The sequence below is a fragment of the Tumebacillus avium genome, from assembly GCF_002162355.1.
GTDB lineage: Bacteria > Bacillota > Bacilli > Tumebacillales > Tumebacillaceae > Tumebacillus_A > Tumebacillus_A avium.
Genome location: NZ_CP021434.1, coordinates 259878 through 372754 on the forward strand (window position 1 = coordinate 259878; position 112877 = coordinate 372754).

Sequence of the window (112877 nt, forward strand, 5' to 3'; positions counted from 1 at the left end):
TTAAAACTCGCCTCTTCACGGAAGCTGTCTAACGTGCGGTACGCCTTCAGGAAGATCTCCTGGGTGAGGTCTTCAGCCTCTGTCCGGTCGCGTACCATGCGGAGGGCAATCGTGTAGACAAGAGTCTGGTACCGCTCCACGAGCAGTCGGTAACTGTTGCTGTCACCCGCTGTGACGCGCTGTATCAATTCTTGATCGCTTACCCCCTGCATCGCGTTCCGGTCCCCCCTCTCCCTCGTTGCACCACCGTCGAATTCGTCTTGTCACACCTATTGACGAACCCATGCGGGAGAAACCCTTCACGATTTTGCAAAAAAAGTTTTGGCCCTTTAGATCATCAGGAGCACAAATCCGTACATCGCGACAACTAGCAGCACGGAGATCAGGTTCAGCAAAATCCCGGTCAGCGCCTGCCAGCCGCCTTTCATCGTCTCCGGATTGCGCTTGATCTGGCGAATCGCCACGAACCCAAGCACCATGCCAAGCGGCCCCATCAGCAAAATGAAAAAGTTCAAAAACGGGATGATCACCGTCACCAGCGAACAAGCGCCAAGCACAAGCGAAGCCACCGACATGCGGTTGGTCTGGATAAAAGGCCTCGGTTCACTCATCTATCAAACACTCCCTGTTTACAGTCATAGAATGAATCTCGTCTATTATACCTTAGAAACGAAAAAAACGCCCCCGGTGGGGGCGTTTTCCAGATCCCGCGATTAACGGGAGTAGAATTCGACGATCATCGATTCTTGAACTTGCTGCGGCATTTCGTCGCGGGTCGGGTAGCGCACATAGGTCGCTTCCAGCGCGTTTTCGTTCCAGTCCATGTAAGCCGGACGGGAAGAAACGCCAGCCAGCGCGTCTTTTACAGCGGTCAGGTCGCGGGACTTCTCGCGCAGGCCGATTACGTTGCCCGGGCGAACTGCGAAGGACGCGATGTCGACTTTGTTGCCGTTGACGGTCACGTGGCCATGGTTGACCAGCTGACGAGCGCCGTCGAGGGTGCGGGCAAAGCCTGCTTGGTATACGAGGTAGTCAAGACGCGAGTTGAGCTGACGCAGCAAGTTTTCGCCGGTGATGCCCTTCTGACGTGCAGCTTCTTCGTAGTACGCGCGGAATTGCTTCTCGAGTACGCCGAAGATGTAACGCAGCTTTTGCTTCTCTTGGAGCTGCAAGCCGTATTCGCTCATCTTCTTGCGCTTGGTCGGGCCGTGTTGACCCGGCGGGTACGGGCGCTTGTGCACCGGGCATTTTGCGGAGCCGCAAAGAGCTTGGCCAACTTGGCGGCAGAGTTTGTGTTTCGATCCAGTATTGCGTGCCATGTAAGTATCTACTCCCTTATCTGTTCTTGATCTTGTGCTGCTTGAAACTGCTCCATTTCCTGAAGCATGTGCGAAAGCGGATCGATCACTTCAACGCCCTCGGAACGAAGTCTAGCCAACTCCTCTTCGGTCTCTTCGATGACCGATGCAAGGAGATAAGTGATGTCATTTTGCTTGTAAATAAGCACATCGGGTTCGCATGTCTCCGACAAAATTAAAGAATACACGCCGGAACCGATTTTGACAAGTGCCTTAGTGTGCAAATGAACGCCAGTTTCCTCCCATTTTGAGACGAAAACGTCCACATCCGCACTGTAGGGCCAATTTGTCAAAATGTGTTCCATGCAGTCGAGAATTGGCTGCGGTTCGCGGTAATGACCAACGCCCCAGCACATCTGCACGACTTCCTTGCGTATTTTTTGAGCGAGCATAACACATCACCTTTAATTGAAAATGATTCTCATTCGCTACTGCCTACTATAGCGGAATCGAGAGAGCTTGTAAACACCAACACTCAAACACTCCCTTGTAGCGTAACCAATTGAGACATTTTCCAAACGGTGCAAAGGCGATTTTATTGTGCAGCCGCTTCGTAGCCGTTGGTGATCAGATCGAGCTTGCCGTTTTCCGGGTCGAAGATCAGGCCGTGCACCGGCACGTCTTTCGGGATCAGCGGGTTCTCGCGGATCGACTTGACGACTTCGGCGACGTTCTCAATCGGATGATGGAACGTGTCCACCCATTGCGACATCGCGCCTTCGACGAGTTTGATCGCATCGGGCGAAATGCCGCGTGCGAGCATCTTTGCCTTGATGTCGTCTGCGGTCGCGGACGCCATGCCGCAGTCGAGGTGGCCGATGACGATGATTTCTTTGACGCCAAGCGCGTAGATCGCCATCACCAGCGAACGGATGACGACGCCAAACGGTGACGCGAGTGTATTGCCGGCGTTTTTAAGCACTTTCGCTTCGCCGCGCTGGATGCCCATCGCGCCTTCCAAAAAGTCGACCAGCCGGGTATCCATGCAGGTGAAGATCGCCAGTTCCTTGCTCGGAATCTTCGAAACGGGCTTGCGGCCCTGCTCCTGCAGTTTCTGCCATTCGCTGACGAATCCCTCGTTGGCTTCTAAAACTTGCGCCAGGATGGGTTTGCTCATCTTTTCTACACCCCCGTTAGTATCCCTCTGCCTGACGCTGATGATTGACTTCGTTTTTGGCAAAGTAAGCAGCTTCAATCTCGCTCTCCTGCAGGCCAAGCTGGTGCCCAAGCCCCAGCAGCCCGTTCAGCAGCGCTTCAAAATCGGCCTGTGAGCGCGTGACAGCCAGTTGGCTTGTCCGATGCATCAAATCGAGGAAAGATGCCGTCACGTCGCTTCCGGGAGCCTGTGCGGCCGTCTGCAGCTCGGTATAGCCCAGCTCAATGGCCAGGCTGAGCGCAAAGTGCATCACATCAACATACTCTTCGAGAATGACGTTGATGCCGGAAGCCGGCTTTTTGCTCCAAAATTTAAAACATCTCGTCTCGTTGGCGAGCTCGGCGAGTTCGACTTGGAGCGCGAGCAGTTTTTTTGGCACAAGATCCTGCCCGTGCAGACCGTGCTCCGCTTTGATGCGGGCATCGAGTTCGCCTTGCAGGGTCAGCAGTTTATGTAGGTTCATCAAACGGCGATCCCCTCCGCTTTTCATATTATCATAAAAAACAGGAAGGCAAGAAAAAAGGAAGGGGTCTCCCTTCCAGAGGATCAGTCTTTTGATTTGGTCTGAGTAAACCGCGCGCTCCAGGCAAAGAGCAGGAACATCAGGCCAACGAACACGAATACGCCAACGGCAAACAGCAACGGCCACATCGGGCATTCCCTCCGTATCGACGGGACGGCCGGCTGAAGTTGCGGGGCAGCGTCGTCTAGGCGGCGATGTCGTGGAGCGAGTCTGGTGTGTTGTGGATGTGAACCGGAGGATTCTTCTTCTCCGTCCAGTTGATCATATAGACGCAAATCCCGCAGGAGATCAAAAACAACAGCGCAGCAACAGTTCCCAGTCCGAATGTCATGGTAAGTACCTCCGTAATTGTGACAAGTTTGTGACCTCACTGTAACAAAAAGTTCAAAAATGCGCAACTATAGTTGTACAGTGAATCTTGTCGAATTTACGCAGGTTCATCCTTACTATACGTGGGACAAAACCAGAGTAGACGCGGATTTAATCATTTTTCTGAAATTTCTATGAGTTCGGGATTTTGAAGAAAGTACCAGTGGCCGAACCGATGATATGGCCTCCTTCGTCATAAACGTGAGATTCCAGCACGGAGATGGTGCGTCCGTTTTTTTGAAATTTGGTCTTGCAGGTCAGCGTGCCGTGTTTGGCTTCTTTTAAGAATTTCACCTGCAAGTCGAGGGTGACCGTCTTGTGTGTCGTGCCGTTGACGACAAAGCAAGTCGCGCCCATCGCCGTGTCGATAAACGTGGACAAAATGCCCCCGTGCAGCATCCCGTAGCGGTTGCTGATCTCCGGGCGCACCTCCATTTTGTGAATGTACAGATCCCCGTCCTGACCGGCGTACTGGTAGGACATCATCTCTTCGATGTAAGCGAGCGGGCTTTGGTTGGAGCGGATCTTCGCTTCCAGCAGACGCACCATAAAGGCCTGGTCATCGGCGGAAAGCGAGTCGAGCAGTGACAAGATGTGTTCGCGTTGTTGCATGGGTGTTGCTCCTTTCTCGGGTGTCTGGCCGGCTGTCAGGATTTGTGGCAGCAGATGATGAACGTCGATGGAACGATGTTGGCTCGTGCTGCGGAGTACCATTGTTCAGGCTGGCTGATGTCGTGATCGCCAACGCGTGTTTCTTCGATGATTTGGTCGAGGACAAAACCTGCGCGGATCAGTTCGTTAACAAACGTGCTCAGCTTGCGGCGATGCATCACGATCGGCACCCCGCGCCAGGAGTCCTGCAAAGACGGGCCTTCTTGCGTGTACCGGCGGTTCATGACGAACTTTTGTTCAGAGCAGTCGAGTGTAGTATGTACGGGATGCTCCCAGCTAAAGACAAACTGCCCGCCCTTTTTCAGACTGCGGCAAATGCCCTGCACCGTCTTCTGCAGGTCCACCGTCCAGCCCAGCGCGTACAGCGAGACCACCTTGTCAAAATACGCCTCGGGCAGCCCCGGAATGTCTTCCATCGGCGCTTCGAGCAGCGTGACGGGCACTGTGAGGTCCTTGAGCACTTCCCTTGCCGACTCAATCTGCGCCCCCGACAAATCCACGCCCCACAGCTCTTCTGCCCCGTGCCGCGCCAAATACTCCAGCGTGTGTCCGCTCCCGCAGCCGATCTCAAGGATGCGAGCACCTTGCAGGTCGCCCAGCAGGTTCAACTCCTCTTCTGTGGGCGCGTACGGGCCATAGGAGAGCGTCTCTTTGCGGCCTTCGAAGAATTGACTGGCGACGGTGTTCCAGCCAGTTTTGTTGATGGTGAGCATTTCGGTTTTGGTGGTGGCGGTCATCTTGCGACCCCTGCTTTCCTGTTGCGGCTCATTCCCCAGACGTGAGCCTCCAAGATGGACAAGTCCCGGCTGCGAATGAATTTTCCGGCGTAGATGGCGGGCTGGTCCGATTTTAGCAGATGCAGCGCTTCGCTTGGCGTCACCCATTTTAACGTGAATCCGCTCTCGATCTCCTCGTCCGTATAGTCAGGGAGACGCAGTGCCCCGTCGACTTTGGCTGTGAAGCTGTAGGAGATTTGCAGCATGTTCTGTTGGTCGCGGTACTCGATGGTCAGGCCAAGCTCTTCGATCCCGATGATGGTGGCGCCGACCTCTTCCAGCACTTCGCGTCGAAGCGCTTGTGTGGCATCCTCATTGCCTTCGATGCCGCCGCCGGGGAGCTTGTGGTAGTGGTCCTTGGAGACGAAAAGCAGGGCGATTTGGCCTTGGTCATTATAGAGGATCGCTCGGGATGCTTTGCGCACGAAGCAGCGGAGGGGCTCTTGCGTTTGCTCCGCTGGCGTTTCGAGAATCTCAGTTTCATAGAGTTCTTTGATCAGCTTCATCGGGCGGTTATTCCTTCCCTTCCCGCTTGCGGAATTCGTCGGTCAGCTTTCCGGCGAACCCCCAGTTTTCGTCTTCGATCTCCTGAATGACGATATGCGTGTGCTCCGGCTTTTTGCCCAGAACGCGCACCAGCGTGTCGGTAAATTCGGTTACGATCTGTTCCTTCTGTTCGCGCGTGGCGCCTTTGGTGATCTGCAAGTTGATGTACGGCATTTTGGTCACTCTCCTTCGTCTCTTTTTACGACTGGAATGTAGATATCAAACGAGTTGTCCGGCACGGTCGGGTTGAATCGTTCATCAAACAGCTCGATCCACGGAATGGACGTCGCCCGCCGATACCTGTGTTGCTTGAGCCACTCGAAGATCCTCTGAAACGTTTCATCGACCGACACCCGTTCCACCGAACCGACGTGGGTGAAACACACATACTGATGCTCTGGCACCTCAACGCGGATCATTCCCTCCGGCACCTCAGCAGCCTGCTCCACACCAACGGTAACGTAGTACGTGAACTCGCTCTCCCGATGCAGCGCCAGTCCCCGCTTGATGACCGGGGTGATGACATGTTCCATCCCTTCGATGTTGGTCAGCAATTGAAACCACAAGCGTGGCACCAGCACTTCCGCTTCCCCGCGCGCGGTGTACGGGGCGGTAAATTCATACCCAACCGCCTGATAGGCTGGCAAGGTAAGCAGTTGCCCCTCGACTTGAGGTGCGGCATTCACCCGTAAAGCAGCGGGCAGTTCCACTTCGTTTAAGATCTGATAGCCACCTTGTGCTCCCGGTTCCGAGTAGAGCGGGACGCCAAGTTCTCCGAGTTCCTGCAAATAGCGCCACATCGTGCGATACGAAACGCCCGTTTCCTCGGCCAACTCACGGACGGTAAATTTCTTTTTTCGATTGACCAGCAGGATCAGCTCGATCAACCGTTTGGATTTCGACAAAACAATCCCACCCTATTTTTGTGGAAATATGACAAAGGCTGACCAGTTTCAATGTTATGATAATTGCAGAAGAGAGAAAATTTGTAAAGAACAGAGGTGCTTGTCATGAACTACACATTCATCGAACAACAGGAAAAGATGTTTATCGGGATGAAATTCGCCGGTCCCTTTCACGTGCTGCCTGTAGAAATGCCGAAGCTGTGGAAAGAGTTTTTGTCTCGCGTTGCCGAGATTCCTCACGCCATTGAAGGTGTCTATTATGATATCAGCGACGAGGATTTCACTCACCACATCCACACCGAATACATCGCCGTCGAAGTCGAGCGCTTTGAGACGATCCCCTACGGCATGCTCGCCTTCACCATCCCTGCCCGCCGCTTCCTCACCGTCACACATCAGGGTCCGATGAGCAAGGTGCCGGATACGTATACCCAACTATTCGGCTGGATGAAGGAAAACGGTTACGAGCTGGACCTCTCCACCTTCCGCATCGAGCGTTACGACCACCGTTTCCTTTCCAGCGTCGATGACCCGGCGCGGGAAGAAAACGCGTATGAGATTATGATTCCGATTAAATAGAAATGGATGAAAGGCCAAGCAGATAAACCAGCTTGGCCTTTCTTTGATGTTTCGCCAACTCAGACTGTTTCCAAAAAGCTAGGTCCGGTGCTGGTGACTAATTTACATCACTCATTCACCAGAACAGGTATTTTCACAAGCACATACTTTCGTGTCCACATCTCGGTGGTCACAATCAGCTTCTTCCCATCTTTTTCAAAGAAGTAGCCGGCACCTTCCTGCTCAACAAAAGTCCAGCCTTTGCCGCTAATCAACTTTTTAAGATGTTCATATCCTTGTCCCTGTTCCATTCTGGTGAGATACCATTCGTACTCAGCAGACTGATCGATCTTTACAATTGGTTCATCAGCAGTCGCTAATCGTTCTACTCCTGTCTCGATCTTCTCTTCCACCGGAATCATCCGATTTGTATCTTCTCCATTATTGGTTACCCCATAAAACATCGCTCCACCAAGCCCTAAGAGAAGTATGAAACCAATACAGAGAAGTATCTGTTTTCGTTTGGTTAATTTATTAATTTCATCCATCCCCTTTATCTAGATCAAAAACACCTTCTCTTTCTAAAAGAAACCGAAGGTGTTCTGTCTTTATTACATGCTCTTAGTTACTTGCTTTGTCCATTTCATAACCGTAGACACTATAACCCGAACTGTACCAATGGCCTACATTTGTCACTTCTTTCTTATCATCCGTATGTTGGGTTAGCCATAAATTTGTGTCCTGATAAGTAATAATCGCAGTGTGGTCGATTGCACCATCCCCCGCAAAATCAGCATTCACAACGTCCCCTGTTTGCAAATCACTTGTGTACGCTGCTACACCTGCACGACCTTTCCAATGCAGGTAAAAGTTATGTGCTCCACCCCAAGTATAACTCGGGACAATGTCAGAATACGACCATGAGGAGGCCGACTGATAATTGGAGCCATAATAAAACTTCATCCCGCCGTTATAAAGAGCCTGAGATACGAAATTTGTGCAATCATTCCAGCATGCGAAACAGTTGTTTTTTGTACTGTAATACCCAAATACAGCGTTATTTCTTAAGATCACACTGTTACTCGCCCATTGCCGAGCATAGTCACGAGCAGCAAATCTGTCATATCCATTGGTTGCAAGCGGACTTACTTCAAAAGCATTCGGATTTGTCCCGTTTACCGTTGAAGGTACGTCTTTCGCAATCGGCATTAGCCCCCTGAGGGTCTCTTTCTCCTCGTTCGACAGTTTCCCTTCTTTTACTAATTTATTTTTATACTTCAGGATGACATCGTTTTGCGCATAGTTTTCATAAAGATCCATGAAACTGACAAAGTTTACGACTTCTTTCATATCTTCGGCTGAGAAATAATCAAAGGCTGTTCCTGCGCTTTTCAGAAGTTGCTGAAACTCTGGATCATCGATTTCCATTTGAACGGAAACGTTCTGATCTTCAAAATACTGCTTCACCAGACCAATTGCTTTTTCATACTTCCGTAAAGCATTGACCTTTACGGTTTTCATATCTCCTTCGGGAACTGGCAAGAACACAATGCTTTCCGTTCTGATCTCTGAAGTTAAGACTTTCCCGGCATTCGGATTTGCCGCTTGAACCCCTCCTGTTAAAAGACCAAAAGCAACCGTAGTTTGAAATACAACAGCAGAAATCTTCTTTATCGTCACCTCAACAACCTCCATAAATATGTTATTTTTTATTAAAAATATTATAACATCAGGATGTTTGTATGTCCATGGATTTATTGGAATTTTATACCTCACAGGATGACAAGATACTTAACATGCCACCCGTTCCAGCCTCGTTAATCTCAAGGTCCTTTTTGTGGCGTACAAGGATTGATTTTACTTAAAAAGTTTTCCGGTGATATACTAGGAAGCAATTATAGCGGAAACTCATGCGACAGGGAGCTGAAACGCCATGCAAATCACAACGTTCCTCATGTTTGAAGGCCAGGCAGAAGAAGCAATGAAATTTTACATGTCGATCTTTGATAACTCGGAAATCGTAAACATCTCTCGCTATGGAGCCGAGGGACCGGGTCCAGTAGGTACGGTGCAACACGCGGCCTTCACGTTAAACGGTCAGGAATTTATGTGCATTGACAGCTTCGTAAATCACGAATTCACATTTACCCCGTCAATCTCCCTGTATGTTACTTGTGACACAGAAGAACAGATCGATCTGGTCTTCGGGAAATTGGCTGAGAACGGGAACGTACTGATGCCGTTAGGAGCATACCCGTTTAGTGAAAAGTTTGGTTGGGTAGCTGACAGATTCGGAGTTACTTGGCAACTCACCCTTGCACACAAATAAACATGAAAAAGGCAAGCAGATCAGGGTCTCTGGTTGCTTGCCTTTCTTTATCTCTTCAGCTCCGGGACAATTTTCGTCTGTCCAACGCGAGCGGTGTCGATCAGGCTGCAGATCAGTCGGTAAGAAAATATGATTATGAATCAAGTAACGTAAAAAAAGACTCAAGTCACAATGCTTCGATCCTGGCATTGGCTTGAGTCAATTTTGCTGTTTTATCCCCGATATACGATCCATACGGAATCCGTGGTCACGAGCGTAACTTCCCAACCGGCAGGGATGGGAGACAGTTTTGCGATTCGAACACTTTCTCCAACAGGCGCTCCACCTACATACTTGATCCAGAGGTTATCCGTTGTGACTGTAGTCACCACATAGTTTTCCGGGATCGGGGTTGTTCTTGTCGTCAGCAACATCTGCCCATATTGTGCTCCACCTGCGTAGGTGAGGGTAAAATAGTCGGTTGTCGCTTGGGTGATGACCCAGTTTGGCGGGATGGGAGTTGTTTTGATGGTCTGGATTCTGTTCCCAAATTCTGCCCCGCCCACATAGGTGATGTAAAAGTAGTCAAACGAAGCAGACGTAACGACCCAGTTGAGCGGAATCAAGTTGTTTTTTACAATCTGCAATCTGGCTCCGTACGTTGCACCGCCTGTATACTTGATCGTTTTGGTGTCCACCGATACTTGTGTCACCACCCAGTTTTCCGGGACGACATCCCAGATCGCGATCTGTTTCGTTGCTCCGTAAGAAGGCTCTAAGAGTGTCGTAACTTGTCCGACCGGTTTTACTGCCGCTTGGACAGGCAGCGTAACAAACATCGTAGCTGCAACAACTCCTAAAGTAGCAATCATCCCTTTTTTAAACATCATCAGCACACCTTTCATGAATATGTATTTTACTGAATTACAAAATAGGTATTGATGAGTAGTATAAGATACAAAAAATAATAAGTCAATTATATATTTCAGGATATGTAAAAAGTTAAAATATAGACTGCATGCATCTGCAGGTCTGCGAAAACGAAAAAAAGCAGGCATCTGCTGCCTGCTTTTCTCTTACTCCTTCACAATCGCGATGTAGATCTCTACCTGCTTGTCGGTGTCAGACTCGGCACGCTCATCGTAACACTCAAATTCGGGCGAACAAGCTTGATAGCCAGAGGTCGGAAACCACTCTTGGTAGGCTTGATTCCACGTTTCTTGGATGCTCGACACGAAGTCCGCACTTGACGCTTTCGGGGATGTGAAGACTGCATAGGTGGCTTCTGGTACGGTGAGACACATCAGCCCCTCCGGCACGTTGTCAAACGACTCCGCCTCATATCCGATCACATACGTAAATCGGCCCGTTTCCGGCTCGAAGTTGGTGCACATCCCGATCTCCACATTCGGGCGGAGTTTGTTGGGGATGTTGACACGCAGGTTCTCTTGGAGATAGCGCTGCCAAAACGCCGGGATGTCCTCGTGGTTTTTCCCTTCATTCGTTTCCGTTTCAAATCCGTAGCCAATCAGTTTGAATGCAGACTTTGTCACAATCGTTGGTGTCATCGTGATTCCTCCTTCACTTAGACGAGGAGCGTGCATCAGAGTCACATAAGGTTGCAGCCCCAGCGACACCCCGCTTTTGCGATACTCAAGCGGTGTCAGTTGAAACTGCCGCTTAAACGCACGGGCAAATGTTTCGTGCGACTGAAACCCGGACGTAAGCGCGATGTCCAGCACCCGCTGGTCGGTCGTGCGCAAAAGTTCCGCCGCTTTGGCAAGTCTGCGCTTGCGCAGATAATCGGCTGCTGTGTCTCCCAGCGTCAAAACAAACACGCGATGGAAATGAAACACGGAAAAACACGCAACCTTCGCCAACTCCTCCATCGTGACCGGCCGATCCAAGTGGCGTTCCATATAGTCCAAGGTGGCTTGGATGCGCTCGATGTACTCCATATGCGGCTCCCCGTCCTCTCTTTCTCTAGGGTATCAGAATTGTGAAGAGGCTCCTTGACAATTTCTGCTGGATTTAGTCTTCCTAGAGGAAAATTCCCGTTAGACGGCAGGAATTCCTTTATGGTGATACCACGCAAGACAAAAGGACAAGCCATTTTGTGCGCTTGTCCTTCTGATCACTTTCGTTCTGCTCGTTGAATATCTTCGGCTGTTTTGAAATGCAGTTTCGAGACCTCACGCAGTGCACATGTGCCATTCGTTTGGATAAACGCTCGACCCGCCTTGGCCTCTTTATGCCAGCGAAGGAAGGCATCACGCGCTAGAATGGAGGCTGTCGCGACGACTGGGAGGTTTTGTCCCGCTTGGGACGAGGACGAGCTTGATCTCTGCATCCAGCTTCTTAGGGCGGTTCTCGATCCAGGGCCTCATTGGCGAATTTGTCCACGACAACGAGTTTGACCGGTTGGATTTCGACCAGCTTTTCAATCACCGAACTGTGCGCCCAGGACAAGTGGGAGTTGAGGTTCTTGCCTTGGGATTGGAACTTTTCGTAGAGTTCGTTGAATTTGGCGGGCTTGAGGTGGAGGACTTTGTATTTGCCGTAGCAGATTTTCTTGATCTCGGCTGCAAGACAGGGGATTTTCGCATCGGTGATATTTTGCTGTCATCCACTCCAAGTGACTGCAGGAGCGGAACAGCTTCGGGCTCGACGATGACTCCGGCTGTAACGAGACCACCAAAAAAGTCCACCCTTAGCGGATTCATACAAAGGGTTCCTGATATAAAAAACTTAATGAAAATGTCTAGCCCCTTCTGTTTTTCCGTTTACTGCTCTTATTTGATTTTACCTGTTTTGCGAAATAGTCCTTCTTTTGTTCTTCTATTAGATAAGACCGATAACAGGGATGTACCTCCCAAGTATACTTTTGCATATCATTCCATCGAGAAATACTCACTAGATAAGGGTCATCCTTTGGTCTAAAATGCTTGTAATTATCTTCATCTCCTAGTTTAGGTGTGAAAAATTCAATATCGTACAATAACTTCCATATCACAAATACCCCCTCTGAATCACCATCCCTGATTAGTTTACCATTTATAGTTATTCTTCCTGCTCCCGGAATGCGACTGATGAATTCTCTTATATCTTCCGCATTGGATTCAAATGGTAATTTCCGGAACTCGCGAATTATTATATCTAGCTCAGCACACACCTTCATGTTTTCATTAATAATATCTTTGAATCTTTCAGTGGAATAAATCAACGAAGTTGCATCAACATCAAAATCATCTATATGTGTTTTCGAATGACGAATAGCTTCTGTGGCTAGATGATAGACAAGTTGAACTGTGTCTCGTGGTCTAAATCGACTTGAAATAACCAAGTAGTCTTCCCAACGTCTTCGTTCACCAGAAGTGGGTAATTTGCAACCATCACCCTCAAAAAAGTTACGATACGGGTATTGGAGATCCCCATTCAATTCTTCTACACAATACACAATTCTTCTTTTTAAGATATCTTTCAAATCCTTTACAGTCGGAGAAAGTTCATAAGTCATTTGACGGAAATGATCAACTTGGTCTCTTGCCCCACTTTCATCTTTTTCTAAGCTTCTCCACACTTCCGAACGGAAAGTTACTATGGGTTTTATATTCGGACAATCTTCAGCAAGATTCTGTATTGCAAGTACAAATCCCCAAAGAATATCAAGATAGTTTGATTGAGCAGGGTTTCCAATTTGATCAGTATCGTCAATTAATACGTAAAAAGTCTTATCTTGCCTTTCAAGATAACTATTCACAAGTCGGACATACTCCTCTGATTTTTTTGAGTAGGTAGGTAGCATCTTTTCAAAATCAATGCGAGTAATACCTTTACCAATAGGAGCGAGAAAATTCAGCAGTTTCCTCATTGTTCCTAAGGGCACCTTTCCTGCTTCGTATGCAACCTCTAACAGAGCTGCCTCATTCTGAGATACATATCCAGAAAGTTCTTCTCCGACAGTCGCTGCTATTTGCAATACTAGCGATTGATATAGTCTTTGTTTAATAATGGCGATAGGGTCATTCGGACTAAACGATGACTCCAAAATTTGACTAGGCTTCAATTTTACTGCCGGTATTCCGTTTTCACGAGAAACCTGAAGAAGATACTCTAAGATTGTACTTTTCCCCGTCCCTTTGTTACCTACTAAAATTCGAATCGTGCCTTCGTTCGGTGAAATTATACTTTTAAAGTCACTAGGAATAACAAAAACATCCCTAATTATTCTTTTCTCGCTTTCTACTCTAGCTGGAAAGTGTTTCTGTAAAACCTGTAAGCTGCGCATATTGCTATGACGCTCCCTTCTATTTTGTGGAAGAAAACAAAATGTACCTTAGACTCTAAGGTATAATAGTTTCTACTTTAGACACAACCCCCCTCTATAATTTAATATATAGTTTTGCAATATGATGAACCGCCTATTCCGTTGGCTTGTCATCATTTTGCATTAGCTCCGTTTGGAAAAGTAATGTCTCGGTAACGAAGCTTCAAAATATCAATTATTCGCCTAATTATATGGTAATGCTATAGAATCAAGGCTGGAAAACGTCGAACGGACATAACATGGATATCGACGATCCCAAGGATTTACATGATGCGATTCACTCACTGAAGCATCGGCTTTTATGAAATGAATCGCGTTATCAATACTGCAATCATTACTAATAAAAGGAGAGATTGCATTAAATAACTATGCGTAAACTGCGATAAAACTGTCAGAAACGGAAGCAGCTTTTGTTCTGCCAATGTGCGTTCGAATATAATCCGAATGATTATCCGAACGGAAAAGACGATGACGAATAGATACAAGATGAGGAGACGCGAGCTATCACACGCGAGTCTGTAAAATATTTTGTATAACTCCGAAACCTTCAAGAATCAAATCAGACAAGTGAACGGAGAACGCACATGGATAAAAAACTGGTTACCAAACAACACCCGAGACAATTCATTAATGAAAACAACATGTCGTCCGTTCAAGACGTGCAGGACATGTTGAAAGACCTGTTTGCTGAAACGTTGCAGGAAAAGTTAGAGGCTGAGCTAGACGACAGCCTGGGCAATGCCAAGCACGATGTTCAAAACAAGCGCACTACCAACAGCCGCAACGGCAAGACTCGAAAGCGGGTCACCAGCGAGTTCGGAGAGATGGAGATTACCGTTCCCCGTGAACGTGAGGGGGAATTCGAGCCCCAAGTGGTGAAGAAGCATCAATCCAAGACCAGCGACACCCCGCTTTTGCGGTACTTAAGTGGTGTCAGTTGAAACTGCCTCTTAAACGCGCGGGCAAATGTTTCATGCGACTGAAACCCGGACGCAAGCGCGATGTCGAGCACCCGCTGGTCTGTCGTGCGCAACAGTTCCGCCGCTTTGGCGAGCCTGCGCTTGCGCAGATAATCGGCTGCTGTGTCTCCCAGCGTCAAAACAAACACGCGATGGAAATGAAACACAGAAAAACACGCAACCTTCGCCAACTCCTCCATCGTGACCGGCCGATCCAAGTGGCGTTCCATATAGTCCAAAGTGGCTTGGATGCGCTCGATGTACTCCATATGCGGCTCCCCGTCCTCTCTTTCTCTAGGGTATCAGAATTGTGAAGAGGCTCCTTGACAATTTCTGCTGGATTTAGATCTTCCTAGAGGAAAATTCCCGTAGGACGGCAGGAATTCCTTTGCTTATCCTAGTTTCAGTATATATTCTTCAACCTCATGATTGCGTGAATTGGAAAACCCCTTGTCCTCGCCGCATATTTGGAACCCACATTTTTCTAAGACCCGAATCGAAGCGATGTTGTCCTTTGCCGCACGGGCACAAAGGGGTCGTGCTTTTACATGATCCAAGAACTCGGATAACGCCTTTGTGGCGATACCTTTGCCCCAGTATTCTTTTCCCAACCAGTAGGTGACTTCCAGTTGACCGAATTGTTCAAAACATGAGACACTGCCTGCCACATGACCGGCGTAGACGATGGTTTTGATCGTGATTGTCTCGTCGCCCAATATCTTGCTCCAATGAGCGTCGAATGCCTTCCGATCCGATGGGTCCTTGGCTGTGAAGACTGCCATATAATTGGCAATCGGATCCTGTTGATTCTCGTAAAATAGGGGCAGATCCGTTTCGATCACATCCCGCAGTCGGACGTTGTGTGCTGAATTATTGTTCATTTAAGTCATGTACTCCTTAACAGATGATATTCACTTACTTACTTCCGATTTGCTTGCTGAATATCTTCGGCTGTCTTGAAATGGAGTTTCGATACCTCACGAAGTGCTTCCGTCCCATTTGCTTGAACAAACGATCGACCCGCCTTGATGACGAGTGAGGACGCACCTTTCGGGAACTCGATGCCATGCTCCACCTTCGCTTTTTTGTGCCAGCGCAAAAACGCATCACGCGCCAAAATAGAAGCGGCTGCAACAGCGAGGTTTTGCTCCGCTTTCGGCACGAGGACGAGTCGTATCTCGGGGTCGATTTTCTTCAGTCGGTTCTCAATCAGGGTCTCGTTCGCAAATTTATCCACGACGACGAGTTTGACCGGCTGGATTTCGACCAGCTTTTCGATGACCGAACTGTGCGCCCCGGACAAGAGGGAGTTGAGGTTCTTGCCTTGGGATTGGAACTTTTCGTAGAGCTCGTTGTATTTGTTGGGCTTGAGGTGGAGCACTTTGTATTTTCCGTAGCAGATCTTCTTGATCTCCGTCGCAAGCCCCGGTATCTTCGCATCGGTGATCTTTTTGCTGTCATCCACTCCGAGCGATTGCAGGAGCGGGACTGCTTCCGGGTCGACGATAACTCCGGCGGTCACTAAGCCTCCGAAAAAGTCGCCTTTGGCGGATTCATACAAACAGTTCCTTAGTGATTTCCATATCTAAGTAAAAAAACCAGATTTCCATCTGGTTTGCAGTAGCTACCTTGATTTTTGGGATCTTAATTCATTCCATTTTATTTTGATTGCACTAAAGACTGAACCTTTTTTGCAGCTCATACAACTGAGACTCAAACTTGCAACAAGCTGCATTGACTCAAAGTCAACAATGACTTCTGAACCGAAAAAACCATCTGAAACTATTTCTAACGAATTAATTAGTTTTTGAAATCCATCAGCCTCAATATTATCGGTTTTGCATATTGTCGAATTACATTCATTGCAAACCACATTAAATCCAACCATAACAATCACCCTCACGTTATTTATAGAAGCACAATTGATATTATATAAGATTTATGGTGTTATTTCAATAGCACCGTTTTTCAATTCTATTCTTGCACTGACATGATGCGCACCTCCCTATCATCCATCCTTCAGGACTACAATTACTCCCTTCCAAAATGTTCAATCCACACTCTTAGGTGAAATCTCGTAATTCCCTAACTCGTATATTGTATGAAAAACGTGCTCAATAATCTCTATAGCTTCTAGCAAGACTCGAATTTTTGGTACTTGGATTTCATGAACAGCTTTATTCCCCATATTTCTAATATCGTGGAGGATAATTGCCTGGCGTTTAGTGATTAACTCCCTTTCAATCAATCCATTTATCTTACCTTTTAAGTTCTTTGTTCTAATGATTTTCCCATCGTTATCAACAACGACATTTCCGTTTTCATCAAATATGTAACCGTCTGTAATTTCCGTGTTTACACATAAAGCCTCTACAACTGACCTTAATCCGATTGCGCATAAGAAGTGGAACTGTGAATTGAAGGCACCTAACACTTGTTGATACACTTCCAATAATGGCTTTGGAACAGAGGTAAAGTCTCTTGGAATTCTAATGCCGTAATATTTCTTCCCGTCTTGTGGTGGCTCTGGATATACTGCATAGTTTTCAATTAAATAGATTTCTCCGTCATCATCAAAATCCCAAGTTTCGCTATCACCAGTAATTCTTAAAAATGCGAATGTCTTGCATCCAAGACAACGTATTATCCCATAAGTTGACCAGTAATTTACGCTATCTTCAGACTCTGAAACATCGTATCTCTCAATATATCGGTGATACCTTTCTCCTTTACAATAACTGCAATAAACTTTACGTTTTACTTCTTCCACTACACTTCCCCATTTCTCGTTATTAGCGAATTATAGAATTATTTCTTGTCCATTATTACCTATGTCTTTTGATTCACTTCTGATATTGATGAATATCTTCGGCTGTTTTGAAATGTAGTTTCGATACTTCACGAAGCGCGATTTTGACCGGCTGGATTTCGACTAGTTTTTCGATCACGGAACTGTGTGCCCAGGACAAGAGGGAGTTGAGGTTCTTGCCTTGGGATTGGAACTTTTCGTAGAGTTCGTTGTATTTGGCGGGCTTGAGGTGGAGGACTTTGTACTTGCCGTAGCAGATTTTTTTGATCTCCGTCGCAAGGCCCGGAATTTTCGCATCGGTGATTTTTTTGCTGTCATCGACGCCGAGCGATTGGAGAAGCGGAACGGCTTCCGGGTCGACGATCACGCCAGCCGTAACAAGACCACCAAAGAAATCGCCTTTGCCCGAATCACACAAAAAGTACCTTTTTCGGTAAAAAGAAAAGGCAGTCCTAGACTGCCTGCACGTATATCTAATTTGTTTAAAACGGAAGTGAGTTATCCTTGTGAAACGTTCCGGAATAGGCCAATTGATTATCCAAATAAAGTTTACAAGAGTAACTTTCTGCCTTTTTGAAAGAAACTAAATTAATCCTCTGTGTATCAGTTGGTCGAAAATTGGGATCTTTCCAATGATGTCCATCCCCAGATTCTAATCCTTTTATAGATAAGTGGACTTGAAATGTCCCCTTCACTTTTTCACCTTTATTAAATTGGAAGGTGATTGAATTCTCTTCCAAATTTACTTTCTCGACATACGTCCAGTAGGAATGAAAAAACTCCGACTTTCCATCTATTCGTATGATATTTTTATATTTTTCGTGTACATCATTTGGAAGTAGTTGAATCAAAGTTTCTTTTTCAGCCACACTCCTACATACAATAAATTTTAAATGGTCCAGATCACACCGCTGAGGTACTATAACCTCAGCGTGTCGATGAAATTTTATATCATAATCGATTGTGGGATCGTACCATGTGTTATGATATATCTTTTGAAACGGGAGGTTAATAAAGTCACTTGCATTACAAAATACGTATGGGTTTTGCACAGCCAAACTTCCGGCTGAAAACAAAGATTTTTCCATTGTAAGAATCCTGGAAGAATCAAACAAAAAGAAGATCGGAACTGGACAGTGTGCCCCACCAATTCTTCTTTCTGCTACAGGACGAAATCCTTCGTTATTGTACTGAGTAGGGGTTTTAGGTCTAAAATAAAATCGTACAAAATCTTTCCATTTCCCATCAGTTTGTCCGATTACATCTGGGCTAGCGTTATCCGTCATCATCCCTCCGTTGGTTTCTAATTGACGTCTTGAAAGCAAAACGCCATTACGAAGAACTTCAACAGCATTGTTCACATCAGTATAATGAAAAAGATATTTCGGCCACCATTTGCGTGATTGGCCTAACCATTGTTGCGTTTTTAGATTATCCAGATAATCAACAAACTGTTGCGCGTCACTCTTCAATTTCACTTACTCCAACCTCCCCGTTATCTGAATCATTCTTTATTAGTTGAGGAATAATTCTAATGCCCAAATGTAAGTCATCCTCCGATTCATACCTAAACCCCATGCTCACAGGCTCTAAGTAAGGAAGGTTGCTGAGAAGACTCAATAATGGAGAACCTATAACCTCAAGACCATTAGGAAGTGTTTGTTTTAACGCAAAACCAACGCGCCTAAGATATTTCCATAAGTCCATCAACTGTTCCTCTGTTACAAATACCTCTGTATGTTCACTTGTAAACAATATCCCAACTTCATTGTTATGAGAATAGATTCTCACATTATATTTTTCTCCCGCTGAAACAAATGCTATATCTCGTTTAGTTGAAATCACTTCAGTCAGGTCATCCCATAATTCGGTAAAACTAAGTTCTTGAGGGTTGGCTCTTAACCAAGCCTTTGTATCCATCACATCATTATGTTCTTTCTTTTTGTGTTCCCTCGTTGGATTTAGATGAATATATACATCAATTGGTAGAGGTCTCAGATACTTTTCCATTAAAGGTTGCACTTCCAGCTCCCAATTTAAGCCACCATTTCCACAACCTAATAGCGGGAATGAAATCGAGACAATCCCTTTTTCTTCATAGGTTTCAACAAACTTTTTAAGTCCTTGCTCTATATATTCCAATTTAGAAGGACTTCTCCAGTGCTTTTTAGTCGGGAAATTTAAAATCCATTTATGCGAGGTTTTGAAGATCCATAACATACCAATGTCAAGTGTTTTTTCTTCACATAATAGCTGATATTCTTTAAACATGTCTGGATATATCGTTTTAAACTCCTTCGCAATCCCCTTACCCATTACACCAACAGTATTGATCGTATTAACCAATACTTGTGCAGGACTTTCCAATAGATTAGTTTTTACGTAAGTTATCAAGATTATCTCCTCCTGACTCTGTCAGTTTGTCCATTACTATATAATGACATGATATTTGTTCCAAATCAAGAAAACCCAAATCAATGCCTTGCCACTTGTATGTAAACCTTTATAGTCTAAAACTGTTGGGGGAGTGTATATTGCTACCATAAGTAAAGGCATTTTAAACGCTTGTTCCTTCTATATCTGTTCTGCTTTTTGAATGTCTTCGGCTGTCTTGAAATGAAGTTTCGATACCTCACGAAGTGCTTCCGTCCCATTTGCTTGAACATACGCCCGACCCGCCTTGATGACCAGTGAGGATGCACCTTTCGGGAATACGATGCCGTGCTCCGACTTGGCCTCTTTATGCCAGCGCAGAAAGGAGTCACGCGCCAAAATCGAAGCTGCTGCGACGGCGAGGTTTTGTTCGGCTTTCGGGACGAGGACGAGTTGGATCGTGGGGTCGAGCTTCTTCAGGCGGTTCTCGATCAGGGTCTCGTTGGCGAACTTATCCACGACCACGAGTTTGACCGGTTGGATTTCGACCAGCTTTTCGATGACCGAACTGTGCGCCCAGGATAGGAGCGAGTTGAGGTTCTTGCCTTGGGATTGGAACTTTTCGTAGAGTTCGTTGTATTTGGCCGGCTTGAGGTGCAGGACTTTGTATTTGCCGTAGCAGATTTTTTTGATCTCCGTCGCAAGCCCCGGAATCTTCGCGTCGGTGATCTTTTTGCTGTCATCCACGCCGAGCGATTGCAGGAGCGGCACCGCTTCCGGGTCGACGATGACTCCGGCGGTGACTAAGCCGCCGAAGAAGTCGCCTTTGCCACTCTCATCCGTTCCGATCCATGGCTCGTCATAAGCAACAACAACTTCGGGGTGGTTTTTCGTCGGTTTCGCGGTTTTCGGCTCGGACGGCACTCCGCCTTGCATTTCGGACATCAGGTCTTCCAGAGCAGCCTTTGCCGCGTTATCCCCGCCCTGCGAGACGAGCTTCAGTCCCTTCTTCCCAAAATACACGTTGAGCTGTGCCGTCGCACTTCCCGCACGCACCCTAAACTGGCGGCCGTAGGGGATCTCTTTTTGTTCGAGGATTTCCAAGCCATTTGTTTTACACAGTTCCTCAACACGGTTGGACGCGCTCGTCAGGTCGGTGATCTTCACAGGTCGTCCTCCTTCTTTTGTTGGTCAGGCGTTTTGAAGCAGGGCTAATTCCGACTCCAGAACGCGAAGTACAGCAAAACAGTATGGCTTGAGACGCCCTTGGTCATCTGGGCGCTGATACTCATGGTGTAAAAGTTCAAGCTCTTCTATCGTCAGCGGAGTTTCAAGATCATCTCCCAGTGCCACTGAGATCATTTCCTTGCGAGCGGTGTTTAACGCGTAGGTATCCAAGTGCAGCTTTTCAAGGGTAGTTGCCGCCTTACGGTATTCTGGTGAAAAAGTATCACTTGACGCGGGGATCATTTCCCCGGCATGCGTATATGCGAAGTATGTCTCACAATCGGTCGCATGCGGAACTACGAACAAGTTAGGATCGTACCAGTTGCCCTTGGCGTGTCCGCAGGTGTCATCGCCTTCAGGATGGCGTCTAGCTTGGCAGGAGACGAGCAGGTTGGGGTAACTGAGCGGGGTTATGTTTTGGAAATTCCGGCTTGCTAGTAAGGACCTTGGGATCACGTGCTCGATGTGGCTGTTGCGCATGCTTACTTCTGCCCCGCAGTAGCCGCAGAGATAGTGTTGCTCTTCCAGCAATTCCTGTTTCAATCGATCTTTTTCTGCTTGATGACTTCTCGTGAATGAGTCCCAGTTTAAATTCGTTTTTCCACGTCGAAAATCTCTGTACCACTCGGGTTGTGGACGTTTCGTGATATATCTCATCGGCCGATCGTTCGCTTTCTGCGCAGTAATGCCTCCGCTCTTATCATGTCGGCAGGTTTCTCGGAACCGAGTATCTCTCCCAAGTCACGAAGCCCTGTCTCCGCCTCAGTTAATTGGTTTTGCTCAATCTGGCGGAAAATCTGTAACAAACGGTTCTTTATCTCTTCGTTTCGCGAGTCGGACTCCATTACGTCTTCGAGTACGTAATTCACATCTTGGCCGAAAACAGAGTCTCGCACTTCGATGACATTGCCCGATGTATCATTTGATAAAACGTACAGCTTCATATTCCGCACTTCGCTGATTACCTGGGGAGAATGGGTGGTAAAGATGAATTGAAGATGAGGGAATGTCTGTTGGAAGCAGGTGATGACTTTACGCTGCCATCCGGGATGCAAATGCAATTCAACCTCGTCGATCAGGATGATTCCTTCTCCATGCAAGGGATTGACTAACCCCGGATTAGCCAAAGCAAGCCTGCGGGCGAGATCACCGACCATTGCAAGCAGAATTTTTTCTCCGTTCGATAACTGATTAACCGTCAAAGTTACTCCGTCTTTGTCGATCAACATTCTTTCAGTAGGCACACGACTAATGCGCAAATTGCGGAAACCCGGCAGGAACGTCTCAATCGCTTCTCGAACCGCTTGCAGCTGCGGGTCTACGAAGTCCCGGTCTTTGTGAATCTTCGTTTCATTCTCGATATCTTCTTGATAGCGAAACCAACCGAAGAACGCACGGAAATTGACACCAACAGACAATGCGTCTTCCAGAGCGGTGTGTTGTGCCAAATTGGAGAATTTCTCATCCATCCGCAAGGGGATGTCCAAAACCGCTCGGTGAACTGGATAATAGATGACAACCGGGATGGAGCGATTCTCTTTCATCTGTCGGTCATAATACTCATCTTCAAGATTTTGATGTACTCTATTGGCTATTTGAAGCCCCAAAGCCTTCAGATTCTGCTCATGAATCATACTTATCTGGGCTCTTAGCTCTCGGGTAATCCCCCATGTATAGCTCCCATTCTGATAGCACGCTTCAACATCAATCTGTGCCAAAAGTTGATGCTGTCGAATATCGATCTCATCAAGCGGTCGTTGCGTTACTTCGTTAAACAAAATATTCTCTAAAAGCGGTGACATCGCAGTCGCAACCGCGTCAAGTATCGTCGATTTCCCCGCCCCGTTTTTGCCGATGATGATTGCACTTTCACCGTTCAAGTTTAGGTCAGCGGATGCAAAACCGCGATAATTCTCGAGCTTTAGATGCATCAGTTTCATGGGATCACCTCTTTAGTATCCTGCATATACTACTATGTAATTCTTCTCGAATTCCGAACCTTCTAGACATTTTCTCATAATAAGTCTGTCATAGTATATACCAATTTCGCTAAAACTCGATGGTTTCCCCCTCTTGAAAAATACGATAGAATAGATCATAGAATAGAGGAGGTGTGCAGCATGACCTGGTTTTACATGATTTTGGGGATTCATCTGCTCGCAGTCGTGATTAAGCTCGGCGTGCTGTTCTATATACCGGCGCTGAAAGACGTTGCGCAGATTCAAGCGTTTCTCGGCAAATACAAAATGATCGACCGCTACGCCAACTACTCGCTGTGGGCTACCGGCCTCGGCATGGTCGCCGTCACGTCGCTTGAGCTCTTGTTCCAAATGTGGCTGCTCGTCTCGATGCTGCTCTACACGCTGATCTTCTACATCATCAAGCGCGTCGTCATGGGCCGCATGGAGAAGATCATCGCTTCGAACAAAGTGTATGCGCGCGACGAGATTCGCACGCTGAAAGTAGAAAATTACTGCGTCATCGTCGTATCCGTTGGCCTGTTCCTCGCCATCGGCGGACTGATGATGACAAAACCGTTCTAATACAGCACCAGCACCAATACTAGCAAAAGCAAGAGTCCCTGCCCGAGGCAGGGACTCTTTTTATATGCTTAGCGGGTCTTCTTCGAGAATCCGCGCATGGATTTCGTGATGTTCTTCCACTTCTGCTTCTCTTGCGCCTGGGCGCGCGCATCGTCTTTGCGGGCCAAGTAGGCCAGTTCGCGCTGCATTTTGACGAAGTTGTTGTAACGCCCCTTGTCGAGCGACCCGTCATGCAAGGCGGATTTCACCGCACAGCCCGGCTCGCTGTTGTGGCCGCAGTCGCTGAAACGGCATGATTCGGCCAGTTCCACGATGTCGGCAAAGGAGTCGCTAAACCCTTCATCCGCTTCCCACAGCTGCAGTTCACGCATCCCCGGCGTGTCGATCATCAGGCCGCCTTGGGGCAGCGCGATCATCTCACGGTGGGTCGTGGTATGCTTCCCGCGGTCGTCACCTTCGCGCACCTCTTGCACGACCTGCACCTCATGGCCGACGAGACGGTTGGTCAGCGTCGACTTGCCAACGCCAGACGATCCGAGCAAGGCGACCGTCTGGCCCTCCCCTACATACGGAAGCAGTTCGTCGATCCCTTCGTTCATCACCGAAGAGATGACATGGACCGGCACGCCGATCGCGACACTCTCCACCTGCGCGACCTTCTCTTCGACATCGTCGCAGAGGTCCGCCTTGGAAAGAATGATCACCGGATTCGCACCGCTCTCCCACGCCATGATCAGATAACGCTCGATCCGGCGCACGTTGAAGTCGTTGTTCAAAGCATTGACGAGAAACACAGTGTCAACGTTACACGCGACAATCTGCTCCTCTGTCGTGTTCCCGGCAATCTTGCGGGAGAACTTGCTCTTGCGCGGCAAAACGGCATGGATCGTCGCCTTGCCTTCTTCCGGACGCACACTCATCACCACAAAGTCGCCCACCGCCGGGAAGTCTTGACGCCCGGTGGTCTGGAAACGGAACTTGCCCGACACGTCGGCGAGCAGGTCGCCCGACTCGGTGTACACGCGGTAGAGATGCTTGTGCTCCAGCGCCACGCGGCCTACGGTGTAGCCTTGGCCCGCGAACGCTGCGAAAGATGCTTGGAAAAAGGGCTTGAAGCCCATCGTTTGCAAATTAAAAGTCAATGTGGATTCCTCCTGGAATGGTTGATCGGATTCAAATTAAGAAACGCGATCACGGAGAAATCCCCTCTTTTGAGAATGTAGACAGCTGCCTTAAAGGAGGATCTCCGTGACCTCACCTGCAACGACATGGTTGGACACACTCTGCAATTTCACCATATTCAATCACTCCTTTAAGTAACTTAAAACTTAATTCTTATTATAGCATTTCCCAAGATTTTCTTCAAGCCCAAGTAAAAAGGCAGGTGCGCCTGCCGTTGATGGCGCACCTGCCTGTGACTTCTGCTACCCGTTGATCGTTTTCAAAACATCGAACAACTCATCGTTATCCGGCTGTTCCCCAATCGGGTGCACGTCGATAAAACGAACCACGCCTTCTTTGTCGATGATGAACAAAGCGCGTTCCGACATACCTTCATCGCGCAAGACGCCGTACTTCGTGGCGACTTCGCCATGCGGGTAAAAATCGGAGCAAAGCGGATACGTGATTCCGCCGACCGAACGCTGCCACGCCTCATGACTGGGGATGCTGTCGACGCTGATACCCAGAACCTGGGTATTATGCTCTTCAAAACGGGACAGATCGTCCTCGTAAGAAGGCATTTGCGCGCCTCAGACCGGGGTCCAGTCGAGGGGGTAGAAAGCGATAAACACGTTCTTCCCACGGTAGTCGGACAGCTTTACCGTACGGTCGCCATGAGCTTTCAACTCAAAATCCGGAGCCGCATCGCCGACTTTCAGCGTTTTGGTCTCAGTTGCGCCTTTTGGCATACCGATCCCTCCTTCCATTCTTCAAGTGCTTATCGAAACTGCACGGTGGTTGGATCACCATCATCCAGTATGACCCGCCGCGCATCTCCTTATTCTTAGCTGTACTGCGGGATCAGGCGCTTGCGCTTGTTGACGTGCTTGTCCGCGCCAAGCGCCGCCACCGCGCCGTCGGCCGCCGCGATCACCGCCTGCTTGAGCGGGGTCTTGCGCGCATCCCCGCCGGCAAAAACGCCTTCGACGCTGGTCTGGAGGTTGAAGTCGACTTCGATGTAACCTTCTTCATCGCGCTTCAAGGTGTCACCGATAAAATCGGTCGCCGGTTTGTTGCCCGCCACGTAGAGGAAAACGCCATGCACGTCGAACTTCTCCGTCTCGCCGCCTTCTTTTTCCACGAGCAGGCCTTCCAGCTTCCCGTCTTCTTCGCCAAGGATTTCTTTGACCCGGTGCGAGAAGAGGACTTCGATGTTGTTTTGCCCGTCGAGATCGTCGAGGTTGGCCTGGCCGGACAGCTTTTTGCCGGGGATGAGGAACAGGACTTTCTGCGCGAACTGGGCGATCGTTGACGCTTCAGACACCGCTTCTTCGTTGTCCCCGACGACGGCGACGGTGCGTCCTTCGAAGAAGGCAGCGTCACACGTCGTGCAATACGACACGCCGCGCCCGGCAAATTCGTCCTCGCCTTTCAGCTTTTTCGTGCGGCCGCGCGCGCCGACGGCGACGAAGATCGTTTTTGTTTTGATGCGGCCTTCCGGGAGCACAACTTCTTTGATGTCCTCGTCCACGTTCAGGCTTTGCACGTTGCCGCGCACAAACGTCGCTCCATATTCTTTCGCTTGACGGCGGATGCGGTCGACCAGCTCCAGACCGGTCAGTTCTTCATGCACGCCCGGGTAGTTGGCGATCTTGTGCGTGATCGCCAATGCGCCCGAAGCCGGGCCTTTGTCGACGACGAGGACTTTCAGCTTGCCCCGTGCCGCATAGACGGCTGCCGACGCCCCCGCCGGGCCGGAGCCGATGCAGACGAGGTCGTAGGTCTCGTCGTACATCGCCGGGTCGAGGTCGGTGAAGATCGCGTCTTGTGCCGCTTTTTCCGCTTCGATGCCCGCTTTATCGCCGCCTTCGACCTGCGCAGCCTTGATCATCTCTTCAGTGACGCCAAGGATCTGCTTCATTTTGTTCGGACGGTAGCCGATGACCGACTGATCGTCGATGAAGGTGACCGGCGTGGAGAAGATGCCTTTTTCATGCAGGTCGTTAAAATATGCTTTGTTCTCGATGACGTTGCGCTCTTCGTATGCGAAGCCCCAGTCTTTCAGCTCTTTTTTGATCTTGGCGCAGTAGTTGCAGCCTGTCGATGTGTAGACCACGATGTTCGGCACTGTGGGTTCCTCCCTTGAATGGTGCAGATAGCGTTAGCATGCCCTGAAGAGAAGAAAAACAGGACTGCTAGAGCAGTCCTGCCTTTTGCATCATTTTGTAGATCAGCGCAGCCGCTTCGCCGCGGTCGGTCACAGCCGACGGGCGAAGGTAGCCCTCAGAGCCGATCATGATCCCGGCTGCCGACAAGGTGTTAACTTTGTCGGTTGCCCATGACTGGATCTCCTTTGCGTCTTTAAAGGCGATCGGCGTGCCGCCTGCAGGCAGCTTTTGCTTGTATTTCAGCGCGTTGTAGATCATCACGGCGATCTGGTTGCGGTCGACAAATTCTTCTGGGGCAAATGTCCCGGTGCCGGTGCCGCTCGCCAAGCCTGCGTTGACCGCCGCGCCGACTTTTTTCTCATACCAGGCGCCCGCTTTCACATCGTTGAACGGCGTTTTCGATACTGCATCCGAAATGCCCAGCGCATTGACGATCAGCGTCGCCGCCTGCGCGCGGGTCAGCCGGTCGGACGGCGCAAAATGGTCTTTGTCAACGCCTTGGACGATCCCTTTTGTCGCCAGGGTTTCGATCATCGAACGTCCCCAATGCTTCGCGATGTCCGGGAAGGTGACAACCGTTGGTTCAGGCGGCTTCTCCTTGTAGGTGCGTGCCGCGTAGACCACTTGCAGGTCGTTCAGGTACACGGTGCCGTTCAGGTCGGCTGCCGGGCTTTCCGCGACGAGGTCGAGGTAGTCGAGCTTGAGCGGGAAGGCAGCGCCTGCAGGGAACTTCAAAGTGACGTACTTCCAGCCGCTCCAGTTGATGCGGACTCCATTGGCCGCCTGGACGAACGTGCCGTCTCCCTTTTCGAAGGAGCCGATCAGCTTCAGCCCGGAGTTGTCCCCGTAGACCCACATGCCGATGCCAACCGGGTTGACGGCAGCGTTGTCATTTTTCGCCGGAAGCGTCAGCGTGTTCACCGGGTAAAAGACGAACTGCTTCATGCCGGAACCGGCGGCAAAACGGTAGTTGAGCGCTGTCGAAGCGGTGTACGGCGCTCTGAACTGCTGGGTGCTGGTGGTCAGCGTCCCCACATCGCCCCAGCGGTCGGTGCGCTTCCACAGCGTTGCGTTGTCGAGCTTGTCGACCGTCTTTTGCACATAGCCGATAAAGACGTTGGCGCTCGCCGTCTTCGTGCCGATCTTGGCGGTGACGGTGGTCATGCCGTTGCCCGACGACTGCGCGGCGGTAAACGTGCCGTTCACGACCGTGCCGTAGGTCGAGTTGGACAAACTCCACGTCAGCAACTCCGGCTTCAGGGTGATGATTTCACCTGCTACCGTCCCTTTGGTCGTAAAGGTGTACGTCTCGCCGCCGGCAAGATCGACCACACTCGGGGTCAGGGTCAGGGAATCAACGCTGCTGTAGACGGTGACCGGAATCTCCGTCTTGGCCGCCGGGTTGGTCGTCGACGCGGCGATGATCTTGCCGGTGCCGCCCGTCTTCGCGGCGAGGAACAGGCCGTTTTGCGTGACGTTGCCAAGCGTGGACGGCTCGACGGAGTACGTCACAGCTTCGCCCGGCAGCGGGTTGTAATTTTCATCAAGCACGGAGTATTTCTTGGTGAGCTGCTTCTGCTCGCCGATGAACACTTTTACGCTCTCGCCCCAGTTGGTGACATTGGCGGGCGCGCCGAGCGGCGCGGTGCTGTAGACGAACAGGCCGTTGGCGATGCGGCGCTCACGGCCGTCCGACGGGTCGTTGACGACGGTGGCCTGCGCGGCGCCCGGCAGGCGCACCACCATATCGGTCGAACCGCCGCCGTCGAGCAGCATGGCGTGGGCCAGACCGCGCGATTTCATGTAGTTCGCCGCCTGCACGTAGCTCAAGCCGATCGACTCGGACGTCCGCCCGTCGACGACGAGCTGCAGCATCCGTCTGCCGTCTGCCGTCACACCAACGCCGGTGATCGGGCCGCGGTAGGAGGAGGAATTCGGCAGCGGCGGGTTGGGATCGGCGTAGTACTGCCCATCTTTGAGCAGGATCGGGCCGCCGCCGATCGCGTATTTCAGATTGGTGCTCGCAGGTGTCGTGCCGTACGCGAGGTTGATCAGATCGCCTTTTTGCATGTTTGCAGTGACGAAATTGATCGGGCCGCTGCCTTGGGCGATCAGCTTCACATAGCCCTGCGGCGGCGCTTCGGTCACCGTTTTCATCGGGTCGATCGACGTGACTTTGTAGCTGTTGTCCGGCTGCTTCTGCATCGTGACGATGGTCGCGTTTGAGACCATCTCCCAGTAGCCGAGCTCCGGGGTCAGGAGCACCATCTCATTTGGATAGGAGACCGGGTGTCCGTTTAATGCTTTGATCGAATAGGTTTTGCCATTGGTTGCTGTAACGGTGCCATTGAAAGCGTATTTTCCAATAATGACTTCATCATTAAAACCGATGCCCAGCACGGCTGTCTGGTTGGGGTGGTGCACCAACTGCCCGTTTTGCACCGACATCCCCAGCGCCATGCCGGAAGATTCCGATTCATAAAAATCGCCGTTGACGCCTGCGACCGCCCCGGTGCGGCGGGCCATGCCCGAAACCGTCTCGTTCGTTTCGTTCTCCAGCTTGTCCCCTGACATCACCGTCTTCACTTCCACGTTGGGATCGGTCAGGTTGACCCATGTTTCGTGCAGAACGATAGGGCCGCTGGTCGTGTCGTAGTTGATCGTCTGGTAGGTGACGCCTTTGGTCACGATCATCTGCTTGCTCTCCGTTTTGGACACGATCTCCGGCCAGGAATAGATCTGTCCGGCCGTCGCGGCAAATGCGCCGCTCGTCGTACCCAAGATCATCGAGAGCCCAAGCAGCATCGCGTGCGCCTTCTTCAGCCCTTGCTTGATCTTCACCGTTTTCTCTCTCCTATCAACCTATTTACAATGGTTTCAGGATACTAGATTCTGGGTATGAAGACCATAGGCTGATAGCCTTAAAAAGGAACAAGCATGCCCGATACTCCGGCATGCTTGCGATCTTTCATTTATTTCGCTTTTTGCTCTTTGCCCATCTGTTCGAGGTCGCGGATGCGCTCGGAGAGGGTCGGATGCGAGTAGAGCAGGATCTTCACGAGCGGCGACGGATTGGGATCGGACAGCGAGAGGCGGGACAGCTTCTGGAACGAGGTGATGCCAGACTGCACATCGCCGTCGGTAATCTCCACCGCATAGCGGTCGGACGCCTGCTCATGCACGCGCTGCATGTAATTTTCCGCCGGTCCGACGAGGAAGCTCAGCAGGCTCAGCACCAACAAGGCAACCGGAAGCGCTGCCAGGTCATGCTCCCCTTTCAAGCCCCACACGCCGCCCATAAAGCGCACGACTCGCGGATAGAGCAGCGATGTGAGATAGAACAAGGCGAGCATGACGACCAGCGACCCGGCCAGCCCCCACAGCATGTGGTGCATGACGTAGTGGCCCATCTCGTGGCCCATGATGAAAAGAATCTCTTCATCATCGAGCTTGTTCAGCGTCGTGTCCCACAGCACGATCCGGGCACTTGGTCCGATGCCGTTGACATAGGCGTTCAAGGCGTTGGTCTTCTTGGACATGTCAACTTCATAGACGTTCTCGCTCGGAATGTTCGCCTTATGCGCGAGATCGATGATTTGCGCTTTTAACTGCTGGTCTTGCAGTGGCTTGAAATCGTTGTACAGCGGGTCGAGCACCACCGGCTGAATGACGATCAGAAACAGCAAAAGCGGCACGGTCGCCGTCCACAGCCACAGCCACCAGCGCTTGGGGCTCTTTTTGACGATCAGATAGGCGATCCAGATCACCGGAATCGTCATCAGCGTGGAGATGCCAAAGTCGAGGAACAGCTCAGAAAACCAGGCGGACGGCGTCATGTTCGAGACCCCGTAGTTGACATCGATCATGTGCCGGTACCACGCCAGAGGCAGTTCGAGCAGGGTCGTGGCCAGTTGGAACAGCACGGTATACACGGTGACTTGCCCAAAAGTTGACCTCTTAAACAATTTGACTGCCGTATCCCGGAATCGGCCGGAGAGACCTGCCGCAAGCACGAACAGGAGGATCACCCATTCAAAGCCGAGATCTGCAAAATAGAGCGCTTCTTTGATCCGCGAAAAGTCTACCGTCCGTTTGTACTCCGCTTCCGACATAAACGACAGCGGATGCGCCTGTTCGCCTTTGACCACTGGAGTGACCACGCTTGCGTCGTTGTACACGTAGTGAGCGGTCCACAAACTGGCGAGCAAAATCAAAAAACAGAGCGGGAGCGTCAAGTAGGCGCGTTTCATCGTCTCTCCCCCCTTTCGTTCTTCTTGTCCACACTCCATCCTATGCACCCGTCATGGTAGGATAGAAGCAAAGGAGGCGTACGCGAATGAAAGTTTCTTTAGACATTGTGGTTCGTTCGACCGAAATTGATGTGAACGGACATGTGAACAACGCCAAATATCTGGAGTACCTCGAATGGGGCCGTGAAGAATGGTACGAGCGATCCGACCTGCATTATGATGAGTTCACCAAGCTTGGCGTGCAGACCGTGACGGTGAACATCAACATCAACTACCGCAAAGAATGCAAGCAAGGCGACCTCTTGAAGATCACCACGACGCCCGAGCGGATGGGCAACACGTCGTACTCACTGAAGCAGGAGATCCACAACCAGAGCGGCGAACTGGTCGCCGATGCGATCGTCACATCGGTCGCAATGGACATCGAGACCCGCAAAGGCCGCCCAGTGCCGGACGCGCTGCGCAAGCTGTTTGCGTAACATTTTCAGATTCGCTGTCACAAAGTCCCCCTTGGCGGTGTCTTCCCTGTGAAGATGCCGGAGGGGGATTTTTGATGCAGCCTTTGCTGGAAGTCAAACAATTGAGCAAAACATACGGCGGGCGTACTGTCGTGCAAGATCTGGATATGACCATTTATCCCGGTGACATCTACGGGTTCCTCGGGCCAAACGGCGCCGGGAAAACGACGACGATCCGGATGATCCTGGGTCTGATTCAAAAGTCGGGCGGCGAGATTTTATTTGCCGGACAGAAGATGGAAGAGCTGCGCGACCCGTTTGCCGAGATCGGCTGTCTCGTCGAAGCGCCGGGGCTGTACCCGAACCTGACGGGTCGGCAGAATCTCGCCTTGTTCCAAAAGCTGCGCAAAAAGCAGGACAAGGCGCGGATGGAAGAGCTCTTGGAGATGGTTGACCTGAAACAAGCGGCCGACCAGAAAGTCAAAGCGTATTCGCTGGGCATGAAGCAGCGTCTGGCGATCGCCATCGCCCTGCTGCCCAACCCGCGGCTGCTCGTGCTCGACGAGCCGACCAACGGGCTGGACCCGGCAGGCATCCGCGAGATGCGCGCCTTTTTGAAAAAGCTGGCCGGGCAGGGCATGACGATCCTGATCTCGTCCCACCTGCTCGATGAGATCGAAAAAGTGGCGACCCGCCTGTGCATCATTCACGGCGGCAAGCAGGTGCTGGAAGCGCCGTTGGAGCAGCTGTTGCAATCACACCGCGACTTGGAGATCGTGACCGCACAGCCGCAAGCGGTGTTTACGTTTGTCACAGGCTGGCTGAAAGCTCGCGGCCATTCGGCAACAACTCGCCTCGCCGACGGAAAAGTGCTGATCGAAAGCTTCCCTGACGATTCGGCGCTGCTCAATGCGGCGATGGTGCAAAGCGGGCTGCCGATCTCGGAGCTGCGCATGCAAAGCTCGCGACTGGAAGACATGTTTATGACGATCACCGAAGGAGGACAAGCGCATGTGGGCCGTGTGGCAGGCGGAAGCGTATAAGTATTTCAAAACGAAACTCTGGTGGGGCACGTTGCTGTTGATCGCAGTACCGCCCCTGCTCAATCTGCTGCTCTGGATCGAGCAGATGAGCCGCGAACCGCAGTTTGTGCTGACTTTTGCTGAGGCCAGTCAGCAGAATCTGTTCCTGATCGCGATCCTGTTTGGGCCGCTGGTGGTCTGTCTGCTCAGCACGCTCTCGATCACTTCGGAAACGCAAAACGGGACGCTGCGCTATGTGCTGACTTCGCAGATCAAGCGCTGGCAACTGGTGCTTGGCAAAGCGCTGTGGGTGCTGGCCTGGAACTCGCTCCTGCTCCTGTTCGCCTACTTGCTGAACCTCGCCCTCGCCGCCATGTTTGGCGCGAGCGGCACGATTCCTTTTGTCGATACGCTGTTGTCATGGCTGGTGCTGTCCGCATCGCTGGCGGCGATGATTCCCGTCTATCTGCTGATGTCGCTGTTGATCCCGAACTTTTTTGTGCCGGTCGGGTTTGCTCTGGTCGGGACATTCCTCGGGTTGATCTTATCGTCTTCAAAATATATCGCGATCTATCCGTTTACCTCGTCGACCATCTTCCTGATGCTGCTGCAAGGAGATAAACTGGAGATGGAATTGGTCGGCACGCTGCCGGTCTGGATCGGCGTGTTGTGCACGTTGGGGATCGGCGGGCTGCTGCTGACGACGATCTTGTTTCAGCGTAAAGACGTCGCGCATTGAACATACTACCTTCCATTAGAAGGGAGGGTTCTGCATGCGCCGCATCCTCTTGGGATTCGCGCTGCTCCTGCTGGCGACGGCCCGGCCTGCTCTGGCGGAAGGCACCGTCCAGCCGCTGGAAGACGGACTGTATGCGTTCAACAGCGTCGACACGCGGCACGGGCCGCAATGCGTGGAGTATGCGGAGCGCTACTACGTGACGCGTTACCCCGGCACATTCCCCTACCACAACTCGGGGCCAGGCGCCTATGACATCTGGGAAGGGATCGCCGATGCGAAAGACGTCGGCGGCTGGGCAGCGTATCGCCAGCATTTTTCAGCGTATGAAAATGGCACGACCTGCCCCCAGCCGGAGGACATGCTGCTCTATGACCGCACGCGCGGCTATGGATGGGGACATGTCGCGATCATCGCCGAAGTGTACCCGGCCACCGTCGTGATCCTTGAGCAAAATTACGGGCACGATACGTTGCGGGTCATTCCGATGGTCGAGCACCGCATTCTCGACCGCGGTGTGAAAGGCGTGGTGCGTTTAAAAGCGAACGATGCGCAGAACGAAACATAAACAAAAGGAATGCTGGCCGTCACAGGCTCAGCATTCCTTTTTTAGTTCCAGATAGGCACGGCGAATCCAACTGGTCTTGTGCAGCAGGATCTGTTCAATCTCCGCTTGGGAGAGATGCCCGTTTCGGTATTTCCAAAGCTCAAAGCCTAGCATCATCAAGGTGTTATCGAGCATGCAGGCGGTAAACGCCCGGTCAAAATCGGCAGTCACTGCCCAGCCCCGCTGTTGCAGCTCGCGGCGAAATGCGGTCAAGGCAAAAACATGCAGCTCATCATCCAGCACGTCCTGCAGCAGGATCGACAAGTCGCGCTGCGGCACAGCCAGCGAAGCGTATTCCCAGTCGATCAGGCGGATGCGCCCGTCATCGAGCAGGATGTTCTCCATGTGCGGGTCGCCGTGCGTAAACGTCTGCTGCCCGGCGACATACTCCGGGTAGCGCGGGTAGAAAAACGCTTCGATCTCGCGCAGCTCCGCGATCAGCCCTTCGTCCACGCCCGGCAACCTGCCCTTTTGTGCTTCCAGTTCCCGAAACGCATCCTGCGCAAAATCGATCGAGGAGTGAAACGGGTACGGAGACACGACCCCCGCCGCTTCCCATTCCCTGCTTGCCCCGGCCAGCGACGCATGCAGGTCGGCCAGCAGCGTCACCACCTCCGCCAGCAGTTCGCGTTTGGCAGCCGGGCCGCTTTTTTGAAAAAGGGGCTTGAGCGCCGTCCCCGCTTCTTCGATCAGAATCCCAACTTCCGGCACGATGCCGTACAGCTTCGGCACCCCGTGCGGTAAAAGCGGCACCACCCGTTCGTAAAAGGACAGCTCTCCGCTCCGGCCCGGCGCAAACTGCTTGTAGACAGCCCGCAGCTCACCACCCGTCTCATCGCGCAGGCGCAGGCGGAACAGCGAGCCTGTAAAGCCGCCCTGCACCTGCTCCCGAGTGAGCAGTTCCCACCCTTTTTCTTGAATCAATGCTTGCAATCGGTCCATCTCTACACCCTCTTCATTCGCCAAAAAGGCTGCCCGCAATCACGCAGGCAGCCTTTCGTACGCAGTCAAAATTATTGAAAATGGCGGTGTCCTTCGCCTGCTTGCTCAACTCGTTGCGCCCAGTTGAGAAAGTCTTTTCCGTTGATCAGCTCGGTGTCATCCGTGTAGTGGGAGTCCAGTTTGCCGCGATGCACCAGTTCCTGCACGTCAGCAACGGTGATTCCCGCACGGTCTGCCAGTTCAAACAGCGTATACTGCCTGTCGCGATGAATGCCTCTCGTCTCCATGGGCCGTTCCCCTTTGCAAGAGAGTTTACCACGGGTGTGTACCCTCTCTTAACATACCGACCGGAGAACGGAAATATGCGAATCTACTTCAGCACAACATCCCCTTGAAACAGCGGATGTTCCTGCACGTATTTGGAGATCAGCGGATCAACCGCCTCTTTCGACGCGATCGTCCAGGAAGCGAGATGGGTGCCGCATTCGACCGCCTGCTGCAGCGAATGGCCGTGCACCAAGCCAAATACAGTGCCGGCAAAAAACGAATCGCCGGCACCGGTGGTGTCGATGACCTTGGTCGGGACGACCGGCACGTAACCAAATGCATCGGTGGCGCGGTTGTAGAAGACAGAGCCTTGTGCGCCCATCGTGATCACCGACGTCTTCAGGCCGCCTGCGGTCAAGTCGCGGGCTGCCAGTTTCGCCTCTTCGATCGAAGTGATCGAGATGCCGTAGACTTCTTCAACTTCCTGCTGATTGCAGATGAACATCGCCATATCGTCGATCAGCGAGCGCTTGCCCATCAACACATCGAGGTTGCCGACGATGCCGTATACCGGCACATTATATTGTTTCGCCCACGCGAAGATCGCCTGCACGACCAGATCGTTCAGGTCGAGCTCGACGACAACCGCGTCGGAGTTCTTCACGATCTCTTCCCCCTGGCGCAGGAGCAAATCTTCCAGCTTGGACAGGTCCGGTTTTTGCGAGACGGAAGCGACCAACGAGCCGGCGCCGTCGAGGATCGCCAGCCACTGCCCCATGCCGTTGTCCGTTTTCACCATCCGCGATGTCTTGATGCCGATGCTCTCCAGTCGCGCTGCGACCTCTTCCCCCTGTGCGGTGTTGGCTACCGAGGAGATAAACTCCACGCTGCCGCCCGCGCGGCCGATCGCTTCCGCTACGTTGCGGCCGACGCCGCCGTGTGCAAATTCAACATGACCGACGTTTTTTGTATCAGAATTGACCTTGCCGTTCGCATAACCCTTAATGTCTACGAATACGGTGCCGATCACTGTAATCGCCAAGGTAAAGTCCCCCACTTTTAGCTGAATATAGTAGTCTCACATTGGATACTTGTGACTCTATTATACTTGACTCTTTCACAAATCCCTACTCATTTTTGCACATTACAAAAAAGAGGTAAAGAGTCTGTAAAAAAAGACCCCTCCCGCGAGTGCGGAAGAGGTCTTGAGCGGTATCACCGTACTTATTTGTAGATTACGATGGAACCAACCGATTTGTCAGCAGCTTGGCCGTTGACGCGAACTTTCAGGCCGTAGTTGTTTACGTTGCGGCCTGCATCCGGCATGAAGGTGTTCGAGAAGGAGTTGCTGTCATCGAACAGGGAAACTGCCGGCTTGGATTGAGCGTACAGAGTTTGTTCCGGGTATACCAGATCCAGTGCGGAGGTCGGGTTCAGGCCGAACGCAGCGTCACGGATGTGGTAACGGGTGGAAGCTTGAATGCCAGTGCTCCATTTGAGGTCTTCTTCAACGTGTGCATCAACAACGCCGAGGAAGCCGTCGCCCGGGTGGATACCGGTCCAGTTCTCGGTGAAGGACGGGTCAACGTACCATACCACGAGACCGCCATCGTAGGACATCAGGGATGCGCCACGGCGGATGTTCTTCAGACCCATGTCTACGCCTGCATGGTTACGCCATTCGAGCAGGTAGTAGTGGTCGGAGTAGATGTTGCCGTCCGACTTGGTGAAGCCGTCGAGGGTGAAGGAGGAAGTGCCTTCTGCACCGTCGTTGAGCAGCTCAGCGCCGTCAGCGGTTACTTTCACGTTGTCAACGTAGATACCCGCTTCGGAAGTGCCCCAGTCGGTGATGTAGCGAACTGCTACTTGGATCTGCTTGCCAGCGTATGCGGACAGGTCGAAGGATTGCTTCGTCCAGCCGTTGGAGTTACCAGTCAGACCCGGCAGGTTGGACAGAACGGTCGGGTATGCGCCCGAAACTGCGGAAGAAGTGGTGTTTGCGTTGCCGATCGACTTCCAAGTTGCGCCGTTGTCTTCAGATACTTGAACGAATGCGAAGTCCCAGTCTTGCTCGATCTTGTACCAGGAATCGAACTCGAGCGTTGCGGAGGTCTTGCCGGTCAGGTCAACGGAAGCCACCATGTTGGTGTCGATCTCGTCGCCTACGCCGCCGAAGAACTCATAGGAACCGCCAGCCGGCGTGTTGACCGGAGTGGTCTTTTGCGGCAGGTTTACTTGAACGGTGTTGCCGTTTTGACCGTTCGGGGAGTTGCCTTGGTCAAGCAGGAACTGCGAGCCCTTGGAGGAAACTTGATCCCAGTTTACAACGGTCGGAGCTGCCCAGTTGCCGCCCAGGTAGGAAGCAAAGTAAGACTTCGCCCACGGGGAGAAACCGGTCGGCTCGGTGCCGCCAATTTTACCAGCCCAGGAGCCGGATGCCATGATCGACCAGTAAGCAACCGTTTCACCGGTACCGGAGTAGATGGTGTCGTACTCGTCCGGCAGACCGAGGTCGTGACCGTATTCGTGTGCGAATACGCCAGTCGCGCCGTCTTCCGGCATCATGGTGTAGTCGTAGAAGCCCGGGAGACCTTTGCCCAGACCGTCCGGATCGACGAAGGATGCGGAACGGTGCGACCAGATTGCGTTGTCGCCCAATGCGCCGCCGCCAGCTTCTTGACCTACGCCGGAGTGGATGATCATCAGGTGGTCGACAAGGCCGTCCTTCTCCATGAGGTTGCCGTCGCCGTCGAGATCGTGCGGATCTTCGAAGTCGTAGTCGGACAGCGGAATGCCTGCCGCTTTAGCAGCTGCATAAGTGTCTGCAACGAGTCGCTTGGAGCCGCCCGGAGTTACGTTGTCGTGGCCGGAAGCGCCATCTTTACCGTAGAATGCTGCAGTGCCCGGAACTTTCAGCCAGCCGTATGCTTTACCTTCGACAGAGTAAGTGCCGCCGGATTGTTGCTCATAGAATTGCTTCATAGATACGAAGTTTTCGCCGTTCGGGCCTTTTACACCGTTCGCGCCGAAGATCATGTCTTCGAAGTGCTGCAGGTTGTAATCGGAGTAGAAGTTGTCCGTTTCGTCCGACGAGATGTTGTTGTGTGCAAAGTCGGAGTACTCAACGTTCAGTACGAGTACTTTGTCCTTGCGAACCGGGCCGTTGTAAGTGGTTTCTTTAACCGGGTCCGGAGTGCCCTTCAGATGGCCTTTTTTCTTGCCGTTGCCGTTCAAGAGACCATTGTTGAACGCCTTATGTTTAGCCGATTCGGAAGCCTTTACTTTTGCTGCCAGCGGGTCGGATGCTTTTGCATCGCCAACTTGCTTCCCTTTGAGCTCCAAGTATGTCTTCAAGATGCCTTTTTTCTGCTCAGCAGTTGCCCCTGCCGGAATTACCCCTTGCTTCTCCAGAGACTTGATGATCGCATCTTCGTTGACGATCGCCAGGTCCAGAGTGCTGTTCGAAACGGTCGAGCCGGTGGTGCCTTGTGCCATTGCAGTACCGCTCAGCAGGGTACCGGCAATGAGTGCGCCAGAGACGCTGAGTGCCAGAAACTTCTTCATTAGTGCTCCCCCTTTTGTATCTCTTTCCTACAGGTCTGAGTATAATAGACTGAATCTTCTAAGTCAACAATATTTTTATTTTATTTTATGCTCGTTAAACATAGATAACGGCATTACAATCGACACGTTAGCGCTTTACTTAGTTCCAGCAAATGGGACTCTATTTTCTACTCTATAGGTAGCGAAATCTCGCAAACTGTCGTAGAGTGTACAGTGGAGCAAGTTTAACAGACAACTAAAGGGGATTTAGCAATGAAGAAAGCCCTGCTCGCAATCTTGCTGGCTGCGCTTGTTGCGCTGCCGATTCAAGGTCAGTCGCGCACCAACTCGTTTCCCAGTCATGATAAACACCAGGCACTCCTGCGCTTGGAAGATGTGTCGCCGGGCGGCAAATATGCCACCTTGGACGACCTCGGGCGCCTGCGTGCGGTGTTCGAATATTTGCAGGCTGAAGACGTGCCGTTCCACCTCGCCGTCATTTCGCGCTCGAAGCTGTGGAAGGACGGCGCGTGGGTGGAAAAAGGAATTGATGATCCCAACCCCGATGAGCATCTGCAGAAGTTTAAAGAGCTGTTGCAGAAGGCGCAGCAAAACGGCGCGGTGCTCGGCATGCACGGGTACACGCATCAATATGGAGATGTCAAACGCGGCGACGGCTGGCACGACACCGGCGTCGGCTATGAATTTGCCATCGAAGACGCGCCGGAGACGTCCACCGTCCCCTATGCGGTCGAGAAGATTTCCAAAAGCCTCGCCGCCTTTGAGAAAGCGGGCCTGACGCCGGCGTTCTGGGAATCGCCGCACTATCAGGACACGCGTGAACAAGAAGAGGCGTTTCGTTCGTTCATGGGCGTGCTGTATCAGCCGGACTACTTTTCATTGAAGTCGTTCAAAGACCAGGTCGTCTATCAGGATGAAAATCTGTACGGCGAAACGACGCTTGGCTCGGTCTACGTGCCCGCTCCGCTCAGCTATGTGACCGGACCGAAAGACGTGGAGCGCATCTTGGAGAAGACGGAACATTTCCAAGGCCTTGGCGCCGTGTTTTATCATTCGTTTAAGGAATATGACGCGCTGGAAGCGGTGACCGGCACGGACGGCAAACCGCTGATCCGCGACGGTTTGCCTGTCTACCAATACAAGCAGGGGTCAAACACCCAGCTGCAGCAGATCGTCCACGGCATGCGCGAACAGGGCTGGACGTGGCTGTCGCTGCACGATGTGCTGCCCTTCTCCCCCGCTCATCGGATCGACCTGCCGCTTGGCACCACGACCGAGCACCTGTTGTTCGGCGATGTGAGCGGCAGCAAGCAGGAAGCGCTGGTTGTCGTCGACAGCGTCGGGAAAGTCTCGGTGCTGCAAGGCAACTTCAACTGGCCGCGCAACCGCTCGCAGTCTCCGTTTGCCACTTGGCTGCAGAGCGGGCTGGACGCGGAAGATACGCCGCTGCTCGCCGATGTGAACGGCGGCGGTGTGGCCGACTTGATCGCCTACCACCCGGAGAGCGGCGAGGTGAACGTGTATCTGTCCAACACGCTGGGCTTCGATGCGGGCAAGAGCTACGGCACGGTGCGCAGCGGTTTGAAAAAAATCGCCGCGGACGACTTGAACGGGGACGGGCTCGCCGACCTGCTCTTGCAGGATGAACAGACGATCACAGCAGCGTTTCAGGATCAGCAGAAGTTCCAACCGCACGGAACGGATACGCTGTATCTGCAGCATGATGATGCGCAGATGCTGACCGGTGATGTGAACGGCGACAAGCGCCCGGAACTGATCTTGTATTCGCCGTCCGACCGGCAGTTGGACGTGTATGCGATCACTGCTGACGGCGGTTTTAAGCATCTCAAAGCGTTTGAAGTGCCACAACCGAAACGGGACGGACAGGCGGTGCTGGGCGACACGAACGGGGATGGACTTCAAGATGTGGTGATCAATGACGGGTCGCACGGCATCTGGGAGATCTGGCAAGGGGATGCGAAAGCGCTGCTGAAGCCGCACGACAACTTATACGGCCCTTGGGCGCGGGGCGAACGGACTGCGTTTTCCGCCGATCTGGACGGCAATGGCAAGGCGGACATCGCTTCGTTTGACAGCGAGCAAGGGGTGCTCGACATCTCGCTGTCGTTCCGCAGAGCCAAATAAACAGCCCTATAGAAAAAGGAGTGCGTCTGCTGCGCACTCCTTTTTTGTACGGGTCTAATTTTAATAATTTTTCATAAGATTAAAAATGTTGGGACGAGACAAATTATCATAGTGAGGGGATCATCAAATGAACAAAAAAACATCCGCTTTCCTGGCGCTCGCACTCGGGTTGACCACCGTGTTTGGCGCGACGGCAGGCACCGGCCACGCGCAAGAAGCTGTGCAGGCACAAAAATACCTCGTCGTCTTTAAAGACGCCGCGAAACTCCCGGCCGGCTACACGCAGGCGATCGAAAAAGCGGGCGGCAAAGTCAACCGCTCGATCGACAAGCTTGGCGCGGTGGAAGTTATCTCCGACAATCCGGATTTTCTGACGGCGATCAAAGGCTCCAGCCTCGTGCAAGACGCTGGCGTTCAACATACGATCTACCCGGAGCAAGCGGTCGACAAAGAGATGTTCACCGGCTCTGCGTTTGGCAGCGGGCATGACCTCTATGAGCAGTATCAATGGGATATCAAGCAGGTGACCGGCAACGGCGCGGCCTGGGACCTGCCGGGCGGCACCGGCGCCAGTGACAAGGACATCGTCGTCGCGATCGTCGACACCGGGATCGACTACACCCACCCGGACATCCAAGCGAACTTCGCGTACGGCAAGTCGTTTGTGCCGGGCATCTCCGACCCGATGGACGAGGACGGCCACGGCACGCACGTCGCCGGTTCGATCGCCGGCAACGGCCGCGTCCTCGGCATCGGGCCGAACCTGAAAGTCGCGGCGTACCGCGTGTTTGGCCCGACCGGCGGCGCAGCCACCGCCGACATTGCCAATGCGTTGATGACGGCAGGCGATGATAACGTCGACGTCGTCAACATGTCGCTCGGCGGCTACGACTGGTTCCAAGACCCGAACTTTGCGACCAAAGACATCGCAGCCGACGTGCGCCTGTTCAACCGCGCGATCCAATACGCGATCCAAAAAGGCGTCACCGTCGTCGGCTCGTCGGGCAACGCCAACCTCGACCTGAGCTCGCCGGGCCAGATCTCCAAAGAGGACGGCAACAACGGCGCGACGCACCGCTCCCCGTCTTCGCAAACGATGATCCGCGTGGCGGCGAACGGCTATGAGCTGAACCGCACCTACTATTCCAACTACGGCGTCGGCAAAATCGATGTCACCGCACCGGGCGGCGACTACGGCACCGCTTGGCTGGCGACGCGCGACACGTCGCTTCGCAACCCGAACCTGCGCTGCCTGTCGAGCGTGCCGGGCGGTTACGCGTGGTACATGGGCACCTCGATGGCCTCGCCGAAAACGGCAGCTCTGGCCGGCCTGATCATCGCGCAACACGGCAAAGACGTGCTGTCGCCGTCCCAAGTCAAACACATCATCCAATCCTCGGCGACCGACATCGGCAAAAACGGCTATGACGGCGAATCCGGCTTTGGCCTGATCAATGCGGTGGAGGCGCTGAACTAGACCAAACGGATCGGATCGACAAGAAACGCAGACACAGAAAAAGAGGCCGCAGCCCGGCCTCTTTTTTATGTATCTTATGAAATTAGCGGTGCAGCACATCGGTGAACGCCTGATAGCCTGATGCCTGGCGCGCACTTTCCCACTCGCTGTCGTCTTCGATGTCGATGATGTTCCACCAGCCCTCGCCGAGGTCATCCGCTTTCAGCAGGTACGCTTCCCGCGCTTCGGACAAGCGCAGGCAGAGGATGTAGGAAACGCCGCTCACGGCAAACACCTTCGCCGCCTCATAATCGAAGACCCCTGTTCCGGCACCTCTAGGTGCAGTTGCTGGCCTGTGATAACCTCCAGATTGTCCTCCATAAACCCGATCTCGTTTCTCATCCCCTCGACTCCTCTCCAGTATACAGCCGTTTCAGCCCGCAGTGGTTGCCACAGGCCCCGGCTGTCAGTTCTCCGCCGCAGCGGCATGTTCCATCGTCCGGCAACGGGTCCAGCCAGACGTATTCGCCGAGCGCTAACCTGTACAACGGAAGCAGCACGCGCTCCCGGTAGCGCAACAGCTGTTTTTCCACCTGTTTCGAACGGTGCGCCTGATGATGGCAGCCCGCGTCGAGACAGATCCCGTTGTCTGCCGTGCCCAAGCCGCCTTGAGCCCGCGGGATGATGTGATGAACTTCCCGCCCCGGTTTGCCGCACAGCACACAGCGCTCCCGGTCGCGCTCGCGGATATGAGTGCGCACCAATGGGCTGAAATCGTTGCGCTTGGTCTGTTCCTGACGCTGTTCACGCTGCCGGCGTTTGGAAAGCGTTTCATCCATCCCCATCACCTCCCTGTCTCTCCCCTTTACACTACCAAAAAGAAAAGAGACCCGCAAAGGTCTCCTGTCAGTTTCCTATTACTTCATTTCCTTCTATCTCAGTGTCCCTCCATGAACAGCAGCGCCGCGCCGACAACACCGGCGTCATTGCCGAGCGTCGCCAACTCGATCTTCGTGCCGCGCACAACGCGGGGCAGCGCGTAGTTGGCAAACGCTTCCCGCAATGGCAGCAGCAAGGCCTCCCCCGCCTGCGACACGCCGCCGCCGATGACGATCACCTGCGGATTGAGCGTGGTGCCGACGTTGGCGAGGGCCAATCCCAAGCGGTCGATGGCGTAGGCAATGACTGCGGAGGCGACCTCATCCCCTTTGGCAGCATGGTCAAAAATGACCCGGGTGCTGAGCGCCGCTTCTTGGCGCAGTGAGGAGGGATGGCCTGCTGCCAGCCGCGCATTCACCGCCGCCACGATGCCGGTCGCCGAGGAGATCGTCTCCAAACAGCCGCGCCGCCCGCAGTTGCAGCAGCGTCCGTCCGGTTCGAGCGTGACATGGCCAATCTCGCCGCCCATGCCGCTTGCCCCGCGCACGATCTTGCCGTCGATGATCACGCCGCCGCCAACACCGGTGCCAAGCGTCACGCACAAGACGTCACGCGCCCCAAGTCCGCCCCCGGCTCGCGCTTCGCCAAGCGCCGCCACATTGGCGTCGTTGTCGATCCGCATCGGCAACTGGCCGAGGCGCTGCTGCAGTTCGCCCAGCAGCGGGACGTTGTGCCAGCCGAGGTTGACCGCCGTCTCGACATAGCCGGTCTCGGCATCGAGAAACGCCGGCACGCCAAAGCCAAGACCTGCGAACTCCGTCAAGGACAGCCCGGCCCCTTGCGCAAGGTCGCGGACCAGCCCGGCGATGCTGTCGATGACCCGGTCTGCGCCGAGCTCCGGGGAGGTGTCCCGCTCTATCCTGCTACGCATGCGGCCGTCCCCGGTGACCACCGCTCCCTTGATCGTGGTGCCGCCGATATCGATCCCGATAAACTGGCGCATGACTCCCACTTCCCCCCGCTAAAAACGCCACATGACGGGATCATGTGGCGTTGCTTGCTCGCTGATACATATGTATGCAAGCGCGGGGCTGATTTGTCTGTTAAAAAATCGTCTGCTCCGTCTCGGCGTTGAAGAGGTGGATGCGCTCCGTGTTCAGCGCCATGGTGACGGTCGAGCGCGCCTTGATCGCAGAATGCGCCGGTACGCGGGCGATCATCGTCTGGCCGTGCAGGTTGAGGTAAACGTACGACTCGGCGCCAAGCAGTTCGACAACTTCAACTTCGGCGGTGAGCTGCGCGCTCCGGGCTGCGTCTGCATGGGTCAGATCGTCATGCAGGTTCTCCGGACGGATGCCGAGGACGACGCTTTTGCCGATCACGCCCGCCTCGCGAAGCAGCGATATGCGCTGCTCTGGCAGACGAACGCTCAAACCTTCCGTGCGGAAGTGCAGGGCGTCGCCTTCTTCTTCCAGGGTGCCGTTTAGGAAGTTCATCGCCGGCGAACCGATAAAGGAGGCGACAAACATGTTGTCCGGGCGGTTGTAGATCTCCTGCGGCGTGCCGACCTGCTGGATGATGCCGTCTTTCATCACGACGATGCGCGTGCCCATCGTCATCGCTTCCGTCTGGTCATGCGTGACGTAGATGACGGTGGTCTGCAGGCGCTGGTGCAGCTTGGCGATCTCGGCGCGCATCTGGACGCGCAGCTTGGCGTCGAGGTTGGAGAGCGGTTCGTCCATCAGGAACACTTGCGGTTCGCGGACGATGGCGCGGCCGAGCGCAACGCGCTGGCGTTGACCGCCGGAGAGCGCGGCCGGCTTGCGGTTGAGCAGATGTTCGATGTCGAGGATCTTCGCCGCATCGCGGACGCGGGCGTCGATCTCCGCCTTGGGCACTTTGCGCAACTTGAGGCCAAACGCCATGTTTTCATAGATCGACATGTGCGGGTACAGCGCGTAGTTTTGGAAGACCATCGCGATGTCGCGGTCTTTGGGATGCACGTCATTGACGAGGCGGTCGCCGATCCACAGCTCGCCGTCGGAGATGTCTTCGAGACCTGCGATCATCCGCAAGGTGGTCGACTTGCCGCAGCCGGACGGGCCGACGAGGACGAGAAATTCCTTGTCCTGAATGTCAAGATCAAAATCTTGAACAGCCGTGACATCGGCCGAATAGCGTTTGTAGACATGTTTCAGTTGCACACGAGCCATTTTATGTAACCCCATTTCACGTTTTCTGAATTGTTAGGTTCAGTATAACGCGCCGGGGTGAACGTGACGATTAGACAGAATGCACAAACCTACCTCTTCCCGCTTGTGCAGCCTGTCTTGACCAGCAGCAAAGCCAGCCAGAGCGTCCAGCCGTCGAGCGGACGGCGCGGGTCGCAGCCGGTCAGCTCGTGGATGCGCTCCAAGCGGTAGAGCAACGTATTGCGATGGACAAAAAGCGCCCGGGCCGTCTCCGCGACCCCCTGCCCGTTTTCCGCAAACACCGCTGCCGTCTCCCGCAGTTCTGGCGTCAAGGCTTCCAGCACGTCTGGGGGCAGGATCTCCCGCACAAACTTCTCCCGCACCGTCTGCGGAGCCCCGTAGAGCAGCCGGGCGATCCCGAGGCGGTCATAGTCATGCACCGCCCGTTTCCCTGGCAACAGCTTGCCCGCTTCCAGCGCGAACTCCGCCTCTTCCTTGGCACCGGCCAACTGATGCAGGCTCCGCGCGCCCGACACTCCGGCGCGGCTCAGCAAGAACAGTTCCGCACCCAGCGTCTCAATCCAAGCAATGACGGTATCAAGCAGTGAGGATGCCTGCGCCAGTTGCCCTTGCTCCAGCTCATCATGCATCTGCACCTCTCTTGCACGAACGTCCCGCACTTGCGCTGTTTGCTCATGCACATTCTGGACTGGCTCGAGCGGAAGCAGCACCCAAATACGCTGGCCGCCTTGCTGGCCCACCACCGCCTGCTCCGTCCCGATCAGCTCTTGGAGCAGAAGTACCGCCTCTTCTGCCAGCTCTGCCGCAGCGGCACGGGCGAACTCCAGCAGCACGATCCTCCCGGCAGCGTCGCGCGCCCAGCCGAGCTCTTGCAGCCAGGCGGCCAGCGCATCTCCGTCCGCCTCGCGCTCGCCGCACAGCCATTGTGCCGCCTGCCGCCGCGCATCAACTCCGCCGGTCACCGCACCTGCATACAGCGCCAACAGCTCGGCCACCGCAAGGGGCAACGCCGCACGCTCCACACGCAGCTGCTGCTCTGCATTCAGCGGGATCAGCCACGAATCGTTGACATAACAAATCTCTTTTGCAACCTGTTCTCTCCGCTCCACACGGCCATACTCCTGCAGCGCAGCAGCCAGACGCTCCATGCTGCTCATCCGGCCGCCCCCTCCTGCACTGGCGCTTGTACCGACTGGACCAGACTCATCTGCTGCCAGCGCTTCGTCCGCCAGCGCCAGAGCATCAGCAGCCCGCGCAGCCACTCATCGACGATAAACGCCGCCCAGACGCCGACCAGCCCATACCCGAGATAGATCCCGAGCAGATAAGCCAGCGGCACCGACACGCCCCACATCGACAGGATGCCGAGGTAGACCGGAAACTTCGCGTCTCCTGCCGCCCGCAGCGACGAGATGACAACGAGATTAAACACCCGCCCCGGCTCCAACAGGATCGTCATCAGGATCAGCGTGCTGCCCAGCGCCACAATATCGGCGTCATCTGTAAACAGCCCCAGCATATTCTCCCGAAACAGCGACATCACACAGGCCATCCCAAGCGACACCATGATCCCGATCTTCAAGCTCTTCAAACACGTCCGATACGCCGTCTCCTGCTCCCGCGCCCCGACCAGATGCCCGATCAGGATCTGCGTTCCCTGCGCGATCGCCATCGAAAACAGATAGATGAACATCATCAGATTTTGCGTATACACTTTCGTCGTTAACGCCCCGATGCCGATCATCGTGATCAAAAACGTGATCATCACCTGGGACGACATATACGACAGATGCTCGCCGGCCGACGGCACCCCGATCTTCAAAATGTTGACCAGCGCATACCGCGGAAACTTCAGCAACAGCTTAAACGGCAGCGCTCCGTCCATCCGCTTCACCAAGATCACAAACATCACGATCAGACCGCAGACCTGCGCGATCGCCGTCGACATCGACACCCCAAGCACGCCCAAGACGGGCAGCCCAAACGGGCCAAAGATAAATAAATAATTCCCGATCACATTCAACACGTTCATCCCAAGCGTCACATACATCGCATCTTTCGCAAACCCGTGGCTGCGCACCGTCGCCGAGATCGCCATCATCACCGCCTGCAGCACCGCCGCACCGCCGACGATCCGCAAAAAGGTCAAGGCATCGCTCATCAACTCATCGGGCAGCCCCATCCATTGCAAAAACGTGCGGCCAAACACGATCATCATCAAACTCAAAAACAGCCCAAACAGCAGGTTCGCGCCAAGCGCTACGACAGCCACTTCCGACGCTTTTCGCTTTTCGCCCGCGCCCAGATACTGTGATACGACAATTCCCGTACCCATGGCGACAAAACCAAACATCACCAGCAGCACCGATACCAACTGGTTGGCGACGCCAACTGCTGCCACCGCGTCGTCGGAGTAGCGGGACAGCATCAGCGTATCGGCATTCCCCATCAGCATTCGCAAGCCCAATTCAATAAAAATCGGCCAGGTCAGCGCGAACAAGGTCAACTTTTTCTGCGTCTTAGTCATCGTTCACCCTTCCCCTTCCGGTTCGACCCTCGTTCAAAGTACTCTAAGTATACCGACTTTTGGCGACAAAATCCCCCCATTTCCCAGGAAATACTCATTTCATGTCGAGGAATAAAGAAAGCACATCGACATGCGATGTGCTTTCTGCCAGGCCCCGCCGCTTAGGCCTGCGGAGCGCCAATCAGCTCATTGATTTTCTCTTCATCCAAACCAACCACATAGCCTTGCTCCGTCTTCACGATTGGGCGCTTGATCAGCGTCGGCTCGGTGGCCATCACCGCCGCCAGCTCACTTTCCCCCATCGCTTTCAGCTCGTCCTTGCGCTCCTTGTAGACCGGAGAGTTGGCCCGCAGCAGGTCGTGCACCGTCAGCTCCATGGCGCCTGCCAGTTCCAAAATCTCGTCTGCGGTCAGCATTTGCTCGACCAGATTGCGCTCCGTTACTTCCACTCCCGAGAGAACCTCTCTCGCCCGTTTGTTTTTGCTTCAGGTCGGGTGGTACATCATGATTGCGTTCATCTTGGCTCACCTCATCCAGCGTTATTTCCTCTTACAGCACAGGAATTATGCCGACTGTTTCGCCGTTTCCGGCTGCTTCTCCTGCTCCGCTTTCTCACGCAGCTTCTTCAGCTTTTTCTTAAACAGGAACCCTGCGCCCCACAAGAGCAATGGCACAGCAAACCCAATCGGCAGCGCTACCATCGGCCAGTAATCATCCAGCAGCGTCATCGCCCGGTTGTGGTCAAGCACCACCCAATAGCCAAACGCACCGAGGATCAACGCGACCGGCAGGATCGTCGGCCGGTAATCTTTCAGCCCGAAAAGATGCGTGACAGAAAGCGACGCGCAAAACAGTGACACCATCGTCTGCACCAGCGCCGAGGTGGCGAAAAAGGCGATCATGATCATCTCATAGCGGTGGATGAACTGCCCGATCTCCGCCGAGCGCGCCAACTGCATGCAGGCGACGATGTAGCGCCCCGTCATCTCTGGGGACAGCACGCCCGCTTCGAGAATCGGCCACATCAGCACAAACAGCCCGGCGTACAGGATCGAGACCGGGCCTGACTTCCGCCAGATCTTCTTGTCCTTGACCAGTGGCAGGATAAACGCCGTCATCAGTGTCGCCATCGCCCAGTCGGTGTCGTTGTGCCGGGATGTTTTGACCGTGTTCACGAAACCGGTTTGGAAGACGGGCAACAGTTCCCGGATGTCAAACTCGTGGAGCGACCCGATCATCAGCATTACGTTCAGCGCAATGATCGAAAACACCCCGACCAGCGCCATCCGCGCCACGACCTCCAGCCCTTTGTAGATCGCGTACACCCCGACGGTCAGGCCGGCCAGCACAAACATGATGATCGGCATCTCCGGCAGAAAATAGTCCATCAGATGATAGACAAACGTGATCATCACCGAACCGAAGGCGCCGAGGAAAAAGCAAAACAAGACGAGCGCGATCAGCTTCTCTGCCCATTTTCCAAACAGTGCACCGTATTGTTCCACCAGATTGCTGTCCGGGAGGCGCTGTGTTGTCACCACGGTGATATACATGATGAAAACCCCTTGCAACGTGGAGAACAAGGTCGCGATCCACATATCGCTTAACGACTCCCGCGCCATGATGCCTTGGGTCAGTCCAATCGCTTTGGCGTAGACCATGTTGATGACCAGAGCCATCAGCATGCCGTTGGTAATTCGAATTTTCATGATCGTCTCACTTTCCTGGCCGCATGGGTTTGCTGAGCAGCACCGGGCTGCCGATATGCACGTCGACTTTCACGCTGACCTCTGCTTCCGGAAAGACTTGGTCCCAGTCTTTTTTGATCATCTGCCATTCGGAAGGATAGCGGTTTTGAAACACTTTCCCGAGCTCCAAAATGTCCACGCCGTACGTTTTTTGCGCCGCTTCGATGACGCTTTGCACTTCGTGGGTCAGCAGCTCCACCGTGTGCGGTTCGAGCTGCTGCATGATCTCGATCTGGCTTTGGTCAGGGGAGCAGCCCAGCTCGACGAGGTCGATCTCGGCGTGCAATTTGATCTGAAACGACACCTTGCTGTTTTGATAAAGCGGAGTGACCTGAAACGAATTGTTTTTGATCTCCAGCGACAACGGTTTGCCTCCGCCGCAGTCCAAGGCGATGACGCGGGACTGGACTTTGTGAATAAACCAGAGCAGCCCCCGGCTTTGCTCCAGATTCAGCCAGCCGACCATCTTGTCGCGCTTGAATACGGCCGTTCCGGCCATCTCAATCTGCGGGTTGGTGCCGAATTCCGAATTGCGATCGGCTGAGATCTGGCGGCTGCGCGCCTGAATTTTAGCCAGGACAGGATGCGTCGATTCGCTCAAAAAGGCGGCCGACAGCGTGCGCATGTCGGTGCGCGGCGCTTCGGAGACGATGTCGCTGTAGCGGAACACCTTGTCGATCGAGACGCCGGGAATGATCTCCAAGCCCGTTTTGGTGGCGACAACTTCCCACGCCTTTCCAGGCGTGACGACCACCCAGGTGCGCATGCGCAGTTCATGGTTGCGGGAGAAAAAGTCGATCACGTCGGTGATCCCGTCCCGCGCCACATCTTCGGAGATGATGATCACTTGGTTATGCGCCCAAAATATGCGGCGCGACGAGTAGCGGGCGAGGTTGCGGATCGCGGCAAAAATCGACTCGCCCTCTGCGCTGGCCGTCCAGATCGGCTCACCGGTGCCGGCGGCAGGCGAACCGGTCTGGCCGCGCACGTCGCCTGGCCGGGCGATCTGCGTGGTGACTTTGATCAGCCCGTCTTTCGAGCCCTTGTCGATGCCAACTGCGGTCACCAGCGCCAACTGGTCGATCTCTCTGGCCCCAAAACAACCGGTCAGCAGCACCGAAAACAGCAGGAGGATCAGCACCAACCGCCTGCGCATCATGGGCGTTTCCTCCATGGCCGGTCTTTCTTGCGCTTCCCGCTCTGCGCGTTTCCTTTTCCAGCGTCCGCTCCAGCCCGGTCAAACGCCCCGTGGCCAAAGGCGCGCAGTTTGACCTGCCCGCGCTTCTGCGCCCGCTGTCCCTCAGGTTTCGCGCTGAACTCCTCCTGCCTGGCCCCCTGCTGCTTAGTATCCTGCTGCTTAGTATCCTGCTGCTTAGTATCCTGCTTCTTCGCAGACTTCTTTTTCTCAAGCTTCTTCCGACGTTCCGACTGCTCGGCATCGGTGACCGAATAGGTGCCGCCGTCGCGCTTCGGCTTGTCCTCCGGATCTGGGGGCTTGGGCATCTGGCCCGGCGCCATGCGCTGCAAGTCGCCTTGCGCGAGCTGCGGGCGCTTGTTCATGCGCCACCAGGGCACGCGGATGATGATGTCCTTTTGATCTTCGGGGCGAAACGGTGTCGCCGGCGACATATAAGGCTCGCCAAACGAGCGCAGCGACAACGAGTGCACCACGATCATCGCCAACGTGCCGGCAAAGCCGAGCAGCCCCATCGTACCCGCCGCGATCAACAGCGGGAAACGCAGCAGCCGCACGGAAAACGAAGCGGCGTAGTTGGGGATGGCAAACGAGGAGATCCCCGTCGTCGCCACGACGATGACCATCGCCGGCGAGACCAGACCGGCCTGCACCGCCGCTTGCCCGATGACCAGAGCGCCAACGATCGACACCGCCTGGCCGACCGGGCGCGGCATGCGCAGCCCTGCTTCCCGCATCAGTTCAAACGCGCCTTCCATCAGGAAAGCCTCGACCAGCGCCGGAAACGGCACCGACTCCCGGCCGGCCGCGATGCTGAGCGCCAGCGCGGTCGGAATCATCTCATGATGAAACGACACCAGCATCACATACAAAGAAGGCAGAGTCAGCGAAATAAAGATCGCCGAAAAGCGCACGAGCCGGAAAAACGATCCGACCCAATAGCGTGAATAATAGTCATCGCTGGCCTGCAAAAACTGCCAAAAATAAACGGGCACAATCACCGCAAACGGCGAGTTGTCCACAAAGATCGCAATCCGCCCTTCAAACAGCGCCGCCGCCACCTTGTCGGGGCGCTCGGTGCTCTGCGTGGTGGAAAAAGGCGACAGCGGCGCATCTTCCACAAATTCCTCGATCACGCCGCTGTCGAGGATCGCGTCGATCGAGATCCTCGACAGCCGGGCTTTGACTTCCTCGACCAGCCCTTCTTTGACCGTGCCTTTGATATAGGCGATATTGACATCCGTTCGTGATTTTGTGCCGATCTTCATGCCTTCGACCCGCAGCTGCGGGTCGCGAATCCGCCGCCGCAGCAAGGCCGTATTGGTGCGGATGTTTTCTGTAAACCCGTCGCGCGGCCCGCGCACGACCGGCTCGGTCTGCGGTTCATCAACGCTGCGCGACTCCCAGCCCCGGGTCGCGAGGAGCAGCGCCCGGTCACCGCCTTCCAAAAAGACCAGCGTATCGCCGGACAACACACCTTCGATGCCAAGCTCATACGTATCGAGCAAAGCGATCGACGTGTCGATGATCAAACCGGTCATCAATTCCTGCATCATCTGGCTGCCCGACAGCATCTCATCCGCATCGTGATAGAAGGTGCGTGCCTGAAGCAAAGGCCGAATCACCGTCTCATCAAGCAGTTTGGCATCGACCAGCCCGTCCGTATAGTAACAAAGCGCTTTCACATTCCGCTTGTGATGAATCACCAGCTCACGGGCGATCAGGTCAACACTGCTTTCCAGCACCTTCCCCATCACCGTTTTGTTTCGCTCAAGGCTGCTTGAGACGTTTTGTTTAAGCAGTTCTGACGTGTCATCCACAAGCTTCACCTGCCTCACCTACCTTTGTTTCCATTCCGGACAAGGTTTAAAACGAAAACCTTTCAGGAAAAATGGAAACGGAGCCTGATTCAAACTCTGGAGGTGTGTGCAGTTGAACTTTTATCATTGGTGGATTTACGAAAACATCTTCAACACAACCTGGTTCGTCTGGACGTTTGTCATCTTCATTCTGGCCTTCAACATTTTCTCCCCCGTCATCATCTGGCTGACGTTCTCCGGCCGCAAGCTGAAATTGCAGAAAAAGCTGCTGAGTAAAATGAAGGACGTATAATCTAGCAGTCCTCCGAATAGACTGGGAGTATCACAGAGTCACTGAGGAGCGTGCCCGATCTATGAAAAAGCAAACTGCAGTCATCCTGCAATTTATCCAAGGCCAGATCGACGAAACGGCCTTGCGCCAGGCGCTGAAAAGACATAAATAAAAAGCACATCGGGCCCAAGGCTCGATGTGCTTTTCTTCTATATACTACTTCAAACTACTTCTTGATCAGGCCGATTTCGACCAGACGCTCGTACAGGAAATCGCCTGCGGTGATCGCCGGCCATCTTTCCGGGTTGTCCGGGGTGATGGTGGACGGGATCGTTTCCAGCAGGTACCCGCTGTACGGATGCACGAAGAACGGCATCGAGAAGCGGGATGTGTTTTCGCCTTTCGGGTTGACGACGCGGTGGGTGGTCGCCGGGATCACCTTGTTGGTGATGCGCTGCAGCATGTCGCCTGCATCAACAACGATCTGGCCTTTCAAGGCTTCGACCGGGTACCACTCGCCTTCGTTGGTCAGGAGTTCCAGACCGGACGTGGTCGCTTCGCAAAGCAAGGTGATCAGGTTGATATCTTCATGTTCCGCAGCGCGAACCGCATCTTGCGGCATGCCTTCTTCCAGCGGCGGGTAGTGGATCAGACGCAGGACCGAGTTGCCGTTGTTGATCATGTCGGAGAAGAAGTTTTGACGCAGATCGAAATGTTGCGCCAGAGCTTCCAGCATGTTGCGCGCCACGCGCTCCAGCTCGCGGTACAGCGAGAGGGTCAGCGGCTTCAGTTCCGGCACTTCATCCGCCCAGACGTTTACCGGGTAGTCCAACGTCATCGGATGGCCGTGCGGCAATTCCTGGCCGACATGGTAGAACTCTTTCAGGTCGCCCACTTTGCGCTGTTTCGCGTGTTCTTTCATAAAGCCGGTGTAACCGCGCTGGCCGCCCGATTCACCCGCGTACCTTTGCTTGATTTCCGGGGACAGGGAGAACAGCTTTTCGATCGCTGCATACGTGTCGGCGATCAGCTTCGGGTTGATGCCGTGGCCCTCCAGGGTTATGAAACCGATGTCTTTCAGCCCGTGGCCAAATTCGTCGGCGAACTTGCTGCGTTCCTGTTGGGAACCGTGAGTATAGGACTTCAGGTCAAGCGTGCGAACTAAGCTCATGACAGCCTCCTTGTAAATAGGTCCGTTCGGAATTAGTATGTGTAATCGTTTTCATTAAATACTGTATCATGACCGCAACGAACAGGCAACGAATATTTGTAGGATGTCAGACCTCTGTCCTCTGCGAAATAAAATCTCGAATCTTGTTGCCCTTCGTTCAGAGATTTGTTATACTAGTCCTTGTGTTTATTTACACGCCCACTTGCTCCTACGGGGGCCAAAGTCCAAAAGGAGGGTACATGATGAGAGCCTATGAAACAATGCTGGTCCTGAAAGCGGACCTCGAAGAAGAAGCTCGTGATGCAGCCATCGCGAAGTACGAAGGCATCGTTGCGAAAGAAGGCGGCACTGTTCAACAATCGACCAAGTACGGCAAGCGCAAGCTCGCGTACGAAATCAACAAAAACCGTGAGGGTTTCTACGTTCTGCTCAACTTTGAAGCGAACACCACCACTCCGGCTGAGCTTGAGCGTCTGATGAAAATCGACGACAACGTGCTCCGTTACCTGACCGTCGTTAAAGAACAGTAATTCCAACTTCTAACCCAACGAGGAGGACATCTCAATGAGCGAACAACGTGAACAACGCGAACACCGCGAGCCGCGTGGCGGCGGTTTCAACAAGAAACGCCGTGGCAAGCGCCGCAAAGTTTGCAACTTCTGTGTTGACAAAGTAAAAGTAGTAGACTACAAAGACATCAACCGTCTGGGTCGTTATGTATCTGAACGCGGCAAGATCCTGCCGCGCCGCATCACCGGCAACTGCGCTGCTCACCAGCGTGCAGTAACCGTTGCGATCAAGAACTCCCGCATCGTTGCTCTGATGCCGTACACCGCTGAGGTGTAAGATATAAAAAAGGAAGTGGACAAGCGCCACTTCCTTTTTTTATTGCCCTGAACTCCGCTTAGCGGCGATGCTCGACCAGATCGATCGCGCCCAGCACAACGTGCGCGAGCCCAAAGCCTGCCACACCCCAGGCGATGGAGCGGTCCACCACATCGGTGCCGCGCAACGTCAGGCCGGCCGCAGTGACAGCAGTACCCAGAACGACCGGAATCAGTCCTTCGCGGGAATTCATCGGATTCATGTTCATGTGTACATACCCCCATTCGCGTAATCAGAGTTCATCCTGCATAGCTTGCCTCGCTAACCTCCCTTCTACTCACAGCTCACAGATAATCTTTCCACTTCCCAGCCGACCCCCAAAAAGATAGAATAAGATACTGAATAGATATATGGTTGTGGGGATCGCTTTTTGTGCAGGGAGGGGACGAAACAGAATGCAACAACCCAATTTCGATCTGTTAAAGGAAACGGTCGGCAAACGCTTTGGCAGCGTGAGCACCGACTACGGGCTCCCGGAGCTTACGGAGGGCCTGTTCACCGTTGAACAACTGGATTTTTTACAAGAGCAATCGGCAAGCCTGCCCAGCGACACGGGGATGCTGGAAGGCATGATTTTGCAAAACGTCAACAAAGGCAAAGTCCTGCGCGTCGGACATGCTCCGACCGGGGAAAGCCTGTTTACCGTGCGTATTCCTGTCAACAAGACCGCATTTGTGCTCACGCTCGCCTATTCGACGGAGACGTGGCACCTGCATAGCATCGAAGCGGTGCAAACGCGCCGCCAGGAGATCGGCAAACTGCTGCTCGGCGGGCTGATCGGCTCCGCAGCCACCGCCTTGGTCGCCCTGCTGCTGAGCAGCTTCAGCAGCGGCGATGACATCGTGGCACAAGCAAAAGAAGAAGGCTACATCGTATTGACACAAGAAGAGTACGCGACCCAGACCGGCCAGAGCCAGGTCGCCGTCGCCACGCAAGATCCCAACGCCAAGAAAGCCGGCGCCACCGCACCGGACGCCAAAACGGACGCAGTTGCGACGGAAGCGGCTGCTGAGACAGGCGAAAGCGTCACGTTCCAGCTCAAAGAAGGCATGACGACCTGGGATCTGACCAGCTTCCTGCAGGAAGAAGGACTGATTTCAGACCAGGCACAGTTCAGCCAAAAGCTGACCGACCTCGGTCTCGACGTGCTGCTGCGCCCGCAGGAGTATTCGTTCCAAAAGGGCATGTCCGAAGACGAAGTGATCGAAGCGTTGAAAAAATAGACCAGCATGAAAAAGCCGACCGGGGATGTCCCTAGTCGGCTTTTTCTGCGTGTTGCCCTTCGATCAGTCGCAGGCGGTAACAGTTCATCGCCACGACGCCCAGCTCCTCGATCAGCCCGTAGTTCGCCCAGGCGCCGACGACCGCTCCGATAAACGGCACCAGCTGCAGCATCTTGCGGAAGTCGATCGCATCGCGGTACTCGCGCTGAAACTGCTCCCAGTCCACATTTTGCAGATACTCCTGCTCCGGCGGAAACCCGGCAGCCACCCGCTCCCAGTTCTTGATCTTGGCGAGCAGGTCGCCCCGCTGGTCCGGCGCGGAGAAAGCGAGCTGGAACACATACAGCAGGAACAGCCGCTCGCGGAAGTCTTTCGTGTTGAAGCCGTAGAGATGAGCCAGCTCAAAGAGAAATTTCATCTTGATCGCGATCAGTGCCGGGAAGTCGGCCAAGCCAAGCATGATGCCGCCCGCTCCCGTGCCGGCCCCTTCCACAGCGGCGACTTTCTGGTAGGTGCCCATCAGCGCTTTCGCTTTCACGTCGCGATCCTCGAGTGGCAGGCCGACGTGCGGCGTCGATTTCGGCACGAAGTCCAGCCCAAACAGCACCGACGTGACGATCCCCCGCACGGCGCTGGTGATCGCCGCATGCACTTTGTCCGGAATCACGTTGTTGATTTTCGTCTGCACGCGCTTGGACATGTTTTGGATCAGACCGCTTGGTTTGAGCAGGCCATGCTCCCAGACTTTCAGTTCCGTTTGCAATCTATGTTCATACGTTCCCATTTTCTGCGTCACCTCATCTGGTAGTACGGTCATCAGCACAACAGGTTGCACATAACAGCAGCGGGGACTGGAAATGCTATCCTGTACAAACAGTATACGGCTGCAAGTATGGCTCGTGACCAGAGGAGGACGTTCCTTTGCCTGTAATCCGTTCTGTCGGCACCGCCGTGCCGCCTTACATCATCACGCAGGAAGAGACGCGGGAGTTTGCCCGCAACCTGTTTGCCGAGAGCTTTCGCGATATCGATCGGCTTCTGGCCGTGTTCGAATCGGCCCAAGTCGAGCAGCGCCATTTCTGCACCCCGCTGAAGTGGTTTGCGACAGCTCCGTCTTGGGAGGAGAAGAACCGTCTGTATATCGAAAACGCCGTCCGCCTGAGTCAGGAAGCGGCAGAGCAGTGTTTGGAAAAAGGGGGCCTGACGCCGCAGGATGTCGATGCGGTGGTCTTAGTGTCCTCGACGGGCGTGGCGACGCCAAGCCTCGACGCGTACCTGTTTAACGCGCTGGGGCTGAGGAGCGACATCAAGCGCGTACCGATCTGGGGACTGGGCTGTGCAGGCGGCGCGTCCGGGCTGGCCCGCGGCTTCGATCTGGCGCAGGCACACCCGGAGAGCAACGTGCTGGTGATCGCCGTGGAACTCTGCGGGCTGACCTTCTTAAACGGCGACCGCTCGAAAAGCAACCTGATCGCCACGTCGCTCTTTGCAGACGGTGCGGCCGCCGTGCTGGTCTGCGGAGATGATTCCAGAGCTGCATCGGGCGCAAAAGGGCCGCAGGTGCTGGCTTCGCGGTCGACGATCTGGCCGGACACGCTCGATGTGATGGGCTGGGATGTGCAGACGCCCGGCCTGAAAGTGATCTTCTCCAAAGACATCCCGACGATCGTGGAAACGAAAATCCGCCCGGTCACCGAGACCTTCCTGCAGAGCCGCCTGCTCACGCTCCAAGACGTCCAGCACTACGTCGCCCACCCCGGCGGCATGAAAGTGCTCAAGGCGTATGACGAAGCGCTCTCCTTGCCCCCAGAGACGCTGCGCCACGCCCGCGACATCCTGCGCACGCACGGCAACATGTCATCCTGCACCGTGCTGTTCGTCTTAGCGCGTGAACTTGAAGACCCCCATCGCGAAGGCGAGCACGGCCTCCTCTTCGCCCTCGGACCCGGCTTCTCGTCTGAGCAGGTGCTCCTGCGATGGTAGAACGCATCGAGCCCGCCCGGCTGCTGTCGCTTCTGCATCGTCATCGGGCAGTTCTGCAGATGCTTGGGACCAGTTCGACGGTTGAGGAGGTGTTTGCATGATCGTCACTTGGTTTTCGGTCGTGTTTGCTTTTGTCATCTTGCAGCGCTTGATGGAACTGATGATCGCCAAGCGCAATGGCCGGCAGATGGTGGCGCTGGGCGGCTTTGAAGTGGGCCGGGAGCATTACAAGTACATCGTGCTGCTGCACGCCGCCTTTTTTGCCGCGCTGTTCGGGGAAGTGTTTGCGCGCGGGAATGAGACGATGACACCGCACGGCGCACCGTTTGCCTTGTTTTGTGTGGCGCAGGGGCTGCGCGTGTGGGTGCTGCTGTCGCTCGGCAAGTTTTGGAACACCCGCATCTACGTTCTGCCCGGAAGCGAGCCGGTCATGCGCGGCCCGTACCGCTTTCTGCGCCATCCGAACTATGTGGTGGTGGCCTTGGAACTGGTTACGCTGCCGCTGGCGTTTGGCGCCTGGCTGACCGCACTGCTCTTCACAGTGCTGAATGCGCTGGTGCTGCGCGTGCGCATCCGCGCTGAAGAGCAGGCTCTGATCGAAGTCACCGCCTATGCCGAAGGGATGGGCGACCGCGAGCGCTTCCTCCCGACCTTGAAAAGATGACGGCAAAAAGCCGTTCGGTACACGTGACCGAACGGCTTTTGCTCTGGGTGATGCATTACTGGAATTCGTTATCCCCTTCAGCAGGCGCTGCATCCACTGCGATCTGGTACGCGTCGAGCAGGGATTGCGCTTCTTCCGGGTCCTCGATGCCGACCAGTTCCTGATCGTCCCCTTCGCCTACTACCTGCATGAGGATCGTGTCCTCGTCGTTGGCCAGGAGCACGTAGTTCCGGTCGTCCATCTCAAACATGCCTTCGATGCCAAACTCCAGCTCTGTGCCTTGATCGTCTTCCACGATGATGCGGTCTCTGATCATCTGATCACCCCCATGCATTAGCGTTTCCAATTTGGCGCACGTTAGCCAGAGAGGAAGGAGTGCTGCACATGCGCAAATGGCTGCAGCCGGTTATCCTGCTGCTGTTTTTTATCGTTCCGTATTTCGATCTGTTTCGCATCGACATTCCGGGCGGCCAGTACTATTGGTTTACGCGCCGGCTGCCTTTTTCCCAAGCGATGCCGCTCTTGTTGACGGTGCTCTGGCTGGTCTTTCTGGTGCTGGGGCTGTCCTTTTTCAAGCCGCGCCTGTTCTGTTCGCATTTCTGCCCGCACAACACGATCTCCAAATTCCTGCGCGCCTTGCAGCGGTACAAGCTCGACCTGCCGCTGGCGATCCTGCTCACGCCGCTGGTCGCCTTTACCTTGATCGCCTATTTCGTCGACCCGCACCGCATCTGGTCGGCGCTCACGGAAGGTACGTCGGGGATGGTTTTGATTTTTTTCCTCGTGCTCTGCCTGTTTATCGGGGCGCTGTTGCTGCGGCTGCGGCATAAGTTTTGCAGCACGGTCTGCCCGTATGGCTATATTCAGCAGATGTTTCGCCCGGAGCGCACGACAACGCTTGGCAAAATCGTCACCGCCGCTCTCCTGCTGATGCTTGGCGGCGCCACCGTGCTGTCCGTCTTTTTCACGTCGGGGCTGGAAATCGACCTCGGGACGATCGCCCGGGTCAATGCCGGCAACCGCATGATCTACACCTACGAGCTGCGCCTCGTCAACAATCGCAAGCAATCGGAGTCGGTCAGCGTCACGTTTCACAAGCTGGAGCCGATCCGCAACCCGTTTGCCGAGCCGATTCTCATTCAATCGGGTGAAGCGATGAAGATTCCGTTCTCCTTTGAGGTCCAGCAGACGCAAGAAGTGGAGTTTGACGTCTGTCCGCAGCAACCGGCCGACTGCGAACGGTTTCGCTTTTCTTTGTCCGGAACGTAAAAAGCGGATGCCCTCTCAGGAGGACGTCCGCTTTTTTGTCAGCCAGGCCGCACCGGTCGCCGCCACCGCCACCGCGTAAAACGCAGCGTTGGGAATGGCGAGCGGGGTGATGAACAGCGCGACCACCTTCTCTTCCAGAATCATCGCAGCCCCCGTCCAGGACAGGACGGCGATGCCAAGGAACAGCAGGATCGGATATTTGTGCAGCAGGTGCGCGATCAGGCGGCTGCCCCACAAGATGCAGGGAATCGAGACGAGAATCCCCAGGGCCACCAGCCACCAGTTTCCTTTGGCGATCGCCACGACGGCGAGCACGTTGTCGACCGACACCATCAGGTCGGCGATCACGATCACCTGCACCGCTTTCCAGATGCCTCTCGAACCGCGCATGTTGCTTTCTTCGGCGTGTTCTTCGCCGAGCATTTTAAAGGCGATGTACAACAGGAACAGTCCGCCAACCAGCTTGATGTACGGCAGATTGATCAGATAGATCGCCAGCATCGACAGCACGATGCGCAACGCCACCGCTCCAAACGTCCCCCAATAGATCGCCCGCTGACGAATCCCGTTTGGCAGATGACGCGTAGCCAAACCGATCACCAAGGCGTTGTCCACCGACAGAATGGCGGAGATCAACAAGATTTCCAAGGCAAGCAGCATCTCTTGCACGTCACAGACCTCCCCGATTGTCCAACAACTCTCAAGAAAAGCCTATGATGCGACTGCCCCTAACTTGTCTGATTCTCCTCCAAACGTTTAAAAACCCCGATCGCAAAATCGCACCATTCCATCCACGACCGCATAAAGCGCATGCCAAAATCAAGCGTCAGATACTCCCCGACTTTCTCGGCGATCGGCTCCTGCGACTCCGACATGTAGTCGCCGCGAAAAGCATCCATCATGCTTAGGATGTGCGCGTGCGTGTCGCGGCTGGCTTCGAGAAAGGCGATCGCCTGCGCGGGCGGAATCAGGTGAAACAGGGAGACGCGGAGCAAGGATTCATTTTTCATCTTCGGCGGTTTCGGTTCTTCGGACAGCCAGGTGAACAGTTCTTTCATGCCTGGTTCGGTCAGTTTGTATAACTTTTTGTCAGGGCGGTCCTGCTGCTCGATCAGGCGATGCGAGACGAGCCCTTCGACTTCTAATTTTTGCAGTTCTCTATAGATCTGTGTATGGTGTGCATTCCAGAAATGGCTGACTTTCATCGAGAATTGCTGTGTCAGATCGTAGCCTGACATCTCTTCCCCAGAAAGCAGCCCCATCACAGCGTAGCGCAAGGCCATGGAACATCCCTCCAACTTGAGGATATCACCTTTTGTGGAACATGACAAAAAACCAAACTGTACAAAACTTATACAAAATGGTGTTGCTTCCCATGCTAGGCGATGATATGATGGTATCGTCTTATGTGAGAATGCACATATAAAATTGTTAGGGAGAGGAAGATCCGGGATGAACTTCTTGACGCGGGTATCGCTGAAAAACCCAGTCGCCATCTTCATTTTATCTTTCCTGCTGATCTTTGGCGGGACGTATGCGTTTCAGACGTTAAAAGTCGACCTGTTGCCGAACATCGAGTTTCCGCAGCTGTCGATCGAGGCGTTTTATCCGGGGGCGTCTCCGGATGATGTAAATGAGCAAGTGACGTCGAAGCTCGAGGAGCAGTTTAAAAAGCTGGATACCCTCGACAAGATGACGTCGCAGTCGTTCGAGAGTGCGTCGCTGATCCAGCTGACGTTCCCGATCGGCACCAACATGGATGATGTGGAGCAAAAGGTGCAGGACCTGCTGCGTGAAGCGGCCCTGCCGGAGAATGTGGAGCCGAGTGTGCAGCGTTTCTCCTTTGGCTCCTTCCCGATCATCAACGCGGTCGCCTTCGCCAAAGACGGCCAGGATGTGCAGGGCCTGCTCATCGACGAAGTGAAGCCTGCCCTCGAAAAGATCCCCGGCGTCGCATCCGTCGCCGTCGGCGGCACGGCCGAAGAGCTCGTCGAGATCGAAGTGGAGCAAGCGGAAGCCGCTAAGTATGGCCTGAGCTTGCAGTCGATCCAAGAGCAGATCAAAAGCAAATTCGTCTCCATGCCAGCGGGCACGGTAACAGACGATTCGGTGCTGATCCCAATCCGCATCACCGAAGAGCTCGCTACAGTAAATGATCTCAAAAATCTCCAACTAAATGTCCAAGCCACCGCAGGTGCATCTCAAGGCACCGCAGGTGCATCTCAAGGCACCGCAGGTGCATCTCAAGGCACCGCAGGTGCATCTCAAGGCACCGCAGGTGCATCTCAAGGCACCGCAGGTGCATCTCAAGGCACCGCAGGTGCATCTCAAGGCACCGCAGGTGCATCTCAAGGCACCGCAGGTGCATCTCAAGGCACCGCAGGTGCATCTCAAGGCACCGCAGGTACCCCAACCCAAGGCGCTCCCACCACCGGACAAGGTGCTCCGGGCGGCAGTCCGGGCGCAGCACCACCGATCATCAAGCTCTCCGACGTGGCGACCATCAACACCGTCACCGCCCAGCCGGAGATCACCCGCTTTAACGACAAAGAGAGCATCGCCCTCACCGTCACCAAGAAACAGGACGCCAACACGGTCGAGATCGCCGAACAATCGCGCGCCCTCCTCGACAGCTACAGCGACAAGATCTCCTACGACATCGTATTTGACCAGTCGGAAGGCATCGAACAGTCGGTCAACTCCCTGATCAAAGAAGGCTTGCTCGGCGCACTCTTCGCTTCTCTTGCCGTGCTGCTCTTCCTGCGCAACCTCCGCGCGACGATCATCGCCGTGCTGTCGATTCCGCTGTCGCTCGTCGTCTCGTCGATCTTCCTCGCGCAATCGAACATCACGCTGAACATCATGACCCTCGGCGGCATGGCGGTCGCTGTCGGACGCGTCGTCGACGACTCAATCGTCGTCATCGAAAACATCTTCCGCCGCATGAAAAACAACAAAGACAACCTCGACAAAACGGAACTGACCATCTCCGCCACCAAAGAGATGCTCAAAGCGATCACCTCTTCCACCTTGACCACGGTGGTCGTCTTCCTGCCGCTCGGCTTTGTCGGCGGCATCACCGGCGAGTTTTTCCTGCCGTTTGCCTTGACCATCGTCTACGCGCTGCTCGCTTCGCTCGTCGTCTCGATCACCTTGACGCCGGTCTTGGCCCGCTTCTCGTTCTCGAAAGTCACCCATGAGGAAAAAGAAGGCCGCCTCCAGCGCTTCTACGAGCGTGTGCTGCGCTTCTCCCTGCGCAAAAAATGGGTCGTCTTCGCCATCTGCATCCCGCTGCTGCTCGGATCGCTTGGCCTGACCACCCAGCTCGGCTTCGTTTTCCTGCCGAACGAAAAAGTCAAAATCATCTCCGCCACCGTCACCCTCCCGGCGTCGACCGTGCTGGAGAAAACAAACGAAGCATCCCTCCAGATCGAAGAGATGCTGAAGACCCGCCCGGCCATCGCAGACGTCTTCGTCGGCATCGGCTCCCGCGACTACATGACCGGCCTGAAAAAAGAAAACGCCGCGTCCTACGTGATCATGCTCGACGAAACGGCCAACACAGCCGATGAAGTCAAAACGATCGAATCGAAAATCAGCGAGATCGCCAAAACGATTTCCGACAAAACGGTCGTCTCCGTCCAAGAGATGTCCACCGGCGGTCCGCCGTCCAACAACAACGTCGACATCGACCTCTATTCCACCGACCTCGACGCGCTGATGACCGCTTCCAAACAAGTGGAAGACCAGCTGAAGTCCCGTGACGACCTCAAATACGTCACCAACAACATGAAAGAAAAACAACGCCAATGGGTCGTCAAAATCAAGCCGGACCAAGCGTCTGCATACGGCGTTTCCGCCTACACTGTGCTTGGCATCACCGCCGACCGCACGCGTCCGGTCTCGGTCGGCACCCTCGAACTGGACGGCGAAGAGCGCAGCGTAAGGCTGACCTACGACAAGCCGCTCGCATCGAAAAGCGAACTCGAAGACCTGACCGTCTTTGGCACCAAAGGCCCCGTCCAACTGAAAACGATCGCCGACATCCAGGAGGTCGAAAGCGTCACCTCGATCCAAAAACTGGACGGCAAAGTGTTCGCCCGCGTCTCCGCGATCGTCAATGCTGCCAACGTCCAGCAAACCGCTTCGGAAGTAAAAACAGAAGTCGGCGCGCTCGACCTGCCCGACGGCGTCTCCCTGCAAGCGGGCGGCGGCACCGATGAAACGGTAAAAACGTTCCAAGAGCTGGGCCTCGCGATGGGGATCGCCGTCGGCCTCGTCTACCTCGTCATGCTGTTCACATTTGGGCAGGCGCGGATCCCGTTTGTCATCCTCTCTTCGCTCCTGTTCGTGCCGACCGGCGCGTTCATCGGCCTGTACCTGTTGAACGAACCGTTGTCCGTCTCGGCGATGATCGGGATTCTGATGCTGATCGGGATCGTCGTCACTAATGCGATCGTCCTCGTCGACCGCGTCGTGCAAAACCGCGAAGAAGGCATGACGATTCGCGACTCCCTGATCGAAGGCGGCAAGACCCGCCTGCGTCCGATCCTGATGACCGCCTTTGCCACGATCTGCGCCCTGCTGCCGCTGGCATTCACCACAGCAGAAGGCAGCCTGATCTCCAAAGGCCTCGCCGTCGTCGTCATCGGCGGCCTCACGACCTCGACCTTGCTCACCTTGATCATCGTCCCGGTCATGTACGAACTGTTCTTCCTGCGCACCCACCGCCAGGAACAAAAACAGCTCCTGCACTAATGCAAAGCAATGCAAAGCGCCGTCTCCTCAGGGAGACGGCGCTTCTCTCTATATGCACAACAAAAAAACCAGCGTTCCAGGGGAACGCTGGCTTATATTTAGCATTGACGCAAGCTTATGCCTTGGAAACGTTAGATGCTTGCGGACCGCGGTTGCCTTCTACGATTTCGAAAGAAACGCGTTGGCCTTCTTCAAGAGTCTTGAAGCCATCTTCCTGGATTGCGGAGAAGTGTACGAACACATCGTCGCCGCCTTCAACAGTGATGAAGCCGTAACCTTTTTCTGCGTTAAACCACTTAACAGTACCTTGATGCATGTGAAAAACCTCCTGATACGTCCGTAAAAGACGAAATATTAGCTACCATTTCGCCCGATTCAAAATGCACCGACTCACCATTGAGCAACGCAAATTCCGGAATCAATAATGGTGCTTTTTGAGACAATACCAGTGTACCACTCTTTGTAAAGAGTGTCAAACCTTTCTGGCATTAAATACCGTAAATATCCTTAAATTTCTCTTCAAGATAGGCGACCAAATACTCAGAGTTGATCTCCTCGCCGGTCGCCTCTGTCATGATTTGGCCCGGGGTCAGCATCTTGCCATGCTTATACACTTTTTCATTCAGCCAAGCCAGCACTTCGGTCACATCCCCTGCCGCCACCTGCTCGCGGTAGTTCGGGATCTCCTGCTTCAAGGTGTTCTCCAGCTGTGCCGCGTAGATGTTGCCCAGCGAGTAGGACGAGAAGTAGCCAAACGCGCCGCCCGACCAGTGAATGTCCTGCAGCACGCCGGTCGCATGATCTTCCGGACGCACGCCGACATACTCTTCAATCTTATTGGCCCAGATCTCCGGCAGATCTTTCACTTCGATCTTGCCGTTGATCAGGTCTTTTTCGATTTCATAGCGGAGCATGATGTGCAGGTTGTAGGTCAGCTCATCCGCATCGACGCGGATCAGGGACGGCTCCACATAGTTGATCGCCTTGTAAAAGTCTGCCGCGTTCACATCGGCAAACTGCGCCGGGAAATGCTCGAGAAGCCCGGCGAAATGATGCTGCCAGAACTCGCGGCTTCTGCCGATCATGTTTTCCCAGAAGCGCGACTGCGATTCATGAATCCCCATCGACGTGCCGGTCGCCAGGAACGTGCCGACCAGATCGTGCGAAACGTTTTGCTCATAGATCGCATGGCCAAATTCATGGATCGTGCCAAACAGCGACTGCGTGATGTCGTGGTCAAAATAGAACGTGGTGATCCGCACGTCGTTCGGGTTCAGGCCGATCGCAAACGGATGCGGGCTTTCATCGAAACGCCCTTTGCTAAAATCAAAGCCGAGCTGCTCCAGCATGTAGCGAGAGTATTTGACCTGCTCCTCTTTCGCGAAGTATTGGTGCAGGAACGAACGTCCGACCTGCTCTTTTTCGGTGACGCGCTTCAAGAGCTCGATCGTCTTCTCGCGCAGCCCGCCAAAGATCGCGTCCAGCTTGGCGACCGTCAGACCCGGCTCGTATTTGCTGAGCAGCGTGTCGTATTTGTTGTCCTTGTAGCCCCAGATCTCGATGAACTCGCGGATGATGCCGACGATCTTCTCCAGATAGGGACGGAACAGTTCAAAGTCGTTGTTCTGCTTCGCTTCCGCCCAGGCGCTTTCGGCCGTCTGGGTCAGCACTACGTACTCGCGGAACTTGTCGGGCGGAATGCTCTTGTCGCGCTCATATTCCTCTTTGCGGTCCAAAACGGAGGCACGCGTGATCGGATCAAGCAGTTCCAATGCATCCGGCGTGGAGAGAACCTCAAGATACTCGCCCATCTGATCGGAAGTCTGCATCGCAAACAGGTCGCCCGACAACATGCCGACCACTTCGGCACGCTGCGCGACGCCTTGTTTCGGGATGAGGGCGCTCATGTCCCACTGGATAAGCTGGATCGCTTCGTGCATCTGCTTCATTCGTCGCACGTAGGTATTAAATTCATTTGCTGTCTGTTGAATCTTTTCAGTTGACATCCGTTAACCTCCGTTTCGTGTTTACAACACGTGTTTACAGTTTTAATTTACAGAAAATTTACCCGATTGTCCAGTACCAAAACAGAGAAAAAGCCACGCGCAAGGGCGTGGCTTTTTCTGCTGGTGCCGGTTGCTTACTTGAGATCGTGGTGGAGCATGTACTCGATGTTCGATCTCAGGATCTCAGCGCCGGAAGCGGTGATGTTGCCCGCGTTCACGTAGGTGCTGAGCGTTTGCTGCAGCTGTTGCAGATGCTTGTTCGCCTGGTCGGTGTCGCCAGCTTTTGCTGCACGCTGTGCAGTGTCCAGCTTCGCGATCAGGGATTGCTTGATGCCGCCGTTTTTCAGTTCGCCGCGCTCAGACAGCTGGTTAACCACGTTGTCGATCGTTGCGAAGTTGGTTTCGACGAGGAACAGGAAGTTGCCTTCATATTCGTTGCCTGCGTTGTCGCGAACGCGAACGCGCAGGGTGTGTGCGCCAAGGCCAAGGCTTTGCGCGCTCAGTTCTGCGTTCTGGTTGATCAGGTGATCATCCAGGTACAGTTCTGTCGATGCCACGCCGGAAGCCGGGTCGGTTGCATTGACGGAGAAGGAAACGGTCTGGTCAAAGTTCACGTTGCTCAGGTCGCCGCCAGATTGAACCACATCAACGGTCGGCATGGTTTTGTCGAGCTTCACGGTCAGGGACTTTTCCGCTTCCACGTTGCCGTTGACGTCAACAGAGCGGTACGCCACGTTGTGCGTGCCGTCCGTGTTCACAGCAAACGGTGCGGTGTATTCGGTCCAGTCGCCATTGCCGATCTGGTATTCGGTGCGAGCGACGCCCGACTTGTCGTCGGTTGCGGTCAGTGTGACCGTTACGTCTTCGCGGTACCAGCCGTTTTCGTTTGCAGTGCCGGAGACAGCGGAAGTGGTAACCGGTGCCTGGGTGTCAGCTGCAAAATCGGTCAAAGCGGTCGGTTTCAGTTGGAACGTGCCTTTGAAGATCGAGGAAACGCCGGAAACGGTGACGGTTTGGCCGTCTTTGTACGTAAACTTGTCGAGGGTCAGACCGGTGCGGCCGTCCACGCGGACAAGCGTAGTGCCTTTGTCGCTGGTTGCGTTAAATTCGAACGAGCCGGCCGGAGTTACGCCGTGCAGGTTGGAGATCTTCACGTTCTCCAAGGTGACGCGCTGACCTTGGTTGGTTGCGTCGACTGCGTCAACAACTTTTGCAGCCGGCAGTTCCGCGGTGCCGATCTTGTTGATCGCCATCACTTCGGTCAGTTCAAACTCGGTGTTGTACACTTCGGTCGATGCGGTGATCTCAACGCGGTCGCCCGCGTTAAAGCCGGCTTTGGATTGGAACACATACACGCCGCCGGTTTCGTCTTGCAGGTAGAAGCCTTGGCCGCCAAATGCGCCCGGCTGGGTGGTGATCACGCCTTGCACGGTGACGAGCTGGCCAGCAGCTTTGTCGCGCGCTTCACCGATGGTGATCTGTGCCGGTACCGGCGGCTTGTCTTCCGGCAGTTGTTCAGCCGGAACGTTAGCGATGGTGACCGTCTTGGTGTTCAGCGCGGTGGACGCCTGACGGATGCGCAGGTTCGCAGAGCCAAGCGGCGTGCCCGGCTTGAGACGGACGTTCAGCGTTTTCGACGCGTGGCCGAAAGCGTCTGCCGTCATCGAGAACTGCGAGGAGTAGCCATACGCGGTCGGCCAGGTGCCGTCCGGGTTCTGCACTTGCGCGACTTGTGTGCCGCCCGTCAAGTAGATGCCGAGGTTGAAGCCCGACACCGTGGAGTTCGGCAGGAAGTTGTCTGCCACCATGCGGATCTGGAACACTTCGTTCGCCGGGAGCTCTGCCTGGTGAACGGTCGAGTAGGTCGGGGTGACCGGTGCAGCTTGGGTCGAGCCAAAGGAACCCGGTTTAAAGGTGCTCGACTCGTACCACAGATAGCCCGGGTCCGGAGCAGCCCACGGTTCCGGCTGCGGTTCGGTCGAAGTCTGCGGAGTTTCGAACGGAAGCAGCGGAGTTACCGGATCAAGGGTGATGCCTTTTTGACCAAAAGAGGTGTAGTTCTCTTTCGTTGCCAGCCAGTTCACCATGTTGACGAGCAGGGTTGCGTCGTCCTGCTCTTTGAAGCCGTCATAGGTGGTTTTCTTGCGGCCGGTGTCTTCACGCAGATATTTCGGGGTCGCGTCTTCTACCGGAGAGGAGTCGCCGATGAAAGCAGCTTTGCCGCCGCCAACCTTGGAGATCGCAGCGTACGGGCCTTCTTCAACGCCGCCGCCGTTGTAAACGCCTTGGTCGACTGCGTTTGCCCAGCGCTCGTCGGTCTTCGGCATGTAAACGAGACCTTTTGCTTTGTTCGGGTCGATAATTGCCAGCGTTGCGCCTGCGTGCATCGCGACGGTGTCAACGCCTTGGGTGATGCCAAACGTGTCGGCCGGAGCCGCGATGTCGGTCGCGGTGATGTCAGCCAGCGCGTTGTAACGGAAGCGAATGCCGAAGTTCTGGCCAAGCCAGTCGGAGGACTGGATGCCTTGCATTTCGTCAGACGCTGCTTCTTGCGCGGTCATGCCTTTTGCCGGATTGTCCCACGCACCGCGGCGGTAACCGTTGAACACTTCGTTAGCGTCCCAGCGGTTCTTGTTGCGGTCGGCGTTGTAATGGTCGCCGACAAAGAAGATCGAGCCGCCGCTTTGCACATATTGCAGCATCGCGTCCTGCTCGGATTTCTTGTAGGGAATGTTTGCTTCCCCGATGACAAACACATCATAGCTTTGCAGATCGGTAAGGGTAATAGGGCTGGTCTTGCGCAATTCTTTTACATAGAAGCCATCTTCCGCCAATGCGGTACCGAAGTCGGAGAACCCGCCGTCGATAACCCAGTCAGCAGCGCCTGCCGTCTGACCGTGCGTGTTGTCAAACAGGACTTTCTTGCCTGCATTCTCATTGACGACTTTCGCCGGAATCACCGGCGCCGGATCGGTCGGGCCCTCAGCTTGTGCCACGTTGCCATAAGTCAGCGTAGCAGCAGCCGGGAGCGGGAACGCCAGCGTCATCGCGAGAAGCACCTTCATCGCTTTGCTTTTAAAGGTAAACATCCCTGCACCTCCACAATAAGTTGTGCTTGTATAGTATCCATAAGCACCCACACTTATTATTCTAGCACCTCGCCTGCCAGTTTTGGTTAGTTTTTCGTAAATTAGAACATTTCGTATGGCAGTGTTATTAAAAATACACATCATAAAATAAGCAAAGCGCGGATCAAGTAACAGGTATTCTGCCTCGTACCCTTTGAGCCCATACATACAAAAAAGCCTTTCCTTCAAAATAAGAAGGAAAGGCTTCTTGTGCAGTGAACTACGGCAGCGGTTGAACCACTACGTTGCCGATGGTGACCGCTTCGGTAAATTTCGCGGTGGTGCCCACGCGCAGGCGCATGTTCGCAGCGCCGGTGGTGCCGGACTTGATGCGCATGTTGAGGATCTTCTCCGCATGGCCGGTGCTGTCAGCGGTCATCGTGAAATTCGCGCTGTAGCCGTATGTGGTCGGCCAGGTGCCGTTGCTGTTTTGCGTGATCGCCACTTGCGTGCCGCTCGAATTGTACACCCCGATGTTGTAGGTGCTGATCGTCGAGTTGGCAGCCAGGCCGTTGGCGACGACTTTCACTTGGAACGTGGAGCCGGTGCCCGGGAGCGTTGCCTGGTGCACGAAGGAGTAGCCGAGCGGCTGCGGCGTCGTCGTGGAACCTGCGCCGTAGGAGCCGGTCTTAAAGGTGGACGGATCCCACCACTTGTAGCCGGTTGCCGGTGCCGCCCACGGTTCTGCCTGCGGTTCGGTGGAGGCGGACGGAGTTTCCATCGACAAGAGCGAAGTCGGGCTGTCGAGGGTCAGGCCGGACACTTGGTTCAGTGCGGTGTAGCTTTCTTGATTCGAGAGCCAGTTGATGATGTTGACCATCAAGGTTGCATCGTTTTGCTCCGACCAGCCCGCATAGGTGGTCTTCGCAGAGCCGGTCTCTTCGCGCAGGTAGCGCGGAGTTGCGTCTTCCACCGGCGAGGAGTCGCCGATGAATGCTGCTTTGCCGAGGCCGACTTTGGAAACTGCTGCGAACGGGCCTTCTGCCACGCCGCCGCCGTTGTAAACGCCTTGGTCAACTGCGCTCGACCACTTTGCGGTGGTCGACGGCAGGTAAACGATGCCTTTTGCTTTGTTCGGGTCCATGATCGCCATGGTCGAACCTGCGTGCATCGCCACGGTGGAAACGCCCGCCGTGATGCCAAACGCCTGCGAGGACGGTACGATGTTGTTCGCCGTCACGTCGCCGATCGCGTTGTAGCGGAAGCGCACGCCGAAGTTTGTGCCCAGCCAGTCGGAAGAGGTGACGCCTTGCATCGCGGTGGAAGCCGCTTCTTCGGTCGTCATGCCTTTTGCCGGGTTGGTCCATGCGCCTCGACGGTAGCCGTTAAACACTTCCGAAGCGTCCCAGCGGTTTTTGTTGCGGTCGGCGTTGTAGTGGTCGCCAACAAAGAAGATCGCGCCGCCGTTTTGCACGTATTGCAGCATTGCGGTTTGTTCCGAAGATTTATAAGGGATGTTTGCTTCGCCGATAACAAATACATCATAAGCGGAAAGATCGGTAAGGGTGATCGGAGTCGATTTACGCAGTTCTTTTACATAGAAACCATCATTCGCCAGCGCATTGCCAAAATCGGAGAAGCCGCCGTTGATGACCCAGTCTGCTGCACCGGCCGTTTGACCGTGCGTGTTGTCAAACAGAACCTTTTTGCCGTAGTTGCCATTCGCTACTTTTGCCTGGATTTCCGGAGCCGGGTCATTCGGGCCTTCTGCCATCACTGCTTGTCCGCCGCCAAACGGCAGAGACAAAGGCAGCGCCAGCGTCATCGCCAGCAAGACTTTACCTGCTTTGCCTTTGAAATTCAAGATGGTACACCTCCACATAGATTAGGGAATACTCTTATTTTAGCATCAAAATCAACAAATTGGGTGATATTTTTGTAAATAAAAATTATAAAAACTAATCTGAATTTCAAACATAATTTCCCTGTCCTGTAAAATAAAAACGCCCCGGTTCGGAGCGGAACCGAGGCGTTTTTTGGCATGAACCAGAGAATCTCTACATCAAGAAGATCGCCAGCACCGTCGCGGCCAGCAGACCGGCCATGACGGGAAGGAAGTTGCGGCGGGTGAGTTCATCGGGGGAAACGCCAGTCACGCCGGAGATGTCGAGGACGCCCCACGGGACGAGGGTGCCGCCGCCGCTCCAGATCGCGCCCATCTGGCCGAGGGCGGCGAGGACGGCGATGTCGACGCCAGCCGGCACACCAAGCGCCTGAGCCAAGGTGCCGACCATGACCAGACCGGAGAAGCCGGAGCCGTCGAGCCCGGAGATGATGCCGATCGTGACGATGATGATCGCCACCGGCACCGCTGTCAGCGGCACGATCGTCGACAAGGCTGTGCCCAGGTCGAACAAGAGACCCGGCGCCCCTTCGCCCAAGATCTGCGGCGCGACTTCCGGCGAGCCGAGGAAGAAGAAAGCGGCGATCGGAATGACCGGAGCGAAGATTTTGATCGCAAACACAAAACCTTCCTGCAGCGCGCTCATCAGCTCATGGTGGGCTTTCGTTTTAAACTCGCCAAGCGCGATCAGGATCAGCAACAGGAATCCCACACCGCCGACCAGCGCTGTGGCATCGCCGCCGCGCAGCTCCAGCCAGATCGTGGTGAAGATGACGGCGACGAAGGACAGCGGAACGAGCCAGGCCGCCGTTTTCGCCACCGGGGAAAACGTGTCGCGCACCGCTTCCTGCTCGGGGATCTCGGCTGTGATCACGCCTCTTTTCATATCTTTACGGAGCATGAAAAAGGCGAGGGAGACGGAGACGAGACCGGTGACGAGCACAAGCGGCCAGCTCGCCGCGATCATCTCGCTGACCGGCACACCGGCCGCCTGCCCGGTCAGCTTCGGCGCGCCTTGGATGATGAAGTCGCCGGACAACGAGATCCCGTGCCCAAACAAGTTCATCGCCACGGCGATCCCGATCATCGGCAGCCCGGCGCGCAGTGCAGCGGGGATCATCATCGGCCCGACGGTCATCGTGGCCGGCGTCGGCCAGAGAAAAGCAGAGATAAGGCCTTTGACCGCCCCGACGGAGAAAAACGCGCCGGTCGGGCTTTTGAACAATTTGCTCATCGGACGCATCAGCAGATAGTCGGCGCCGACCCGCTCCATCATCCGCAGCAGAGCGATCATCAGCGCGATGATCAGGATGATATCGAAGAGGATTTTGGCGGCGGTGAGGTTCGCTGTGAACAGCGTCTGCCCGGCCGTGACGAAACTGCCCGACCAGATCCAGCCGATGATCAGCGTCCCGATGACGGTGACGGCGATGACGCCGCGTTTGAAGACCATGCCCAAGATGACCAGCAGGACAACTGCAAGATAAATCCAATGTGAGACTGTAAGTTCCATACTTCCCAACCCCCTTTTTGGGCAAATGCCTTTTCAGCATGATATGGGGACTGGGCGGAAAAAGTGAAAAGGCCGCGCGATGGCGGCCCTTTCTTGTTTTCTATACTTTACGGTATCGGCGCAGGGCCAGGATGTTCAGACCCAGGAACAGCAGGCAGTAGCCGAGCAGCACCCAGAGCGCGACTTGGATGTCGCCGAGCCCTTCGCCGCGGATCATCACGCCGCGCAGCGCTTCGGCGGCGTGGGTCAGCGGGAGCGCCTTGGACAGCATCATCAGCCAGTCCGGCATGTTGCGCAGGTCGAACAGGCCGCTCATGAAGATCTGTGGCACGACGACAAGCGGGATGAACTGCACCATCTGAAACTCGTTGCGCGCGTATGCCGACAACAGCGTTCCCAGCGACAAGGCTACGGTCGCCAGCAAAATGTTGATCACCAGCACCGCGCCAAACGACCCGACCGACTGCACGCCCAGCACGTTTAAAGCAAACCATTGCACCAGCGCCGTCTGCAGCACCGCAAACACGCCAAAGCCAAAAAAGTAGCCCAGCACGATCTCAAACCGTTTGATCGGCGTCGCCAACACCCGTTCCAGCGTCCCGCCCGTACGTTCGCGCAGGAACGACACCCCGGAGATCAGGAACACGAAGAAGAAGATAAAGAATCCGATCAGCACCGGGGCCAGATAATCCAGCTTCGTCAACCCCTCGCCCCCGTGCAAAAACTCTACATCCATCCCGCTTGGCAAATTCATGCCCGGCGCTTGAGGCACCACCTGCCCGTTTGGCATACCCGGTACAGGTTCCATCCCCTGCCCGTTTGGCACTCCCGGTACAGGTTCCGTCCCCTGCCCGTTTGGCACTCCCGGTGCAGTCGTTATCCCCTGTCCGTTTTGCCCGGCGTTCTTCGGTTCTACTGGCAACCCATCCCCCGTGCTCTTGCCTTCGGCAAGGCTTTGCACCGCCTGTTGCACCGCTTGCTGCACCGCTCCGTTCACGGCGGGGTCGGACCCTTCCAGCATGATATGGACTTTGCCGTCGGCAAGGGTCAGATACCCGTCCGACTCACCGTTTTGCAGATTCTCTTCCGCGATCTCCAGCGACACGTTACGAACGGTCGCATCGGTCGCTTCCAACTGCTCAATCAACACATCCGGCAGATCCACTACATCTATATCGGCCTGTGTCGTCGACGTCGTCAGAACGACCGACAACAGCCACAGCACGAACAGCGGCGCGATAAACAGCATCGCCACCGAACGCTTATCCCGGATCACTTGCTTCAACAACCGCTTGGTCAGCGCCCAGATTCTCATGCCTGCACACCTCCATAGCGCAGGAACGCCTCTTCGATCGTCGCCGTCCCCGTCTCCTCTTTCAACCGCGCTGGCGTGCCCAGCGCAATCAGCTTCCCTTCGCGAATCAGCCCCAGGCGGTCACATTGCTCTGCCTCATCCATCACATGTGTCGTGATCAAGATCGACACCCCCTGCTCCTTCAAGCGCAGGAACTCGCGCCAAAAGTCTTTCCGCAGCACCGGGTCGATCCCCACCGTCGGCTCATCCAAAATCAAAATCTCCGGCTCATGCAACAGCGCCACCGCCAGCGACAACCGCCGCTTCATGCCGCCCGAATAGGTCTGCACCGGCCGCTTCGCATGCTCGCTCAACTGCACCAGTTCCAGCAGCTCCCCGATGCGCTGCTTGCGCTTCGCCCCTTTTACACCAAACAGCTCCGCAAAAAACACCAGATTGTCATACCCGGTCAGATCGTGGTACAACGCATCCGCCTGCGCCATATAGCCGATCCGCGCAATCGTGCCGTAATCGGGCATCTTCCGCCCCAGCACCAACACTTCGCCGCCCACATACTCCCCGACCGCCGCAATCGTCTTCACCAAGGTCGTCTTGCCCGACCCCGACGGCCCGAGCAGCCCGAGAATCTCCCCGCGCCCGATCGTAAACGACACATCATCGAGCACCACGCGCTTGCCAAACTTCTGCACCAGATGGCGCACTTCCACCACCGCATCCTGCACCCGCTTGCTCTCCATCCGCCTAGCCTCCTCTTCCAGCTCGTATTACTGCTCTTTGTTCAATACCCCGTGCAAATACAGATCGAGCAGCCGTCTCAATTCCGTCTCCTCATCTTCAATCCGCAACGCTTCCGGCGCGATGTTCTTCATCAAAACATACCCGCCCAGCATGCTCATCAGCCCGCGCAACGCCAGCACTGGGTCGATGTCGCGAAACGTCCCCTTCTCCACTTCTTCCCGGAAAAACTTCGACGCCACCTCGACCAGCTTCGGCGCCAACTGCTCCCGGACCGGCTGGAGCAGCTCCGGATGAAACGCCGCTTCGGCCGCCACCGTCTTGATCAGCGGCAGATTCTTCTCCACCAGTTGCACCCGGTCGCGCATCACATCGAGCAGCACGTCTTCCACCGGGCGCTCCTTGCGCGTTTTGAAAATCCGCTCCACCGACATCAGCATCAGCGGGCGGAAAAAGCGCACGACCAGCGGAATGACCATCGAGGTCAGCAGATCCTTCTTGGTCTTGAAATAATTAAAAATCGTCCCCTCCGACACCCCGGCTTCCTTCGCCACTTCCGAAGTCCTGGCCGCACTAAACCCTTTTTCGGAAAAAACTTTCACGGCCGCTTCAAGAATTTGCCAGTGCTTCTCGGTCAGTTCCTCTTCAATCCGGTCATAATTCAATTGTTCGTCGCTCATGCCAACCTCCATGATTGAGTGCTTACTCAATGAGTGAGTCATTACTCAGAATATACTCCCCATGTTTCTAAAATGCAACCAAAAAAAGACGACAGCATCTTCGCTGTCGTCTTTCTTCTTACTTAATCAAGCCTTCCGCTTTCAGCCATTCGCGAGCGACGTCATCCGCTTTGCGCTTGTCGACATCCACTTGCGCGTTCAGTTCGGCCATCTCCGTTTCATCCATCGTGCCGGCCAGTTTGAGCAGCTCGGTTTTGACTTCCGGATGCTGTTTCACCGTCTCCTCCCGCACGACCGGAGCGGCGTAGTACGGCGGGAAGAACTTCTTGTCATCTTCGAGAATGACCAGATGGTTTTTCACCAAACGACCATCGGTGGAGAAAGCGTCGATCACCTGCACTTCATCTTCCATCAGCGCCTGGTATTTCAGACCGGGGTCCATCGCTTTCGTCCCGGCAAATTCGAACCCGTACGCTTTCTTCAAGCCGGGCAGGCCGTCGGAGCGCTCCAGGAATTCCTGCTCGACGCCAAACGTCAGGTGTTTCGCATGCGCCTGCAGGTCGGACACCTTTTGCAGCCCGTATTTTTGTGCTGTCTCCTGAGTGACGGCCAGCGCGTAGGTGTTGTTAAATCCGATCGGCTCCAGCCATTCCAACTGGAACTCCTCGGAAAACTTCTGTTTCACCACGTCGTACACCTGGTCTTGGTCGGACATGACTTTCTGTTCCAAAATGTTGACCAGACCGGTGCCGGTGTACTCGACATAAGCGTCCAGCGTGCCGTTTTTCATCGAATTAAACACCACATCGGTGCCGCCAAGGAACGATTTGACGGTGACTTTCAGGTCTGTATTTTCTTCAAGCAGGATGCCGACAACGTTGGCCATGATGTCTTGCTCGGTAAAATTCTTCCCGGCAACTACGATTTCATCTTCCGATTTGCCGGACAGCAAGGAGCCACATCCAGTTGCGGTAACCATGGTCAAGCCAAGTGTGGTGAGCAGAAGTGCCTGTGTTATTTTTTTCATCGAATCATCCTTTCGTTTTGGAGGGATCAGCCTTTGCGGATGCGCAGGCCTTTCGGTGTTACGCGCCAGTCTGTATAGGCGAGCACGAGATCGAACAGCACTGCCATCACAGCGGCCGGGATCGCGCCAGCCAAGATGATGCCGGTGTCGACCATCGAGATGCCGCGCAGGATCAGGTCACCGAGACCGCCTGCGCCGATAAATGCGGCCAGTGTCGCCACGCCGATCGTCATCACGGCAGCGGTGCGGACACCGGCAAAGATGACGGAGCGGGCGAGCGGGAGTTTGACCAGACGGAGCATCTGCCAGCGGGTCATGCCCATGCCGCGGCCCGATTCGACCAGCGCCGGGTCAACGTCCAAGATTCCGGTGTAGGTGTTGCGCAATATCGGAAGCAGGCCATACGCCACCATCGCAATGATCGCGGGCAATGGTCCAATCCCGAACATCGGAATCAAAAAGCCCAGCAGCGCCAGACTTGGGATCGTCTGCAGCACCGAGACCAGCCCGATCACCAGTCCCGCCGCCTTGCGAAAGCGGGTCAGCAAGATCCCCAGCGGTACGGCGATCAGAATCGACCAGAACAAAGCTACTAAAGAAAGCACCAAATGCTGCATCGAAGCATCTACAATATCAGTCCAACGGTCCTGCAAAACAAATAACAAATCGCTCAACAAACGCACCTCCTGTTAGTCGTACAAATCCAATCCTAACCTGCTCCCCCTACTCGCTTGCGGCGGCTTCTTCCAGATACGGTTTTGCCAGCACATCGACAAGCGACGAACGGGTCAGGAGCCCGACCAGCCGCTGCTCGGCATCCAGCACTGGAACATATCCGTATGGCACCGTTTGCACGAGCGGAATCGCATCGATCAGCGGTGTCCCGGTCTGCACAGTCTGGATCTCGGTGCGCATCACATCGCCGAGCGTCAGCGACTCCTCCTGATACCCGCTGTGAATGTCGCTCGTATCGGCAATCCCGAGCAGTTTCCGCGCCCGGTCGGTGACCAGAACCCCCGTCACCCGACGACGATGCATCGTCTGCACCGCTTCGGCGAGGCCTTTGCCTGCGCCCATCGTGACCGGACTGCTCAGCATCACATCGTCCACCGTCCAAGACTGGTGCGACGAGAGACGCTTTTCCCCAAGGAATCCGCGCACAAATTCATTGGCCGGATGGCGCAAAATCTGATCGGGCGTGCCCATCTGCACCACGCGTCCGCCTTGCATCACCACGATCTGGTCGGCGATCTTCAGCGCCTCATCCATGTCGTGCGTGACAAAGATGATCGTCTTGTTCAACTCCTGATTCAGACGAATCAACTCATCTTGCAACTGCTCCCTCGTGATCGGATCGAGCGCCGAAAACGGCTCATCCATCAAGATGATCGGCGGATTGCACATCAATGCCCGCGCTACTCCGACCCGCTGCTGCTGCCCGCCGGACAGTTCGGCCGGATAGCGGTCGCGATACTGACCCGGCTCCAGCCCGACCATCTGCAGCAATTCATCGACTCGGCTCTTGTCCACGCCCTTTTTCCCGGATGCCAGTTGCGCCGACAGCCCGATGTTCTCCCCGATCGTCATGTGCGGCATCAAGCCGATCTGCTGGATCACATACCCGATCCCGCGGCGCAGTTCCACCGCATCCATCTCCAAGACGTTCTGCCCGTTTACATACAAACGGCCTTGTGTCGGCTCGATCAGCCGGTTGATCATCTTCATCGTCGTCGTCTTGCCACATCCTGAAGGTCCGACCAGCACCACGATGTTCCCTTCCGGAATCTCCAGATTGAGATCGGCGATCACCACCGACTCCTCATACTGCTTGGCGACATGCTCAAACACGATCGCATTTGCCAAATTCCAATCCCTCCCATCTTTTTTGCACAGAAAAAGACCCGCAGCAAAAATACAGCGGGTCGCAAAACACGGACATATGCATGAAAAAAGCCCTTGACCCATCTACGCCTACGAGGTTAGCTGACGGACTCGGAAAGATGGTTTCCTACGCTGTCTCTGTGACCAGAGCCAGCCGATTCGCCCCAAAGTTGGTTCCCCCGTTTCCCGACTTAAATATCAGGAATTAAGCAATCTAAATACTACAGACCCCTCAAGGAACACGCAACGAGCATATATCACTGATACGCTTGTTTATTATCTTTATATATGCTCGTCCTCGTGTTTTCATGATTTTCTTTAAGAATCCTATACCAGTTCCGCAATCAGCTTTGGCAGCCACTCCTGCAGCTTGGTAAATTCATACCCGGCCGCTTCTGCTTTTTCCAGGCTCATATAGTACGAACCAGGCGCGCCAAACGGCGAACGATCCTCTTTTTCAAACTCCTGAACAACCTTCGCTGCTTGGCCGGTCGCCTGCTCGATCATCCCCATCATCTCGCGCAGCGTGACCGTTCCGCTCGCCGCCGCATTCACTTCCCCGGCGATGTCGGCCGTCGCTGCCCAGAGCAGGAAATTCCCCGCTTCCTGCGAGTGGATAAACCCTTGGCGCGACTGCGGATTCGGCATGCCGATCGGCAGACCGTTCTTCACGCGGTCGACATGCCAGTGCAGGCGTTTCGTATAGTCATCCGTCCCCATCACCACCGGGAAGCGCACCGCAACGACCGGCAAATCGGACTGCTGGAAAAAGACCGCTTCCGCCTGCTGCTTGCCTTCCTGGTAGCCAAACGCGTCTTTGCCGCCCCACTTGATCGGCAACTCCCGCGCATTAAAATCGGCTTCCCCATGCGCTTCCTCCGACAGATCGTACACCGACAGCGTGGATGTGAACACATAGCGCTGCACCTTGCCTGCAAACAGTTCCACCGCCACCTGCGCATCGTTGGACGAATAGCAGATGTTATCAAAGACGACATCATATGTACGATCACCGACCGCTTCGCGGATCGAGTCCTTCTGCTCGCGGTCCACGATCAACCGCTGGACCCGGTCGCCATACTCATCTGGCGTCTTGCCGCGCGTGGCGATCGTCACATCCACCCCGCGCGCCAGCAGTCCGTTCACCAAATGCTTGCCGAAAAACTGCGTGCCGCCAAAGACCAATGCCGTTTTCATTCGAACCCCTCATTTCCCAGTATTTTCTCAGTATTCCTTCAATTGTACTACAGTTTATTTTGTAAGCAAAACAAAACCGTCTCTGCGAAAGAGACGGTTCTGCTGTCCACACCGTTGCCGTGTGAAAGAGATAAAGTTGCTTATTGCCACCAAGGCGCTTTGTTCACGACCCAGCCGCTGCCGGTGGTGGTGAAGATGATCGTGCCTTGCAGGTCGGTGCGGTAAATCTTGATGCCTCTTGCTTTCAGTTTGTTGATCGTCTCAGCATGCGGATGGCCATATGAGTTGTTCAGACCGCAGGAGATGACCGCCACAGACGGGTTTACTTTGTTCAGGTACGCGTCGGTGGAGGAAGTGCGGGAACCGTGGTGCCCGACTTTCAGGATGTTCGCAGAAAGCGTCTGGCCGGATGCGACCATGTCTGCTTCCGAATCATGTTCCGCGTCGCCGGAGAACATGAAGTTAGTGGAGCCATAGGTCAGGCGGATGACGCCGGAGTAGTCGTTGGTCAGGGAGTACGAAGTCTTGACCGGAGCGACAAAGTTCGCTTTCAAGGTCTTCGAGTTTGCGGTGGTGCTGAGGATCGTCGTGTACGCTTTGGCCTGGGTGATCGCGAGGCCTTTTGCATTCGCCGCGTTGATCACGTCGGTGTAGGTGATGGTGGTTTTGGAGATGTTCGGCATGTACAGCTTGCCGATCGTGAAGTTCTTGATCACGTCATCGAGACCGCCGATGTGGTCTTCGTCCGGATGGGTGCCGACCAGATAGTCGACGCGGGTGACGCCTTTGCCCTTCAGGTAGTTGACGACGGTGGTGCCGTCAGCGTTGTTGCCAGCGTCGATGACCATGTTTTGGCCGTTCGGGAGCTGGATCAGGAACGAGTCTGCTTGACCGACATCAATAAAGTGCACTTGCAGGTTGGTTGCGGCGGACGCATGGTCGCTGAGCGGTGCGTTTACGCCGGTGCTCGAGATAAAAATCAGAGCCAGGGCGATCAGAAATGCGCGTTGCAGGTTACGGAAAAATGCCATTTTCAGTAAAACCTCCGGAATATAAAATAATTTCTGATACTACAAAAGCAACGGTTAATGTAATTCTATCACAAGTCCAAAAACTTGTTTACTAAGCTATAGTTAAAAAACGAACGTTTTTAGTCAATTTTATGTAAAAGGTTCGACTTTCTCACTCAGAGCATGTTATGCTCACTTTCACGGAGGTGTCTCGAAATGGACGAAAACAGAACAGGCGTGTGCATCATCGACCGCTTCGAAGAAGAGTTGGCCGTGGTCGAATTCGAAGGGCGCTTTACTTTCGACCTGCCCCGCTCCCTGCTCCCGGAAGACGCAGCAGAAGGCGATGTGTTGCGGATGAACATCACCATCGACCAGGCGGAGACGAAACGCCGGCAAGAACTGGCCGACGCCATGCTTCGCGCAATCATGAAAACGGACGAATAGAAAAACCCTGCCGGCTGCCCGGCAGGGTTTTTGTTTACGATACGGTTGGACGCACGTTCGTCTTTTTCGTATAAATCAGGTACACGATCGCCGTCAGCGCCAGCATCACGCCGGAGAAGGCGAACACCGCTCCGATCCCATATGCACGGCCAAACGCGACGCCGATCATCGGGGCTGCGAGCAGCATCACGCCCTGCATCGCATTGGAGACGGAAAACACGCGTCCCATCAGCTCCGGCGGCGTCTCCGATTGCAAGAGGTAGCCAAACGGCACCGACGTGCCTGCACCAAGGGCGCCGACGATCAGGCAGACGGCGCACCAGAAGACGATGCTGCCGTGCACGATGTTCATGCCGCCCAGCCCGATCACCACCACCATCGCTCCGGCGAGCAGCAGCGACCAGCACATCATGCGCAGCGGATTGCCTTTCCAGCTTGTCCACTGTCCGGCGATCAACGATCCGGCGACCGCTCCGATGCCAAAGGAGCTGACGACCAGCCCGTATCCGATCTGCCCGAGGTTGAGCGCGATCGTCAGCGGCGCGTAAAACGCATCGTATAGAAACACGAAAAACAGGTTCAGCGCAGCCAGCGAGATCGCGACGACCAGGATGCGCTTTTTCGAAATATGGGCGATCCCTTCTTTCAGTTCGCGCCAGAAGTTTTTCTCCGTCTTCACTTCCTCTGCGCTCGGCTGCACGTTCGGCAGGCGGAGCAGGAACAACAGCGCGATGCCGTACAGCACCGCTTCGGTCATAAACACGAACTTCGGAGCCACAATCGCCATGAGCAGACCGCCGATCGCAGGTCCGATGATCTTGGTCGCATTGGCGCAGGTCTGGCTGAGCGCGGTCGCTTCGGCCAGTTCCTCTTCCGGCACGACCTGGCGGAACAGGCCTTGGCGCGCCGGATCAAACATCACGGCAAATACTGTCTTGGCAAAGACCAGCGCCAAGAGCACCGGCAAGTTCGGCGCGAAAATAAAGCCGATGACGACCCCGATCCTCATCAGCGTACAGATCAGCATCACTTGTTTGCGCGGCAGGCGGTCGGCCCACACACCAAGCAGCGGCCCCAAAAACACCCACGGCACCGCCACCGCCAAGTCGATCGCCGCATTGGCGATGATGTCCATCCCCCAGTGATAGGAGACGAGCAGGTTCAGCGCGATAATGTCAAACCAGTTCCCCGTGTCAGAAAACACCTGCGCTGTGAACAGCGTCCGAAACGGCTTTTTCCTGAGCGGGGTGAAGATTGTTTGTTTTTTCATGCCCGGACAATCCTTTCCTTGATTCATCTCTCCATTGTAAGGGAATTTGCTTTATTATTATAGAAGGGAAATGAATGAGCAAGATCAACCGAGTTGAAGGGGGATTTTCACATGAAATTCAGCGAGATGTTACGCGCCAAGGCGGATGCCAGCTGGCAGGCCAGCTTCGACCACCCGTTTGTCACCGGGATCGCAGACGGCAGTCTGCCCTTGGATTCTTTCAAATACTACATGTTAAACGATTCCTACTACCTGTCCGTCTTCGCAAAAGTGCAGGCGCTCGGCGCAGCGAAAGCGGCCGACCTCTACACCGCCTCGCGCATGGCGGCACACGCGCAAGGCACGTATGAAGCAGAATTGTCCCTGCACGAAAACTTCTCCAAGCGCCTCGGCATCACGCCGGAAGACCATGCTGCCTTCGAACCGGCGCCAACCGCATACGCGTACACCACCCACCTGCTCGCGGTCGGCTATACCGGCACGCTTGGCGAGATCATCGCAGCGCTCCTGCCCTGCTACTGGCTGTATGCGGAGATCGGCCATCGCCTGCAAGGGATGAAGCCGGAGGTTGAGATCTACCAGGAGTGGATCAACGCGTACGGCGGTGAGTGGTTCGACACGCTGGTCAAAGAACAGATCGACCGCCTCGACGCCTTGGCCGAACTAGCCTCGCCCGCCGAGCGTTTGCGCATGGAGCAGCACTTCCTGATCTCCTCGCAATACGAACTGTCCTTCTGGGGCATGGCGTACTCGTTAGAAAAATGGCAGGCGCCGGTCATGGAAGTTCTGTAAGCACAGCCTTTTCATGCTACACTAGAGAGGTTGTTTCTAACAAATAGCTCACTGGAAAAGGTTGATATACATGAATCTCGTATCTGTCATCGGACTCACCAAAACATACGGCGAAAAAGTCCTGTTCCAAGACCTCACCTTCGGGATCGACAACGGCGACCGCATCGGGCTGATCGGCGTCAACGGCACCGGCAAATCGACCCTGCTCAAGGCGATCGCCGGCGTCGAGCAGGCTGATTCCGGCCAAATCGTTACCGCCAACGGAGCAACGATCGAGTACCTCCCGCAAAACCCGGTGTTCGACGATAAGCTGACCGTCCTGCAGTCGGTCTTCCAAGGCAGTTCTCCGCTCTTGCGGCTGCTCGGCGACTATGAGCAGCTGCTCGCCGACCTCGCCCTGCGCCCGGAAGACGAAGCGTTGCAGTCCCGCCTCGTCAAGCTCTCCCAAGAGATGGACGCAGGCAACGCCTGGGAGCTGGAAGCAAACGCCAAGACGATCCTCAACCGCCTCGGCATCACCAACTACAGCGCGATCGTCGGCAACCTGTCCGGCGGTCAGCGCAAGCGCGTGGCGATGGCCCGCGCCTTGATCCGCCCGTCCGATCTGCTGATCCTCGACGAGCCGACCAACCACATCGACAACGAGACGGTCGAGTGGCTGGAAAGCTATCTGGCCAAGATGAAATCGGCCCTGCTGCTGATCACGCATGACCGCTACTTCCTCGACCGCGTGACCAACCGCATTTTGGAGCTCGACAAAGGCAAGCTCTACTCCTACCAAGGCAACTATGCGACGTTCCTTGAGCACAAAGCAGCCCGCGAAGAGCAGACTCTGGCCAGCGAAGACAAGCGCCAGAACCTGCTCCGCCGCGAGCTGGCCTGGCTCCATCGCGGCGCGAAAGCCCGCACGACCAAGCAAAAAGCCCGCGTCGAGTTCGCCGAGAACCTCCGCGATCAAAAAGTGGACAAAGCCGCGTCGAAAATGGACATCGCCATCGGTTCGCAGCGCCTCGGCAACAAAGTGTTTGAGCTGGAGCACATCACCAAGTCGTATGGCGACCGCACCTTGATCCGCGACTTCTCCTACCTGATCGGCCCGCGCGACCGCATCGGCATCATCGGGAAAAATGGCAGCGGCAAGTCCACGCTGATGGAGATCATCGCCGGGAACATCGTCCCGGACGGCGGCATCGTCGACACCGGCAGCACCGTCAAGCTCGCTTACTACACGCAGGAGAGCATCGAGATGAACGAAGAGCTGCGCGTGATCGAATACATCCGCGAAGCCGCCCCGTACATCCGCACCATCGACGGCGAAACGATCTCCGCCGGGCAGATGCTGGAGCGCTTCCTGTTCCCGCCGAGCTCGCAGTGGACGCCGATCGCCAAGCTGTCCGGCGGTGAAAAGCGCCGCCTGTACCTGCTGCGCACCTTGATGGGCGAACCCAACGTCCTGCTGCTCGACGAGCCGACCAACGACCTCGACATCCAGACCTTGACCATCCTCGAAGACTATCTCGACCACTTCGACGGCACGGTGGTCACCGTCTCCCATGACCGCTATTTCCTCGACCGCGTGGTCGACCGCCTGATCTGCTTCGAAGGGGACGCGAAGATCAGCACCTACATGGGCATGTACTCCGAGTATCAGGCGGAGCGTGAACTGCTCGCACCGGAGAAAGACAAGCCGGTCAAAGCAAAAGAAGATCCGCGAGCTGCTGCAGACGATACGCCTGCCAAGAAGCTCAAGTTCACCTACAAAGAGCAAAAAGAGTTCGAATCGATCGAAGAGCGCATCGCCGAACTCGAAGACAGCATCGCCTCTGTCCAGGCCGAACTGGCTCAAGGCGGCACCGACTACACCCGTCTGCAGAAGCTGACCGATCAGGAGCAGCAGCTGCAAAACGAACTCGAAACTGCCGTCGAACGCTGGGCGGAACTGAACGAGCTCGCCGAAGAGATCTCACGACAAAAAGAAGCAGGCCGCTAACGGCCTGCTTTTGTTTTGCCACTCGCTTTGCCGACCACCGAAACGGCAAAATCGACCGTGCCGCCGCGCAAGAGCGGATGCCGCGCACAGACGCCCGCCCGGCCGTCCCGCGACCAGGTTCCGACCAGCGGCACCATGCCCGGTTCGGCCGCCCACGGCCGCAGCACCGCTTGCTCCGGCAGGAAACGGCTGCCCGTGCTGCGCGCAATCTGCCAGTCTCCGCGCTCCGGATTCACGACGAGCAGATCGTCCTTCCCATCCCCATCAAAATCCCCGAGGAGCAGCTGCCAGCCAGCCTCAACCGCCCATTTTTGCAGCCACGGTTTGCTCCCGATCCGCAACCTTGTGCCTGTGCAAGCTCCGACTTTCCACGTTCCGGTCGCCGGGTGCCACAGCACCAGTTCGTCGCGCCCGTCGCCGTCCACATCGCCAAAACCGGCCACCCAGTCGGTGCCGGTGCGCCCAGCCGCGCCGTCATACGCCGGGGAGAATTTTCCCCCGTCGCTCGCCGCCAGCAACCAGTCCCCCGTCCGCTTGTTCCACAGGGCGAGGTCCTTGCGTCCGTCCCCGTTCCAGTCGGCCAGATGCGGCTCCCAAGCCTCGCCCCGCGCCAGTCCGGTCAGCCAGACCGTCGGTTTCTGCCACGAATCGCCGTCGCTCAGCGCCACCGAAAACGTGCCGGCCACCGCGTCCCACAGCACCAGATCGTCCCGTCCGTCACCGTTTACATCGCCGACCATTGCGCGTCCCGGCCCCAGCCTCTCGCCGATCACCCTTGCAGTAAACGGTGCGCTTTGCCGGCAGGGGAACGTCTCCAGACTGCCCGATGCCGCCTGCCATGTTCCCGACAAAGGCTCCCTGACCAGCAGCTCAGAGATCCCGTCGCCATTCACATCCCCGGTCAGCACCTCCGCCCCTGGGAAAAAGCCGGTCTGGCGCATCGACGGCACGAGGCTGACCAGCGAAAGGAGCGGCACAAACTCGTATTTTTGCTGCTGAAAGCACTTCACCAGCCGCTTCAAATACGACCCTTCGTCATACACCACCCGCTCCCCCACTTTGCGGATATAAGGGAACTCTAAATACGGGTGATAGAAAAATCCGGCGATCTCGTCGTCCTTAAATCCTTTGATCGCCCGGCACATGCGCTTCAGCTCTTGCTCCGGCTTGGACGCGTCGAGGTAAAACAGCGGGGTCGGCACATACACCGCCCCGCGATACAGCGGCGAATCGGTGTCATGGGTCACGACATGGTGCATCTCGCTGCTGTGCGGATCATTTTCAAAAAACAGCCCCGTCCAGCCCTCCAGCACGCGGCGCTGCACAGGCGACGCCGTGTAATGCGGCGCTTCAAACCAATCGACCTGCAGTCCCGACGCAAACACAGCCAGAAACCCCTGCCGCATCCGCTCCGACGCATACGCTTGCTCGAATGCGCCCCGCTCCTGATACGCCGCCGGGTCATCATCGGGCGGGCAATCAGCGGTGCAGTCACCATAAGCAAATTCAAACCCATCCCCCGACACCGCCTGCCCGTATTGATGGCGGTACCCGTGCATGCCAAGCGACCCGCCCCGATTTTGCAGATGGCGCATCGTCGAAATGAACTTCTGCACCAACGGGTCGCGGCGGTCGCCGATCGATCGGTCATAGCCGGTCTTGGGGTTCACAAATCGCGGAATCATCGCCACATGAAACGGCACGCCGGACGACGACAAAAAGTCGGCGATCACCCGCAGTTTCCACAGGCTCTCCTCCGACTCATAAAAACCGCCCGGCCCAACATCCTCCAGGCGCAACAGCGCTTTTCTCATCGAGATCACCTCTTGTGCGTTCGCCTTACCAGCCTATGCAGGCAAGAGGGCTCCTGCGAGATGTCTACTTCATTTCCAGCGCAGTTTTGATCCATTTTTCTAACGGCGGGGTCATTTGCAGCGGTGTCACGATATCCAAACGGTGCAGGTACACAGTGCCGTCTGCCAGTGCCGAGACATTCAACTCCTGACACAGCCCGGGGAGTTCGGACGACAGGACGCGCAGCACATACCCTTTGCTCCGCTGATCTTTGTTTGCGCCAGACTGGGCTGTGCCTGTCTTGGCCGTCTTGATCGCTTCCAGCGCCAAGGCGGGGTCGTCGCTCGATGCGATTGTCTTCTGCATGCCTTGACTGTCCTGCAAGAGCAGCCCGTCCCACTTCACCTTGTCGAGATCAACCTCAGGCACATCTTCCGCCCGGTACAAGACGTGCGGGAACATGAAGCCGCTGACCACCACCCAGTCCCGATTGGCCTGACCGTCCACTTCCCAGATCCAGAATCCCTCTCCGGCGTGCCCGATCCGCTCGCCGACGGCGATGTGGCGCAACGCGGAGTTTGGCTCGGCCACATACGTCCGGCCTTCGCCTTGCAGCGTCTGCTGGCCGAGCACATACTCGACCCGCATGTCCTTCCACAGCTCATAGCCCCACCAGCCGCCAAACAGCACGGGCAGCAAGAGTGCGGTCAGCAGCCAGTACCGCTTTTTCACTCGTCGTACCTTGCGTCTTCTTCGCGCGTGATGCCTTCGAGGATCAATTCCAGCTCCGTCTCAAAATTCAGCATGAGCGGCCCTGGCAGCTCGTCATAAAGCTCGGCGATCTCCGGCATGGCGAGCGCTTCGTCTGTTGTGCGCGGCTTTTGTTCACGCGCCTCCAGCCATTCCTTCATCTCGTCGACAAACGTGTAAAACGAGCTTTGAAAACGGTCAGCATCATCGCCTGCGCTGTCCAAGTCGCTCGACTGCATCAGGTTCCAGTTGGTGATCATCTCGTCATAAGCAGCTTTGACTTTGTCCCACATAGGCTTACTCCTTTGCCATCTCTTTGGCGCGAAGGTTGGTCGCCGCGACCGCTTCTTTCATCAGCGCCGGAAACTCGCGCTCTTCCATCACGCGCAAGCCCGCAGCTGTCGCGCCCCCCGGCGTCGTCACCTGATCGCGGAGCACGGCAGGCGCCGGGCCATCTTTTAACATCAAGGCTGAGCCGTAGACCATGCCGACGATCATCCGGCGCGCCTGCTCCTCCGACACGCCAAACTCCTTGGCCGCCGTTTCCAGCACTTCGGCAAAACGGTACAAAAACGCCGGAGCCGAACCGGTCACCGCCGTCAGCTGGTGAATCTGCTCTTCCGTGCATTCTTCGTAGATGCCGATGCCGTCCAGGATCATCTCCAAGACTTCCTTATGCGCTGCTTTGACCTCTTTGCCGTATGTGTAAAGCGAAACGGATGCGCCCACTTTCGCCGCCGTGTTTGGCATGACCCAAGCGACCGGCGTGCCTGCTGGCAGATGCTCCTCCATCAGTCCGGTGCCGATGCCTGCCGCCACCGTAAACACAAATTGCCCGTCGACGAGCGGCCCCAGTTCGAGCAAGGATTCACGCACTTGGCCCGGCTTCATCGCGAGCACGATCGTGTCGGCCTTAGCGACCTGCGCTTTCCAGTCGTGCGTGGCGGTCACGCCGTATTTGCCGCGCAGCTCCTGCAGGCGCTCTGCGTTCGAACGGTTGGTGACGATGATCTCCTCAAGATGGTCTTGCTTACGTGCCAGCAGCCCGGAGATGATCGCTTCCGCCATCCGTCCCGCGCCTAAAAATAAAATTGTTTGTTTGTTCATCCGTGCACGCCTCCTTTTGCACTATTTTCTTATAAAGCAGGAATGAAAGGCAAGCCTGTACAATACTAGTTCGTAAAGAAGCGAGGTGAGATGATTTGTTGGAATTTTTCGACATACGTGGCTTGCCAGAGCCGTTTGCGCTGTTTTCCTTTGGGCATCTTCTGTCGTTATTTCTTATTTTCTCGGCAATTGTTTTTCTGTTTTGGTATCGCGAACGGCTGAAAGAGGAGCGTATCAATCGTTTGACGCGCTACGGGCTGGCCGGGTTGCTGTTGATTTCCGATCTGGTGTTAAACATCTGGTTCATCCAGGCCGGGTCGTGGACGCTCGATTACAATCTGCCCTTGCAGCTGTGCACGATCTCCTTGTATCTGTCGGCGTTTATGCTGATCACGCGAAGCGTGCTCTTGTTCGAATTTGCGTTTCTGGTCGGCATGGGCGGCGCTTTGCAGGCACTGCTGACGCCAGACCTCGGGCACTACTCCTATCCGCATTTTCGCACCTATCAGTTCTTCATCGCGCATGGGGCGATCATGCTGGCCGGGTTCTACATGGTGTTTGTAGAAGGGTTCCGCCCGACTTTACATTCGATCTGGCGCTCGATCCTCCTGCTGAACATTATCGCCGCACTCGTCGGCCTCGCGAACTGGCTGACCGGAGGCAACTACATGTTCCTCGCCCACAAGCCGGGCGCTGCGTCGCTGCTCGACCTGCTTGGGCCGTGGCCGTATTACATCATCTGGCTGGAAGCGGTCGTGCTGGTGTCCGTGCTGATTTTCTACCTGCCGTTTGGCCTACAAGACCTCTGGCGCAAACGGACCGGGAGAGGGAATTGATCCCTCTCCTTTTTTATATCGTCAGCGTCGTGCCCCAAAACGCCTTCTCCCCGCGCTCCGGCAGCGTCGCGATCATCTCCCGAAACGGCACCGGCATCAGCTGGCATGCTGTCAGAGCTTCCATCGTGGCCGGGACCCAGTAGAACTCGAGATGGTCTTCCGCCGACGCGGGATTCACGCCCGCTGTCAGATCAGGGGAGGTGACTTCAAACACCTGCGAGATTTCAAAATGGTGCATGTCTTTCTCCGTATCTGCCCAGTCCGCCTCCAGCAGCCCGATAAACCGCCCGACTTCCCCGCGAATGCCGATCTCCTCCTGCAATTCCCGAGGCAGGGTCGCCGCCGCACTCTCTCCTAGCTCGATGTGCCCGCCCGGCAAAAACGTGTTCTCCCAGCCCTTTGCGTGCGCCACCAGCACCTGTCCGTCCATGATGATGATGCCGCGCGCGATGTGATGAAACTTTTTTTGCATCAGTTCTCCCCCTGTTCGTCCGTCTGTCGGATTGCTAGATTACCACGTCTTGGAAGAACCTTCAAGGGGTGATATAGTAGATTCGGGGAGGGATTTACGAAGATGACGCAACAACATCCAACCATCCTCATCACCGCAGGCGGCACCTTGGAAAAATGGGACGAGGTGCGCGGCCACACCAACCTCGCGCGCGGCACGATGGGATGTTATTTAGCAGAACAGGCTTTAGAAACTGGTGTGCAAGTCGTGTATCTGCATGGCTATTTTGCACAGTTCCCAGAGCCCCATCCGAACTTGCGGCTCCTTCCGTTCATGGGGATTGCAGACCTCGCAGAAAAAATGCAGACCGCGCTCACGACCGAAAAGATCGACGCCGTGATCATGACGGCCGCCGTGTCCGACTGGGTGGTCGACAAGATGCTCGACCAAGAGGGGAACCTCATCACCGACACCGGCAAGATCTCCAGCGACAACCCGCCGGTCGTCCATTTCAAAAAAGCGCCGAAAGTCATCTCCCGAATCAAAGACTGGAGCCCTGACACGTTCCTCGTCGGCTTCAAACTCGAACACAATGCCGACCCTGACTACCTCCTGCAGCGTTCACGCCAGCGCATGGACACCTGGCGCGCCGACCTCGTCGTCGCCAATGCGGCCAGCTCGCTCTACACCGCAGCGACGCCGCACTACCTCGTCCCGCGTACCGGCGAAGTCACGGTCTGCCCGGATAAAAAGACAGCCGCAGCGCAACTGCTGCAACTTCTGTCGCACCAACTGGCAAAGGGAGAGGCATAACGCCTCCCCCTTTACGATCTTCACGTTCGCGGCCGCAGCAGAACAAATCCCCCATACGCCACCATGCAGCCCGCCGTGTTTAACATCACATCATCCACGTCCACAAAGCGGTACGGCCAGCCGATCGCCGCCCCGATCAGAAACTGCAAAGCTTCGATCGAACAAGAGATCACAAGCCCCGTCACCGTGATCCGTAACAGTGACTGCGAACCTTTCCAGATCATCGGCACCAGCACCGCCAGCGGCATCAAGAGAACAAAATTACCGCCCACCAACCGAATCAGCGTGCCTGCCCAATGGATCTGCATCGCCCCGTGGACGAGCAGCATCGTCGAATAAAACGGCACAAAACTATAAAAACGACTCGGATCATCCTGCACCGCAAACTCCTCCGCGATCGGAATCGGAAAAAATGTCACCTTGATCAGCGCACACAGATAGAGCAGCAGCGCCACATGCAGCAGCCGTTTCCGCCACCCCCAGTCGCGCTTTCTGCTGAAGACGAGATACGCAAGCAGCACCGCCGCCACATACCACAATTGAAAATCCAACACTTGCAGCTTCATCTCCTTTTCAAAAACACTCCCATCTATTCGAGATGAACTCGCGATTTTCCTTGACATCCCTTGCCTGTTTGTGGAAATCTATGAGATACCAAGTTTTTCGGGAGGTAGAAACAGGCATGATGTATCACTTCAGCGAAGACCCATCGATCCGGCATTTCGAACCGCGCCTGCATCCGTCACACCCGGACAAGCCGGCGATGGTCTGGGCGATCGATGAACAGCGCGCTCCCATTTACTTTTTCCCCCGCGACTGCCCGCGCGTGACCTTTTGGGCCAAGCATGACACGACAGAGGCAGACCGGGAGCGCTTTTTGGCCCATACGAACGCACGCATGGTCATCGCCGTGGAAAGCCGTTGGCTGCCACAGCTGCAGAACACCCAACTGTACGTCTATCACCTGCCCGATGAAACGTTCACCTGCATCGACGAAGGAGCCGGTTATTTTACATCGCTCGAAGGGGTCACGCCTCTTCGCGTAGAGCCGGTCGGCGATCTGATGGCCCGGCTTGGCGAAGCAAATGTGGAGCTGCGCCTGACCCCGTCCCTGTACCCGCTTCATGATGCGCTGCTCGATACCACGCTCCATTTTTCCATGATCCGCATGCGCAACGCCACCCGTTAAGAGGAGGAACCGACAATGTTTGACAAAGGCCTACCCCGCGACGATGTCGCTTATAACCTGATCTACAACGAAGAAACTGACCAAGTTTTGATGGTGCACAACGAGACCTACTGGGGTCTCCCCGGCGGCAAGCGCGAGGACGGTGAAACGCTGATCGAAGCGGCCAAGCGCGAAGCCAAGGAAGAGACCGGCTACGACGTGGAGGTTGGCAACCTTGTCCACATCTCCGAACGCCAGGTCCGAGGTGTCCACGCCCTGTTCGTCACCTTCGCCTCCCGCATCACCGGCGGCACGGTCAGCTTCGACGACTCCGAGATTCAGGCGGTCGAGTGGAAGCCGGTCGAGGAAGCGGAAGCCCTGATGCCTTGGCTCGGGGACATCCGTGGGCTCTTGAAGAATTCCGCGATGTATGTGGTTCAAGACCATCATGTGGAGGCGGCTGCAAAACAGCTCCAATTTCTCCATTCCTATAGCGACGACCCGGTGAAAAGAGCCAGCCTGATCTCCCTGTTCAAGTCGGCGTTTGGCATCCCGCCCGAATTTTTCCACGACCTGTTGGCCAAAGGGTTCTGGGACCCGACCTACCGCCCGCTCTCCTATTTCAAAGGTGAGAATGCGGTCGCCAATGTCAGCTTGTTTGACTTCCCAATCACCCTGCAAGGAAAATCGGTCCGGGCAGCAGGCGTGCAATCAGTCATGTCACATCCTGAATATCGCGGGCAAGGGCTGATCCGTCAGCTGTTTACCGAGCTGCTGAGCCGCTATGAGACGGAGTATGAGCTGTTTTTCCTCTACGCGCGCGAGCATGAGATCTATGAGAAATTTGGCTTCCGACTCGTCCCGCAAAGCCATTTCCTCTGTGAAAATGTACATCGTGCTGCGGGCGATCACCCTGCGCCGCGAATACTCGATGTGCAAAACGAAGCGGACAGCCGCCTATTAAAAGACCTGTTCGCCTCGCGCCGCCCCGTGTCTGACGTCTTCGGCCCGGAAGCGCATATGTCCCCGTTTTTCTTCGCGACGGTCGGTTCCCCGGAAATCAAGATCGCCTATTTGCCTGATCAAAACGCTGCTATCGCGTATGCGTTGCAGAACAAAACGCTTCATCTCTACGACATCATCTCCGCCCAGATTCCCAGCCTTTCCGTTTTGCTGGCAGCCCTGGGACTCGAGATTGACCGGGTCGAAGTCTACTTCACCCCCGACCTGCTGGATACCGGGTTCACCGTGCTTGAACCCACAACGGACGCCAAGCTCATGGTGCGCGGCGAGTTCCCGGATCAGCTCCAATTCCAACTTCCGCCGACCGCTGAATTTTAAATAGAAAACCGCTCTCGGCCATCCTGCGCCAAGAGCGGTTTTCTGTTGCCTACTTGTAATTTTCATTGATGATCGCCAGCACCTGATGATCTTCCCACTTGCCGTTGATCAGCACGTTCTGCCGCGCGATGCCTTCTTTCACAAAGCCAGCCTTCTCCAGCACGCGGATCGAGCCGAGATTGTGCGGCATCACCCCGGCTTCAATCCGGTGCAGGTTCAGCTCTTGAAACCCATACTCCACCGTTTGCCGCACCGCTTCGCTCGTGTACCCTTTGCCATTTTGGTGCTGATCGAGGTAATACCCGATGAAACAGGCCTGCAGCGCCCCGCGCAAAATCTCCGCCAGCGTCACATTGCCGATCAACTCACCTGTCTCTTGCAGAAAGATCCCAAACGAAAAGCGCTGCCCCTCTGCCATCTGTGCCTGCTCTCTTTTGATGCTTGCCAGTTGCCCTTCCAGCGTGTAAAACTCCTCCGGGCGCACCGGGATAAACTTTTGGAAAAACGCCCGGTTTTTCACATGCAGATCCAGCATCCCCTGTGCATCCTCTTCCGCCAGCAATTTGATAAAAATCATCCTCGTCAACCTCCCTTATACTAAAAAACGCCACAGGTACCCACCTGTGGCGTCCATCCTCTAAAAGGAAAACCAGTTTTTTCTATTGCTAGCGTACCACAGACGGCCGCGATTTCACAACCGCATGAACGGCCAGCCAGAAAATCGCCATCGCCAGCACCGGATGCAAAGCCCCTGCCAGCGGCAGCAGCACGGTCAGATTCGCCGTCACATACATCGCAAACGTCAGCACCACCAACGCCCCACTTTGCCAGCGCAAGGCATTCGGCAGTTTGCCCGCAAAACTCAAGATCAGCATCACGATGTCCAGCTTATCAAAAAAATGCACAAACGTCGTATGATTCACCCAATGCGCCGGGTCCACAAACACCGACATCCCGGCCAGAAACACCTGTGTTGCCACACAAAGCGCAAACAAAATCGCTACCGCAAAAAATGCAATTCGTGCCACGCGCACGCCACCTGTCATGTTCATCATCCCTTCTCGTTTACCTGACAGGAACATCGTAGCAAGAACTTGTTGGGAACCTGTGAAGTTCCAGTGCGTTTCCCTTGAAATCCCCCACAATCCGCCCCAGACAGGGTACACTGTGTGTGAGGTGAATCAACAATGGCCCACACATTGCTTTTAGTGGATGATGAAGAAAAAGTGCTCGAATTTATGGCGCCTTTCTTGCGTCAGGAAGGCTTTCAGGTCCTGACCGCCCAAACGGGCAAAGAAGCGCTCCACATCGCAAACGAACAGCAGCCCGCCCTCGTCGTGCTCGACTGGATGCTCCCCGAAATGAGCGGCATCGAGGTCTGCCGGGAACTGCGCAAACATAGCCGCATCGGCATCATCATGGTCACCGCGAAAACGGAAGAGACCGACAAGATCATCGGCCTCGAAGTCGGCGCGGACGACTACATCACCAAACCATTCTCCTTGCGCGAACTCGCCGCCCGCATCCGCTCCGTCCTGCGCCGCATGGAAGGACAAGACGGGCAGGACACCCAGGATGACTCCATCAAGCGCGGCGACCTGACCATCTCCGAAGCGCAGTGCCGGGTCTGGAAGCGCGGCGAAGAGATTCCGCTCACCCCGACCCAGTTCAAGCTGCTGCTCAATCTCGCCGCCCGACCGGGCATCGTGTACAGCCGGTTGCAACTGCTGCAAGGCGCGCTCGAAGACGATTTTCTCAACGACGAACGCACCGTGGACGCGCACATCAGCCAGCTCCGCAAAAAAATCGAAGACGAGCCGTCCAACCCCGCCTACATTCAAACGGTCTACGGTTTCGGCTACCGCTTCGGAGACCGCAAATGAGCGTGCGGCGCAAACTGTTCCTCACCATCTCCCTGTTTATCGTCGGGATGGCTCTCGTCTTTGCCTTCGCCACCCAAGTCGTCATCCGCGGCATCCTCGACGTGATGGTGGAAGCGCCCAAGCTTACCGAGATCAGCGAGATCACCCGTCACTATGAGACGCCCGAGCAAATCCAGCTCCCTGCTGACGCCAGCATTCTCTTGCTGAGCCGCGACGAACGGGTGCTCTACCACAGCGGAGCCGCCACCGAGCAAACGCTGAAATTGTTCGGCATCCGCAATAAGATCAAGCAAAACGGTCAAACCGTCGCCGAGCTCTACTACCACGACGCCGACGTCGATCGCATGTCCAAACTCCGCCTCGGCGTGATGGCTTCGACCCGGTTTCTGCTGCTCTTCGGCACCGTAGTCTTTGTTCTGATCTCGCTGATCGTCGCCTTCTTCTTATCCAAACGGCTGACTAAACCTCTGCGCGCACTGCTCCCCACCATCGACCGTTTAGGCAACGGCGAGTTTGGCATCCAAGCGCCAGTCTTGAGCCGCGACGAGCACGGCAAAGTAGCCGTTGCGTTCAACAAAATGTCCACCCAGCTCCAGCAGGACGAAGAGGTGCGGCGCAATCTCGTCGCCGATGTGGCCCATGAACTGCGCACGCCGCTGACGATCATTCGCGGCAAGCTCGACCTGTTCCAGCAGCACGGCGAGCCGATTGAGCCTCAAGAACTGCTGCCCTTGCAAGACGACCTGATCCGCCTGACCCGCCTCGTCGAGGACCTGCACCAGCTCTCCCTCGCCGAAGCCAAACAGCTCCCCTTGGACAAAAAGCCCACCGAGCTCGCCGCCCTCCTGCGCCGCATCGTCGAGCGTGTGGCTTTTGACGCGGAGAGCAAAGAGATCGGATTGACCTTCGTGTCCCATGCAGATAACAAGCTCATCCAAGCCGACCCCAACCGCATCACGCAAGTCTTCCTCAACCTCCTGATCAACGCCATCCGCTATACCCCCGCAGGCGGACAAGTGTATGTGACCCTCGATGAGGAAGGCGACACCTTGCGCACCACCATCACCGACACCGGCATCGGCATCGCCCCCGAGCACCTGCCCTTCCTCTTCAACCGCTTCTACCGCACCGACACCGCCCGCGACCGCCACACCGGCGGCATGGGGCTGGGCCTGGCGATCGTCAAAGAGTTCGTACTGGCCCACGGAGGCACCATCTCGGTCGAGAGCGAGCCGGGCCAAGGCACCACTTTTACCGTGAACTTGCCGCTCCAATAAAAAAACACCACAGGGAGAACGATCACGTTCCCTGTGGTGTTTCCACCAGCTTGAGAAGCCGGTCCGGCATCTTCGTTGGTTCCGTCAACTCCACTTGACCAAACGGTGTCAACAGCGGCTTTCGAACATCCAAAAAGTACATGAAAAAGACCAGCCGCGCAGGAACCGTATCCACTTCCGGCTTTCTCATAAAATCACCGATGAGTTCGTTGCCATCCGCATTCAAATAGAGTTCGTCATACGCAACCTGCCAGCTTTCCTTCGGCAACCGCTCATCTTCCTGCGTAAACTCCCCTGCATCAAACACCGATGGCTTGGCATCCACCAACACTTCCACGAGCAGCAGATCCACATTTTCCGGTACATGATAGAGCCCGATCAACTCCACTTTCGTTTCAGCCACTAGAAACACTCCCCTTACTCTTCCTGTTTCATGACGTTCTCCCGATCATCCATCGGATGCACACCAGGTGACTGATGTGGATGTACAACATGCCCCGCCACAATCTTTCCGTCCGCTTCATACAAGACTGCGGTCACGGAACGACCCCCTATTTCCTCCTCTAACTCATAACGAGTAGCCGTTAGTTCCTGCCCTGCATACGGTGCAAGGTCTACTCCCGATGCCTGATAATTTTCCAGCATCACTTCTGTAAGGCTGTTCTTCGGGAGCGTTGACTGATCGATCAGCTTTTCTACGTGCCAGCCATACGACTCAATGTACTCCTGATGTACAGGGTCAATCGTGCTCTGACAGGCAGTCAAGAGCATCCCAACAAGGAGCAGAATGATGAAATGAATGGAGTTCTTCAGTGCTGATACCTCCAATCTGTTTGGCAAAGTTTCAGCTATCGCGTGCGAGCATGCTATAATAGTGATTATATAACAAGGTGTTCATTGCGAGGTGATTCAGATGTCCGACTCCGAACTCTGTCCGAAATTCGAAAAAGGCATGCAACTGCTCAGCAAGCGCTGGAACGGTTTTATCATCTATCAGCTCCTGTCCGGCCCGCAGCGTTTTGGCGAGATTCAAAGCGCGCTGCCGATCAGCGGACGTCTGTTGTCCGAACGGCTGAAAGACTTAGAAGAAGAAGGCATCGTCACCCGCGAGGTATTCCCGGAAGTGCCCGTGCGGGTCGAATACGCCTTGACCGATAAAGGACGTGCATTAGAATCGATCATTCGCGGCCTCGAAAAGTGGGCCGAATCTTGGGTCGGTCTCGAATAAGCAATACGCAGTTCCCGAAAGCCAATTCCCTCAGCGGAATTGGCTTTTTTATTTCGCTTGACAAGGACAAGTTACCCATCGTAATATACTTACATAAAGTAACTAACGAACAAAAAATAATCGTAAAGAGAGGTACTTTCCCATGAACCTTGGACTTTTGATCATTCGTCTTGTTATCGGCCTGCTCTTCGTCGGGCATGGCGCACAAAAACTGTTTGGCTGGTTCGGCGGCTACGGGCTGAAAGGCACAGGCGGCTGGCTGGAATCGATCGGGATCAAACCGGGCGTGCTGGCTGCCCTGTTCGCAGGTCTCGCCGAACTGATCGGCGGCGCACTGTTTGCTGCCGGTGTCTTCACCCCGGTCGGCGCGGCGCTGATCGTCATCACCATGCTGGTGGCCATCATCACCGTCCACGGCAAAAACGGCTTGTGGTCGACATCGAACGGGATGGAATACAACCTCGTGCTGATCGCCGCAGCGGTTGGCGTAGCTCTGATCGGCCCGGGCGCGTACGTATTGTTCTAATGCTCAGAGAGATGCTATTGGTTATAATTGGAGAGAGAAGGAGTGAACTTAGATGATCGACATTCGCCCAGCCGCATCCCGTTTTAGCGCAGACCACGGCTGGCTGCAAAGCAATTTCAGCTTTTCTTTTGCCGACTACTACGACCCTGACAACCGCCTGTTTGGCCCGTTGCGCGTGTTCAACGATGATGTGGTGCAGCCCGCAAATGGGTTTGGCGAACATCCGCATCAGGAGATGGAGATCGTCTCCATCGTCCTGCGCGGTCAGTTGCAGCACCGCGACAGCATGGGCAACACCGATGTCCTCCGCCCCGGTGAAATCCAGCGCATGACCGCCGGCACCGGCATCGTGCACTCCGAAGTCAACCCGTCAGAAACGGAAGACCTCAGCTTCCTGCAGCTCTGGTTCCTGCCGAGCATCCGGGGGTTGGAGCCGTCCTACGAGCAGCTCGCCTATGATCAGGAAGCGCTGGTCAATAACCTGCTGCCCGTCGTCTCCAACCAGCCCGCTTCGGAAAAAGTGGCGCGTATCCACCAAGACGTCACGCTCTACCTGTCCAAGTTGGAAGGCGGCAAAGAGCTTACCTTCGAGCAGGAGTCCGGCCGTTACATCTACGTCTTCGTCATCGAAGGCGACCTGACCCTGAACGGAGTAACGCTCCACAGTCGTGATTCCGCACGGATCACCGATGTGACCCAACTGGACATCGCAAGCGGCAGCGGTGCCCACTTCATGCTGATCGACCTGCCCGCACAGGCGTAACAACTGAAACAAAATGGAAAAAAAGCCCGTCTAACAAGTAATGAACTTGTCAGGAGGGCTTTTTTCGTATGAATTATAAAGTAGTTAGCAACGTACCGCATAACATCAAGCTTCAAGGCTCGATCAAAGAAGGCATCTGGCCGGAATTCATGTTCCACGACCCGCTCGCCAACGCCAACTGGCTGCCGATGTTTGAGCACTACCCGGAATATCAACTGACCCTGATGCAGGGCGAAGAGGTCATCGGGTTTGCCAACGCCATGTCCTGTGTCTGGGAAGGCGACTTCGACCAGCTCCCCGATCAAGGCTGGGACTGGGCGCTGACCCAAGGCATCGCCGATGCGGACAAGAAAGATTCGCACAGCCTGCTGCTCGGCCTGCAGATATCGGTCAACCCGCAGCATCTCAGCAAAGGGATCTCCTACCTGATCCTGCAAGAGATGATCAACCTGGCGAAGCAAAAGAACCTCACCCACATCGCGATCCCGGTCCGCCCAAACCTCAAGACCAAATATCCGCTGACCCCGATCGATCAGTACGTCGAATGGAAACGTGAAGACGGTTTGCCCCTCGACCCGTGGCTGCGCGTCCATGTCCGTTCCGGCGGGAAGATCATCAAGACCTGCCACCAAGCGATGCACGTCCCCGGCACCATCGCCGAATGGGAAGAGTGGACCGGCATGAAGTTCCCCGCCTCAGGCGACTACATCATCGACGGTGCGCTGTCCCCGGTAAACATGAACGTGGAAGAAGACCGCGGCTTGTATGTGGAGCCAAACGTTTGGGTGCTGTACGAAGTGTAGGGAGCGTGTCCCTCTTATTTCTCAATGGCTAACCGGAATAACAAAAGTGCCAGCACAATGGTCACCGGCGTCATGACCATCGTTTCAAAGCCGGAGTTGGAAGCCAGATTGCCGATCGTATTCAGCACCATCATCCCAAACAGCACCCAGATCCCGACTTGCACCGTTCTGCTGAACTTCCCTTTGAGAACATACCCTGCTTTGGCAGCAACGATCAAAAGGAAAAAGGCTTGCATGATGATCGAGATGATTTCAAACATGATGACATCTGCTTCATTCGTTAACCGTCCGCCCCATACGAAATCATACGGTAGAATTTTGAGCAGGATCAGGGCATGCATCAAAAGAGCTGCTGTACTGATGGCGATGATGACCGTGCTGGCCAATCGAACGCTGATCACCTTTTTCATATTTCCTCCCTCTGCACAAAAACACCACAGGACATTGGCTCCTGTGGTGTTTGTCATGTTACGCGTTTGTCGTTTCCATCACCGCAAAGTAGTTCTCTTCACCGTCTGCGAAGTTAAAGACGCGGCTCGGCCCCATCTCTACGATCTCGCCGACTTTGACGTTTTTGTTGGTCAAGTTGGCATACAAGCCATCGAGGTCAGACGTGGTAAACATCAGTGACGGCGTGCCGAGGTTCAGCTCCGGGGACATTTTCGCGATGAACTCCTTGTCATGCAAAATGATGCTCGTCTGTGCATCCTTGCTGGGAGCGACTTCGATATATCTCATCGGCCCGTTGTTTACCTCCGAGATCACCTGGAACCCTACTTTCTCCGTCCAGAATTCCACTGCTGCGTCCTGGTTGTTTACGTATACCATAACTTGACCCAGTTTGTTGATCATCGACAGAAATCCCCTCTCCTGCTTGCTGGCTTGCTTATGTAACTACCCTTCATCATAACATATACAGTATAATCTGACATTGCAAATCAACCACTAGTTAAAGGTCAGCTCAATGCCTCCGACCAGCTTTGCAGCGCCTCCTCCAACTTCCCAAACACCACAAACCGTGCCTGCCGATGCACCTCTCGCCCCTCGGCAAACAGCAGGATCGTCGGAGCCGTAAACACCAGAAACTCCCCAGCCACCCCCGGCGATTCATCCGCCGAAACCAGCACCGCATTCACCTGCGGATACTGCTTCAGCAGCTCTTCCGTTTTATCAAACACGTCATCACACACCCCACAGTCGGCCGTTTTCACAAACAGCATGCAAAGTGGATGCAAGTTGAGATGTTCCTTCACCTCAGACAGTTCCAGCAGTTTTTTCATGGCTCTCACCCCTCCGTTACTTCACGAGTGCTGCCCTCAAACTTACGCCATATTCCAGATACCCCTTCAAGCAGGTCAGCATATAGACCCAGCCTTCTTTGTTGTCTATCATCTTACTCAGCAAATCATCGTCCTTCTCGTTAAACCCGTCCTCGTTGACTGCGATGATTGTAACAGCCGGGTCTACTTCTTCCATAGTGATCGTGACAGTCGTGTCTCCCCATGCATACACGATTTTCTTATTCTCTTGGATCTCCACTACCTTGATGTCCACTTGTGCGTTGTATTCCTCATATCTCAACGTCACCGTCTCGCCTTCCGTCCATCTCCCCGACCCCGACGAGAACCAAAAATGAGACATTTTCTCAGTGTCTACAAATGCCTCAAACACGTCACTAGCCGCTGCTGCGATCTTCATTTTGGTAAGGTTGTTCAATCTGAATCACTCTCTTTCGCTATATCATCTAAAATAAAAGCCCTTTTGCGTCGAAAAAGGGCTTGTCTTCCTATTATCTAATCTTCCCTTGCAAACAAACCGTGCCATGCTGCGCAGGAGGAATTGGCTTATTCGACTGGATGCTAAATTGAACCAACTCTCCTTGAGCATTTGACTGGAGTATGACCCTCTTTGTGATCTGGAGTTGCAATCTCGTACCCTTTGTCTTGAATAACATCAGATTCCCCTCCTTTACCTCTCATTCGACTTGCTATATGCATTGAATTTGGAGCGTTCCATTTCCTTCCTCATCTAACTCCACTTTCTCATGAGGAATGAATTCTTTCGTCCAAATTTCAATCCCTGTTTCCAGCCAGTCGATAAATTGAAGTTTTTCCTTCTTCTCAGGAGCCAAAGCGCGCCAACCTTCAATTCCTATTTTATCAAAAACAGGGTTAGCCTCGATCTCTGCTTGTATGGGATCTTCTCGAAAAGCTGTATACAACTTAATTTTATCGGGATAGATCCCGATGCTGGCCAACATAGCCATCGCCCTTTGTATCGAAGCTACAAACTGGTATTTGACCTTACCCCATTTAGATCGATTGATCGTTCTTTTGCACTCTACAATATGAAGTTCCCAATGGCCGGGGCTGTATTCTAGCAGCAGCATGCCATCTGCACACTTCTCTTTTTTAAGATGAGCACACGCCTTCCCTTCAAGTGTGAGTACATAAGCTTGCACCGCCGGTAGTATACACGATACGTTTGCTTCACCATCTTCACTGACCCGTGTTTCCACAACATTCGTGCGTTGATCGAGAATCAGCTTATAGTGGTCATCCTTGATCCATAATTCCAACCGCTCTTGAATCGTGCTACTCGTCATCTTCTTCATCGTCTGAATTCTCCATGAGGTCGATGGTTTCTTTTGCTAACTTCCGAATGCTGTTCGTAAACGTAGGAATCGCAAACCCGCTCTCCGTAAGCGGCTGGCTACGAATAAGCGTTTTCCGATCTACCACATCAAACTGATACACTTTTCCCTTAGCCGGATCGAGAAAATCCACTTCATCATAGTTGTACTGCTTCGCAAGTTCCTCTTGCTGGGAGTGATTGTTCAGTTTGATCAGATTGTTGAACTGCTGGAGCATGGTATCGCTATGCGTCGTGATCCAGACAGGAAGTCCTGCATTGACGAGACGCACGATCGCTCTTGCCATTTGTCTTTGCATGTCTAAATGCAAGTGAGCTTCAGGTTCCTCAATAATCAGAGTCTGTATTTTGTTATCCGACTTAAGAAATAAAACAATCGGAGCTAGCTCTGCAACGAGTGAAGAAGTAACATGAAGTGACAGTTGTCCTTCGATATGGTCGGGGGAAAAGAAATAATAGGGTACAGGGGACTGGTCTTTTTCAATTTTCCCTTCGAGAATTTCCTTCTCTAAAAAAGATGCAATCTCATAAAAGGGATTCTGGGGATCAAGATCAAGGTCAACTAGCTCAGACAGAAAACTTGTTACCGGAGCCGTGAGTTTTCCCATTTGATCATCCGGCCCCATAGTCTGAAACCCTTGACGCAATGCCCTCTTAGCAAGAGCCTTATACGTAAGCATAAAGCCAGTTCGGGAAGCTGGGAGATAAAATGCTCCCGAATACCACAGGGATGCTCGATTTAGGATAAGTGCAAAGCATAGACTTTGAATTAGAATATAGCGACTTACGTGGTCTTTGTCTGCATTTAGTATCCACGGTACTTCTACAATAAAGTTGTTAGATTCGACTCGAAAAGGTTTTGATCTCAAACTTTTCTTTTGAAGAACACGAATTGGAGCATTCGATCCATAAAATGAAAGATAGACCTTTGAAATAGGGATCTCAGCATTGAATATGCGTCGTACCAAGTCATCCTTTTGCAAATGAAGAGTCTCGTTGAAAAAATCAGTAACTAGCTTGATCCCCACCTCATCAAGGATAAATTCGTTCTGATCGGTTCTACTACATAGCCATTTCGACAAACTTTTGTATGTATCCGTAGTGGGGATTTCCTGCGGAAAAAAATCATGATCGATATTAAGAAGCCCCCACAGCAATGTCATCACATAACTTTTCCCACTGTTGTTGTCGCCGGCAAAGATCATAAGCGGGCTAACCTCAATGCTTGCCTTTTCGATCTTTCCAAACCCCTCAATGTTTAAAGTCCAATGCTGAAGCAACGCGGCTCACCTCTTTTTCTATAACCTACTACCATTCTAGGCATAATCATGCCAAGGCAAAACCAGTCTATCATGTTGTTACTCTATTTTCTAGAAATAAAAACCAAAAAGAACCCTGTCCAATCGAACAGAGTCCCAATGATTCATATTTACCCCCTCAAAGATCCAACCCCAATACTTCCCGAAACAGCTTCGCCTCTTCACCCTCGGCCAGAATTCCGCTTTCCTCATCTTCTGTAAACGGAATCCACTGCCAGTCTTCCGATCCGGCAAACGCGACGCGTGACCAGTTGTCGAGGAACTCCAAAAAGGTGCCTAAACGATACCCATGCCCGTCCCCATCATCGTGGCTGAGATAGATCACCTGCGGGTCGTCACTGCCGTCTAGATCAAACGCAAATTGATCCCCGTTTGCCACCCAAGAGAAAGCCAGCTTGTTATGCCAGATCTGGTCATACTCATCTTCTTCATTTGAAAAGCAATTTTCGATCCGGCTTTTCCGATCTTCCTCTAAGCGCACCATTTGTCCCAGATCCCAGTGCGGATCTCCTGAAAAAATTCCCGAGAGTTCATCCGGCAGCTCAAACTCATTTGGCAAGTCCCAGTACATGTCAAAGTCCGCAGCAAATTCAAGCAACACCTTCCGAAAACTCTTCGGAAACTTAACACCGACCTGTTCTTCCACAGCTGCAATCTGCTCTTCCGTGGCCGGTTCTCCGACTTTCACCTCAACTTCCTCGCCGCTGATCTCCCCCATGCGGTCGGCAATCGTTTGAATGCGCTGTCTGAACACGGAAAAATCCATTCGAAACACTCTCCTTCATTCGTACTACGTCACAAGATACTCTTTCAGTATGCCTAATCCCCGCTTCAACTCTTCAATTAGAAAAGCCTGATCGCAAGCGACAACCCCCACGTAAAATACTTTAGGTTTCTACTTTAGCCTTGCTACATTCAATCGTATGCACAATTACCAAAGTCCTATTGACGATATATAAATTGATCTGATAGCATTTATTTAAGACCATACAAAACCATTAACTCAGGAGGGGAAAAGAAGAATGAAAATCAAAAGTTTGGCACTCACTTCCGTATCAGCTGTCTTGTTGTTTTCGTTTTCGCTGACCACCCCAACATTTGCCCAAGCCGCTAACAAAGACTCCTACACAATCGGTAAAGAGGCCCTTGCTTTCTTGCAAAGTCACAAGGTCGATGTAACTCCATTTAAGAAATCCAGCGTAATCAGCGACAAGATCTACAGCAAACAAAACCCATCGGTTAGCCTTTCAAAATCAAGCTTATACGACGAAGAAGTCCTGTCTGTGTTTCGCAACTAAAAAGTGCAGAGTGTCGCGGCCATTTTGTGCATAGCACCGCCAACACCGAAATTTATGAATTTACGCTCGATAGAGCATGGCGCAAGCGATAACTCTCGCCCGTGAAGCCCAGAATGTGCGCGTGGTGAACCAATCGGTCCACCAGCGCTTTGGTCAATCGTGTATCACCGAACACGCTGTTCCACTGTCCAAACTCCAGATTGGAGGTCACGATGAGACTTCGCTGCTCGTAGCATTCCGAGATGACGTGAAACAGAAGTTCAGCGCCAGTTTGGTGAAACGGTACAAAGCCCACCTCATCCAAAATCAACAGGTCACACTTCATCAGTTCCTTATGAAATCTCGTCAAAGTCCCGCTTGCATGTCTTTCCAGCAATTTCCCAACCAGCTCCGAGACACGGTAAAACCTCACGTTATGCCCCTGCCTACAAGCTTCCATTCCTAAAGCAATTGCCAGATGGGTTTTCCCAGTTCCCACCTTGCCCAACATCAAAATGTTTTCTTTATGTTTCAGAAAGGCGAGTTCTCGTAACGACTGCTCCGTGCAATGATTTGGAAACGTGACTTCCTCAAAGTTGTACCCTTCAAACGTTTTCAAATGCGGGAAATTGGCGCGTTTCAACAGTCTTTTCATCTTGCTGGACTCACGTCCTTGGATCTCCGACTGCAGGATTGCCAGCAAGAAGTCAATCCGATTCTCGAACGGAACCGAATCGTAGTTGCTCATCACATGCGCCAGATGGAGCGTTTTGCACGCCTGCGCCAACATCTCTGTATTCATAGTGTCACCCCCAGCAGGTCGTTGTAATTAGCCAAGTCACCGGGATGATAGCCTTGAATCTCTGTCGGGGTGTGTAGCTCTTGGAACGGTTCAGGATGAAACTCAGGATGCCGTTTCTTGTACAAGGCGTGCTCTAGAGCCGTTTCAGCGCGAGAATCCCAAGGCATGAGTTCGTGCAGGCCATCGGCGATCTCCTCCATCGAATAGTTCTCCAACAAACGTCTCACAAGTGACAGGCGTGCCTTACAATTCTCCGACTCCACTTCCCTCAAGAAGCGTTTCAGGGTCTCGGGCATCATCGACACAAAGGTCGAGTATTTGACGGAACGGGGGCGCCGCTTGAGCCCGTCCAAAACGGCTCTCCACTCGACTTCTATCGTCTTGTCCGTATAGGGGCGCGGAAACTCGAAGATCTTGCTGTAAGATTCGTCCAATACCTCAATCCGATCCCACTTGACCTTGAGCAACACCCGCTGCTCCGCTTTGCATTGCGGGAGTGGATACTTGACTTTCTCGAACGACAGTTCACGATATTTGTTTAATCGGCCTATATCCAGGCGAAAGACTTCGAGCGGTTCTAATGGCAGGGAGTAAAGCATTGTCTGCTCCTGTCGCCATAGATCGTCCACCTTCTCCTTCTTCGCATAGTGAATGCGTTGACGATCCTCCCTAGATTCCTTTTCCAGATGTTCAGCCAATTGGTCGAGCGATTGAATTATGGGGATTGGGACACACCAATTCCTCCTGCCGTAACCGACCTTGTTCTCTACATTTCCTTTCTCGTTGCCACTTGCCACATTGCAGAAGACTGGTTCGAAACGGTAATGAGCACAAAACCTTGCGAACGCATCAGTCGGCTTTCGGTCACCGTTCTTCTCAATGGATGCAACCGCTGCCGCGAGGTTGTCAAACCAGATTCGTCGCGGTACACCACCTATTTGCTCAAAGAGGCGCTTCAAGGCTTCGAGGAAGCACTCGCTATTTTCCGAAGGAACAGGGAATGCGAAAGCAGCGTTGCTGAATGGGAAAGACGCTGTAAGAATCTTGCGCTCCACCAACTTCCCATTCTGCGAAACATGCGCGGTTCCAAAGTCCACCTGGGCTTCGCCACCTGGATGCTCCAGCCGTTCGTAACTCTTCGCTCGTTCATGGGCGTAAGCCGCCCGCCATTTGGACACGTACTCCTGTACCGTTCGTTCGCCGCCATTAAATCCATGCTCTGTTTTGAGACGGTGGAAGACCCGCCGAGCGGTGTGGCGCTGTTTGCGTGGAAGAGCCTCGTCATCCATAAGCCATGTATCTATGATTTCGAGAAACGGACCGAGAACCGGATAACGTCCGAATCGTTTTCCAGTCGTCTCGTTCCAATCGTCCTTGTCCGCATATTTTTTGGCAGTTCTCCAATTTATGTCCAATCGTTCTGCAATTTCGGTAATCGAACACCCTTCGTGTTCGCGCAAAAATTTGATATACTGTTGCTCAGGCACTTTCAACATCCTCTCGATCCCCCTTGGTCGTCGCAAACCGTAGGGTAAGATAGTAGATCGATGTTGGCAAGTGCTTTTTTAATGCCAAAATGTCGCGGGCAAAGTCTGCACTTTTACGCCGCGACATTCTGCATTTTCATTATGCGATAAACACCTGTCGCTCAAACAACAAGCTGCAGCCTACAACTTCACCGACGGGCAGATCCAACAATACGTAAAAGGGATCGTAAACACTACGCCCAACATTATCAATGATGCCAGCATGAGTATGACTTCTTATAGCGTCGATGCGATGCCCTTGTCCACTCGTACTGATTCCGGTGGTGTTGGCTATGAAGTAAAATCCACTTCCGGTTGGAATCAAGCGACAGCCTTCGCAACAATCCCTACTGCTTATCGGGCAACCGGTACATCCGGATACATGTTCTATACGGTGTCCTCACCCACCTCGAACTGGGCAATTGATGTCGGTTTGTGGTATGGGTCTGGATACGACGGTACTGGCTGGAGAGGCGTCTACAACAGCAATGACCCTGCCCCCACAGGCGGCCAGCATGCTACAACAGGCGTGCTTAGTGCCTTGACGCCAGGCAAAGTCGTTTACCTCCAGTCGAAAGTAAGGTCTGATGGCTACTTGGAGACAAAAGTTCTGGATGGCAAAGACTTCAGCATTGTCTATGACCACCAGCTGTACTATGTCGGCAGCCACAACATCTACACCTCGAACGCTATTTTCAACCGACAAATTACGTTGTGCACAGACAGCGGGGTCTTCACCAACGGCTCCTATATGCGCAATGCTAAATTCAGCAGCGCATACCTGTATTCGAACACCGGCTATGCTCCGGTATCCTCTACAAACACCGTTTCAGGTCGTCGCGGAGCATTTGGGTCGAATAGCACCACTGTGAATAAAGTGACTGTGAACAGTTATACACAGTGGGATTCTGAAGACATCTCCATTCAATTCTAATACTTACTCCGAAAGCCCCTTTCATTTCGAAAGGGGCCTTCATTGTTCATGGAAGCTTATAGCACAATCCCTCTCTCCTGCAACTTACCAACCATCGTCACATGAAGCCCGTTCACAATCCGCAGAGCTTCCTGATACTCCCCCTGCTGCTCCAACACACCGGCCAGCTTCAACGCGACCTCTTCCATCTCCGCCAGCAGATCATGCTTTTCAAAAATGGTCATTGCCTGCTGCAAATACTTCCAACCCTTCTCCAACTCACCACGGCCGAACTGCAGCAAACCCAACACCCGATACACCTTCCCCACAGCCTGGTGATCGTGCGGAAGCATCAACCGTGCCTTTTCAGAGAAAGCGCCAGCCTCATCATTCTTCTGAGAGTCCAAACAGAGAGCAGCCAGATCCGCATACACTTCCCCGGCCCGTGCCAGATCGTTTCGCTTCTCATACTGCTCCGCCATCTCCACCAAATGCCGAACCGAATCCCCTTGGCTGTCCTTCCGCAAAAGCACCAACTGACGCTTCCAATCCATCGCCTTTTCCTGTTCTTTCACTTCACTCAACAAAGCCAGAGCCTTCGTCGAATACTCCTCCGCCAGCTCATACTTCTGCTGTCGGTGAGCCGTAACAGCGATCTGCAGATACAGATTCCCCTTCTGCTCCAAATCCTCAACGCCTTCACAGAACAACACAGCTTCCATATAGTATCGAACCGCTTCCTCCGCCTTCCCCATCTTCTGATAAATCGCCGCCATCTGCGTTAAGAGTTCGAGCCGAACCGTAGTCGCCCCATCTTCAATCTCCCCAAACGCCTCCAGCGCCCGACTCGTATGAAACAAAGCAAGTGTATACTCCTTCCCCCGAAGCGCCGCGTCCCCCAACAGCATCAGCACCCGCACCAACCGCTCCTGTTCCTTCCCAAGTAGAGCTGATTCCTGCACCTCCTGAAAAATCTCAGTCGCCTGTTTCCCCCGCCCTGTCTCCAAGTAACACACACCAAGCTCCATCATCAGATCCATCCAAGAAATCTGCCCATTCGCCTGCTCCCGTACTTCCTCCAGCAAAGGAATCGCCGACAGATACTGCCCCGCATACACCATCCCCAGTGCCATCTTAAACTTGCTCGTCACTTCCATATCCAAGTGCAAATCCTTCAGCAAATACTCCATCGCCACATCCAACCGTTCCGCAATCCCCGCCAACACCCGATACGACGGACGCGCCCGATCCGCTTCAATCTGCGAAATCATACTCGGCGTGCAAATGCCTTTTGACAGCTCAACCTGGGTGATCCCTTTCTTCATCCGAAACTCACGAATCCGCGCGCCAATTGTTGATTCTTTCATTTGTTTATCCTCCCTCTCATTACAAACGCTCCTATTACCATTGTATAGAAGGAGTTAATCAACAAAAGGTGATTTTAACATCTCGTATCACCTGTTTGGTGTGGATTATATAGACTGATATTTCAGTACAAATATAAATAAAAACAAACGTTATATGTAGCGAAACGTTTAGATTTGTATATACACCCGCCCTGTATTTGTTTATCATATAACTAACAGTTTTTACTTTCGACGACCGGCAACAGTCTCATCTGAATAAGGAGGGCAGCATGAAGACTTTCGAACCAGACACCCAAAGCTTCGTCATCCCAGCCCAACTCGGCCAGCGCATCATGGAGATCATGGAGGAGAAAGGCAGAGCATTCACCCAGCAGGCCCTTGCGAATCGCATTGGTATGAACCGAGTGACCCTTTCCAAAAAGCTGCATGGGGAGCGGGAGTTTTATTTGTTTGAATTAAGACGGATAGCCGATGCATTTCATATATCATTGGAAAGATTGTTGAAAGCAGACATTGCAGAAGAAGAAGCAGAACTGGAAGAACTTTTTAAGACCCATACTGATTTCTTTCGTGCATTTGATATAGCGCAAAAACTTGTTCATCTAGCCATTGGTATCACAGAACGAGGTAAATCCCTAAATGACTTAGGTCGAGCATTCTACTACTTGAAGAAGTACGATGAAGCTTACTCCGTGTGGAAGGAATGCTATTTATATGCGAAACAGCTCTCCGAACAGTACCGAGATTCTAATTTGCTTATGAGAGTCGTGAGCAATTTGATGCTCACCTATACTGTTAGAAAAGAATACTCAAATCTTGCCGAGATGATAACGCAAATTGAACCTGCTCTCTCAAACGACCCAGCACGGGCAGCCTTTATTAACTATTCTCTCGCCTTGATTGCCGAAAACCAAGGAAATTCGGATGAAGCCCGTACTAAATATCAAAAGTCTCTTGAATATTACTCGATCTGGGACTCCAAAAACGACCTAGCAAGAGCATGGCATAACACGGCAACTTTCGAATACCGGCAGAGTAATTTTGAAGTAGCTGAACGCTATTTTGAAATGGCACTTCCACTCCTCCTACCCAAAGCACAAGATGCGCTGGTATGCATCAAAGAGTATTCGAAGGCGCTAATCAAACTCGGCAAATACGATAAAGCAGATCAATTGCTCCACCAGGGACTAACTCTACAAGGGGACGAGCGGTTTGGTTCCCCTAACATTTATCGAGCAAAACTTCAGATCTTACTCTCCATAATCAAAAACGATCCAACGTACGCCAAGGCTGTGCTAAACATGGACAACGTGAACGACAAAACAAAATCCTTCGCAGCACGGTTTCTATTTGACTTTTATGAGTCTAAGGATGACTCATCCCAAGCCATCCACTATTATAGAATCGTACGACAACTCACAGACGGCGTAGGTGCCATTATTGACGAGGAGGATTTTTAATGAAAAAGCTTCTTGTTGTTGGTTCTCTGTTTTCATTTTTAGTACTCGGTACGATTTCTACAATTGCGGTGACAGCGCCAGAAAGCGTGTATGTGGCTGAGAATCTGCCAATTAATCCGTTCTCGATCGCGTTGACGTAACAAAGAAAGGACTTTGTTCTTGAACAAAGTCCTTTCTTATCGAAAACTTACTACCCTCATCACTAGTGGAGGATTTCAAATGTCAAAATATGATTTTCATTTGTTGCTGGAGCCGTTAGAGTTTGAAAAGTTGGTCTGTGATATTGTTCAACAACGAGATGGAATCTTCCTTAAGATGTATAAAGAAGGAAGCGATATGGGCATCGATGGTTTATTTGTAGATGGCACTATGAAGACTATTGTCCAAGTTAAACGCTACGGCCCTGACTTTAAACGAATTTTTCGCGACTTAGAAAAGAATGAATTGCCTAAAGTACGAAAATTAAAACCTGATCGATACATCCTTGGTGTTTCTATGGAATTTTCTCCGGCAGAAGAGGCGAAAATAATTGATCTATTCGAAGGCTACATTAGAAGTGAACATGACATTTTAAACAGCAATGATATTAACCGTTACTTAGAACTACCAGCATACAAACAAACTTTACTCAAGTACCCCAAACTTTGGCTGCCCAATCTCAACATTGCAGATAAACTATTTAACGAAGCAGCAAACCGTGCTGTTTTCATAGAATCTGCTGAGGAGTTAGAAGAAGCCGTAAGAGCGGCTAAGTCGTTTGTCCCTACCCGAATCTATCTCGAAGCGTTACAAAAATGGTCACAAAACCAAGTAATTGTTCTCTCAGGAGAACCAGGGGTAGGTAAAACTACCATGGCATATATGTTGGCACTGTCTTATCTTAAACAAGAAAATGCACTCTTCGCCTGGGCAAATTCGATACAAGATGTATACACGATGCTTGACAATGATATACACCAAGTTATTATTCTTGATGACTTCTGGGGTAGTATCTTTTTAGGGAATCAATCACGTCGAAATGATGAAACTCGTCTTGAAAAACTCATAAGAAGAATAATAAACTCTCAGGGGAAGAAGCGCTTAATACTAACAACGAGAGAATATATTTTACAGCAGGGCCTACAGAAACATCCCTTACTCAGGAACACATTGGAACAATTCGCTTTAGTCACTACCATGGAGGCATACGGTGACGA

122 protein-coding genes, 2 pseudogenes and 1 riboswitch (2 of these 125 cut by a window edge) are annotated in these 112877 nt (G+C 54.1%); of the genes and pseudogenes, 36 read left to right on the forward strand and 88 right to left on the reverse strand.

The annotated features are described in order from the left end of the window. From CBW65_RS01370 to CBW65_RS25245, 13 genes and pseudogenes are all read right to left on the reverse strand, one after another. Positions 1 to 212, reverse strand: partial view of an RNA polymerase sigma factor gene (locus CBW65_RS01370; RefSeq protein WP_087455239.1) — the 5' end (the start) only. The gene continues 856 nt to the left of window position 1, outside the view; the window shows 212 of its 1068 coding nt (coding positions 1–212); the start codon lies at positions 210 to 212; the stop codon falls past the left edge of the window. A 117-nt stretch (positions 213 to 329) separates the two neighbouring features. Next, a complete protein-coding gene (locus CBW65_RS01375; RefSeq protein ID WP_087455240.1) occupies positions 330 to 611 on the reverse strand; it encodes a DUF4190 domain-containing protein in 282 nt (93 codons plus the stop codon). A gap of 102 nt (positions 612 to 713) precedes the next feature. Continuing rightward, positions 714 to 1319 (reverse strand): 30S ribosomal protein S4, encoded by a 606-nt coding sequence (rpsD, locus tag CBW65_RS01380; RefSeq protein WP_087455241.1) that lies wholly within the window; start codon positions 1317 to 1319, stop codon positions 714 to 716. 8 nt (positions 1320 to 1327) lie between these two features. Next, positions 1328 to 1750 (reverse strand): hypothetical protein, encoded by a 423-nt coding sequence (locus CBW65_RS01385; protein WP_087455242.1) that lies wholly within the window; start codon positions 1748 to 1750, stop codon positions 1328 to 1330. A 143-nt stretch (positions 1751 to 1893) separates the two neighbouring features. After that, positions 1894 to 2475, reverse strand: coding sequence for a beta-class carbonic anhydrase (locus tag CBW65_RS01390; RefSeq protein WP_087455243.1), 582 nt, complete (start codon positions 2473 to 2475; stop codon positions 1894 to 1896). Between the two features lie 16 nt (positions 2476 to 2491). After that, the gene (locus CBW65_RS01395) at positions 2492 to 2977 is read right to left on the reverse strand and encodes a dUTP diphosphatase (RefSeq protein ID WP_087455244.1); all 486 of its coding nucleotides are present in this window, start codon (positions 2975 to 2977) and stop codon (positions 2492 to 2494) included. A 244-nt stretch (positions 2978 to 3221) separates the two neighbouring features. Then, a complete protein-coding gene (locus CBW65_RS23990) occupies positions 3222 to 3368 on the reverse strand; it encodes a hypothetical protein (protein WP_157721704.1) in 147 nt (48 codons plus the stop codon). Between the two features lie 170 nt (positions 3369 to 3538). Then, positions 3539 to 4018, reverse strand: coding sequence for a PaaI family thioesterase (locus tag CBW65_RS01400; protein ID WP_157721705.1), 480 nt, complete (start codon positions 4016 to 4018; stop codon positions 3539 to 3541). Positions 4019 to 4053: 35 nt separating this feature from the next. Next, complete coding sequence (locus tag CBW65_RS01405; protein WP_087455246.1) at positions 4054 to 4815, reverse strand: class I SAM-dependent methyltransferase; 762 nt, start codon at positions 4813 to 4815, stop codon at positions 4054 to 4056. Beyond that, the gene (locus tag CBW65_RS01410; protein WP_087455247.1) at positions 4812 to 5360 is read right to left on the reverse strand and encodes an NUDIX domain-containing protein; all 549 of its coding nucleotides are present in this window, start codon (positions 5358 to 5360) and stop codon (positions 4812 to 4814) included. Before CBW65_RS01410 ends, CBW65_RS01405 begins: the two co-directional genes overlap by 4 nt. Positions 5361 to 5367: 7 nt before the next feature. After that, a complete protein-coding gene (locus CBW65_RS01415) occupies positions 5368 to 5574 on the reverse strand; it encodes a tautomerase family protein (protein ID WP_087455248.1) in 207 nt (68 codons plus the stop codon). A 5-nt stretch (positions 5575 to 5579) separates the two neighbouring features. Beyond that, positions 5580 to 6110, reverse strand: coding sequence for a GyrI-like domain-containing protein (locus CBW65_RS01420; protein ID WP_332457836.1), 531 nt, complete (start codon positions 6108 to 6110; stop codon positions 5580 to 5582). Further along, a pseudogene (locus CBW65_RS25245) lies at positions 6099 to 6305 on the reverse strand (helix-turn-helix transcriptional regulator); the annotation flags it as partial. The gene CBW65_RS01420 and the pseudogene CBW65_RS25245, both read right to left, overlap by 12 nt. A gap of 105 nt (positions 6306 to 6410) precedes the next feature. On the opposite strand from CBW65_RS25245, the gene CBW65_RS01425 reads away from it, so the two are divergent. Next, complete coding sequence (locus CBW65_RS01425; RefSeq protein ID WP_087455250.1) at positions 6411 to 6884, forward strand: GyrI-like domain-containing protein; 474 nt, start codon at positions 6411 to 6413, stop codon at positions 6882 to 6884. Positions 6885 to 6991: 107 nt separating this feature from the next. Here the strand turns inward: CBW65_RS01425 and CBW65_RS01430 are convergent, their stop codons facing one another. Then, entirely contained in the window at positions 6992 to 7411 is a 420-nt protein-coding gene (locus CBW65_RS01430) for a hypothetical protein (protein WP_087455251.1), read from the reverse strand. Positions 7412 to 7484: 73 nt separating this feature from the next. Then, the gene (locus CBW65_RS01435; protein ID WP_157721706.1) at positions 7485 to 8543 is read right to left on the reverse strand and encodes an amidase domain-containing protein; all 1059 of its coding nucleotides are present in this window, start codon (positions 8541 to 8543) and stop codon (positions 7485 to 7487) included. Positions 8544 to 8796: 253 nt separating this feature from the next. Between CBW65_RS01435 and CBW65_RS01440 the strand changes: the two genes are divergently transcribed. After that, positions 8797 to 9192, forward strand: a complete 396-nt coding sequence (locus tag CBW65_RS01440; protein WP_087455253.1) for a VOC family protein — start codon at positions 8797 to 8799, stop codon at positions 9190 to 9192. Between the two features lie 212 nt (positions 9193 to 9404). Here CBW65_RS01440 and CBW65_RS01445 read toward each other — a convergent pair whose 3' ends face one another. From CBW65_RS01445 to CBW65_RS01455, 3 genes are all read right to left on the reverse strand, one after another. Then, complete coding sequence (locus tag CBW65_RS01445) at positions 9405 to 10229, reverse strand: hypothetical protein (protein WP_157721707.1); 825 nt, start codon at positions 10227 to 10229, stop codon at positions 9405 to 9407. A gap of 18 nt (positions 10230 to 10247) precedes the next feature. Then, positions 10248 to 11129 carry an AraC family transcriptional regulator gene (locus CBW65_RS01450; RefSeq protein ID WP_087455255.1) on the reverse strand — a complete coding sequence of 294 codons (882 nt, stop codon included), beginning with the start codon at positions 11127 to 11129 and terminating at the stop codon, positions 10248 to 10250. Positions 11130 to 11932: 803 nt separating this feature from the next. After that, positions 11933 to 13459 (reverse strand): ATP-binding protein, encoded by a 1527-nt coding sequence (locus tag CBW65_RS01455; protein ID WP_087455256.1) that lies wholly within the window; start codon positions 13457 to 13459, stop codon positions 11933 to 11935. A 623-nt stretch (positions 13460 to 14082) separates the two neighbouring features. On the opposite strand from CBW65_RS01455, the pseudogene CBW65_RS01460 reads away from it, so the two are divergent. After that, positions 14083 to 14436, forward strand: a pseudogene (locus CBW65_RS01460) (transposase); the annotation flags it as partial. Here the strand turns inward: CBW65_RS01460 and CBW65_RS01465 are convergent. The 11 genes from CBW65_RS01465 to CBW65_RS01510 form a co-directional block, all read right to left on the reverse strand. Next, positions 14385 to 14726 (reverse strand): helix-turn-helix domain-containing protein, encoded by a 342-nt coding sequence (locus CBW65_RS01465; protein WP_087455258.1) that lies wholly within the window; start codon positions 14724 to 14726, stop codon positions 14385 to 14387. The pseudogene CBW65_RS01460 and the gene CBW65_RS01465 overlap by 52 nt on opposite strands. 123 nt (positions 14727 to 14849) lie before the next feature. Then, positions 14850 to 15338: a GNAT family N-acetyltransferase gene (locus CBW65_RS01470; protein WP_087455259.1), complete on the reverse strand. Its 489-nt coding sequence runs from the start codon at positions 15336 to 15338 to the stop codon at positions 14850 to 14852. A gap of 38 nt (positions 15339 to 15376) precedes the next feature. Continuing rightward, complete coding sequence (gene rnhC, locus CBW65_RS01475) at positions 15377 to 16018, reverse strand: ribonuclease HIII (RefSeq protein ID WP_269767991.1); 642 nt, start codon at positions 16016 to 16018, stop codon at positions 15377 to 15379. A gap of 63 nt (positions 16019 to 16081) precedes the next feature. Beyond that, positions 16082 to 16345: a hypothetical protein gene (locus CBW65_RS24495; RefSeq protein ID WP_198299722.1), complete on the reverse strand. Its 264-nt coding sequence runs from the start codon at positions 16343 to 16345 to the stop codon at positions 16082 to 16084. Between the two features lie 162 nt (positions 16346 to 16507). Continuing rightward, the gene (locus tag CBW65_RS01480; protein WP_087455261.1) at positions 16508 to 17227 is read right to left on the reverse strand and encodes a DUF4145 domain-containing protein; all 720 of its coding nucleotides are present in this window, start codon (positions 17225 to 17227) and stop codon (positions 16508 to 16510) included. 73 nt (positions 17228 to 17300) lie between these two features. Further along, positions 17301 to 17684, reverse strand: coding sequence for a ribonuclease H family protein (locus CBW65_RS01485; protein ID WP_157721710.1), 384 nt, complete (start codon positions 17682 to 17684; stop codon positions 17301 to 17303). Positions 17685 to 17748: 64 nt separating this feature from the next. After that, a complete protein-coding gene (locus CBW65_RS01490) occupies positions 17749 to 18744 on the reverse strand; it encodes a DarT ssDNA thymidine ADP-ribosyltransferase family protein (protein WP_087455263.1) in 996 nt (331 codons plus the stop codon). After that, complete coding sequence (locus CBW65_RS01495) at positions 18728 to 19660, reverse strand: macro domain-containing protein (protein WP_087455264.1); 933 nt, start codon at positions 19658 to 19660, stop codon at positions 18728 to 18730. Before CBW65_RS01495 ends, CBW65_RS01490 begins: the two co-directional genes overlap by 17 nt. A 180-nt stretch (positions 19661 to 19840) precedes the next feature. Beyond that, positions 19841 to 20806 carry a ribonuclease HIII gene (gene rnhC, locus CBW65_RS01500; protein WP_087455265.1) on the reverse strand — a complete coding sequence of 322 codons (966 nt, stop codon included), beginning with the start codon at positions 20804 to 20806 and terminating at the stop codon, positions 19841 to 19843. Positions 20807 to 20830: 24 nt separating this feature from the next. Next, positions 20831 to 21523, reverse strand: a complete 693-nt coding sequence (locus tag CBW65_RS01505) for a retron system putative HNH endonuclease (protein WP_087455266.1) — start codon at positions 21521 to 21523, stop codon at positions 20831 to 20833. Continuing rightward, positions 21520 to 22806 carry an AAA family ATPase gene (locus tag CBW65_RS01510; RefSeq protein WP_087455267.1) on the reverse strand — a complete coding sequence of 429 codons (1287 nt, stop codon included), beginning with the start codon at positions 22804 to 22806 and terminating at the stop codon, positions 21520 to 21522. Before CBW65_RS01510 ends, CBW65_RS01505 begins: the two co-directional genes overlap by 4 nt. 180 nt (positions 22807 to 22986) lie before the next feature. Between CBW65_RS01510 and CBW65_RS01515 the strand changes: the two genes are divergently transcribed. Further along, entirely contained in the window at positions 22987 to 23409 is a 423-nt protein-coding gene (locus tag CBW65_RS01515) for a hypothetical protein (RefSeq protein WP_087455268.1), read from the forward strand. 68 nt (positions 23410 to 23477) lie between these two features. Here the strand turns inward: CBW65_RS01515 and rsgA are convergent, their stop codons facing one another. From rsgA to CBW65_RS01540, 5 genes are all read right to left on the reverse strand, one after another. Beyond that, positions 23478 to 24530 (reverse strand): ribosome small subunit-dependent GTPase A, encoded by a 1053-nt coding sequence (gene rsgA / locus CBW65_RS01520; protein ID WP_087459074.1) that lies wholly within the window; start codon positions 24528 to 24530, stop codon positions 23478 to 23480. A gap of 303 nt (positions 24531 to 24833) precedes the next feature. Further along, positions 24834 to 25337 carry a peroxiredoxin gene (locus CBW65_RS01525; protein ID WP_332457828.1) on the reverse strand — a complete coding sequence of 168 codons (504 nt, stop codon included), beginning with the start codon at positions 25335 to 25337 and terminating at the stop codon, positions 24834 to 24836. A 77-nt stretch (positions 25338 to 25414) separates the two neighbouring features. Continuing rightward, positions 25415 to 26698 carry an FAD-dependent oxidoreductase gene (locus CBW65_RS01530; protein WP_087455270.1) on the reverse strand — a complete coding sequence of 428 codons (1284 nt, stop codon included), beginning with the start codon at positions 26696 to 26698 and terminating at the stop codon, positions 25415 to 25417. 67 nt (positions 26699 to 26765) lie between these two features. Further along, positions 26766 to 29579, reverse strand: a complete 2814-nt coding sequence (locus CBW65_RS01535; protein WP_087455271.1) for a phosphodiester glycosidase family protein — start codon at positions 29577 to 29579, stop codon at positions 26766 to 26768. A gap of 131 nt (positions 29580 to 29710) precedes the next feature. Continuing rightward, positions 29711 to 30988, reverse strand: a complete 1278-nt coding sequence (locus CBW65_RS01540) for a M48 family metallopeptidase (protein ID WP_198299725.1) — start codon at positions 30986 to 30988, stop codon at positions 29711 to 29713. An 86-nt stretch (positions 30989 to 31074) separates the two neighbouring features. On the opposite strand from CBW65_RS01540, the gene CBW65_RS01545 reads away from it, so the two are divergent. From CBW65_RS01545 to CBW65_RS01560, 4 genes are all read left to right on the forward strand, one after another. Further along, a complete protein-coding gene (locus CBW65_RS01545) occupies positions 31075 to 31467 on the forward strand; it encodes an acyl-CoA thioesterase (RefSeq protein WP_087455273.1) in 393 nt (130 codons plus the stop codon). Between the two features lie 74 nt (positions 31468 to 31541). Continuing rightward, a complete protein-coding gene (locus tag CBW65_RS01550) occupies positions 31542 to 32489 on the forward strand; it encodes an ABC transporter ATP-binding protein (RefSeq protein WP_087455274.1) in 948 nt (315 codons plus the stop codon). Beyond that, positions 32458 to 33207 (forward strand): ABC transporter permease, encoded by a 750-nt coding sequence (locus tag CBW65_RS01555; protein ID WP_087455275.1) that lies wholly within the window; start codon positions 32458 to 32460, stop codon positions 33205 to 33207. Before CBW65_RS01550 ends, CBW65_RS01555 begins: the two co-directional genes overlap by 32 nt. Positions 33208 to 33241: 34 nt before the next feature. After that, entirely contained in the window at positions 33242 to 33772 is a 531-nt protein-coding gene (locus CBW65_RS01560) for a CHAP domain-containing protein (protein ID WP_087455276.1), read from the forward strand. Between the two features lie 27 nt (positions 33773 to 33799). Here CBW65_RS01560 and CBW65_RS01565 read toward each other — a convergent pair whose 3' ends face one another. The 4 genes from CBW65_RS01565 to CBW65_RS01580 all read right to left on the reverse strand — a co-directional run bounded on the left by CBW65_RS01565 (position 33800) and on the right by CBW65_RS01580 (position 38584). Next, positions 33800 to 34753 (reverse strand): phosphotransferase family protein, encoded by a 954-nt coding sequence (locus CBW65_RS01565; protein WP_087455277.1) that lies wholly within the window; start codon positions 34751 to 34753, stop codon positions 33800 to 33802. A gap of 71 nt (positions 34754 to 34824) precedes the next feature. Continuing rightward, a complete protein-coding gene (locus CBW65_RS01570; RefSeq protein WP_087455278.1) occupies positions 34825 to 35040 on the reverse strand; it encodes a hypothetical protein in 216 nt (71 codons plus the stop codon). Positions 35041 to 35123: 83 nt separating this feature from the next. After that, positions 35124 to 36062: a carbohydrate kinase family protein gene (locus CBW65_RS01575; protein WP_157721712.1), complete on the reverse strand. Its 939-nt coding sequence runs from the start codon at positions 36060 to 36062 to the stop codon at positions 35124 to 35126. 182 nt (positions 36063 to 36244) lie between these two features. Further along, entirely contained in the window at positions 36245 to 38584 is a 2340-nt protein-coding gene (locus CBW65_RS01580; protein ID WP_087455280.1) for an immune inhibitor A domain-containing protein, read from the reverse strand. 252 nt (positions 38585 to 38836) lie between these two features. Between CBW65_RS01580 and CBW65_RS01585 the strand changes: the two genes are divergently transcribed. Then, positions 38837 to 40729 (forward strand): DUF2334 domain-containing protein, encoded by a 1893-nt coding sequence (locus CBW65_RS01585; RefSeq protein WP_087455281.1) that lies wholly within the window; start codon positions 38837 to 38839, stop codon positions 40727 to 40729. Positions 40730 to 40856: 127 nt separating this feature from the next. Further along, on the forward strand, positions 40857 to 42206 hold the full coding sequence (locus CBW65_RS01590; RefSeq protein WP_087455282.1) for a S8 family serine peptidase: 1350 nt from the start codon (positions 40857 to 40859) through the stop codon (positions 42204 to 42206). Positions 42207 to 42288: 82 nt separating this feature from the next. On the opposite strand, the gene CBW65_RS25250 is transcribed toward CBW65_RS01590, so the two are convergent. From CBW65_RS25250 to CBW65_RS01640, 10 genes are all read right to left on the reverse strand, one after another. Next, on the reverse strand, positions 42289 to 42609 hold the full coding sequence (locus CBW65_RS25250; protein ID WP_332457837.1) for a DUF1292 domain-containing protein: 321 nt from the start codon (positions 42607 to 42609) through the stop codon (positions 42289 to 42291). Continuing rightward, positions 42584 to 43024: an HNH endonuclease gene (locus CBW65_RS01600; protein ID WP_157721713.1), complete on the reverse strand. Its 441-nt coding sequence runs from the start codon at positions 43022 to 43024 to the stop codon at positions 42584 to 42586. The genes CBW65_RS25250 and CBW65_RS01600 overlap by 26 nt, the downstream gene beginning before the upstream one ends. Before the next feature lie 98 nt (positions 43025 to 43122). Continuing rightward, on the reverse strand, positions 43123 to 44067 hold the full coding sequence (locus tag CBW65_RS01605) for an ROK family glucokinase (protein WP_087455285.1): 945 nt from the start codon (positions 44065 to 44067) through the stop codon (positions 43123 to 43125). Between the two features lie 100 nt (positions 44068 to 44167). Continuing rightward, complete coding sequence (locus CBW65_RS01610) at positions 44168 to 45277, reverse strand: ABC transporter ATP-binding protein (protein ID WP_087455286.1); 1110 nt, start codon at positions 45275 to 45277, stop codon at positions 44168 to 44170. A gap of 89 nt (positions 45278 to 45366) precedes the next feature. After that, a complete protein-coding gene (locus CBW65_RS25005) occupies positions 45367 to 46434 on the reverse strand; it encodes a PucR family transcriptional regulator (RefSeq protein WP_087455287.1) in 1068 nt (355 codons plus the stop codon). Then, the gene (locus tag CBW65_RS01620) at positions 46431 to 47804 is read right to left on the reverse strand and encodes an MATE family efflux transporter (RefSeq protein ID WP_087455288.1); all 1374 of its coding nucleotides are present in this window, start codon (positions 47802 to 47804) and stop codon (positions 46431 to 46433) included. Before CBW65_RS01620 ends, CBW65_RS25005 begins: the two co-directional genes overlap by 4 nt. A gap of 161 nt (positions 47805 to 47965) precedes the next feature. Continuing rightward, positions 47966 to 48253 (reverse strand): arsenate reductase family protein, encoded by a 288-nt coding sequence (locus tag CBW65_RS01625; RefSeq protein ID WP_087455289.1) that lies wholly within the window; start codon positions 48251 to 48253, stop codon positions 47966 to 47968. Positions 48254 to 48367: 114 nt separating this feature from the next. Next, positions 48368 to 49513, reverse strand: coding sequence for a GerAB/ArcD/ProY family transporter (locus tag CBW65_RS01630; RefSeq protein WP_087455290.1), 1146 nt, complete (start codon positions 49511 to 49513; stop codon positions 48368 to 48370). A 7-nt stretch (positions 49514 to 49520) separates the two neighbouring features. Continuing rightward, on the reverse strand, positions 49521 to 50711 hold the full coding sequence (locus tag CBW65_RS01635) for a Ger(x)C family spore germination protein (RefSeq protein ID WP_232463421.1): 1191 nt from the start codon (positions 50709 to 50711) through the stop codon (positions 49521 to 49523). Then, entirely contained in the window at positions 50708 to 52576 is a 1869-nt protein-coding gene (locus CBW65_RS01640) for a spore germination protein (RefSeq protein WP_232463422.1), read from the reverse strand. Before CBW65_RS01640 ends, CBW65_RS01635 begins: the two co-directional genes overlap by 4 nt. Before the next feature lie 103 nt (positions 52577 to 52679). On the opposite strand from CBW65_RS01640, the gene CBW65_RS01645 reads away from it, so the two are divergent. Continuing rightward, positions 52680 to 52859: a hypothetical protein gene (locus CBW65_RS01645; protein WP_087455291.1), complete on the forward strand. Its 180-nt coding sequence runs from the start codon at positions 52680 to 52682 to the stop codon at positions 52857 to 52859. Between the two features lie 205 nt (positions 52860 to 53064). Here CBW65_RS01645 and CBW65_RS01650 read toward each other — a convergent pair whose 3' ends face one another. Then, entirely contained in the window at positions 53065 to 54009 is a 945-nt protein-coding gene (locus tag CBW65_RS01650; RefSeq protein WP_087455292.1) for an isopenicillin N synthase family dioxygenase, read from the reverse strand. Between the two features lie 242 nt (positions 54010 to 54251). Between CBW65_RS01650 and rpsF the strand changes: the two genes are divergently transcribed. Together rpsF and rpsR are read left to right on the forward strand one after the other, a co-directional pair. Beyond that, a complete protein-coding gene (gene rpsF, locus CBW65_RS01655) occupies positions 54252 to 54539 on the forward strand; it encodes a 30S ribosomal protein S6 (RefSeq protein ID WP_087455293.1) in 288 nt (95 codons plus the stop codon). A gap of 34 nt (positions 54540 to 54573) precedes the next feature. After that, complete coding sequence (rpsR, locus tag CBW65_RS01660) at positions 54574 to 54855, forward strand: 30S ribosomal protein S18 (protein ID WP_087455294.1); 282 nt, start codon at positions 54574 to 54576, stop codon at positions 54853 to 54855. Between the two features lie 58 nt (positions 54856 to 54913). Here the strand turns inward: rpsR and CBW65_RS01665 are convergent, their stop codons facing one another. After that, positions 54914 to 55087 carry an asparagine synthase gene (locus CBW65_RS01665; protein ID WP_087459077.1) on the reverse strand — a complete coding sequence of 58 codons (174 nt, stop codon included), beginning with the start codon at positions 55085 to 55087 and terminating at the stop codon, positions 54914 to 54916. Positions 55088 to 55289: 202 nt separating this feature from the next. Here CBW65_RS01665 and CBW65_RS01670 point away from each other — a divergent pair, with 202 nt between their 5' ends. Then, positions 55290 to 56117, forward strand: a complete 828-nt coding sequence (locus CBW65_RS01670; RefSeq protein ID WP_087455295.1) for an MltG/YceG/YrrL family protein — start codon at positions 55290 to 55292, stop codon at positions 56115 to 56117. A gap of 31 nt (positions 56118 to 56148) precedes the next feature. Here the strand turns inward: CBW65_RS01670 and CBW65_RS01675 are convergent, their stop codons facing one another. Next, positions 56149 to 56901, reverse strand: coding sequence for an EcsC family protein (locus CBW65_RS01675; RefSeq protein WP_087455296.1), 753 nt, complete (start codon positions 56899 to 56901; stop codon positions 56149 to 56151). A 137-nt stretch (positions 56902 to 57038) separates the two neighbouring features. On the opposite strand from CBW65_RS01675, the gene CBW65_RS01680 reads away from it, so the two are divergent. After that, on the forward strand, positions 57039 to 58100 hold the full coding sequence (locus CBW65_RS01680) for a type III polyketide synthase (protein ID WP_087455297.1): 1062 nt from the start codon (positions 57039 to 57041) through the stop codon (positions 58098 to 58100). Positions 58101 to 58197: 97 nt separating this feature from the next. Next, on the forward strand, positions 58198 to 58764 hold the full coding sequence (locus tag CBW65_RS01685) for an isoprenylcysteine carboxyl methyltransferase family protein (RefSeq protein ID WP_087455298.1): 567 nt from the start codon (positions 58198 to 58200) through the stop codon (positions 58762 to 58764). A gap of 55 nt (positions 58765 to 58819) precedes the next feature. Here the strand turns inward: CBW65_RS01685 and CBW65_RS01690 are convergent, their stop codons facing one another. Then, entirely contained in the window at positions 58820 to 59080 is a 261-nt protein-coding gene (locus CBW65_RS01690; protein WP_087455299.1) for a DUF1292 domain-containing protein, read from the reverse strand. Between the two features lie 68 nt (positions 59081 to 59148). Here CBW65_RS01690 and CBW65_RS01695 point away from each other — a divergent pair, with 68 nt between their 5' ends. Continuing rightward, positions 59149 to 60033: a 4Fe-4S binding protein gene (locus tag CBW65_RS01695; RefSeq protein WP_087455300.1), complete on the forward strand. Its 885-nt coding sequence runs from the start codon at positions 59149 to 59151 to the stop codon at positions 60031 to 60033. A gap of 15 nt (positions 60034 to 60048) precedes the next feature. Here the strand turns inward: CBW65_RS01695 and CBW65_RS01700 are convergent, their stop codons facing one another. Together CBW65_RS01700 and CBW65_RS01705 are read right to left on the reverse strand one after the other, a co-directional pair. Further along, positions 60049 to 60693: a TerC family protein gene (locus CBW65_RS01700; protein WP_232463499.1), complete on the reverse strand. Its 645-nt coding sequence runs from the start codon at positions 60691 to 60693 to the stop codon at positions 60049 to 60051. 68 nt (positions 60694 to 60761) lie between these two features. Next, positions 60762 to 61316 (reverse strand): PadR family transcriptional regulator, encoded by a 555-nt coding sequence (locus CBW65_RS01705; protein WP_198299726.1) that lies wholly within the window; start codon positions 61314 to 61316, stop codon positions 60762 to 60764. Positions 61317 to 61485: 169 nt separating this feature from the next. Between CBW65_RS01705 and CBW65_RS01710 the strand changes: the two genes are divergently transcribed. Next, positions 61486 to 64791: an efflux RND transporter permease subunit gene (locus CBW65_RS01710; RefSeq protein WP_087455303.1), complete on the forward strand. Its 3306-nt coding sequence runs from the start codon at positions 61486 to 61488 to the stop codon at positions 64789 to 64791. Positions 64792 to 64906: 115 nt separating this feature from the next. Here CBW65_RS01710 and cspD read toward each other — a convergent pair whose 3' ends face one another. From cspD to CBW65_RS01775, 13 genes are all read right to left on the reverse strand, one after another. Continuing rightward, on the reverse strand, positions 64907 to 65107 hold the full coding sequence (gene cspD, locus CBW65_RS01715; RefSeq protein ID WP_087455304.1) for a cold-shock protein CspD: 201 nt from the start codon (positions 65105 to 65107) through the stop codon (positions 64907 to 64909). Between the two features lie 172 nt (positions 65108 to 65279). Continuing rightward, positions 65280 to 66797, reverse strand: coding sequence for a carboxypeptidase M32 (locus CBW65_RS01720; RefSeq protein WP_087455305.1), 1518 nt, complete (start codon positions 66795 to 66797; stop codon positions 65280 to 65282). Positions 66798 to 66931: 134 nt separating this feature from the next. Beyond that, positions 66932 to 69886 (reverse strand): OmpL47-type beta-barrel domain-containing protein, encoded by a 2955-nt coding sequence (locus CBW65_RS01725; RefSeq protein ID WP_087455306.1) that lies wholly within the window; start codon positions 69884 to 69886, stop codon positions 66932 to 66934. 259 nt (positions 69887 to 70145) lie between these two features. After that, complete coding sequence (locus CBW65_RS01730; protein WP_087459078.1) at positions 70146 to 71690, reverse strand: DNA-binding protein; 1545 nt, start codon at positions 71688 to 71690, stop codon at positions 70146 to 70148. A gap of 232 nt (positions 71691 to 71922) precedes the next feature. After that, a complete protein-coding gene (locus CBW65_RS01735) occupies positions 71923 to 73281 on the reverse strand; it encodes a hypothetical protein (protein WP_087455307.1) in 1359 nt (452 codons plus the stop codon). Between the two features lie 100 nt (positions 73282 to 73381). Then, positions 73382 to 74596: an ABC transporter permease gene (locus tag CBW65_RS01740; protein WP_087455308.1), complete on the reverse strand. Its 1215-nt coding sequence runs from the start codon at positions 74594 to 74596 to the stop codon at positions 73382 to 73384. Continuing rightward, positions 74593 to 75333 carry an ABC transporter ATP-binding protein gene (locus tag CBW65_RS01745; protein ID WP_087455309.1) on the reverse strand — a complete coding sequence of 247 codons (741 nt, stop codon included), beginning with the start codon at positions 75331 to 75333 and terminating at the stop codon, positions 74593 to 74595. The genes CBW65_RS01740 and CBW65_RS01745 overlap by 4 nt, the downstream gene beginning before the upstream one ends. Before the next feature lie 27 nt (positions 75334 to 75360). Then, positions 75361 to 76011 (reverse strand): TetR/AcrR family transcriptional regulator, encoded by a 651-nt coding sequence (locus CBW65_RS01750; protein WP_232463423.1) that lies wholly within the window; start codon positions 76009 to 76011, stop codon positions 75361 to 75363. A gap of 118 nt (positions 76012 to 76129) precedes the next feature. Further along, complete coding sequence (locus CBW65_RS01755; protein ID WP_087455311.1) at positions 76130 to 77038, reverse strand: ABC transporter substrate-binding protein; 909 nt, start codon at positions 77036 to 77038, stop codon at positions 76130 to 76132. A 26-nt stretch (positions 77039 to 77064) separates the two neighbouring features. Next, positions 77065 to 77655 (reverse strand): ABC transporter permease, encoded by a 591-nt coding sequence (locus CBW65_RS01760; RefSeq protein ID WP_157722164.1) that lies wholly within the window; start codon positions 77653 to 77655, stop codon positions 77065 to 77067. Positions 77656 to 77761: 106 nt separating this feature from the next. Continuing rightward, positions 77762 to 78901 carry an ABC transporter ATP-binding protein gene (locus CBW65_RS01765; protein WP_269767992.1) on the reverse strand — a complete coding sequence of 380 codons (1140 nt, stop codon included), beginning with the start codon at positions 78899 to 78901 and terminating at the stop codon, positions 77762 to 77764. 90 nt (positions 78902 to 78991) lie between these two features. Continuing rightward, positions 78992 to 79141, reverse strand: a riboswitch (cyclic di-AMP (ydaO/yuaA leader). A gap of 105 nt (positions 79142 to 79246) precedes the next feature. Then, the gene (locus tag CBW65_RS01770) at positions 79247 to 80116 is read right to left on the reverse strand and encodes an NAD-dependent epimerase/dehydratase family protein (RefSeq protein ID WP_087455314.1); all 870 of its coding nucleotides are present in this window, start codon (positions 80114 to 80116) and stop codon (positions 79247 to 79249) included. Positions 80117 to 80256: 140 nt separating this feature from the next. Next, entirely contained in the window at positions 80257 to 81147 is an 891-nt protein-coding gene (locus tag CBW65_RS01775) for a ComEC/Rec2 family competence protein (RefSeq protein ID WP_087455315.1), read from the reverse strand. A gap of 195 nt (positions 81148 to 81342) precedes the next feature. Here CBW65_RS01775 and CBW65_RS01780 point away from each other — a divergent pair, with 195 nt between their 5' ends. Continuing rightward, positions 81343 to 81573, forward strand: a complete 231-nt coding sequence (locus CBW65_RS01780; RefSeq protein ID WP_087455316.1) for a DUF3006 domain-containing protein — start codon at positions 81343 to 81345, stop codon at positions 81571 to 81573. A gap of 34 nt (positions 81574 to 81607) precedes the next feature. Here the strand turns inward: CBW65_RS01780 and CBW65_RS01785 are convergent, their stop codons facing one another. Then, complete coding sequence (locus tag CBW65_RS01785) at positions 81608 to 82843, reverse strand: MFS transporter (protein WP_157721714.1); 1236 nt, start codon at positions 82841 to 82843, stop codon at positions 81608 to 81610. Between the two features lie 111 nt (positions 82844 to 82954). On the opposite strand from CBW65_RS01785, the gene tenA reads away from it, so the two are divergent. Next, positions 82955 to 83635 carry a thiaminase II gene (tenA, locus tag CBW65_RS01790; RefSeq protein ID WP_087455318.1) on the forward strand — a complete coding sequence of 227 codons (681 nt, stop codon included), beginning with the start codon at positions 82955 to 82957 and terminating at the stop codon, positions 83633 to 83635. A gap of 70 nt (positions 83636 to 83705) precedes the next feature. Beyond that, a complete protein-coding gene (locus CBW65_RS01795) occupies positions 83706 to 85625 on the forward strand; it encodes an ABC-F family ATP-binding cassette domain-containing protein (RefSeq protein ID WP_087455319.1) in 1920 nt (639 codons plus the stop codon). On the opposite strand, the gene CBW65_RS01800 is transcribed toward CBW65_RS01795, so the two are convergent. The 4 genes from CBW65_RS01800 to proC all read right to left on the reverse strand — a co-directional run bounded on the left by CBW65_RS01800 (position 85622) and on the right by proC (position 89276). Continuing rightward, a complete protein-coding gene (locus CBW65_RS01800) occupies positions 85622 to 87439 on the reverse strand; it encodes a DUF2334 domain-containing protein (RefSeq protein WP_087455320.1) in 1818 nt (605 codons plus the stop codon). The genes CBW65_RS01795 and CBW65_RS01800 overlap by 4 nt on opposite strands. A gap of 64 nt (positions 87440 to 87503) precedes the next feature. Next, positions 87504 to 88151, reverse strand: a complete 648-nt coding sequence (locus tag CBW65_RS01805; protein ID WP_087455321.1) for a hypothetical protein — start codon at positions 88149 to 88151, stop codon at positions 87504 to 87506. After that, the gene (locus CBW65_RS01810; protein ID WP_087455322.1) at positions 88148 to 88462 is read right to left on the reverse strand and encodes a hypothetical protein; all 315 of its coding nucleotides are present in this window, start codon (positions 88460 to 88462) and stop codon (positions 88148 to 88150) included. Before CBW65_RS01810 ends, CBW65_RS01805 begins: the two co-directional genes overlap by 4 nt. 4 nt (positions 88463 to 88466) lie before the next feature. After that, positions 88467 to 89276: a pyrroline-5-carboxylate reductase gene (gene proC / locus CBW65_RS01815; protein ID WP_087455323.1), complete on the reverse strand. Its 810-nt coding sequence runs from the start codon at positions 89274 to 89276 to the stop codon at positions 88467 to 88469. A 122-nt stretch (positions 89277 to 89398) separates the two neighbouring features. On the opposite strand from proC, the gene CBW65_RS01820 reads away from it, so the two are divergent. Beyond that, positions 89399 to 90112: a YwaF family protein gene (locus CBW65_RS01820; RefSeq protein WP_232463501.1), complete on the forward strand. Its 714-nt coding sequence runs from the start codon at positions 89399 to 89401 to the stop codon at positions 90110 to 90112. 13 nt (positions 90113 to 90125) lie between these two features. Here CBW65_RS01820 and CBW65_RS01825 read toward each other — a convergent pair whose 3' ends face one another. Then, a complete protein-coding gene (locus tag CBW65_RS01825) occupies positions 90126 to 90584 on the reverse strand; it encodes an NUDIX domain-containing protein (protein WP_087455325.1) in 459 nt (152 codons plus the stop codon). Positions 90585 to 90686: 102 nt separating this feature from the next. Here CBW65_RS01825 and CBW65_RS01830 point away from each other — a divergent pair, with 102 nt between their 5' ends. Beyond that, positions 90687 to 91376, forward strand: a complete 690-nt coding sequence (locus CBW65_RS01830; protein WP_087455326.1) for a phosphopantothenoylcysteine decarboxylase domain-containing protein — start codon at positions 90687 to 90689, stop codon at positions 91374 to 91376. Between the two features lie 20 nt (positions 91377 to 91396). On the opposite strand, the gene CBW65_RS01835 is transcribed toward CBW65_RS01830, so the two are convergent. Beyond that, a complete protein-coding gene (locus CBW65_RS01835) occupies positions 91397 to 91930 on the reverse strand; it encodes a VanZ family protein (RefSeq protein ID WP_157721715.1) in 534 nt (177 codons plus the stop codon). A gap of 128 nt (positions 91931 to 92058) precedes the next feature. Here CBW65_RS01835 and CBW65_RS01840 point away from each other — a divergent pair, with 128 nt between their 5' ends. Together CBW65_RS01840 and CBW65_RS01845 are read left to right on the forward strand one after the other, a co-directional pair. Then, positions 92059 to 92565 carry a DUF6886 family protein gene (locus CBW65_RS01840; protein WP_087455328.1) on the forward strand — a complete coding sequence of 169 codons (507 nt, stop codon included), beginning with the start codon at positions 92059 to 92061 and terminating at the stop codon, positions 92563 to 92565. Positions 92566 to 92580: 15 nt separating this feature from the next. Continuing rightward, positions 92581 to 93885 (forward strand): GNAT family N-acetyltransferase, encoded by a 1305-nt coding sequence (locus tag CBW65_RS01845; RefSeq protein WP_087455329.1) that lies wholly within the window; start codon positions 92581 to 92583, stop codon positions 93883 to 93885. 49 nt (positions 93886 to 93934) lie between these two features. On the opposite strand, the gene CBW65_RS01850 is transcribed toward CBW65_RS01845, so the two are convergent. Together CBW65_RS01850 and CBW65_RS01855 are read right to left on the reverse strand one after the other, a co-directional pair. After that, entirely contained in the window at positions 93935 to 94462 is a 528-nt protein-coding gene (locus tag CBW65_RS01850; protein ID WP_087455330.1) for a GNAT family N-acetyltransferase, read from the reverse strand. 88 nt (positions 94463 to 94550) lie between these two features. Further along, positions 94551 to 94931: a DUF6220 domain-containing protein gene (locus tag CBW65_RS01855; RefSeq protein ID WP_232463424.1), complete on the reverse strand. Its 381-nt coding sequence runs from the start codon at positions 94929 to 94931 to the stop codon at positions 94551 to 94553. 141 nt (positions 94932 to 95072) lie between these two features. Between CBW65_RS01855 and CBW65_RS01860 the strand changes: the two genes are divergently transcribed. Both CBW65_RS01860 and CBW65_RS01865 read left to right on the forward strand, forming a co-directional pair. Then, complete coding sequence (locus CBW65_RS01860) at positions 95073 to 95768, forward strand: response regulator (protein WP_087455332.1); 696 nt, start codon at positions 95073 to 95075, stop codon at positions 95766 to 95768. Further along, positions 95765 to 97045: a sensor histidine kinase gene (locus tag CBW65_RS01865; RefSeq protein WP_087455333.1), complete on the forward strand. Its 1281-nt coding sequence runs from the start codon at positions 95765 to 95767 to the stop codon at positions 97043 to 97045. The genes CBW65_RS01860 and CBW65_RS01865 overlap by 4 nt, the downstream gene beginning before the upstream one ends. A gap of 22 nt (positions 97046 to 97067) precedes the next feature. On the opposite strand, the gene CBW65_RS01870 is transcribed toward CBW65_RS01865, so the two are convergent. Together CBW65_RS01870 and CBW65_RS01875 are read right to left on the reverse strand one after the other, a co-directional pair. After that, entirely contained in the window at positions 97068 to 97448 is a 381-nt protein-coding gene (locus CBW65_RS01870; protein WP_087455334.1) for a hypothetical protein, read from the reverse strand. 14 nt (positions 97449 to 97462) lie between these two features. Continuing rightward, positions 97463 to 97885 (reverse strand): DUF4830 domain-containing protein, encoded by a 423-nt coding sequence (locus tag CBW65_RS01875; RefSeq protein WP_157721716.1) that lies wholly within the window; start codon positions 97883 to 97885, stop codon positions 97463 to 97465. A 73-nt stretch (positions 97886 to 97958) separates the two neighbouring features. On the opposite strand from CBW65_RS01875, the gene CBW65_RS01880 reads away from it, so the two are divergent. The 4 genes from CBW65_RS01880 to CBW65_RS01895 all read left to right on the forward strand — a co-directional run bounded on the left by CBW65_RS01880 (position 97959) and on the right by CBW65_RS01895 (position 100365). Beyond that, positions 97959 to 98273, forward strand: a complete 315-nt coding sequence (locus tag CBW65_RS01880; protein WP_087455336.1) for a winged helix-turn-helix transcriptional regulator — start codon at positions 97959 to 97961, stop codon at positions 98271 to 98273. A 142-nt stretch (positions 98274 to 98415) separates the two neighbouring features. After that, the gene (locus CBW65_RS01885; protein WP_087455337.1) at positions 98416 to 98799 is read left to right on the forward strand and encodes a DoxX family protein; all 384 of its coding nucleotides are present in this window, start codon (positions 98416 to 98418) and stop codon (positions 98797 to 98799) included. Positions 98800 to 98851: 52 nt separating this feature from the next. Further along, complete coding sequence (locus CBW65_RS01890; RefSeq protein WP_087455338.1) at positions 98852 to 99562, forward strand: pirin family protein; 711 nt, start codon at positions 98852 to 98854, stop codon at positions 99560 to 99562. Between the two features lie 68 nt (positions 99563 to 99630). Beyond that, on the forward strand, positions 99631 to 100365 hold the full coding sequence (locus CBW65_RS01895; RefSeq protein ID WP_087455339.1) for a hypothetical protein: 735 nt from the start codon (positions 99631 to 99633) through the stop codon (positions 100363 to 100365). Positions 100366 to 100379: 14 nt separating this feature from the next. Here the strand turns inward: CBW65_RS01895 and CBW65_RS01900 are convergent, their stop codons facing one another. From CBW65_RS01900 to CBW65_RS01930, 7 genes are all read right to left on the reverse strand, one after another. Beyond that, positions 100380 to 100775: a hypothetical protein gene (locus tag CBW65_RS01900; protein WP_087455340.1), complete on the reverse strand. Its 396-nt coding sequence runs from the start codon at positions 100773 to 100775 to the stop codon at positions 100380 to 100382. Between the two features lie 58 nt (positions 100776 to 100833). After that, the gene (locus CBW65_RS01905; protein WP_087455341.1) at positions 100834 to 101217 is read right to left on the reverse strand and encodes a VOC family protein; all 384 of its coding nucleotides are present in this window, start codon (positions 101215 to 101217) and stop codon (positions 100834 to 100836) included. 104 nt (positions 101218 to 101321) lie between these two features. Then, entirely contained in the window at positions 101322 to 101645 is a 324-nt protein-coding gene (locus CBW65_RS01910; RefSeq protein WP_087455342.1) for a thioredoxin family protein, read from the reverse strand. A gap of 16 nt (positions 101646 to 101661) precedes the next feature. After that, positions 101662 to 102081 (reverse strand): SRPBCC family protein, encoded by a 420-nt coding sequence (locus tag CBW65_RS01915; RefSeq protein ID WP_232463425.1) that lies wholly within the window; start codon positions 102079 to 102081, stop codon positions 101662 to 101664. A gap of 271 nt (positions 102082 to 102352) precedes the next feature. After that, entirely contained in the window at positions 102353 to 102979 is a 627-nt protein-coding gene (locus CBW65_RS01920; RefSeq protein ID WP_087455343.1) for a hypothetical protein, read from the reverse strand. Then, complete coding sequence (locus CBW65_RS01925) at positions 102960 to 104297, reverse strand: AAA family ATPase (RefSeq protein WP_087455344.1); 1338 nt, start codon at positions 104295 to 104297, stop codon at positions 102960 to 102962. The genes CBW65_RS01920 and CBW65_RS01925 overlap by 20 nt, the downstream gene beginning before the upstream one ends. Before the next feature lie 157 nt (positions 104298 to 104454). Next, entirely contained in the window at positions 104455 to 105102 is a 648-nt protein-coding gene (locus tag CBW65_RS01930; RefSeq protein WP_087455345.1) for an SMI1/KNR4 family protein, read from the reverse strand. A gap of 256 nt (positions 105103 to 105358) precedes the next feature. Between CBW65_RS01930 and CBW65_RS01935 the strand changes: the two genes are divergently transcribed. Then, a complete protein-coding gene (locus CBW65_RS01935; RefSeq protein ID WP_087455346.1) occupies positions 105359 to 105634 on the forward strand; it encodes a hypothetical protein in 276 nt (91 codons plus the stop codon). A gap of 52 nt (positions 105635 to 105686) precedes the next feature. Here CBW65_RS01935 and istB read toward each other — a convergent pair whose 3' ends face one another. Together istB and istA are read right to left on the reverse strand one after the other, a co-directional pair. Continuing rightward, positions 105687 to 106415, reverse strand: a complete 729-nt coding sequence (gene istB, locus CBW65_RS01940; RefSeq protein ID WP_087455347.1) for an IS21-like element helper ATPase IstB — start codon at positions 106413 to 106415, stop codon at positions 105687 to 105689. Next, positions 106412 to 107911 carry an IS21 family transposase gene (istA, locus tag CBW65_RS01945; protein ID WP_087455348.1) on the reverse strand — a complete coding sequence of 500 codons (1500 nt, stop codon included), beginning with the start codon at positions 107909 to 107911 and terminating at the stop codon, positions 106412 to 106414. The genes istB and istA overlap by 4 nt, the downstream gene beginning before the upstream one ends. Before the next feature lie 253 nt (positions 107912 to 108164). On the opposite strand from istA, the gene CBW65_RS01950 reads away from it, so the two are divergent. Beyond that, on the forward strand, positions 108165 to 108875 hold the full coding sequence (locus CBW65_RS01950; RefSeq protein ID WP_157721717.1) for a hypothetical protein: 711 nt from the start codon (positions 108165 to 108167) through the stop codon (positions 108873 to 108875). 56 nt (positions 108876 to 108931) lie between these two features. On the opposite strand, the gene CBW65_RS01955 is transcribed toward CBW65_RS01950, so the two are convergent. After that, positions 108932 to 110221, reverse strand: coding sequence for a helix-turn-helix domain-containing protein (locus CBW65_RS01955; protein WP_087455350.1), 1290 nt, complete (start codon positions 110219 to 110221; stop codon positions 108932 to 108934). Positions 110222 to 110490: 269 nt separating this feature from the next. Here CBW65_RS01955 and CBW65_RS01960 point away from each other — a divergent pair, with 269 nt between their 5' ends. From CBW65_RS01960 to CBW65_RS01965, 3 genes are all read left to right on the forward strand, one after another. Beyond that, entirely contained in the window at positions 110491 to 111681 is a 1191-nt protein-coding gene (locus tag CBW65_RS01960; RefSeq protein WP_087455351.1) for a helix-turn-helix domain-containing protein, read from the forward strand. Then, the gene (locus CBW65_RS24000) at positions 111681 to 111821 is read left to right on the forward strand and encodes a hypothetical protein (RefSeq protein ID WP_157721718.1); all 141 of its coding nucleotides are present in this window, start codon (positions 111681 to 111683) and stop codon (positions 111819 to 111821) included. The genes CBW65_RS01960 and CBW65_RS24000 overlap by 1 nt, the downstream gene beginning before the upstream one ends. Before the next feature lie 79 nt (positions 111822 to 111900). Further along, a protein-coding gene (locus CBW65_RS01965; protein ID WP_087455352.1) for an nSTAND3 domain-containing NTPase crosses the window boundary here: on the forward strand, positions 111901 to 112877 show its beginning. Its footprint extends 2446 nt past the window's final position; the window shows 977 of its 3423 coding nt (coding positions 1–977); it begins with the start codon at positions 111901 to 111903; its stop codon lies off the right edge, out of view.

Coding starts and splice junctions, on each gene's coding strand:
- CBW65_RS01385 (WP_087455242.1), bottom strand. CDS start 1,750: ATGCTCGCTCAAAAAATACGCAAGGAAGTCGTGCAGATGTGCTGGGGC.
- istA (WP_087455348.1), bottom strand. CDS start 107,911: ATGTTGAAAGTGCCTGAGCAACAGTATATCAAATTTTTGCGCGAACAC.
- CBW65_RS01725 (WP_087455306.1), bottom strand. CDS start 69,886: ATGTTTACCTTTAAAAGCAAAGCGATGAAGGTGCTTCTCGCGATGACG.
- CBW65_RS24495 (WP_198299722.1), bottom strand. CDS start 16,345: ATGGTTGGATTTAATGTGGTTTGCAATGAATGTAATTCGACAATATGC.
- CBW65_RS01785 (WP_157721714.1), bottom strand. CDS start 82,843: ATGAAAAAACAAACAATCTTCACCCCGCTCAGGAAAAAGCCGTTTCGG.
- CBW65_RS01710 (WP_087455303.1), top strand. CDS start 61,486: ATGAACTTCTTGACGCGGGTATCGCTGAAAAACCCAGTCGCCATCTTC.
- CBW65_RS01720 (WP_087455305.1), bottom strand. CDS start 66,797: ATGTCAACTGAAAAGATTCAACAGACAGCAAATGAATTTAATACCTAC.
- CBW65_RS01930 (WP_087455345.1), bottom strand. CDS start 105,102: ATGGATTTTTCCGTGTTCAGACAGCGCATTCAAACGATTGCCGACCGC.
- CBW65_RS01865 (WP_087455333.1), top strand. CDS start 95,765: ATGAGCGTGCGGCGCAAACTGTTCCTCACCATCTCCCTGTTTATCGTC.
- CBW65_RS01455 (WP_087455256.1), bottom strand. CDS start 13,459: ATGCGCAGCTTACAGGTTTTACAGAAACACTTTCCAGCTAGAGTAGAA.
- rpsD (WP_087455241.1), bottom strand. CDS start 1,319: ATGGCACGCAATACTGGATCGAAACACAAACTCTGCCGCCAAGTTGGC.
- CBW65_RS01855 (WP_232463424.1), bottom strand. CDS start 94,931: ATGACAGGTGGCGTGCGCGTGGCACGAATTGCATTTTTTGCGGTAGCG.
- CBW65_RS01885 (WP_087455337.1), top strand. CDS start 98,416: ATGAACCTTGGACTTTTGATCATTCGTCTTGTTATCGGCCTGCTCTTC.
- CBW65_RS25005 (WP_087455287.1), bottom strand. CDS start 46,434: ATGAGCAGCATGGAGCGTCTGGCTGCTGCGCTGCAGGAGTATGGCCGT.
- CBW65_RS01910 (WP_087455342.1), bottom strand. CDS start 101,645: ATGAAAAAACTGCTGGAACTGTCTGAGGTGAAGGAACATCTCAACTTG.
- CBW65_RS01565 (WP_087455277.1), bottom strand. CDS start 34,753: ATGGACCGATTGCAAGCATTGATTCAAGAAAAAGGGTGGGAACTGCTC.
- CBW65_RS01550 (WP_087455274.1), top strand. CDS start 31,542: ATGCAGCCTTTGCTGGAAGTCAAACAATTGAGCAAAACATACGGCGGG.
- istB (WP_087455347.1), bottom strand. CDS start 106,415: ATGAATACAGAGATGTTGGCGCAGGCGTGCAAAACGCTCCATCTGGCG.
- CBW65_RS01950 (WP_157721717.1), top strand. CDS start 108,165: ATGAGTATGACTTCTTATAGCGTCGATGCGATGCCCTTGTCCACTCGT.
- CBW65_RS01590 (WP_087455282.1), top strand. CDS start 40,857: ATGAACAAAAAAACATCCGCTTTCCTGGCGCTCGCACTCGGGTTGACC.
- CBW65_RS01425 (WP_087455250.1), top strand. CDS start 6,411: ATGAACTACACATTCATCGAACAACAGGAAAAGATGTTTATCGGGATG.
- CBW65_RS01635 (WP_232463421.1), bottom strand. CDS start 50,711: ATGATGCGCAGGCGGTTGGTGCTGATCCTCCTGCTGTTTTCGGTGCTG.
- CBW65_RS01650 (WP_087455292.1), bottom strand. CDS start 54,009: ATGAGCTTAGTTCGCACGCTTGACCTGAAGTCCTATACTCACGGTTCC.
- CBW65_RS01795 (WP_087455319.1), top strand. CDS start 83,706: ATGAATCTCGTATCTGTCATCGGACTCACCAAAACATACGGCGAAAAA.
- rpsR (WP_087455294.1), top strand. CDS start 54,574: ATGAGCGAACAACGTGAACAACGCGAACACCGCGAGCCGCGTGGCGGC.
- CBW65_RS01900 (WP_087455340.1), bottom strand. CDS start 100,775: ATGAAAAAGGTGATCAGCGTTCGATTGGCCAGCACGGTCATCATCGCC.
- tenA (WP_087455318.1), top strand. CDS start 82,955: ATGAAATTCAGCGAGATGTTACGCGCCAAGGCGGATGCCAGCTGGCAG.
- CBW65_RS01505 (WP_087455266.1), bottom strand. CDS start 21,523: ATGAGATATATCACGAAACGTCCACAACCCGAGTGGTACAGAGATTTT.
- CBW65_RS01845 (WP_087455329.1), top strand. CDS start 92,581: ATGTTTGACAAAGGCCTACCCCGCGACGATGTCGCTTATAACCTGATC.
- CBW65_RS01775 (WP_087455315.1), bottom strand. CDS start 81,147: ATGGCATTTTTCCGTAACCTGCAACGCGCATTTCTGATCGCCCTGGCT.
- CBW65_RS01800 (WP_087455320.1), bottom strand. CDS start 87,439: ATGAGAAAAGCGCTGTTGCGCCTGGAGGATGTTGGGCCGGGCGGTTTT.
- CBW65_RS01850 (WP_087455330.1), bottom strand. CDS start 94,462: ATGATTTTTATCAAATTGCTGGCGGAAGAGGATGCACAGGGGATGCTG.
- CBW65_RS01825 (WP_087455325.1), bottom strand. CDS start 90,584: ATGCAAAAAAAGTTTCATCACATCGCGCGCGGCATCATCATCATGGAC.
- CBW65_RS01450 (WP_087455255.1), bottom strand. CDS start 11,129: ATGGAGTACATCGAGCGCATCCAAGCCACCTTGGACTATATGGAACGC.
- CBW65_RS01470 (WP_087455259.1), bottom strand. CDS start 15,338: ATGAACAATAATTCAGCACACAACGTCCGACTGCGGGATGTGATCGAA.
- CBW65_RS01410 (WP_087455247.1), bottom strand. CDS start 5,360: ATGAAGCTGATCAAAGAACTCTATGAAACTGAGATTCTCGAAACGCCA.
- CBW65_RS01890 (WP_087455338.1), top strand. CDS start 98,852: ATGATCGACATTCGCCCAGCCGCATCCCGTTTTAGCGCAGACCACGGC.
- CBW65_RS01685 (WP_087455298.1), top strand. CDS start 58,198: ATGATCGTCACTTGGTTTTCGGTCGTGTTTGCTTTTGTCATCTTGCAG.
- CBW65_RS01955 (WP_087455350.1), bottom strand. CDS start 110,221: ATGAAAGAATCAACAATTGGCGCGCGGATTCGTGAGTTTCGGATGAAG.
- CBW65_RS23990 (WP_157721704.1), bottom strand. CDS start 3,368: ATGACATTCGGACTGGGAACTGTTGCTGCGCTGTTGTTTTTGATCTCC.
- CBW65_RS01880 (WP_087455336.1), top strand. CDS start 97,959: ATGTCCGACTCCGAACTCTGTCCGAAATTCGAAAAAGGCATGCAACTG.
- CBW65_RS01895 (WP_087455339.1), top strand. CDS start 99,631: ATGAATTATAAAGTAGTTAGCAACGTACCGCATAACATCAAGCTTCAA.
- CBW65_RS01960 (WP_087455351.1), top strand. CDS start 110,491: ATGAAGACTTTCGAACCAGACACCCAAAGCTTCGTCATCCCAGCCCAA.
- CBW65_RS01690 (WP_087455299.1), bottom strand. CDS start 59,080: ATGATCAGAGACCGCATCATCGTGGAAGACGATCAAGGCACAGAGCTG.
- CBW65_RS01735 (WP_087455307.1), bottom strand. CDS start 73,281: ATGGAACTTACAGTCTCACATTGGATTTATCTTGCAGTTGTCCTGCTG.
- CBW65_RS01580 (WP_087455280.1), bottom strand. CDS start 38,584: ATGAAGAAGTTTCTGGCACTCAGCGTCTCTGGCGCACTCATTGCCGGT.
- CBW65_RS01395 (WP_087455244.1), bottom strand. CDS start 2,977: ATGAACCTACATAAACTGCTGACCCTGCAAGGCGAACTCGATGCCCGC.
- CBW65_RS01700 (WP_232463499.1), bottom strand. CDS start 60,693: ATGCTGCTTGCCTTGGAAATCTTGTTGATCTCCGCCATTCTGTCGGTG.
- CBW65_RS01750 (WP_232463423.1), bottom strand. CDS start 76,011: ATGAGCGACGAACAATTGAATTATGACCGGATTGAAGAGGAACTGACC.
- CBW65_RS01540 (WP_198299725.1), bottom strand. CDS start 30,988: ATGAAACGCGCCTACTTGACGCTCCCGCTCTGTTTTTTGATTTTGCTC.
- CBW65_RS01670 (WP_087455295.1), top strand. CDS start 55,290: ATGCAACAACCCAATTTCGATCTGTTAAAGGAAACGGTCGGCAAACGC.
- cspD (WP_087455304.1), bottom strand. CDS start 65,107: ATGCATCAAGGTACTGTTAAGTGGTTTAACGCAGAAAAAGGTTACGGC.
- CBW65_RS01760 (WP_157722164.1), bottom strand. CDS start 77,655: ATGCAGCATTTGGTGCTTTCTTTAGTAGCTTTGTTCTGGTCGATTCTG.
- CBW65_RS01445 (WP_157721707.1), bottom strand. CDS start 10,229: ATGCCTGCTTTTTTTCGTTTTCGCAGACCTGCAGATGCATGCAGTCTA.
- CBW65_RS01605 (WP_087455285.1), bottom strand. CDS start 44,067: ATGCGCCAGTTTATCGGGATCGATATCGGCGGCACCACGATCAAGGGA.
- CBW65_RS01560 (WP_087455276.1), top strand. CDS start 33,242: ATGCGCCGCATCCTCTTGGGATTCGCGCTGCTCCTGCTGGCGACGGCC.
- CBW65_RS01570 (WP_087455278.1), bottom strand. CDS start 35,040: ATGGAGACGAGAGGCATTCATCGCGACAGGCAGTATACGCTGTTTGAA.
- CBW65_RS01600 (WP_157721713.1), bottom strand. CDS start 43,024: ATGGATGAAACGCTTTCCAAACGCCGGCAGCGTGAACAGCGTCAGGAA.
- CBW65_RS01830 (WP_087455326.1), top strand. CDS start 90,687: ATGACGCAACAACATCCAACCATCCTCATCACCGCAGGCGGCACCTTG.
- CBW65_RS01390 (WP_087455243.1), bottom strand. CDS start 2,475: ATGAGCAAACCCATCCTGGCGCAAGTTTTAGAAGCCAACGAGGGATTC.
- CBW65_RS01920 (WP_087455343.1), bottom strand. CDS start 102,979: ATGAAGAAGATGACGAGTAGCACGATTCAAGAGCGGTTGGAATTATGG.
- CBW65_RS01770 (WP_087455314.1), bottom strand. CDS start 80,116: ATGAAAACGGCATTGGTCTTTGGCGGCACGCAGTTTTTCGGCAAGCAT.
- CBW65_RS01400 (WP_157721705.1), bottom strand. CDS start 4,018: ATGCAACAACGCGAACACATCTTGTCACTGCTCGACTCGCTTTCCGCC.
- CBW65_RS01545 (WP_087455273.1), top strand. CDS start 31,075: ATGAAAGTTTCTTTAGACATTGTGGTTCGTTCGACCGAAATTGATGTG.
- CBW65_RS01610 (WP_087455286.1), bottom strand. CDS start 45,277: ATGGCTCGTGTGCAACTGAAACATGTCTACAAACGCTATTCGGCCGAT.
- CBW65_RS24000 (WP_157721718.1), top strand. CDS start 111,681: ATGAAAAAGCTTCTTGTTGTTGGTTCTCTGTTTTCATTTTTAGTACTC.
- CBW65_RS01555 (WP_087455275.1), top strand. CDS start 32,458: ATGTGGGCCGTGTGGCAGGCGGAAGCGTATAAGTATTTCAAAACGAAA.
- CBW65_RS01440 (WP_087455253.1), top strand. CDS start 8,797: ATGCAAATCACAACGTTCCTCATGTTTGAAGGCCAGGCAGAAGAAGCA.
- CBW65_RS01730 (WP_087459078.1), bottom strand. CDS start 71,690: ATGACGCTGGCGCTGCCTTTGTCTCTGCCGTTTGGCGGCGGACAAGCA.
- CBW65_RS01745 (WP_087455309.1), bottom strand. CDS start 75,333: ATGGAGAGCAAGCGGGTGCAGGATGCGGTGGTGGAAGTGCGCCATCTG.
- CBW65_RS01405 (WP_087455246.1), bottom strand. CDS start 4,815: ATGACCGCCACCACCAAAACCGAAATGCTCACCATCAACAAAACTGGC.
- CBW65_RS01695 (WP_087455300.1), top strand. CDS start 59,149: ATGCGCAAATGGCTGCAGCCGGTTATCCTGCTGCTGTTTTTTATCGTT.
- CBW65_RS01585 (WP_087455281.1), top strand. CDS start 38,837: ATGAAGAAAGCCCTGCTCGCAATCTTGCTGGCTGCGCTTGTTGCGCTG.
- rpsF (WP_087455293.1), top strand. CDS start 54,252: ATGAGAGCCTATGAAACAATGCTGGTCCTGAAAGCGGACCTCGAAGAA.
- CBW65_RS01705 (WP_198299726.1), bottom strand. CDS start 61,316: ATGGCCTTGCGCTACGCTGTGATGGGGCTGCTTTCTGGGGAAGAGATG.
- CBW65_RS01415 (WP_087455248.1), bottom strand. CDS start 5,574: ATGCCGTACATCAACTTGCAGATCACCAAAGGCGCCACGCGCGAACAG.
- proC (WP_087455323.1), bottom strand. CDS start 89,276: ATGAACAAACAAACAATTTTATTTTTAGGCGCGGGACGGATGGCGGAA.
- CBW65_RS01515 (WP_087455268.1), top strand. CDS start 22,987: ATGACCTGGTTTTACATGATTTTGGGGATTCATCTGCTCGCAGTCGTG.
- CBW65_RS01430 (WP_087455251.1), bottom strand. CDS start 7,411: ATGGATGAAATTAATAAATTAACCAAACGAAAACAGATACTTCTCTGT.
- rsgA (WP_087459074.1), bottom strand. CDS start 24,530: ATGGGCTTCAAGCCCTTTTTCCAAGCATCTTTCGCAGCGTTCGCGGGC.
- CBW65_RS01675 (WP_087455296.1), bottom strand. CDS start 56,901: ATGGGAACGTATGAACATAGATTGCAAACGGAACTGAAAGTCTGGGAG.
- CBW65_RS01665 (WP_087459077.1), bottom strand. CDS start 55,087: ATGAATTCCCGCGAAGGACTGATTCCGGTCGTTCTGGGTACTGCTGTC.
- CBW65_RS01755 (WP_087455311.1), bottom strand. CDS start 77,038: ATGAAAAAAATAACACAGGCACTTCTGCTCACCACACTTGGCTTGACC.
- CBW65_RS01630 (WP_087455290.1), bottom strand. CDS start 49,513: ATGAAAATTCGAATTACCAACGGCATGCTGATGGCTCTGGTCATCAAC.
- CBW65_RS01620 (WP_087455288.1), bottom strand. CDS start 47,804: ATGACTAAGACGCAGAAAAAGTTGACCTTGTTCGCGCTGACCTGGCCG.
- CBW65_RS01510 (WP_087455267.1), bottom strand. CDS start 22,806: ATGAAACTGATGCATCTAAAGCTCGAGAATTATCGCGGTTTTGCATCC.
- CBW65_RS01810 (WP_087455322.1), bottom strand. CDS start 88,462: ATGTGGGACAAAGTCAAAGCTGCTTATGACGAGATGATCACCAACTGG.
- CBW65_RS01740 (WP_087455308.1), bottom strand. CDS start 74,596: ATGAGAATCTGGGCGCTGACCAAGCGGTTGTTGAAGCAAGTGATCCGG.
- CBW65_RS01935 (WP_087455346.1), top strand. CDS start 105,359: ATGAAAATCAAAAGTTTGGCACTCACTTCCGTATCAGCTGTCTTGTTG.
- CBW65_RS01465 (WP_087455258.1), bottom strand. CDS start 14,726: ATGGAGTACATCGAGCGCATCCAAGCCACTTTGGACTATATGGAACGC.
- CBW65_RS01780 (WP_087455316.1), top strand. CDS start 81,343: ATGGACGAAAACAGAACAGGCGTGTGCATCATCGACCGCTTCGAAGAA.
- CBW65_RS01375 (WP_087455240.1), bottom strand. CDS start 611: ATGAGTGAACCGAGGCCTTTTATCCAGACCAACCGCATGTCGGTGGCT.
- CBW65_RS01860 (WP_087455332.1), top strand. CDS start 95,073: ATGGCCCACACATTGCTTTTAGTGGATGATGAAGAAAAAGTGCTCGAA.
- CBW65_RS01840 (WP_087455328.1), top strand. CDS start 92,059: ATGATGTATCACTTCAGCGAAGACCCATCGATCCGGCATTTCGAACCG.
- CBW65_RS01905 (WP_087455341.1), bottom strand. CDS start 101,217: ATGATCAACAAACTGGGTCAAGTTATGGTATACGTAAACAACCAGGAC.